Source organism: Pelagicoccus albus (assembly GCF_014230145.1).
GTDB classification, from domain to species: domain Bacteria; phylum Verrucomicrobiota; class Verrucomicrobiia; order Opitutales; family Opitutaceae; genus Pelagicoccus; species Pelagicoccus albus.
On sequence record NZ_JACHVC010000008.1, the window covers coordinates 173,015 to 282,840 of the forward strand.

At 52.6% G+C, this 109,826-nt stretch carries 78 protein-coding genes (1 of these 78 cut by a window edge); 39 read left to right on the top strand and 39 right to left on the bottom strand.

Going from position 1 to position 109,826, the window contains the following annotated elements; genetic code table 11:
* The 3 genes from H5P27_RS09165 to H5P27_RS09175 all read left to right on the top strand — a co-directional run.
* Positions 1-783 carry the end of a beta strand repeat-containing protein gene (locus H5P27_RS09165; protein WP_185660103.1) on the top strand. 3,084 nt of this gene lie to the left of the window's left edge, so only the last 783 of its 3,867 coding nucleotides appear in the window; its start codon lies off the left edge, out of view; its stop codon occupies positions 781-783.
* Positions 784-860: 77 nt separating this feature from the next.
* On the top strand, positions 861-1,322 hold the full coding sequence (gene secG, locus H5P27_RS09170; protein ID WP_185660104.1) for a preprotein translocase subunit SecG: 462 nt from the start codon (positions 861-863) through the stop codon (positions 1,320-1,322).
* 26 nt (positions 1,323-1,348) lie between these two features.
* Positions 1,349-2,314, top strand: coding sequence for an outer membrane lipoprotein-sorting protein (locus H5P27_RS09175; protein WP_221774662.1), 966 nt, complete (start codon positions 1,349-1,351; stop codon positions 2,312-2,314).
* Positions 2,315-2,335: 21 nt separating this feature from the next.
* Here H5P27_RS09175 and H5P27_RS09180 read toward each other — a convergent pair whose 3' ends face one another.
* On the bottom strand, positions 2,336-2,542 hold the full coding sequence (locus tag H5P27_RS09180) for a hypothetical protein (RefSeq protein ID WP_185660106.1): 207 nt from the start codon (positions 2,540-2,542) through the stop codon (positions 2,336-2,338).
* 158 nt (positions 2,543-2,700) lie between these two features.
* Between H5P27_RS09180 and H5P27_RS09185 the strand changes: the two genes are divergently transcribed.
* From H5P27_RS09185 to H5P27_RS09195, 3 genes are all read left to right on the top strand, one after another.
* Positions 2,701-4,227: a sigma-54-dependent transcriptional regulator gene (locus H5P27_RS09185; protein ID WP_185660107.1), complete on the top strand. Its 1,527-nt coding sequence runs from the start codon at positions 2,701-2,703 to the stop codon at positions 4,225-4,227.
* A 161-nt stretch (positions 4,228-4,388) separates the two neighbouring features.
* Positions 4,389-6,515, top strand: a complete 2,127-nt coding sequence (locus H5P27_RS09190) for an MFS transporter (protein ID WP_185660108.1) — start codon at positions 4,389-4,391, stop codon at positions 6,513-6,515.
* A complete protein-coding gene (locus tag H5P27_RS09195) occupies positions 6,434-7,576 on the top strand; it encodes an AMP-binding protein (RefSeq protein ID WP_185660109.1) in 1,143 nt (380 codons plus the stop codon). The genes H5P27_RS09190 and H5P27_RS09195 overlap by 82 nt, the downstream gene beginning before the upstream one ends.
* A gap of 2 nt (positions 7,577-7,578) precedes the next feature.
* Here the strand turns inward: H5P27_RS09195 and H5P27_RS09200 are convergent, their stop codons facing one another.
* Together H5P27_RS09200 and H5P27_RS09205 are read right to left on the bottom strand one after the other, a co-directional pair.
* Entirely contained in the window at positions 7,579-8,703 is a 1,125-nt protein-coding gene (locus H5P27_RS09200) for an ABC transporter ATP-binding protein (RefSeq protein WP_185660110.1), read from the bottom strand.
* 76 nt (positions 8,704-8,779) lie between these two features.
* Positions 8,780-8,959, bottom strand: a complete 180-nt coding sequence (locus H5P27_RS09205; RefSeq protein ID WP_185660111.1) for a hypothetical protein — start codon at positions 8,957-8,959, stop codon at positions 8,780-8,782.
* Positions 8,960-9,196: 237 nt separating this feature from the next.
* Between H5P27_RS09205 and H5P27_RS09210 the strand changes: the two genes are divergently transcribed.
* A complete protein-coding gene (locus tag H5P27_RS09210; RefSeq protein ID WP_185660112.1) occupies positions 9,197-9,796 on the top strand; it encodes a ribbon-helix-helix domain-containing protein in 600 nt (199 codons plus the stop codon).
* 87 nt (positions 9,797-9,883) lie between these two features.
* On the opposite strand, the gene H5P27_RS09215 is transcribed toward H5P27_RS09210, so the two are convergent.
* A complete protein-coding gene (locus tag H5P27_RS09215; RefSeq protein ID WP_185660113.1) occupies positions 9,884-11,377 on the bottom strand; it encodes a phosphate--AMP phosphotransferase in 1,494 nt (497 codons plus the stop codon).
* 47 nt (positions 11,378-11,424) lie between these two features.
* Positions 11,425-12,930 (bottom strand): TonB-dependent receptor, encoded by a 1,506-nt coding sequence (locus H5P27_RS09220; protein ID WP_185660114.1) that lies wholly within the window; start codon positions 12,928-12,930, stop codon positions 11,425-11,427.
* A gap of 193 nt (positions 12,931-13,123) precedes the next feature.
* On the opposite strand from H5P27_RS09220, the gene sppA reads away from it, so the two are divergent.
* Positions 13,124-14,920, top strand: a complete 1,797-nt coding sequence (sppA, locus tag H5P27_RS09225) for a signal peptide peptidase SppA (protein ID WP_185660115.1) — start codon at positions 13,124-13,126, stop codon at positions 14,918-14,920.
* Between the two features lie 16 nt (positions 14,921-14,936).
* Entirely contained in the window at positions 14,937-15,470 is a 534-nt protein-coding gene (locus H5P27_RS09230; protein ID WP_185660116.1) for an iron-sulfur cluster assembly protein, read from the top strand.
* Positions 15,471-15,541: 71 nt separating this feature from the next.
* On the opposite strand, the gene H5P27_RS09235 is transcribed toward H5P27_RS09230, so the two are convergent.
* Positions 15,542-16,603 carry a tRNA dihydrouridine synthase gene (locus H5P27_RS09235; RefSeq protein WP_221774663.1) on the bottom strand — a complete coding sequence of 354 codons (1,062 nt, stop codon included), beginning with the start codon at positions 16,601-16,603 and terminating at the stop codon, positions 15,542-15,544.
* A gap of 128 nt (positions 16,604-16,731) precedes the next feature.
* Here H5P27_RS09235 and H5P27_RS09240 point away from each other — a divergent pair, with 128 nt between their 5' ends.
* From H5P27_RS09240 to H5P27_RS09260, 5 genes are all read left to right on the top strand, one after another.
* Positions 16,732-17,331, top strand: a complete 600-nt coding sequence (locus tag H5P27_RS09240; RefSeq protein WP_221774664.1) for an LURP-one-related family protein — start codon at positions 16,732-16,734, stop codon at positions 17,329-17,331.
* A gap of 219 nt (positions 17,332-17,550) precedes the next feature.
* Positions 17,551-19,227, top strand: a complete 1,677-nt coding sequence (locus H5P27_RS09245) for a hybrid sensor histidine kinase/response regulator (RefSeq protein ID WP_185660117.1) — start codon at positions 17,551-17,553, stop codon at positions 19,225-19,227.
* A 46-nt stretch (positions 19,228-19,273) separates the two neighbouring features.
* Positions 19,274-19,810: an AlkZ-related protein gene (locus H5P27_RS09250; RefSeq protein ID WP_185660118.1), complete on the top strand. Its 537-nt coding sequence runs from the start codon at positions 19,274-19,276 to the stop codon at positions 19,808-19,810.
* A 10-nt stretch (positions 19,811-19,820) separates the two neighbouring features.
* Entirely contained in the window at positions 19,821-21,233 is a 1,413-nt protein-coding gene (gene nhaC, locus H5P27_RS09255; protein ID WP_185660119.1) for a Na+/H+ antiporter NhaC, read from the top strand.
* A gap of 53 nt (positions 21,234-21,286) precedes the next feature.
* Positions 21,287-21,475: a hypothetical protein gene (locus tag H5P27_RS09260; RefSeq protein WP_185660120.1), complete on the top strand. Its 189-nt coding sequence runs from the start codon at positions 21,287-21,289 to the stop codon at positions 21,473-21,475.
* Between the two features lie 11 nt (positions 21,476-21,486).
* Here the strand turns inward: H5P27_RS09260 and H5P27_RS09265 are convergent, their stop codons facing one another.
* From H5P27_RS09265 to H5P27_RS09280, 4 genes are all read right to left on the bottom strand, one after another.
* Complete coding sequence (locus tag H5P27_RS09265; protein WP_185660121.1) at positions 21,487-21,948, bottom strand: bifunctional nuclease family protein; 462 nt, start codon at positions 21,946-21,948, stop codon at positions 21,487-21,489.
* Positions 21,949-22,236: 288 nt separating this feature from the next.
* A complete protein-coding gene (locus tag H5P27_RS09270) occupies positions 22,237-23,595 on the bottom strand; it encodes a TolC family protein (RefSeq protein ID WP_185660122.1) in 1,359 nt (452 codons plus the stop codon).
* 14 nt (positions 23,596-23,609) lie between these two features.
* On the bottom strand, positions 23,610-26,750 hold the full coding sequence (locus H5P27_RS09275; protein WP_185660123.1) for an efflux RND transporter permease subunit: 3,141 nt from the start codon (positions 26,748-26,750) through the stop codon (positions 23,610-23,612).
* Between the two features lie 15 nt (positions 26,751-26,765).
* Positions 26,766-27,872 carry an efflux RND transporter periplasmic adaptor subunit gene (locus tag H5P27_RS09280; protein ID WP_185660124.1) on the bottom strand — a complete coding sequence of 369 codons (1,107 nt, stop codon included), beginning with the start codon at positions 27,870-27,872 and terminating at the stop codon, positions 26,766-26,768.
* A gap of 217 nt (positions 27,873-28,089) precedes the next feature.
* On the opposite strand from H5P27_RS09280, the gene H5P27_RS09285 reads away from it, so the two are divergent.
* Entirely contained in the window at positions 28,090-29,103 is a 1,014-nt protein-coding gene (locus tag H5P27_RS09285; RefSeq protein WP_185660125.1) for an AraC family transcriptional regulator, read from the top strand.
* A 15-nt stretch (positions 29,104-29,118) separates the two neighbouring features.
* Here the strand turns inward: H5P27_RS09285 and H5P27_RS09290 are convergent, their stop codons facing one another.
* The 15 genes from H5P27_RS09290 to H5P27_RS09360 all read right to left on the bottom strand — a co-directional run bounded on the left by H5P27_RS09290 (position 29,119) and on the right by H5P27_RS09360 (position 51,155).
* Complete coding sequence (locus H5P27_RS09290; RefSeq protein WP_185660126.1) at positions 29,119-29,400, bottom strand: alpha-glucosidase C-terminal domain-containing protein; 282 nt, start codon at positions 29,398-29,400, stop codon at positions 29,119-29,121.
* A gap of 81 nt (positions 29,401-29,481) precedes the next feature.
* On the bottom strand, positions 29,482-30,780 hold the full coding sequence (locus H5P27_RS09295) for an MFS transporter (protein ID WP_185660127.1): 1,299 nt from the start codon (positions 30,778-30,780) through the stop codon (positions 29,482-29,484).
* Positions 30,781-30,803: 23 nt separating this feature from the next.
* The gene (gene malQ, locus H5P27_RS09300; RefSeq protein ID WP_185660128.1) at positions 30,804-32,396 is read right to left on the bottom strand and encodes a 4-alpha-glucanotransferase; all 1,593 of its coding nucleotides are present in this window, start codon (positions 32,394-32,396) and stop codon (positions 30,804-30,806) included.
* A 209-nt stretch (positions 32,397-32,605) separates the two neighbouring features.
* Positions 32,606-35,356: a TonB-dependent receptor gene (locus tag H5P27_RS09305; protein WP_185660129.1), complete on the bottom strand. Its 2,751-nt coding sequence runs from the start codon at positions 35,354-35,356 to the stop codon at positions 32,606-32,608.
* 399 nt (positions 35,357-35,755) lie between these two features.
* On the bottom strand, positions 35,756-37,609 hold the full coding sequence (locus H5P27_RS09310) for a glycoside hydrolase family 13 protein (RefSeq protein WP_185660130.1): 1,854 nt from the start codon (positions 37,607-37,609) through the stop codon (positions 35,756-35,758).
* Positions 37,610-37,636: 27 nt separating this feature from the next.
* Positions 37,637-39,016 carry an alpha-amylase family glycosyl hydrolase gene (locus H5P27_RS09315; protein WP_185660131.1) on the bottom strand — a complete coding sequence of 460 codons (1,380 nt, stop codon included), beginning with the start codon at positions 39,014-39,016 and terminating at the stop codon, positions 37,637-37,639.
* A gap of 109 nt (positions 39,017-39,125) precedes the next feature.
* The gene (locus H5P27_RS09320; RefSeq protein WP_185660132.1) at positions 39,126-40,664 is read right to left on the bottom strand and encodes a hypothetical protein; all 1,539 of its coding nucleotides are present in this window, start codon (positions 40,662-40,664) and stop codon (positions 39,126-39,128) included.
* A 68-nt stretch (positions 40,665-40,732) separates the two neighbouring features.
* Complete coding sequence (locus H5P27_RS09325) at positions 40,733-41,980, bottom strand: NAD(P)/FAD-dependent oxidoreductase (protein WP_185660133.1); 1,248 nt, start codon at positions 41,978-41,980, stop codon at positions 40,733-40,735.
* Between the two features lie 79 nt (positions 41,981-42,059).
* A complete protein-coding gene (locus H5P27_RS20070) occupies positions 42,060-42,203 on the bottom strand; it encodes a DUF2256 domain-containing protein (RefSeq protein ID WP_185660134.1) in 144 nt (47 codons plus the stop codon).
* Between the two features lie 26 nt (positions 42,204-42,229).
* Positions 42,230-43,471, bottom strand: a complete 1,242-nt coding sequence (locus tag H5P27_RS09335; RefSeq protein WP_185660135.1) for an FAD-binding domain-containing protein — start codon at positions 43,469-43,471, stop codon at positions 42,230-42,232.
* Between the two features lie 56 nt (positions 43,472-43,527).
* A complete protein-coding gene (locus H5P27_RS09340; protein WP_185660136.1) occupies positions 43,528-44,778 on the bottom strand; it encodes a PP2C family protein-serine/threonine phosphatase in 1,251 nt (416 codons plus the stop codon).
* 217 nt (positions 44,779-44,995) lie between these two features.
* Positions 44,996-45,601, bottom strand: coding sequence for a pyroglutamyl-peptidase I family protein (locus H5P27_RS09345; RefSeq protein ID WP_185660137.1), 606 nt, complete (start codon positions 45,599-45,601; stop codon positions 44,996-44,998).
* A gap of 34 nt (positions 45,602-45,635) precedes the next feature.
* A complete protein-coding gene (locus tag H5P27_RS09350) occupies positions 45,636-46,550 on the bottom strand; it encodes an AEC family transporter (RefSeq protein WP_185660138.1) in 915 nt (304 codons plus the stop codon).
* 100 nt (positions 46,551-46,650) lie between these two features.
* Positions 46,651-49,866 carry a VCBS repeat-containing protein gene (locus tag H5P27_RS09355; RefSeq protein ID WP_185660139.1) on the bottom strand — a complete coding sequence of 1,072 codons (3,216 nt, stop codon included), beginning with the start codon at positions 49,864-49,866 and terminating at the stop codon, positions 46,651-46,653.
* Positions 49,867-49,889: 23 nt separating this feature from the next.
* Positions 49,890-51,155 (bottom strand): vanadium-dependent haloperoxidase, encoded by a 1,266-nt coding sequence (locus tag H5P27_RS09360; RefSeq protein WP_185660140.1) that lies wholly within the window; start codon positions 51,153-51,155, stop codon positions 49,890-49,892.
* Between the two features lie 318 nt (positions 51,156-51,473).
* Here H5P27_RS09360 and H5P27_RS09365 point away from each other — a divergent pair, with 318 nt between their 5' ends.
* The 3 genes from H5P27_RS09365 to H5P27_RS09375 all read left to right on the top strand — a co-directional run bounded on the left by H5P27_RS09365 (position 51,474) and on the right by H5P27_RS09375 (position 55,880).
* Positions 51,474-53,042, top strand: a complete 1,569-nt coding sequence (locus H5P27_RS09365; RefSeq protein WP_185660141.1) for a methyl-accepting chemotaxis protein — start codon at positions 51,474-51,476, stop codon at positions 53,040-53,042.
* Positions 53,043-53,157: 115 nt separating this feature from the next.
* Complete coding sequence (locus H5P27_RS09370) at positions 53,158-55,026, top strand: response regulator (protein ID WP_185660142.1); 1,869 nt, start codon at positions 53,158-53,160, stop codon at positions 55,024-55,026.
* Between the two features lie 224 nt (positions 55,027-55,250).
* Complete coding sequence (locus tag H5P27_RS09375) at positions 55,251-55,880, top strand: PEP-CTERM sorting domain-containing protein (protein ID WP_185660143.1); 630 nt, start codon at positions 55,251-55,253, stop codon at positions 55,878-55,880.
* 76 nt (positions 55,881-55,956) lie between these two features.
* Here H5P27_RS09375 and H5P27_RS09380 read toward each other — a convergent pair whose 3' ends face one another.
* Complete coding sequence (locus tag H5P27_RS09380) at positions 55,957-56,433, bottom strand: GNAT family N-acetyltransferase (RefSeq protein ID WP_185660144.1); 477 nt, start codon at positions 56,431-56,433, stop codon at positions 55,957-55,959.
* A gap of 174 nt (positions 56,434-56,607) precedes the next feature.
* Between H5P27_RS09380 and H5P27_RS09385 the strand changes: the two genes are divergently transcribed.
* From H5P27_RS09385 to H5P27_RS09395, 3 genes are read left to right on the top strand one after another with little or no spacing between them, the layout of a single operon-like run.
* The gene (locus tag H5P27_RS09385) at positions 56,608-57,267 is read left to right on the top strand and encodes a NifB/NifX family molybdenum-iron cluster-binding protein (protein WP_339382575.1); all 660 of its coding nucleotides are present in this window, start codon (positions 56,608-56,610) and stop codon (positions 57,265-57,267) included.
* 7 nt (positions 57,268-57,274) lie between these two features.
* Complete coding sequence (locus H5P27_RS09390) at positions 57,275-57,700, top strand: NifB/NifX family molybdenum-iron cluster-binding protein (protein ID WP_185660146.1); 426 nt, start codon at positions 57,275-57,277, stop codon at positions 57,698-57,700.
* Positions 57,691-58,137, top strand: coding sequence for a PaaI family thioesterase (locus H5P27_RS09395; RefSeq protein ID WP_185660147.1), 447 nt, complete (start codon positions 57,691-57,693; stop codon positions 58,135-58,137). Before H5P27_RS09390 ends, H5P27_RS09395 begins: the two co-directional genes overlap by 10 nt.
* Positions 58,138-58,197: 60 nt before the next feature.
* Here the strand turns inward: H5P27_RS09395 and H5P27_RS09400 are convergent, their stop codons facing one another.
* Together H5P27_RS09400 and H5P27_RS09405 are read right to left on the bottom strand one after the other, a co-directional pair.
* A complete protein-coding gene (locus H5P27_RS09400) occupies positions 58,198-60,405 on the bottom strand; it encodes a GumC family protein (protein WP_185660148.1) in 2,208 nt (735 codons plus the stop codon).
* A gap of 25 nt (positions 60,406-60,430) precedes the next feature.
* Positions 60,431-61,048 carry a polysaccharide biosynthesis/export family protein gene (locus H5P27_RS09405; RefSeq protein ID WP_185660149.1) on the bottom strand — a complete coding sequence of 206 codons (618 nt, stop codon included), beginning with the start codon at positions 61,046-61,048 and terminating at the stop codon, positions 60,431-60,433.
* A gap of 730 nt (positions 61,049-61,778) precedes the next feature.
* Between H5P27_RS09405 and H5P27_RS09410 the strand changes: the two genes are divergently transcribed.
* The 8 genes from H5P27_RS09410 to H5P27_RS09445 all read left to right on the top strand — a co-directional run bounded on the left by H5P27_RS09410 (position 61,779) and on the right by H5P27_RS09445 (position 72,955).
* On the top strand, positions 61,779-63,200 hold the full coding sequence (locus H5P27_RS09410; protein WP_185660150.1) for a sugar transferase: 1,422 nt from the start codon (positions 61,779-61,781) through the stop codon (positions 63,198-63,200).
* A 15-nt stretch (positions 63,201-63,215) separates the two neighbouring features.
* Positions 63,216-64,526, top strand: a complete 1,311-nt coding sequence (locus tag H5P27_RS09415; protein WP_185660151.1) for a hypothetical protein — start codon at positions 63,216-63,218, stop codon at positions 64,524-64,526.
* Positions 64,526-65,518 carry a glycosyltransferase family 2 protein gene (locus H5P27_RS09420; protein ID WP_185660152.1) on the top strand — a complete coding sequence of 331 codons (993 nt, stop codon included), beginning with the start codon at positions 64,526-64,528 and terminating at the stop codon, positions 65,516-65,518. The genes H5P27_RS09415 and H5P27_RS09420 overlap by 1 nt, the downstream gene beginning before the upstream one ends.
* Positions 65,519-65,714: 196 nt before the next feature.
* Positions 65,715-66,629 carry a glycosyltransferase family 2 protein gene (locus H5P27_RS09425; protein ID WP_185660153.1) on the top strand — a complete coding sequence of 305 codons (915 nt, stop codon included), beginning with the start codon at positions 65,715-65,717 and terminating at the stop codon, positions 66,627-66,629.
* Positions 66,626-67,666 (top strand): glycosyltransferase family 4 protein, encoded by a 1,041-nt coding sequence (locus H5P27_RS09430; RefSeq protein ID WP_185660154.1) that lies wholly within the window; start codon positions 66,626-66,628, stop codon positions 67,664-67,666. Before H5P27_RS09425 ends, H5P27_RS09430 begins: the two co-directional genes overlap by 4 nt.
* Positions 67,659-68,825 carry a glycosyltransferase gene (locus tag H5P27_RS09435; protein ID WP_185660155.1) on the top strand — a complete coding sequence of 389 codons (1,167 nt, stop codon included), beginning with the start codon at positions 67,659-67,661 and terminating at the stop codon, positions 68,823-68,825. Before H5P27_RS09430 ends, H5P27_RS09435 begins: the two co-directional genes overlap by 8 nt.
* Positions 68,822-70,087, top strand: a complete 1,266-nt coding sequence (locus tag H5P27_RS09440; RefSeq protein WP_185660156.1) for an oligosaccharide flippase family protein — start codon at positions 68,822-68,824, stop codon at positions 70,085-70,087. Before H5P27_RS09435 ends, H5P27_RS09440 begins: the two co-directional genes overlap by 4 nt.
* A gap of 84 nt (positions 70,088-70,171) precedes the next feature.
* Positions 70,172-72,955, top strand: coding sequence for a hypothetical protein (locus H5P27_RS09445; RefSeq protein WP_185660157.1), 2,784 nt, complete (start codon positions 70,172-70,174; stop codon positions 72,953-72,955).
* Positions 72,956-73,035: 80 nt separating this feature from the next.
* On the opposite strand, the gene H5P27_RS09450 is transcribed toward H5P27_RS09445, so the two are convergent.
* The 11 genes from H5P27_RS09450 to H5P27_RS09500 form a co-directional block, all read right to left on the bottom strand.
* On the bottom strand, positions 73,036-74,193 hold the full coding sequence (locus H5P27_RS09450) for a DegT/DnrJ/EryC1/StrS family aminotransferase (protein ID WP_185660158.1): 1,158 nt from the start codon (positions 74,191-74,193) through the stop codon (positions 73,036-73,038).
* Between the two features lie 45 nt (positions 74,194-74,238).
* A complete protein-coding gene (locus tag H5P27_RS09455; RefSeq protein WP_185660159.1) occupies positions 74,239-76,452 on the bottom strand; it encodes a GumC family protein in 2,214 nt (737 codons plus the stop codon).
* Positions 76,453-76,473: 21 nt separating this feature from the next.
* On the bottom strand, positions 76,474-79,566 hold the full coding sequence (locus tag H5P27_RS09460; RefSeq protein WP_185660160.1) for a polysaccharide biosynthesis/export family protein: 3,093 nt from the start codon (positions 79,564-79,566) through the stop codon (positions 76,474-76,476).
* Positions 79,567-79,919: 353 nt separating this feature from the next.
* The gene (locus tag H5P27_RS09465) at positions 79,920-81,575 is read right to left on the bottom strand and encodes a tetratricopeptide repeat protein (RefSeq protein WP_185660161.1); all 1,656 of its coding nucleotides are present in this window, start codon (positions 81,573-81,575) and stop codon (positions 79,920-79,922) included.
* Positions 81,572-83,839 (bottom strand): tetratricopeptide repeat protein, encoded by a 2,268-nt coding sequence (locus tag H5P27_RS09470; RefSeq protein WP_185660162.1) that lies wholly within the window; start codon positions 83,837-83,839, stop codon positions 81,572-81,574. Before H5P27_RS09470 ends, H5P27_RS09465 begins: the two co-directional genes overlap by 4 nt.
* Before the next feature lie 10 nt (positions 83,840-83,849).
* Entirely contained in the window at positions 83,850-85,499 is a 1,650-nt protein-coding gene (locus H5P27_RS09475; RefSeq protein ID WP_185660163.1) for a tetratricopeptide repeat protein, read from the bottom strand.
* 459 nt (positions 85,500-85,958) lie between these two features.
* On the bottom strand, positions 85,959-87,566 hold the full coding sequence (locus tag H5P27_RS09480) for an exosortase/archaeosortase family protein (protein WP_185660164.1): 1,608 nt from the start codon (positions 87,564-87,566) through the stop codon (positions 85,959-85,961).
* Positions 87,541-89,832 carry a tetratricopeptide repeat protein gene (locus H5P27_RS09485; protein ID WP_185660165.1) on the bottom strand — a complete coding sequence of 764 codons (2,292 nt, stop codon included), beginning with the start codon at positions 89,830-89,832 and terminating at the stop codon, positions 87,541-87,543. Before H5P27_RS09485 ends, H5P27_RS09480 begins: the two co-directional genes overlap by 26 nt.
* 1,370 nt (positions 89,833-91,202) lie before the next feature.
* Positions 91,203-93,362 carry a GumC family protein gene (locus H5P27_RS09490; protein WP_185660166.1) on the bottom strand — a complete coding sequence of 720 codons (2,160 nt, stop codon included), beginning with the start codon at positions 93,360-93,362 and terminating at the stop codon, positions 91,203-91,205.
* Between the two features lie 726 nt (positions 93,363-94,088).
* Positions 94,089-94,676 carry a polysaccharide biosynthesis/export family protein gene (locus H5P27_RS09495; protein ID WP_185660167.1) on the bottom strand — a complete coding sequence of 196 codons (588 nt, stop codon included), beginning with the start codon at positions 94,674-94,676 and terminating at the stop codon, positions 94,089-94,091.
* A 665-nt stretch (positions 94,677-95,341) separates the two neighbouring features.
* Complete coding sequence (locus H5P27_RS09500) at positions 95,342-96,514, bottom strand: outer membrane beta-barrel protein (protein WP_185660168.1); 1,173 nt, start codon at positions 96,512-96,514, stop codon at positions 95,342-95,344.
* A 1,688-nt stretch (positions 96,515-98,202) separates the two neighbouring features.
* Between H5P27_RS09500 and H5P27_RS09505 the strand changes: the two genes are divergently transcribed.
* The 10 genes from H5P27_RS09505 to rfbA all read left to right on the top strand — a co-directional run.
* Positions 98,203-99,102 carry a glycosyltransferase gene (locus tag H5P27_RS09505; protein WP_185660169.1) on the top strand — a complete coding sequence of 300 codons (900 nt, stop codon included), beginning with the start codon at positions 98,203-98,205 and terminating at the stop codon, positions 99,100-99,102.
* An 86-nt stretch (positions 99,103-99,188) separates the two neighbouring features.
* A complete protein-coding gene (locus tag H5P27_RS09510) occupies positions 99,189-100,427 on the top strand; it encodes an oligosaccharide flippase family protein (protein ID WP_185660170.1) in 1,239 nt (412 codons plus the stop codon).
* Positions 100,408-101,415, top strand: coding sequence for a glycosyltransferase (locus H5P27_RS09515; RefSeq protein WP_185660171.1), 1,008 nt, complete (start codon positions 100,408-100,410; stop codon positions 101,413-101,415). The genes H5P27_RS09510 and H5P27_RS09515 overlap by 20 nt, the downstream gene beginning before the upstream one ends.
* Positions 101,416-101,527: 112 nt before the next feature.
* Positions 101,528-102,667 (top strand): hypothetical protein, encoded by a 1,140-nt coding sequence (locus tag H5P27_RS09520; protein WP_185660172.1) that lies wholly within the window; start codon positions 101,528-101,530, stop codon positions 102,665-102,667.
* A gap of 94 nt (positions 102,668-102,761) precedes the next feature.
* Positions 102,762-104,744 carry a hypothetical protein gene (locus H5P27_RS09525; RefSeq protein ID WP_185660173.1) on the top strand — a complete coding sequence of 661 codons (1,983 nt, stop codon included), beginning with the start codon at positions 102,762-102,764 and terminating at the stop codon, positions 104,742-104,744.
* Between the two features lie 38 nt (positions 104,745-104,782).
* A complete protein-coding gene (locus H5P27_RS09530) occupies positions 104,783-105,868 on the top strand; it encodes a glycosyltransferase (protein ID WP_185660174.1) in 1,086 nt (361 codons plus the stop codon).
* Positions 105,869-105,892: 24 nt separating this feature from the next.
* On the top strand, positions 105,893-106,963 hold the full coding sequence (locus H5P27_RS09535; RefSeq protein ID WP_185660175.1) for a glycosyltransferase family 4 protein: 1,071 nt from the start codon (positions 105,893-105,895) through the stop codon (positions 106,961-106,963).
* 66 nt (positions 106,964-107,029) lie between these two features.
* On the top strand, positions 107,030-107,950 hold the full coding sequence (locus tag H5P27_RS09540) for a sugar nucleotide-binding protein (protein ID WP_185658331.1): 921 nt from the start codon (positions 107,030-107,032) through the stop codon (positions 107,948-107,950).
* A 15-nt stretch (positions 107,951-107,965) separates the two neighbouring features.
* Positions 107,966-109,072, top strand: coding sequence for a dTDP-glucose 4,6-dehydratase (gene rfbB, locus H5P27_RS09545; protein WP_185658332.1), 1,107 nt, complete (start codon positions 107,966-107,968; stop codon positions 109,070-109,072).
* Between the two features lie 29 nt (positions 109,073-109,101).
* Positions 109,102-109,826 (top strand): glucose-1-phosphate thymidylyltransferase RfbA (gene rfbA / locus H5P27_RS09550; RefSeq protein WP_185658971.1); only part of this gene is annotated, 725 nt, incomplete at its 3' end.

The window sequence follows — 109,826 nt, forward strand, 5'->3', positions numbered from 1 at the left end:
GTTTCAGATTTGCCGAGCGGATTCCACGCTTGGAGCATTGCCTATGCGGATGGTAATTGGGCAACTGTATTTCCTGGCCAAAATGACGTGGAAGCTTATCGGTCCTCAGACGGCAGCACGTGGACTTTGGCATCGGTCAGCGGTACCAATGTTCCGGAGATAGACATGCTCACCACCGGCTCTCTCTATGGAAGCTCGCTTTGGTTGGGGCTGGGGTCGAGCTACGATGGTAGCTCCGCGCAAGCGATGGTTTCCGCCGATGGGGCGAATTGGAATGCCAGCTCCGTTACCGGCATCGATGGCGATGTGAAGGGGCTAGCCTATGGGGCGGGCTTGTTCGTTGCCGTGGGAGATGGCTCCTCGGTTTGGGCTTCCATGAACGGAATCGATTGGGAGGCCTCTCCTGTAGGTTACCTTTCTCAGGAAATCGCCAATCTCGGTGGGTTTCGGGACGTGGTTTTCTATCTCGACCGGTTCTATGCTGTAGGAGTGGGAGGGACGGTTGTTGAGTTGTTTATGCGCTCTAGCGATTCGCCCGCCGGTCCTGTTTTGGATCCCGCGGAGGTTCTGGTCACGAGCCGAGGCAATGGACTGTATACCCTGACTTGGTCCAGTGATGTGGGAGTTGCCTACCAGCTGGAAACGGTAGTCGGTCTCGGAACGGAAAGTTGGGTTTCGGTGGGGTCTCCTCTGAATGGGACAGGCTCAAGCCTCAGCGTCGATGTGGATCTGCAAGCAGGGGCCTCGGTTCGCTTTTGGCGGATTCGTACTCTCGAGCCCTAGAGGGGGGCTTTAGATCGCAAGAGTGTTTCCGTCCTTGACAAGGCAAAATCCTTTTTCGACTGTCTCCGGCTCTAATTATGGATTTTCTCAACGGCTTTCTCACAGTAGTACTGGTCCTCGTGTCCCTTTTCATGATCTTTTTGGTGCTCATGCAACGTGGTAACGCCAACGGTGGCCTTGGCGCTGCTATGGGCGGGGGCATGGCCGAGTCGGCTCTCGGAGCGGAAACCAGCAGCGTCCTTTCCAAGTGGACTCGTAACACTGCGATCGTATTTTTCTTGCTCACTTTTGGCCTCTATCTCTCCAAGCTGCACCAGCATGAGGTGGCGAAGGCCGGCGTCGAAGGAGCTCTTCCGCAGATCGACGCGCCTGAGCAAAGCGCAGCATCTAGCGCGTTGCAGGAGTTGATGTCTGAAGCCGAAGAAGCGACTGACGCTGCGGCGGACGAAGTCGATGCGGCTGCCGAGCAAGTTGAGTCGCAAGCAGCGGAAGCTCAGGATGCAGCGGAAGAAGCTGCTGAAGAACTGCCAGCTCAATAAAGAATTCCGTACGGATACCTTTTCAAATGGCCGGGTCTACCCAACGCATGGGAATACGCCCGGCCTTTTTTGTACCTAGAATCAAGCGAGTCCTGCTGCTAGCGGGTTTCGGTCTATTCTGCCTATTGGAGCTTTCGGCTCAGCGGAGGCTATCGGATAGCCCGCTTGACACCTTGGGAGAGGACGTGAGCCAGGCGGACGGGCTAGAGATCCTCAATACTTTCCGGAGCCTCGGGATCGCGGGAGATTATCGGCTTGGCTTCGAGTTGCGAATCATGCCGCGACGGGGCGATACAGTTGAGGTTCCTGGCGTGTTGATTGGCACTCAGACCGAATATGGTCCGCTCACTCGAATCGATATCGCTCTCAAGCAGTCGGATGTGACGGATCAGGGAAAACTCATTCCCGCCGAGGTGAAGCGGCTTTTGCTGCAAAATGGGATCTTTGCCAATGCGGTCAGCTCCAACAGCTGGGACGAGTCGGCGGAGCTTCCTAAACCGGTTGCGGCGGAATCCTATTTCGAGGGGATAGCGGGCAGCGATTTCACCATCTTCGACCTGTTGATGCCTTTTTCCTTTTGGCAGGATTTCGAGTACGAGGGGCGAACCACCAAGCGGAGTCGCCCGACTCATGTTTTCACGCTGTTGCCACCGCAAGAGGCAGAGGGAATCAGGGCTCACATCTCCAAGGTTCGTATCTATCTCGATGAGGAGTTCAACGCTCTGAATCGCGTGGAAATCTATGATGCGGAAGGCGAGCTGAGCAAAACGCTCTCCGTGGTGGCCTTCAAAATCGTAGACGGACAAGGTGTTCTCAGTCAGGTCGACGTGCGCAACGAGCAGACGCGAGACAAAACCCGTTTTCGCGTGACGGACCCCGCTCTGGGGGTCGAAGTGCCTGAATGGGTGTTCGATATGGAGGGCTTGACCCGGAACGTATACGGTACGCCGCTTTCCCGCGTACAGGGCAAGCCAGCCGAAGAAGACGAGTAACTTGCCGACCCGCATGTTCCGTTAGCGTGAGGCTTGGCGGATGATCTCTTGGATGGTGGTATTGACCGGACCCATCGCTTGGTAGGCTTGATCCAATTGGTGCGGGCGTTCGACACCTAGTCGAAGGTAGGCGGAGGCCAATAGGAAGGCACATACGATGCCGAGGCTGCTGGCGAGGATTTTTCCGATGGTATGGCGAGAGAGAGAAGGGGAAGTGATTCGTTTCATGCCACTCTCCATCGCACTGCAGATGCCATTTAGGGTAGGAAAATTTGTAAGTAACAGATGGACAGTGAAATACGTTGTTCGGTTTTTGATGGAACGATTTGAAGAATCGATATCCTTACAACTGTTGACTGGTGCTTATGTGCAATTAATGTACACCCATGCCGCAAAAGATATTTGTCCGTGATCATTGGCCACTTGCTCAGAAACTGGCTGAAGTGGTTTATTGTAATCCCTTTGAAGAGTCTCGATGGCAACTGGAGCGGGAGTGCTTGGGGGAGGACTATCAGGAACGGTATCGTTACGTCGCTCCTGGCGGGGCGGAAGAGTTGTTGGCCCCGAATTTAAAGAAGCTCTTGGCTATGGCGCTCGAGTTCATGGAAGCTGCCCGGTCCAAGCTCGCCAAAGCTAGGCAGGTGGATGAAGGGGAGCGAGTGGTCTACGAAAACCTTGTACACTTCGTGGTTTATCACGAGTTCATGCAGAAGTACGACCGTCTTATCGAAGGCGCTCTTGCGGGAAAGCCAGTGCCTGGCGGCGTCTCCTTTTTCTACGAGTATCGGGACCGCCAGCGGTATTTTCTGAGCGTGCACGCGGCCACCCGCTTTTCGCCTGAGCAGGAGGGATTGTATTTTGCGCTCTACTTTCAGTTGAGACGGGCGTGGCTGAATATCTACCGGTATCTGGTGGGTGGCTCCGAGGCGATCTGCGCCCTGCGAAGCCGAATCTGGGGCAGTTGTTTTACCCACGACATGCGCCGCTACCAACGCTCGCTCTACAATCGGATGAGCGATATCGTGACCTTGATAACGGGTCCATCGGGCACGGGCAAGGAGTTGGTGGCTCGGGCGGTAGGCATGTCCCGATTCGTTCCCTTCGATATCAAGACGGGGCGTTTTGCGGTCGATTTCTCGGAAGCGTTTTATCCGCTCAACCTTTCGGCACTCTCTCCCACATTGATCGAGTCCGAGCTTTTCGGGCATCGCAAAGGAGCCTTCACGGGAGCCTTGCAGGATCGGGAAGGCTACTTCGAGAAATGCGGAGCGTTTGGTACCGTCTTCTTGGATGAGATAGGAGAGACGGATGCGTCCATTCAGGTTAAGCTGCTGAGGGTGCTGCAGACTCGGCAATTCCAGAGGCTCGGCGACACCGCGCTGAGGCCTTTCGTCGGAAAGATTATGGCCGCTACGAACCGGGATTTGCCGGATGAGATCGCCGCCGGGTCCTTCCGTGAAGACTTCTATTTCCGCCTTTGCGCGGATCGGATTCGGACTCCATCTCTTAGCGAAGTGCTTTCAGGGAGTGGGGCGGAGATAGGAACTCTGGTCCGCCATATCGCCCTCAAAGTGGCTGGTCCCGTGGACGCGGAATCGCTGGCAGAGGAGTCGATTGGCTGGATAAAGCAAAACCTTGGTTCGGCCTACCAGTGGCCCGGCAACTTCCGAGAGCTCGAGCAATGCGTGCGTAACATTATGATTCACGGTCGCTACGAGGCGGAGGATCTCGGTTTGAGCCGAGTGGACGCGGATCGCGTCAAAGAGGCGGCAGGAGAAAAATTGACCGCGAATCAATTGCTGAGCCGCTACGCCCAGGAAATCTACAGACGAGGCGGGAGTTATGAAGAGACCGCTCGCGTTCTCCAAGTCGACAGAAGGACTGCGAAACGCTATGTTTTGGGAGTCGATTGATAGAAAACGCTAAGCCTAGTTGGACAAAATTTGTACATTGGATTCTGGGGTTGGATTTAGTTGGACGGGTTGAGGATTTGTAAGTAATTGATAAGCATTGGTTAGAGGGTTCGTAATTCTCACTTCTCGCGGGCTGGCATGACGCTAGCAAATAGAGAGGCATGCAAAAATCTGCTCCTCTCTCTTACTCTTACCGGCTGATCGGTTCCCAGGGCTTGAATGCCTTGGGCGACCACATCGCTAAAATCACCGCCTCCGCTTTGGTGGCGGCCTTGTTTCCGGAGCGTCAGGCTGCGGTTTGGGTAGGCGTTATTTCCGCCCTATATGTGCTGCCTTATATTTTTCTCGCTCCAGTGGCAGGAAAGCTGACGGGCCGCTTTTCCAAGTCGGCCGTGGTGCGGGGCAGTTTATTGCTGCAAGCGGCGGCGACAGCTGGCTTGGGCTTCAGCGCAATTCAGGGCTCATTCGGCGGGGTGATCGCCTCGCTCGCTTTGGTTGCCTGCCAATCCAGTCTTCTCGCTCCTTCTCGCAACGCGCTTTTGAAGGACCTTTGCGGAACTGAAAGGCTTGGGCAAATGATGGGGCTGCTGGGCCTTGCGGGCGTAGGTGCGACATTGGTGGGGCTTGCAGTGGGTGGATGGTCCTTTGACCAACTCTGGAAGCTGCTGGGAGACCCTTGGCAAGCGACCGCCATCGCCGGAGCGGCTTCGAGTCTCTTTGCGCTTTTTGCTTACGGGGCAGTGTCGCGCATCGACTCCAATTCTGAAACGGAAGTCGAAAAGGACAGCTCGTTTATCGCTGCGGCTCGCGAGCTTTTCGCTCGGCCTGTCCTGAGATGGACCTCCCTCGGCTTGGCTTGGTTTTACGGAGTGGGGGCCATGTTGATCATGATCTTGCTGCAAGATAGCCGCCTTGATCATGGTCAATCAGTTGGATCTGCCAGCCAAGGTGGAGGAATGGCGGCTTTACTCGGATTTGGAGTCGCTGCTGGAAGCGGCCTTGCCGCCTACCTTTGTAGACGCCGCATCGAAGTCGGGCTATCGTTTTTGGGGGTTGTCCTTTTGAGCGTGTTCATTCCTTTGACTGCTTTGTTCTGGGACAACGATGGGATGGTTTCGGCCGGTGTTTTAATCCTCGGTTTGGCGGGAGGACTTTTTTCCGCTCCCTTGAACGCCTTGTTCGTTGCTTCCGCTCGCGACGACGCTCGCGTGACATCGATCGCGGCCAACAACCTGCTGATCAATGTCGTTTCAGGAGCCTTCGTTTTGATCGCGTCGGCAATGGGATATATGGGCTGGAGTCCGCAGGCTCAGCTTTGGATCGTGGCGGGAACCAGTGTCGTAGTAACCGCGGCGATGACTGTTTTGGTGCCGGAGAGCCTGGTTCGCTTAGTCCTCATGGCTGCGTGCAAAGTCTTCTATTCCCTGAAGCCGAGATACACCGAAAAACTTCCGAGAGAAGGCGGTACGCTTTTAGTATCCAATCATGTTAGCTACGCGGATGCATTGCTGATTTGGGCAAGCTCACCTCGCCCAGTACAGTTCGTCGGCACGGATGAGCTTTTGAAATATCCTCTGATGAAGTGGGTGTATCGGAAGTTCAACGTCATCCCGGTTTCGCCGCGTAGAGCCAAGGATGCGGTTAGCAAAACGGTCGACGCCTTGAAGGCGGGTGGTGTGGTTTGCCTTTTCCCGGAGGGAGCTTTGACGCGCACTGGCATGGTGATGCCCTTCAAGAAAGGGGCCGAACTCATTGCTCGATTGGCACAGGTACCGGTTGTTCCCTTGGCGATCGACGGGATGTGGGGATCTGTATTCAGCTTCTCTGACAAGCCGTTTCGCTATCGTTGGGGGCAGCCTTTGCGTCGTCAGGTATCGCTTGCCTTCGGGGATGCTGTGAAGTTTGATCAAGCGTCGGTAGAGAGTTTGCGCGAAGCGGTGTTGGACCTGTCGCAGGATGGTTTTTCAAATCGCAGGAAGCTGGAAAAGTCTTTGGCCTATCTCAGTTTGAAAGTACTGGCCCGGAAACCATTTTCGACAAAGATGGTCGACCGATCCTTGGGATCGAAACGTTTTCGTAATTACCAACTATCGGTGGCAGCTTTGGGCGTCTCGAGGTACCTAATCAAAGATTGTCCGGCGGCGAGAGTGGGAGTGCTTTTGCCGCCATTCTTTTGCCGGGAGCTCTGTTGGCTAAATTGTATTCGGTGGCTGAATTCGGAGGGGGCAGGGAAGCGACCCTGTTATACTCAAGCGGGAGTTCTGCGGAGCCGAAAGGGATTCCTCTGAGCCATCGAAATCTAGTGGCCAACGTGTCGCAACTTTCTGGATGCTACTTGATGCGTTCTTCGGATCGGCTCCTGGCCAATCTGCCTTTGTTTCACAGCTTCGGACTGACGGGAGGATTTTGGCTGCCAATTTTGAATGGAATGCAGGTCGTTACTACGTGGTCGCCTTTGCAAGCGAAAGATAATCTCATGGCGATACGTGAGGAGTCGGTAAGCGTGATGATCGGCACGCCGACTTTTCTCAGGCCTTATCTTAAAAAGGCATCGAGTGAAGACTTGAAGAGCTTGCGGCTGGTGGTGGCGGGAGCGGAGAAGCTGCCATCGGATTTAGCGGAGCAATGGAAACGCCGTTTTGGAATCAGCATTCTGGAGGGTTATGGAATGACCGAGTGCGCTCCGGTAATCTCTGCCAATTGTTTGCGAAGCGATGCGCTCAAGGGACGTTATGCCTTGGCGCAGAATGGCAGTAAACAGGGGTCGGCAGGTCTTCCCTTGCCGGGAATCCGTATACGTATTGTGAATCCGGAGAATAAATCGGAAATCGCCAAACCAGGTAGTGGCGGACTGATACTTGTGAAGGGACCGAATATTTTCTGCGGCTATTTAGAGCCGAGCTCGGAAGTTCGTTTTACGCAAGATGGGTGGCTGGATACGGGTGATTTGGGACGTATCGACGATGAGGGCTTTCTTTGGATCGAGGGACGTCTCTCACGGTTTTCAAAGATCGGTGGCGAGATGGTCTCCCACACAGCGGTAGAGGAAGCCATAGTAGAAGCGTATCCAGAAATTGGAGAAAGCGAGGTCCCTTCCTTGTTCGTCGGGTCTCGAGCTTGCGGCAAAAAGGGAGAGTCCTTGGTCCTCTTGACCACTCGGTCTTGTGACGGTGTTGAACTCTCAAAACGCTTGCGAAACCAAGGTTTGCCCAACTTGTGGATTCCTCAGCACCTTGTCGAAGTGGGCAGCTTACCCCTGCTAGGTTCGGGTAAGCTCGATTTGAAAGCCTGCTCAGCCTTGTGCGGTGATGACTCGCCGGCCCAGCAGCTACAAGTGGGAGCAGCTTGAGCTCAGAGGGATATGTTCGCTTGCGTATCCGGATTGAACAGGTGCGCTTTGCTCAGGTCTAGCCGGACAGACAGACTTTGGTTGGATCGAATTAAGACGTCACTCCTGATACGTCCGATGAGGGATTGCTGACCTGACGAAAGGTAGAGTATGGTTTCGTTGCCCATGGGTTCTGCCACGTCGACGACTACTTGAGCTGTGTGTTCAGGTTCGTAGTCAGCCAAGTCTCGCGTGTCCTGTATATCTTCTGGACGTATGCCCAAAACGATAGGCTTGTTCAGATAGTTGGCAGCGGGTTCTGCCAGTACGTTGCTCAGTCGCACCTTGAGCGGAGAGTTGTCTGCGGAAAAGTAGAGGGCATCCGCCTCCTGCGTTATAGTCCCTGCAACAAGATTCATGGGCGGACTACCGATGAAACTGGCGACGAACATGTTGGCTGGCTGGTTGTAGATTTCCAGAGGCTCGGCCACCTGCATGATATTGCCATCGTTCATCACGCAGATCCGATCTCCCATCGTCATCGCTTCCACTTGGTCATGCGTAACGTAAATCATGGTAGCGGCCAAACGGGCGTGCAGCTTTGAGATTTCCGCTCGAGTGGATACTCGCATCTTCGCGTCGAGATTTGAAAGTGGCTCGTCGAAAAGGAACACTTTGGGTTTTCGAACGATGGCCCGTCCGACAGCTACGCGTTGGCGTTGTCCGCCAGAAAGGGCGAAGGGCTTTCGCTGTAAGAGATCTTCGATACCGAGAATCTGGGCCGCCTCTTTTACGCGTCGCTCGATCTCCGTCTTTTTTAACTTACGACGTTTCAAGCCGAAGGCCATGTTTTCGTAGACGCTCATGTGTGGATACAAGGCGTAGTTTTGAAAGACCATAGCGATGTCGCGATCTTTGGGAGCGACTTCATTGATGACATTTCCGTCGATCTTGATCTCGCCGCCGGAGATTTCCTCCAATCCCGCGATCATGCGAAGGCTGGTGGACTTGCCGCATCCGGATGGTCCGACCAGCACCATGAATTCACGATCTTTGATGAAAAGCTCTATCTGGTTAACAGCCCTGACATCTTCACCTTTTCGGTTTGGGTAAACCTTGAGCAGTTTGCTTAATTCAACGGTAGCCATTTTGGTTTTGTTCGAATGATCGTTTCAAGGTTTGGGACTTCGAGATTCGTGATAGTGGGCAAGTTCTGTCAACTTCTTAGTCTGAGCTCGTGAGGCTCTGGGTTTGCTGGAAATGAATCCGTCCTTGGTTGCCATTTCCGTTTTCAATACGAATCGAAGAGGTGGCGTTCATCGTAATTTCATCCTGAGACGTATCGAAGTGTATCGATGAATCGCTTACTATCGAGGTCCATTTTCCGACATCGCAGCACTTCATTGAAGGTTCCCGTATCCGGTTTTATGAACTGGATACACTTGTAGGAATTGAGAGTGAGTTGGTTCAGATTATCTGGATACGGGCCCAAAATGGCGTAATTTATTGTAAAAACTGCTTGTACCCAAAAAATACTAACGCGTTTATGTTTGAAAATCTAATGTTTTTAAGTATCTGATCGGTAATAAGAGGTTTAAAATTCCCACCGAATAAACCGTTAATCCTAACCATACTAAAGTTATGGCCGCTAAAAAAGGCGTTGAGAGTTCTCCTCTCACATTCGATCTGAAGGCAGACCTCATCTCTGTCCTCGATAAATATCAAAAGCAGCTCGGCGTATCCAAAAGCGAAATTATTCGCCATGCGATCGCTGGCTTCGATTACGCTGGGTTTGCTCCAGCAGTAGAAGACCACCGCCAGATCTCGGTACGTCTTCCACTCGCACAGAAGAAAGATCTCGTGAAGCTCGCCAAGGCCAAGAAGGTAAGCATCGGTGAACTGCTCCGCGCAGCTCTCGAAAAATTGCCAACTGTTCCTAGCAAGTCTGGAATCGAAAAAGCTCCAAAGCCTGCCAAGAAGGTTGCTAAGAAAGCTGCGAAAAAGGCGACTAAGAAGGTAGCCAAGAAAGCAGCTAAAAAGGCCGTCAAGAAGGCACCTGCTAAGAAGGCTGCTAAGAAGGTAGTCAAGAAAGCTGTGAAAAAGGCAGTGAAGAAGGCACCTGCCAAGAAGGTTGTTAAGAAAGCAGCCAAGAAGGCACCTGCCAAGAAGGTGGCTAAGGTAGCCAAGAAAGCAGTTAAGAAGGTAGCCAAGAAGAAGGCGGCTAAGAAAAAGAAGAAGTAATTTCTTCTCCTCTAGTTTTTCTGCACAAAAGCCGAGGCGTAACTGCCTCGGCTTTTTTGTGGTTCGAAATTGGGTGAAAAGCGCTTATTACAAAGCTGCTTTACGTGCTCGCTTGATTGCTTTCTTAAGTGAACTGATAACGGTATCGAGTACTTCAAGACGGGCTCTCATCTTGCAGTTGGCGGGAATGATTTTCCAAGGAGCGTAATCGGTATTCGTCTTCTCGATCATCTCGTTGACCGACTCTTCGTAGCGTTCCCATTTCTCCCGATTTCGCCAATCTTCATCGGTGATCTTCCAATTCTTCAGCGGATCCGTTTGGCGGGCTTCGAAACGCTCCAGCTGAGTATCTTTGTCGATATGGAGCCAGAACTTGAGGATGGTAGTACCGAATTTTGCGAGATGTTCTTCCATCTGGTTCATCTCGCGGTAGGCGCGCTGCCAATCGTCATTCGAGCAGAGGGCCTCAACTCGCTCCACCAATACGCGGCCGTACCAGGAGCGGTCGAATATTGCGATCTTTCCACGGGGTGGCATTTCTTTCCAGAAACGCCAGAGGTAGTGATGGCTTAGCTCGACTTGATTGGGCGCGGCGACTGGATTTACGTCGTAGCCACGCGGGTCGATACTCTGGACGAGACGTTTAATGCATCCCCCTTTCCCGGCGGCGTCCCATCCGCAAAAAGCGATGACGACAGGGAGCTCGTGGCTGTGGATCTCATGCACGAGCTCATGGATTTTTTCCTGCCGCTGCTTCAAGGTCTTTTTGTAGAGCTGACGGTCCATCGGCTCTTCGAATTGGGTATCGGCAAGGTAGTTATGCCCCTGATACGTCACCCAATTTCTCTCCTCTTTTGGCAGGGCGAGGAGGGCTCTTTGCTCTTCGATCGCGTTCTCAAGCGTATCGATGATGTGGTTGTAAACGTCGACTAGGGCCGTTTTGAAATTTTCGGTATCGATGGTGTGCCAGCTGGCGTAGTCGCGGTTGGTGGCTTCCATCCCTTGCTTTGCTGTCTCCAGATAGGAGCGGTATTGGCGATGGCGGCGCCAGTCCTTGGGGGTGACACGCCAGGCTGTTTTGGGGTTGTCTTCCAGCTTCCGGAAACGCTTGGCCTGCGTCTTTTTGGATACGTTGAGGAAGAGCTTCACGATCTTTACTCCACTGTCGTGGAGCTGCCGTTCGAAGTTAACGATGTCTTCCCAGTAGCTTGGCAATTCGTCTTCGTGGAGTTTTCCCTCTGCCCAGGAATCCAGTACGAGGTAGTAGGGGCCGCGGTCGTAGAATTGGATTTTCCCTTTTGCGGGGGTGTTGTTCCAGAATCGGTGCAAGAGCGGATAACGCCGAGGATCCTGTTGTCCTGCGTGAGTCGAGTAGACGCGGAACGAGCGGCTATCGATCTCCAGAAGCACTTCGTTTAGCAGCCGTCCTTTCATCGACGCATCCAAGCCCTCCACGATCACTAGGGAGGGAATGCCTAGGCTGCCCGCCTCTCGCTGCACAACTCCCAGCTTTTGAGAAAGTTCTTTCAGTTGAGCTTTGGTGGAAGTGTGGGCGTCGGAGTCGGTTGTATTTTCAGACATATACAGATTGTTGGTCGGATGGCGAATGAGGCTTAGCAGCTTTTATGTCAGCCGCAGTATCCGAAAAGCTTTTTCGTTTTGATAAAGTCGGCGGCGGCCTTGGGGACCATGGTTTCCCAAATCGGGTCGTTTTCGGCGATAGCGGTTAGGATGTCGCGCGAGAAAATTTCCAGCAGATCCTCGTCGATTCCTCGGATATGCTCGATGTATCCGTTTTCCAAGAGGTGCAGGTAGAGGTTCGTTAGCTGAGGCGTTACCCGCAGGTTGTTGCAGGTAATGATGAGCTCGTCGGCTAGGCCTCCGCTTATGTTGGCCCCATCGATCGGTTCGGCAACCTTGTTGTCCTGAGACTCGGCGAGCAGGGTAAGATAGCGCCGGTAGGCGCGTTGCTTCATGGGATAAATGTAGAGGCGAACCGAGTTTTTAAGAAGTCGGCCGAAGGATTCCAGAATGCCGCCCGCGAGGTGGGAGTAGTACTTCTCGTTGAAGATTTCCAAGAGGTTGTTGATGCCCATACAGACGCCAATCATCTCCTTGGTGTAGCGGCGGAAGTAGGAAGTCAGCCGATAGAATTCGAAATAGTTGGATATCAGAACGTAGTTTCCGGTGGCTCCCAACAGGTCGATACGGGCGAGATAGTCTTCGTAGTCTAGCTTCCCGGAAGCCAGCAGGTTGTTCATGGTTATTTCCGCCAAGACGATGACGTCCTTGCCCTGAATAAGTGGCTCTTGAATGAATTGGGCCCCAGAGCACTTGAGCATGTCGATATTTACTCGAGTAACCGGGCGGAAACTTCCTCGCTCCACGAGAATGGCTTTCTTGTAAAGGGCCTCGGAGGGCTGGGTGATTTCACCGTTGGGGGAAAAGAGCACCGCATTGGTCAAGCCACGTCGCACCAAGTGAAGATTGGCGATTCGTTCGTCGACGCCTTCGAAGACAGGTCCGGAGAAGTGTATCAGGTCAACCTCGATGCGTTCGTTTCCGACATTGTCGACAAGGGATTCGATCAGCTTTTCGACGTCGTGGTTGTGGTAGAACGCTCCGTAAATCAGATTGGTACCCAGAATGCCGACCGCGTGTTGCTGCTGCACGTTTTCCGGATCCCACATGCGGCAGTGAAGATAAATCTCGTTGGGAGGTCCGCCTGGGGAAGCCTGAAAACGGATCCCCATCCAGCCATGAGTGTCGTCGCCGCCGCGGTAGCTCTTCGCCTTCATGGTATTGGCGTAGGCGAAAAAGGTACGTTCCGAGCCGATCTCGTCCTTGAGGCGTTCTTCGAGCAGGGCGTATTCGTGCTCGATCATCTTGACCACGCGTTCCTTCGACACGTAGCGGCCAACCTTGCCGTAGATCGAGTCGCTGAAAGTCATGTCGTAAGCCGACATGGTTTTGGCGATGGTTCCGGCTGCTCCTCCAGCCTGGAAAAAGTTTCTGCACGTCTCTTGTCCGGCGCCGATTTCGGCGAAAGTCCCGTATTTTGCTGCGTCGAGATTGACGGTGAGAGCTTTGCGGTTGGTGGTGAGGAATTCGCTCGTTTCGGAATTGGTTTCCATGTCGTGAGGAGAGTTTCGGGCGTGGAGCCTTATGCTGTATTCAAGGTTCTAGGCTCAGGGAAGGCTAGGTCAAACAGGGATCTTTGTTGGATCCGACAATTGCGTTAAAAGCGACAGTGCAGCCAAGTCCAGTTTAGGTTTGCGGACAGGGGTCGATGGGAGTGTTTAGGTTAAGTGTTTTTCTATTAATAGTATGAAGGATTTTTTTAAGATGTTCTTTGCCGCCTTGCTGGCCCTCGCGGTAGCCAGTTTTGGCCTATTTCTCTTTTTCTTGCTCATGGTAGGGCTGATCGGCTCGATGAGCCAGCCAGTCCCCCAAGTGGCGAACGGCAGCGTTCTAGTGTTCGATATGTCCGCCTCGGTCCAAGACAGGCCGGTGGGCATGACCCGTGACGCATTTATCGATGAAGTGGTAGGAGGGGCGGGTTCCCGAAGCCTATCCCTGTTGAGCTTGAAGCGAGGCCTGGAGGAGGCTGCGAATGACGACCGTATCGAAGCCTTGCTGCTGACAGGATCGTTTGCAGTGGACGGATATAGCTCGGGATTTGCGGCTCTCAAGGAAGTACGCGAGTCCATAGAAGTCTTTAAGGCTTCTGGAAAGCCGGTCTATGCCTATGTCGTGTATCCAAGCGCTCGGGACATGTATGTCATTTCGGCGGCTGACGAGATTTTCATGAACCCAGAGGGCGTGGTTGGCGATTCTGGCATGTCGATGAGCTATCCGTACCTGGGAGGCTTCATGGATCGCTACGGGATCGGGGTGCAGGTTACTAGAGCCGGAGAATACAAGGCGGCTGCGGAAACCTTTGTTTTGGAAGGGATGAGCGATCCAGCTCGCGAGGCGAATTCGGCGGTGCTGGCTGACTTTTGGCAGGAATATTTGGGGGTAATCGCTTCCGGAGCGGAATTCGATCCCGCTACTTACGAAACCAAGCTGAACGAGCTTGGAATGCTGGCCGCGGATGATGCTGCGGAAATTGGGCTTGTAGACGAACTGCTGTACACCGACGAGTTGATCGCGAAGATGCAGGGAATCTCCGGTTTGGAGAGTGAGTCTAACTCTTTTGTGCAGACAGCGATCGACGATTACCTGTTAGAGGTGGTTCATCCGATGTATTCCAGCGACGGCATGGTGGCTGTGATTTATGCGGAAGGATCGATCGTAGACGGAGAAGGGAAAGATGGGCAGATCGGCGGAAATTCGCTTGCTCGTGTTATCCGCAAAGCCCGTCAGGACAAAAAGGTAAAGGCCATGGTGCTACGTGTGAATTCGCCAGGCGGCAGCGCTTTAGCCAGCGAAGTGATTCAGCGCGAAGTCAGGTTAGCCAAGGAACAAATGCCAGTTGTCGTATCCATGGGAAGCGTGGCGGCCTCTGGTGGTTATTGGATATCCGCCTACTCGGATAAGATTTTCGCCCAGCCCAACACCTTGACCGGTTCGATCGGAGTGATCGGCGTTTTCTTCAACTACGAGGAATTGGCCAATAAGCACGGTGTGAATTTTGATACCGTCAAGACCACCGAGCATGCCGACTTGATGGGACAGTTTAGGGCCAAAACCGAAAAGGAGATGGGGCTGGTTCAGCGTCACGTGGATATCGTGTACGATTCATTCCTGCACAAAGTTTCCGAAGGGCGTGAGCTTCCGCTGGAGGAGGTACGCAAGATCGCTGGGGGAAGAATTTGGTCAGGCGTGGATGCCTTGGAGATTGGTCTGGTCGACGAGCTGGGCGGTTTGGCAGACGCGATCGCTTTTGCCGGAGAGCAGGCCGGACTTGGCAGTTTGCCCGCTATCGTGGAATTGCCGGAAGCTGGAAATTTCCTGGAGGATCTCTTTGCGGTGACTTCCCAAAAGGCTGCGGACGCGTCGACGGATGTTGCCCTTCGTCCGATTGTCCGTCTCTATAGGGAGATCGGCGAGATAAGCTCGCTGTACAACGATCCGAAGGGCGTGTATGCGGTTTTGCCTTACACGATCTCGATCGACTAGCCTATCCCGCAAAACTATGGAAACAGTACTCACTCGCGATTGCAGCGCTACAGCCATCCCGGCTGGCAACGCGGTCACCTTGGAAAAAGGGACCGAAGTATTTATCACCCAAACCCTGGGAGGAAACGTAACCGTACGGACCGGTAGCGGTCTGTTTCGCATCGCCAGCTTCGACGTCGACGCCTTGGAGGAAGTCGACTTGGGCGAATCTGGTTCCGAGGCCGCGTCAACGAGCGGTTCCCTGGAGGATTCCGTCTGGGACGCTTTGCGCCAGTGTTTCGACCCTGAGATCCCAATCAATATCGTGGATCTCGGACTCATTTATGATTTGAGAATCGAACCGAGCGAAGCGGGGCAAAGCAATGTGTTCGTGAAGATGACTTTGACGGCCCAAGGCTGCGGTATGGGACCCGTTATCGCGGAAGATGCCCGCACTCGTATCAGTCTTTTGGACGAGGTATCCGAGGCGACGGTAGATATCGTTTGGGACCCAGTTTGGAATCCGCAAATGATCTCCGAAGAAGGTCGCAAGGTACTAGGGATCGTTTGATCTCACGCTCTATTTAAATCTATCTAGCCCCACTTTCCGGTGGGGCTTTTTTGTGGAGCAAGCTCTCGGAATTAGCTTTCGCAGTTGGGGCGGGCGATGACGCCTTGGTAGGGTTCTGGGGCGAAGGTGCCGTCCCCGTCTTCCGGCATGTGGCGATCGCAGATGTCGAATAGCTGGGTTTTCGATTTGGCCCTTCGCATCTCGTAAAGAAACTTGCCTTCCGGGTCCACGCCCTGTCCCACGAAGTTGAGGTACTTCTTCATCTTGTTGACTTGGGCTTGTTCGGGAGCGTGGGGCTTGCTGACGGCTTCGTAGAGCTCTTTTATGTAGCGATTGACCTGATACAATGGGATCTCGGATATGGGCAAGCCGGCTTGGTCGTCTCGAATTTGCTGGAAGATCCAAGGGTTGCGAATGGCATGTCGACCGACCATGACGCCAGCGGCTCCCGTGTAATCGAGGACTTGGCGAGCTTTAGCGGCCGAGGTAATGTCGCCATTTGCCAGTAGCGGACAACTGATCCGTTCGGCAGCCCGCTTGATGAAGTCGTAGTGGACTTCGGAGCGATACATTTCCTTCACGGTTCTGCCGTGAAGGCTTAGCAGGTCGACCTGATGTTTATTGACGAGGTCGAGGATCGTTTCGAAGTTTTCAGTATCGGAAAATCCGATACGCATCTTTACGGTGAAGAGTCCCGGGACTGCCTCACGCAAAGCGCCTAGGACCTGATCCACTTTTTGCGGATCGCGAAGCAAGCCGCCGCCGCATTGCTTTTTGTAGACGGTTGGGGAGGGGCAACCCATGTTCAGATCTACGCCAGCGATCGGATGTTCCTGCAGGTCCTTGGCGGAGCGAACCAGATGATGAATGTCCTCGCCGATCATTTGTGCGAAGACTGGACGACCGGTTCGGTTTTCGGTCACCGCTTCCAGTATGTGCTTTTCCAGACGAGATTGGGAATGCACCCGAAAATACTCGGTTACGAAGTAGTCTGGCGCTCCGCAATTGGCGATCACTGCCATGAAGGGGAGATCGGTGACGTCTTGCATGGGAGCGAGCGCAGTCAGTGGCTGCCCTTCTTGGATGGGAGGTGGGAGAGGCGTTTGGGTTCTGCCTGGCTGAATGTCGCTCATGTTGGGTGCAAGGGGATGGAGTCAGATATAGCAAAAGTGAAGAGCGAAATGGGGATAATGAAAAGAGTCGGCAGCGTGGCGGTGATTCTACGTTGCGGAAAGATTCGGGAGCTCCTTAATCGCTCTTCATGGATAACGACTCTACCCCTCCGCTTTCCTACAACGCTTTTGTCGTAAAAGAGCATGTTGGAATGTTTAAAGCCGCCAACAATTACGATATGTTCGATCCTGAATCGGGCCGCCTTGTCCTTGAATGCCGGGAGGAAAAATTGGGCGTTTTCACCAAGTTGCTCAGGTTTACCGATTACAAGCGAGCGACGCCTTTCCATATCGAGATCCGAGAGCCCGGTGGCGAGAACTTGATCGAGATAAAGCGCGGCATATCGCTGTTTCTTTCAGAAGTGGAGGTCTTCGATGGGGAAGGCAATCTACTGGGTTGCTTCAAGCAGAAGTTGTTTTCCTTGGGCGGAAAGTTCGATGTCTATGGAGCGGACGGCATGGTGCTTTGCTCCCTAAGAGGCAAGTGGACGGGGTGGGATTTTTCCTTCGGATTGGACGGGGTCGAGTTCGCGCGAGTGAACAAGCAATGGTCTGGATTCGGAAAAGAGTTATTCACAACTGCGGACACCTATATGCTTTCGATCGACGAATCGCTCGATTCGGATCACCCGCTTCGCAAGCTCATTATCGCAGCGGTTATGTGCATCGATATGGTGCTTAAGGAGTAAGGAAGCATCCGCCGCCAAGGAAACTTAACTAGGAAATACCGTTTCCGAAAGGGACGCGGCCTTGTTCGAGCTTGCCCCGCCTCTTGCCCTGAAAATTTGAAAAAACGGCGAGACTTGTTTTACTTTCTGATGTCCTCACGAACGTACCTTGTTTGCGAGGACCTTGATCCCACTCTTTGACATGAATGAACCTTCCCCATGGGCTAAGCCCTTATTGCGATGAGCAGCATATCCAGCTCGGCAGATAAATGGCTGGAAAACAATCTTTCTAAGCTTCCGCGGATATCCGCCGACCTTTTTGAACAGACAGATACGGATTCCGTTTTTCGTGTCGCGGTAGAGCTTGGCCGGACCCTTCTCGGTTTCGAACGAATCGGTATTTGGCTAGTGGAGCAAGACAGTGGCCGACTCCGGGGCACTTATGGCGTCAACGATGAAGGGGAGGTCGTAGACGAAAGGGATAAGCGCTTGTTCGACTATGCTCGTTTTGTGGAAGCCATGTCAGAGGCTTGTGAAGACTCGAAGCATTACTACGACAATGCCTTCGGCGAATTGCGTTCCTCCGATTCCAAGATTCTCGGAAAAGGGAGGCATATTTCCGCTCCACTTTTTTCCGATGGAAAAGTGATCGGTTTCGTCGCTGTCGACGATCTGATACCCTGCGAAAGCGTCAATGATCGGACTGGCATGCTTCTCTGCCAGTTTGCCCAAATGGTTTCCAACGCCTACCTCGCTTGCCAGCGATCGGTCGAGGTGGATCGTCTCAAGGCCGAACTAAACAGGAGGGATCAGGAACAAGCCGAATTTTTAGGTATGATCGGGCATGAGGTCCGAACTCCACTCAATGCCATCATGGGTTTCGCCCAGCTACTTCGCATGCGGGACGAAAGCAGTGAGATCAATGACATCGCCAATACAATTGAAGGTTGTGGTGGGCACTTGGTTGGTCTGGTTGACAGCTTTGTCATGTACTCTCATCTGTCGGGAGGCGAATCCGGATCCTGCTCAAGTCCCGGGGACGTTGTGGATGTCCTGTCTGAAACTGTGCGAGGGTTTAGGGCCCAGTATTCATGCAAAGGTCTGACTTTGGATTTCGATCATCACGGACCCAAATTGACCTCCGAATTCGATGCGGTGGCCTTGCGCCAGATTCTGACCAATTTACTTAACAATGCCTACAAATTCACCAACCAAGGCGGCGTCCGAGTCAAAGTATTGAGCCGCAGCCTGAACGCGGGCCAGACTGAGTTTTTGATCGAGGTAATTGATTCGGGCATCGGTTTGGCGGAAGACCAAAACGAGCTCATTTTCCGTCCATTCCACCAAATCATAAAGCGGTCCGAAAAGAACGCTGGCATTGGGATGGGCTTAGCTATCGTCAAACGTTTGGTGACGCAAATGGGGGGGCAGATTTCTTGCCGCAGCAGTTTAGGACAAGGTTCCACCTTCTCGGTGTCTTTACGCTTCGCGGATTCTGATCAAACCTTCCAAGCTCCTAAGGAAGCGGGAACGGAAAAGGCTCAATACGGCTCGCGTATCCTTATCGTAGAGGACGACGAAACAAATCTTGAAGTCCTCAGTTCCATGACGGCTTGTCTAGGTTTTATGAATACGGATGTGGCGTTGGATGGCGAACAAGCCTGCTCCATGCTAAGAGATCGACCTTACGATCTGGTGCTGATGGATGTGCAAATGCCTAAGCTAGACGGCATAAGCCTGACTCGACTGGTACGAGGGAGCGGATCATGCCTCATCAATCGCGATGTGCCGATTGTAGGCGTGACGGCATACACCATAGAGCACGACCGGGCGGAGTGCCTAGCGGCGGGAATGAACGACTACATTACCAAGCCGATCATGATAGATCGCCTTAAGGAGGCGCTCAATCTAGCCTAGTTTTTTAGCTTTTTAAGCAGGGATCGTTTTCGCCATAGTCCTCTGCATGGCGGGCATTACCACTATTGAGGAAGCGTTTGATTTTATCCAATCGGTAGGAATCTGCACCATTTTTAGCCAGAAGGCGCGAGGCGTGCAGTCGCTTTGGGATGCAGTCGACCTACCGCACCGAACGGGCGGCAATACTAAATGGGGAGCCAAAATGGAAGCAGTCTGGACGTGGAAGTCGGACTTGCCCGCCCTGTATCCAGACGATGTTTACTACGGTAAAATCAAAGGAGGCGTTGCCGTGCTGATGAGTATGTCCTACTTCAAGGATACGCATTATCCTGCGAACCGGCGCGATATTAGCGAATGCAAGCCGCTCGCTCGGCAGGTTTTCGACATTATTCGATTAAGCCCCGGCTCGAGCTCAGAGATTCGCCGGGAAGCAATGGAGAGATTTGGCTGTACAAAAAGCCGATTCGAGACGGCATTGAAGGAACTGCAAATTACTTTGAACGTGGTAAGGGAAAACGAACCAGGAAACACGCGAGACCGTTGGTTGCCATTCGACGAAGTGTACAGCGGGTTTGAAGATTGATTACTCCGAAATGAAGCAACGTCCGATGAGTTTGCCCGTGGCCTTGTGCCCGGTTTTTGTATTGGTGATATCCTTGTATGTCGGTATCCGTATTTTTGATATATCGCCGCACATTCCCCTCGTGATTGCGACTGTTGCCGCCGGTTTGGTCGCTGCGGCGAAGGGCGTCGATTGGGAGCGGCTCGAGATGGGGATGGTGAAAGGGATATCGGTGGCCTTGCCCTCGATCCTGATCCTCATGGCAATCGGAATGCTGATTGGAACCTGGATCGCTAGCGGCGTCGTTCCCTACATGATCACCCTTGGGCTTAAGCTACTGTCGCCAGGCTTTTTCCTGCCGGCCGCCTGTTTGATAAGCTCGATCGTCTCGCTCTCGACCGGAAGTTCCTGGTCAACTGCTGGTACGGTTGGCGTGGCTCTGATGGGAGTAGGGCAGGGGCTCGGATTTCCGCTGCCTATGGTGGCGGGCGCGATCGTCTCCGGAGCTTACTTTGGCGATAAGATGTCTCCGCTTTCGGAAACGACGAACCTCGCTCCTGCAGTCGCGGGCACCAATCTTTTCGAGCATATACGCCACATGTTATGGACTAGTGGTCCAAGCATACTGATTTCTCTGATTCTCTACACCGTGATCGGACTTCGCGTAGATATCGGCGTGGAAGAGGGGACCCGAATCGCGACGCTTTCCGAGTCTTTGAACGAGCTATTTGTTTTTCGGTTTTGGCTGCTTCTCGCTCCGCTTTCCGTACTCGGTTTGATCGTGCTTCGGGTTCCGGCCTTGCCATCCGTCTTAACGGGCGGAGCGATTGGGGTTGTGCTTGGAATCTGGGTACAGGATAAAGCCTTGGTCGATATGTTGGTGGCTGCCCAGAGCGGATTTGTATCCGAATCTGGAATTGCGGAGATCGATGAGTTGCTCTCGCGAGGCGGTTTGGAGAGCATGTTTTGGACGATATCCCTGATTGTTTGCGCTATGGCTTTTGGCGGGGCCATGGAAGCGGGAGGCATGCTTCGGGAGATTGCCGGAGCTTTGCTCAGGTTGGCCAAGACCAGTGGGCAGCTAGTCGCTGCCACGGTAGGAACTTGCCTTGGGATGAACCTGATCGCCTCAGACCAGTACCTTTCCATCATTATTCCCGGCAAGATGTTCAAGGATGCTTACACGAAACAAAATCTAGCGGCCAAAAACCTGTCTCGAGCCCTTGAGGACGGGGGGACGGTGACTTCTGCCCTTATTCCATGGAATACCTGCGGGGTTTTTATGATGTCAGTCCTAGCGGTCAATCCGCTCGCTTACTTGCCCTATGCCTTCTTCAATCTGCTCAACCCGATCCTATCCATTTTGTTGGGATTCAAAGGATGGACGTTAACCCCCATTGACGAAGCGGACGGGAAGGAGCCTGTTTCTAGGGTAGAGAGCTAAAACAAGATTCCGTTCGCCAAAAGGGCCGAAGGGGGCGATCGTCGGGGCAACCCATGGATCTATTTATCAGCATCGCATTTTTTATCCTCGTCGGATTTGGACTGGCTGTCGTTTTTGGCCTGCTGATCCGATCTGCGGTCAAAAAGGATTTGGACAAAGACAAGCCGTCTCCAGAAGCCATGGAAAAGGGCCGCAAAGAAATGGAAGGAGCGGCCGGAAGCCCCAGCGGGGACTCGTTCTAGGGGATCGACGGCTAAGCGTCGTTGTTCTCTTCGTTTTGCTGCTTGAGAACTCTCTCCAGGATGGAGCTCATGTCTTCGGTGGAGTTGAAGACCTTGTTGGCCACGTAGATAGGCACATTGTTTTGCAGCGAGAGCACGATCGAATCGCTGGGCCGCGCGTCCAGTTCGATGATCTTAGTGTCTATTTCGTTGCTCATCTCGAGGAAGATGCGAGCGAAGAAAGTGCTCTCTTCCACATCGTTTATGACGATGCGAGTTATTTTGGCCTCTAGGCCGAGTAGCATGGACGAAATCAGGTCGTGGGTGAGCGGACGCTCCTTTTTCACGCCGTTCAAGGCCATGGAAATGGCGTTTCCTACGCTGTGATCCACATAGATAACGAAGACCTTGTCGTCGTTGCCCAAGAAGACGGCGCAGCCGTTGACTGTTGGCATGACGCCTTTTACGGAGACTTGGATAACGCTAGTATTCATGTGGGTTCGAGCTGGTGGTAGTTTGGCCTGCTTCCAAGGTAATGCTAAACAGGGATCGTCCCATTTGATCAAACATTTAAGAAAAGATTGGGGAAATCGGGAGGATTCCGACCCCGATTTCGGTAGTTGGGCTCGGTAACAATAGGAGCGGCAGCGAGCGATGAGAGCTTTCGAAGCTTAGGATTGGAATAGCGGAAACCTTTTCTTATGGGCGTCATCCGCTCATGAAAAAGGCGAACTCCGATGCGCTCGGGGTTCGCCTTTCAAATGTCTGTATTGGTTTCTTGCCTATTCGGCTTCGGGCCAATCTGCTCTGGAGATCGATTCCGATCCGATGGCTCGGCGGTACTGAGCCTTGGCAACCAAGTGCTGGTAGTTGGCCGCGAGGGCATTGGTGCGCGCCTCGGTTAACGCGTAACGCGCTTCCAGAACATCGAGCTGGCTGATAGAGCCGGAGGAGAAGCGGCTGTCCGCCATGCGAAGGGCTTCCTCTGCTTGCTGCACGACTTTGACTGCCGATTTAGCGAGCTGGTCCGCTTCCTGAAGTGCGGAGATCGCTTGGCGAACTTGGACTTCGATGGAAAGTCGTAGGGATTGTTCTTGAAGGCGCGATTGTTCGAGCTGGGACAGCGCTTGCAGCTTTTGGCCACGAGTTTTTCTACCATCCCATATGTTCCAGCTCGCTTCCACGCCGACGGTCCAGCCTTCAGGTCCATCGTCGAAGTTTGCCGAATAATAGCTCCGTTGCTTGCCGTAGGTTCCCACCAAGTCGACGCTCGGACGGTAGCCGGCATTGGCGATTTTTAGTCCTGCTTTCCTCGCTTGGGTGATAGCGGCGAGTTGCTTGATCTCGGAGCGGTTTTCGAGGGCGGCGTCCAAACCGCTCTCGAGGTCGTAATCGATCGGCTCGTAGGTGAGCTCGTCTTTGAGCTCGGGGATCCGATTTAGATTCTGGTTATCGCGGCGGTAGTTTTGGTAACCCATGCTCTGGCGGAGCTGCTCGATAGCGACGCGGTAGGCGCCTTGGCGGCGGATAAGGGCAGGCTGGGCGTTCGCCAGTGCGACCTCTGCGCGAAGCACTTCGAAGTCGGAAACGTCACCCGCTTCGCGACGAAGTTCTGCGTTCTCAAGGGTTTCTTCCAGCAAAGCGATGTTTTGCTCTTCGACGCCGATCTGGTCGCGGGAAAGCAGGGCCGCGTAGTAGCGGGTCCTCACCTCCAGCAACGCGTCCATGATGGTGGATTCGAGCGAGAGCATGGCGGACTCGCGCAAGGAAGCTTGCACGTCGAGAGCCGCTTGAATTCCTCCGCCTTCGTAGAGGGCCTGACGAGCAGACAAGGTGATTCCCCAGCTTTCGTCGGTGGCTGGGTACAAGCCTCCTGTGTCGCTGAGCCCTTCGTCGATGCGGGTGTAGGAGCCGTTCAGAGCCACGGTGGGCAAGGCGCGGGCTTTGACTTCCACGATGAGGCCTTCCTGTTCGCGAATCGCCTCGAGGGCCTGCTTGATCTCGAAATTGTTTTCGAGAGCGAAGTTCAAGGTCGTTTCTAGATCGAGAGAGGAGGGGACCTCTGGCGTATCCTGAGCTTGCAGCGGCGAGAGGGCGAGGGCCGCAATGAGAACGGCGGCGCTGAATAGTTTTGAGTACATGCTAGAGAGTTGAGCTAGGCGTTTGTGCTAGGTTCTGGGATCGCATCTTCGACTCCGTGGTGCTCTTTGGCTAGGAGCATGTAGAGAGATGGAACGAAGAAGAGGGTGAAGAGAGTACCGATGGCCATGCCGCATACAAGGACGAGGCCAATCGAGTTTCTGGCAGCCGCTCCAGCTCCAGTCACAAAGATGAGCATCATGTGACCGAAAACGGTAGCAGCTGTCGTCATGAGGATCGGACGCAGGCGAACGGATGCCGCTTCTGCGACTGCTTCGAACTTGCTGCGTCCTTGGCGTTGCAGGGAGTTGGCGAATTCGACGATTAGAATCGAGTTTTTGGATACAAGCCCGATCAAGGTAATGATGCCAACCTGGGAATAGATATTCCAGGAGGTGGTCCAACCCCAGCTCCAGTGCGGAGTCCAAGGATCGCCCGGAGCTCTAAGAGCTGTGAAAAGCAGGGCTCCGAACATTCCCAACGGTACGGAACCGAGCAGGATGATCAATGGATCGCGGAAGGAGTTGAATTGGGCGGCAAGGACCAGGAAGATCAAAATCAGGGCTAGGCCAAGCGAAGGCAGGAAGCTGCTTCCCTCTACGCGTAGCTGGCGCGACTCGCCTCCATAGTCGATGGAGTAATCGGCCGGCAGCACTTTCGCTGCTTCGTCTTCTAAAGCCTTGAGGGCCGAATCCAAGGGAGCTGCGGGAATGCCGGTGATCTTGACCGCGTTGAGCTGATTGAACCGCTTTAGGTTACGAGGCTCTACCGAATCCTCGATGGTGGCGAAGGAGGAGAGCGGAACTAAGGTTCCATTCGCTCCGCGAACTTGGATGTCGTTTAGATCGTCCGTGGTGAGTCGGCTAGACCGTTGCACTTGGGAAATGACCTTGTAGGAACGACCATCGATCGGGAAGCGGTTGATGTAGTTGCCTCCGATATTGGCGGCTAGGTCGAAGCCGACCGTTGCCATATCCAAGCCGAGGGCGGCTACCTTGTCGCGGTCGAATACGATCTTGGACTGCGGTTCGTCGATCTTAACGTCGAGTTCAGGAGGGAAGGCGAACAAGCCGCTGGCTGCTGCATTATCAGCGATCTCCTTGGCCAATTCAGCAACCTGCTTGGTATCGGCGGTGGAGGCTACGACGAACTCGACTGGGAAGTTGCCAGCTCCTGGTAGTGCTGCAGGCAATACAGGGAATATATCGATTCCCGGTATGCTTGACAGCTTCGGGATCAGTTCCTGGCGGATTTCAAAGATGTTACGGTCACGCTCGCCCCACGGCTTGGCGATCATTCCTCCGAAGCCACCGGTTGGCTGTGTGATTTGGAAGGAGTAGTCGTATTCAGGTGTGGATACGAAGGCGTCCTGTACCATTTCCGTGAAGTGGCTCGCTTGTTCGATCGAGGAATTCGAGGAGGTGCTGACAACTCCGAAGACGACGCCTTGGTCTTCGGACGGGGCCAGCTGGCTGGTCATGGAAGAAAGGACGAAGAGCGGCAGGACTGCCAGAGTTATCAAGGTCCAGCCCACGTAGATAGCGGGGCGGGTGCGAAGGGAGGCTTCCACCATGCGGCGGTAGATGTCCTTGAGCTTGTCGAAGTTCCGGTTGATGTGGCCGGCGAGGCCTTTCTCTTCGTCGTCGGCTCGAAGCACTTTGGAGGCGAGCATCGGCGATAGCGTCAGAGCGACGAAAGCGGAGATGACGATGGCTCCAGCCAAGGTCACGGTAAACTCGCGGAAGAGCGATCCGGTCAAACCGCCTTGGAAAGCGATCGGAGCGTAGACGGCTGCCAAGGTAAGCGTGGTGGCTACGATCGGGCCGACCAATTCGCGGGCGGCGATCAATGCCGCATCGGTGGCGGTGCGACCTTCGCGAAGGTGTCGCTCTACGTTCTCCACGATGACGATGGCGTCATCCACCACCAGTCCTACCGAGAGCACGATGGCCAGCAGGGTGAGCAGGTTGATGGAGAAGCCGAATATCTGCATCAGGAAGACTGCCCCGATCAAAGAAACCGGAATGGCGACCAAGGGGATCAGAACCGAGCGAATCGATCCGAGGAAAAGGAAGATCACGATTACCACGATTAGGAGCGTTTCTCCCAATGTGGTTACGACTTCATTCAAAGCGTCGTCGATGTACTTGGTGGCGTCGTAGGCGATGTTGCCTTCGAAGCCGGCTGGGAAACGCTCGCGGAGCTGCCCCATCTGCTCGCGAACTCGGCTGATCACGTCGAGCGAGTTGGCCGAGGGAAGGGACCAGATGCCCATGAAGACCGCTTTTTCTCCGGCAAAACGCACGTCCGCATCGTAGCTTTCCGCTCCCAGCTCTACGCTGGCCACGTCTTCGAGTCTTACGATGGTGGCTCCGTCGTCGCGAAGGGCGAGTTGTCGGAAGCCCTCTACCGAGTCTAGCGCGGTATTGGTGGAGAGTTTAACCTGCACCAAGTTGCCCTTGGTTTGCCCCACGGCGGACAAGGTATTGTTGGCCGCGAGTGCGGAGCGAACCTCCGAAGCGCTGATGTTGAAGGCAGCAAGACGGTCCGGATCTAGCCAAACGCGCATGGCCAAGGTTCTGGCTCCCAGAATTTCGGCACGTTGTACACCTTCTACCGCAGTCAAGGCCGGTTGCACGACGCGGACCAGGTAGTCGGTCACTTCGTTGCGAGCCAAGTTTTCGGAGCGGAAGCTCAGGTACATGGAGGCGAACTGATTGTCCGCTGTCTCGATGTTGATGATGGGGACTTCCGCTTCGGGCGGCAAATCCGCTCGAGCTTGGTCCACCTTGGAGGAGATTTCCGCGAGGGCCTTGGTGGCATCCGCGTTGAGCTTCAAACGGGCGGAGATGATGGAGACTCCCTGTTGGCTGGTGGACTCCAGGTAGTCGATGCTGTCCGCTGCGGAGATCGCTCGCTCAAGCGGGGCAGTAATGAATCCGCGCACCAACTCAGCGTCTGCTCCGATGTAGGGAGTGCTGATAGTGATGACCGCGTTTTCACTGCGAGGATATTGTCGGACAGTGAAGCCGTCGCTTCCACCCATAGCGGTAAAAATCGCTTGGGCGCCGGCAATGATCACGACCAGATTGACCACGATGGCCAAGACCGGTCTGCGGACAAAAATGTCCGTAAAGGATTTCTTGTGGTAGCTCATTGGGTCCGGACGCGATTAGGCGTTGTCAGGCTGTGGATTGAGGGATGCTTCGATAGCCTTGGAGTTGTCGACTACCACGTTGCGGCCATTGGAGAGTTTGAAGACGCCTGCGGTGGCGACTTCTTCTCCCGGCTCCACTCCTTTGAGCACGGCGACGAAATCGCCTTTGGTTTTGCCCAATTCAACGAAGCGCTGTTCGACCACTGATCCGGATCCGTCCTCGGCTGGCTTGATGACGAACACTGAATTTCCGTAGGCTTGGTAGTAGATCGCAGTGCTAGGGACGGCAACGATCTCCATTGGCTCCGGCTGGACAACCTTGACGCTGGCGAACATGCCAGGACGCAGCTTTCCGTCCTCGTTGGGCAGAATGCCACGCACGCGGAAAGTGCGGGTCGCCGCGTCCAGGTCCGGATTGAGGGCTTCCACTTCTCCGCGGAAACTCGCTCCCGGGTAGGAGTCGATTGTGACCTCCAGCGGATAGCCAGTGTCGGCGGAAAGGAGCTGCTTTTGCGGCAAGGAAAAGTCTACGTAGATCGGGCTGAGCTGTTGCAGGGATGCAATCGCTGTCCCCGGGCTAATGTACTCTCCGATGTCGACGAGGCGAATGCCTAAGGTGCCGGAGAAGGGGGCGACGATGCGCTTCTTCTCAATGCTGGACTTGATCTGTTCGAGTTGGGCGGATGCTTGGGAAGCGGTGGCTTCGGCGGAATCAAACTCGGATTGGGAGATGGTGCGCGAGCCTAGGAGGTCTTTGGAACGCTTCAAATTGACCGCAGCCAATTGGAAGCTTGCCTCGGCGGCCCGGAGTTGGGCCTGCTCGGTGGAGTCGTCCAGGCTGATCAGCAAGTCGCCCTTTTCCACTTTCTGGCCGGACTCGAAAAAGATCTCAGAAACGGTGCCCGGAACTTCTGAGGAAACCATAACGCCGCGAGAGGCGCTTAGGGTACCGGTTGCTTTGACGGTTTGCTCCCAGGTTTGAGAGTCCGCTTTGGCGGAAGTCACCGCGGCTGGCGGGAAAGCCATAGGGGGAGCCGGGGCGAACTGTTTGGCTTTAACCATAAAAATGGCGGCGAATACGAGGCCGATGAGGCCGAGAACGATTAGGAATGCACGTATCACGGAACAGTAGGTAGTAGGTTGAAAACTAGGATTTTCGGGCTTGGACGAACGTTAGGAAAGGCTGGCTGCAACAATTAGTGGAATTTACGAAGTGATAGATTCTTCCGTGCCTGTATGTACTCGGGAGGAGCTCTTGCGATACACTTTTTTTGATATTGAATATGATTAGTCGCTCGATTTCATTCTGAACTCACCCCCGTCGTCTAGCCCCAAGTATATGACAGACTCGCACAGCCCCTTGCTGGATCAGCCGCATGGCAAGATTGGAAGTCCTTTAAGCAAGGCGGATCGGCTTGAGATGATCGAGACCTTGGATCGCTACATAAGGGAGGCTGAGTATAATCAGGCATCGTTGAAGACGCCGAAAGAAGAGGGGCGTCTGCAAAAGCGTCCTGGAATGCATTATCATTTCAAGCCGGAGATATTTATCCAAATGTCTGGTTGGACTGAGTTCAAGGTGCCTAGCGAGACGGTGGTGGTTAAGCCGGGGGAAGCTTGTATCATGCCGGCTGGAGTTCCCCACCATGAGACCATCTCGTCGGATGGGAAGCCGTTTCGAAATTTAGTGGTGGGATTTTACAGTAATGCCATAAGCCTGCATCTCGCTTTTGAAATAACTCCCGGAAAACCGGAAATAGAAGTCATAGAATTTTACGATGCTCCCGACCTGCCTGTCTTTTTAAGCCTAACAAACTGCCTGGTCGAAAATAACCATAAGCCTGGTCCGACTCAGGCCAAGATTATCAAAGGCTTGAGTATCTCGCTATTCGCTATGCTGCGCGGTTTGGTCGAACGCGGCAGCGATACGATCAACCAAGATATAGGAAAGGTCTTTCAGGCGAAATGGCTAATCCGCGAGCAGCTTTCCAACACAGAGTTGAACGTGAAGATGTTAGCGGAGCGTCTCCAATGTTCGCCTGATTACTTGTCACACTTTTTCAATACGCAGACGGGCGAGAAGCTGACTCATTATATCCAGCGAATCCGCATCGAAGGCGCGGCCTTAGCTTTGCAAACAACTCCGCTCTACGTATCCGAAATTGCCTTTTCCAGCGGTTTCGCTGATCCAGCCTATTTCGCTAGGGTGTTCAAGAAATTCATGGGAGTTTCGCCCCAAGAATACCGATCCGCGATCGAGGAACGTCGTCGCTCAGACGAGGCAGGCCCGAAGACCATCTACTTCGACCACGAAGATTATTCGGCGGGCGAGGCTCACCGCAAAGGCGGTTGAGCTCTCTTTGCTCGCTCAAGGCCGGACGAAGACCTTGAATCCCCAAGGGGAGAGTTGGAGCTGTGTTGCTTCGTCGAATACGTATTTCTCTTCGGCGAGGTAGTCATTGTATTCGCCAAGGTGGAGGCTTTCCGTGAATTCGACCTTCTGGGTCTGGTCTGAGAAATTGAATACAGCAAAAACCTTATCCTGATCGTTCTGGCGCACGAAGCTGAGCACTTCGCTTGGGGCGGAGTTTGGCACGTGCTGCATGGTCGCTCCCCACTTGTTATGCCCTGGCTCGGTGTCCGATTTCATCGGATCTAGAAATTGGGTAAACAGCGTCCCCATTTCGTGTTTTTGCCATTCGATTGACTTCTTCTCAAGACGGCTTGGAGCCTAGTTGTCTTCCTGCACGAAACGAAGCGAGAAAGCAGCCAAGAAGAAGGCAATTCCGCCGATGGCGACCGCAATTGCTGCATTGCTGCTGAAGAGATGTTTCACGATCGGTCCTAGTCCAACGGAGGCGACTATTTGAGGGAGCACGATGAAGAAATTGAATACGCCCATGTAGAACCCCATCTTCTCGGATGGGATAACGTTTGAGAGCATCGCGTAGGGCATCGATAGGATTGAGGCCCAAGCAATGCCGACCCCGATCATAGAAACGATTAGGAGATTTGGCGAAGTGATGAAGGCTGTGGAAGCTAAGCCTACCGCACCGAAAACGAGGCAAATCGTGTGGATCTTTTTCGCTGAGTATTTCTTGGTAAGAGCTATCAGGGCGAAGGAGAAGAGGAAGGCTACGAAGTTGTAGGTGCTAAGGCAGACGCCAGCCCATTCGACACCCTTTTGGTAGAGAGGCTCTCCAACCGATCCGCCGAAGACACGGCTCGCGACTGCGGGCGAGAAGTAGAGCCAAAAGCAGAAGAGGCCAAGCCAAGTGAAGAACTGAGCTACTGCGAGTTGCCGCATGGCGGTGGGCATGCCTTTGATACCTGAGAAGATCTCGGCGAACATATGTCCGACTCCGGCGGATTCCGCTTTTTGGCGTTCGAAGGCTTCAATGTCCGCGGGCGGATTCTCCTTGGTGGTGAGAATAGTATACATCACAGCGGTGAAGAAGATGACCGCGCCGATATAGAATGAGATCTTCACGGAGTAAGGAATGGCTCCTCCATCTTCGGAGCCAGTCTGCATGCCAAAGACGTTTGTAAAAAACCAAGGCAGGGATGACGCGGCTACGGCGCCCAAACCGATCAGCAAGCTTTGCATGGCAAAGCCAGTCTTACGCTGATCTTCGGGGAGCTTGTCTCCGACAAAGGCGCGGAAGGGTTCCATGGATACGTTCACAGAGGCGTCCAATACCCAAAGAAGTCCTGCCGCCATCCAGAGCGTGGAGGAGTTTGGCATAGCTACTAGGGCCAGACTTGCGAGAATCGCGCCCACCAGGAAGTACGGCCTACGACGTCCCAGTCTTGTCCAGGTTCGGTCGCTATAGTATCCAATAACTGGTTGCACCAAAAGTCCGGTGATCGGAGCGGCCAACCATAGCAGTGGAATGTCGCCCTCGTCTGCTCCCAGGTATTGGTAGATGGCGGACATGTTTGCCATCTGGAGTCCCCAGCCGAACTGGATACCCAGAAAGCCGAAGCTCATGTTCCAAATTTGCCAAAAAGAGAGGCGAGGTGTATTCATTTTACCGAAAGGGATGGTCGGGGTTATTGATGGGAGCCAGCTGTGTTGGCAGATTCAGCGGGTGGGGCGGAGTAGTCACGCTGCAGATTGTCATCTATTCTGTGGTATCTTTGGTGCAGGGACAAGAGTTGCGATGCAGTTTCAGTGCTGAGTTTTTCGAACGATGCTGGGCTCAGTCGCCATTGCCAGTTGCCGATGGAGGTCCCGGGGCAATTCATGCGAGCATGGGATTCGAGCTCTAAAAAATCCTGTACCGGCGTGATTACCAAACGAGCTACTGAAGCAAGGGCGGCCTTCATTATGCGAGAGGCGCTCGGATCTTCATGGAGATCAAAATAGTCGAAAACCTTTTCACGATTTTCGCCTTTCAGGCCTTCGATCCATCCCTGGGTGGTATCGTTGTCGTGGGTACCCGTGTAGACCACTTGGTTGTGGGCGAAAAAGTGTGGCAGGTTGACGTTGTTGTCATCGTGCCCGTAACCGAACTGCATTATTTTCATGCCCGGGTATCCGGTCTCTTCGCGCAGATTGAATACGTTCTCGTTAATGTAGCCGAGGTCTTCCGCTATGAATTTCGTCTCAGGAATGGCTTCCTCTATCGCTTCGAAAAGTGATACGCCGGGGCCCATTTCCCACGCCCCCTCAGATGCGTCTGGGGCGTGGGAGGGGACTACCCAGAAATCTGCAAATCCGCGAAAGTGATCGAAACGAAGCACGTCGAATAGCTCTAGGCTGGATTGGATTCTTTCAATCCACCAGCGGTAGCCATTCTTTTGAAGGTGTCCCCAGTCGTAGAGCGGGTTGCCCCAGAGTTGACCGGTTTCCGAAAAGTAGTCGGGAGGTACCCCCGCTACGGAATCGAGATCCCCGTCTGCGTTGACGCGAAAATTGGCTCTGCGGCTCCACACGTCAGCGGAATCCAATGCGACATAGATGGGGATGTCTCCTACAAGCTGGATACCTTTGGAGTTGGCATAAGCGCGAAGAGCTTTCCACTGGCTATAGAAAATGAATTGGTAAAAGGCCTGGCGGGAACGCTCGGCTTGTTCGACTGGCTCGAGTTGAAGCTTGGTCAGTGTGTCAGGGTCCTTGAATTCGAGGGGCCATTCGGTCCATGAACGGTGACCAAATCTACCCTTCAGGGCCATAAACGTTGTGTAGGGATCGAGCCAATACGCCTGTTTCTCGTAGAATTCAGTAAACGAATCGCCACCGGGTAGTTTAAATGTTTCAGCGTCAAATCGTCTATGGGCTTTGGCTAGGATGCTCCAGAAGCTATAGTAGAGCTTCCCGTAGTCTACATAGTCGGTTGGCAACTCTTGCAGGGGAGCGATTTCCTCCGGTTTCAAGAGACCGTGCTCCACAAGTTCTTGGAGATCTATGAAATATGGGTTGCCAGCAAAGGCCGAAAAGGACTGGTAGGGCGAGTCCCCGTATCCAGTAGGGCCTACCGGACAGACTTGCCAGTAGGAGAAACCGGATTCAGCTAGAAAGTCTATGAACTGCTTGGCTCCGTGCCCGAGATTGCCGATCCCAGTTTCGCTAGGAAGGGAGCTTACGTGTAACAGGGCTCCGGATTGTCTTCGACTAAGCCAAGATGGGGTCTTTTGAGGCATGGCGAAAGAGTGTTATAGAGACTATAAAGTTTAAGAAATGAGCAAAGCGTTCTCTCCTTCGAGGCGAGACGGATGCTCTCCGCCAATTCAGCAGTTTTGGCGAAGAGCGGGACCGGTCTCAGTCCTGTGAAAGGATTTCGAATCGCTGAGATAAAGACCGGCTAAGTCCACGAAGAAGTAGCTAAGCCGGTCCATTTGTAAGTATTATCCTAATACTTGTAGGATACGCCGAAGGAGTACTGAGCTCCGTAGCTCTGATAGTCTTGCACCAGTCGATCGTCGGTGTCGCCGGAGGTTGCGAAGAGTGGCTCGTCGGTCAGGTTGTAGCCTTGAAGCGTCAAGCTCATGCCTTCCAATGATCCAGTCTTGAAGGTGTAGCTAATCTGGGCATCGACCACTGTTTCTGCCTGCAAGTTGCGGAACACTTCACCACGGGGTCCAAAGGTCGCGATGTCTCCGCGATAGTCGGAACGGTAGCGTGCGCTGAGGCGGGCTTGGAAGCCTTTTTCGTTTTCGTAGTACACGGTACCATTGACTACTTCCTCAGACAGGCCGGGGATTGGCTGGGCTGGATTGTTCAAGTCAGGCTGGATGGAGCTGTCGACCAAGGAGCCGCTGACTGTCATTCCGAAGCCCTTGAGGGATTCCGAGAAACGTTCGCCTGGGAGGGATAGCGCGAGCTCGAGTCCCTTGAGTTTGCCGCCGCTTCCATTCTGAGGAACGGTGAGGTAGCCCTGGTAAATCGCAGGTACGAGATCGGACCCGGTGTTGTATCCAGTGAAGTCGGTCAAGAATGGTTGGTCGTAGGTGTAGCTAACGAGGTCCTTGTGGAAGACGTTTACTGCCCAGTAGCCCATTCCCTTCGCGAAGTACTTTTCGTAGGTGAGGTCAATGGAGTTGGAGCGCCATGGTTCGAGGTATGGGTTACCGCCAGAGCCACTCCATGGGCTGTTTTGCGGATCGGTCGAATCGGCGAGAGCCTCGTTGAATCCGTAGTTGGAACCAGCTCGCATGTCGCGCATTTCCTGGCGAGCAAGCTGACGGGCTACGCTGAAGCGGACATTGCTGCTTTCTCCTACCGCGAAGTTGAGGTTCATGGATGGAACGAAGTCGGTGTAGTCATGCTCTCCAGTGACTTCCATGGTGGTGGTGCCATTGGTGGCTAGACCGGTCGAGGCTTGCTTCGTTTGAACGAATTGGGCTCCGACGCTGCCGGTCATTGGCACGTCGCCAAGGTTGCCGCGTAGATCGAATTGAGCGTAGGCAGTGTAGACGTCTTCGCTGATGTCCCAGTTTTCGGATACATAGGCTGGGTTATCGTTTGGAGTCTCTTCGTAGTACCCGCTCTCATAGAGAGCGCGAGCATCGTAGCTGATCATGCCGGGGATACCGATGAAGCTAAGGTCTGTTGTGCCTATCGATGGGGGAAGCGGGGCAGACGTTGCTCCGTCAGGCAAGGCGAGGAAAAATCCTTCGGTGCCACCCGGTCCAGCTTCGAACTCGCTCTTGTCGCGGCCGGTGAAAGCGATTCCAGTTTCCATGCGGTTGAAAAGTCCCGGAAGCTCCTTTTCGACCAACAGCTTGATTTGATCCAATTTGTCTTCCGCCTTCGGGCCTTTGAAGAATCCGACCTGGCCGCCGGGCACGACGTCCGAGCCCCAGCCTTGAGGACCGGCTAGGCTAATGGCATCGTGGTCTGCGTAGTCGAGGGTTGGAGTGAAGAGGGCTCCTGTTCCACTGGAGAGCGAGTAGTACACGGAGTCTGCAGTTCCAACTTGGTTGGAGGCGTATCCAGCGTATGTTTCGAGAACATTGTCCTTACGGTCCACTTGCGAGGTGCTGAGGTCGGCTTCGAAGATCCAGCCATCTCCACCATTATCACCAACGCGAAGATTCCATCCGGCCGAGAAGACGCTAGCGTCTCGCCAGACGATGTCGTTTCTCATTACGCCGTAGAAGTTGTCGAACGTACCTTCTGTCACGAGTCCATCTTCAACTGTGTATCCGGGTTGCAGAGACGCTGAGCTCCACCACAGAGGCATTTCGATTCCGCGGAGGTACTGGACCTCTTTGAAGTCGGAATAGAAAATATCGATCATGGAGTGCACGTTCTCATTCGGCTGGTTTTCGAGAACGGCGAGGAAGGATTCGCGGTCAATGTTAGAGGAACGGACAAATGGCTTGGCTCCACCGAGTACCAAGTTTCCGTCAGGACCCTCTGGGTAGCCCCAGGCGTTCCATTGTTCACCTTGTCCGGGTTTGTCGGTTTTGACGTATCCAAAAGCGAAGCCCATCTTTCCGTCGTCCGATTGGTCGATGTAGTTGAGGGAGTAGCGAACGCCAGCGTCGTCGGAATCTGGATTCAGTTTCCCAAGATCGGACCATTCGTAGAAGACGTTTGCTGCCACGGTCTTCTTGCCGTGCTTCAAGGGGCTAACGGTACGCATGTCGACGGTACCCGCTAGGCCTTGTCCCAAGAGGGATGGATTTGTGGTCTTGTAGACGACTACCCCATTGAGAAGTTCTGCGGGGTATTGGTCGAATTCCACCGAGCGGTCGCTACCGGTACTCACCTGTTGGCGGCCGTTTAAGAGAGCGGTGCTGAAGTCCCCCGTAAGTCCTCGAATGACAATCCCCTGAGCTCGGCTGTTAACTCGCTGAGTTGTAATACCTGGGAGACGAGCAATCGTTTCCGCAATACTGGTATCGGGAAGCTTGCCGATGTCCTCCGCTGAAACAGCTTCTACGATTACAGGAGCGAGGCGTTTCGCTTCTGTCGCTGCAGCCAGGCTGCCAGCGTATCCGCCGGTTACCTGAAACGCGTCAAGGGTGAAGACGTCTTCCTCGTCCATATCTTGAGCATGTGTGAAGGGCGAGGCAGCTAGGCCGAGTAGAAACAAGGCTGCCATAGTCGGACGCTTAGCCTTGGATAGGGTATTAGGGGTATGGTTGTTCTTCATTTCCGATTGGGTTATTTGTTAATTGGGTAGCCCACGGCGCTGCCAAGTATGGCATGAAGGAGTCGCCTCGCGATTCGGGGCGCAGCCGGGGTACAGTTCTAGTTTGACGTTAGTGTGGGGACGTCGGGGGTAGTGTGGGGGTGATGTCTTGGACTATGTATTAAGTTAGCCCCAATAATCTATTTCTCCAACCGCATCTTTATCATAAAACTGATATGACTAGGACAAAACTTAGATTGTTGCAGGTCTCTGGACGGATGATGCCTTCTTTGTTGTTGTAAGTGGCTGAATATCAGTGTGAAAGATGCTCTCTTTATCGTGGGGGATATCCGCTTACCCCTTAAAAAAAGCCCGTATACTATATATGTATACGGGCTTATGATTGTATTAGTTTGGGCTCTATTTATGTAAGTCCAGTATAAGAGCGGATTTCGGATTGATAGTCAGCTTAGACTCAATCGAGTAGTTGCTACCTTCAGGTACCAGCATTACTCTGCTGAAGCTGTCCAAAACCTCGGCAAAACGTGCGCTTTCCAGAGTCGCGGATTCCTCATTGGTATTGATTGCTATCATGACAGCTTGGTCTTCGAGGATGCGGAAGTAGACGAAGGTTCCTTCGTCCGTGACGAATTGCAGCAGCTTTCCTTGGTGAATGGCTTCGGACTCCATACGCCAGTGGTTCATTGCCTTCATATATGCGAGGACCTCGTTTTCTTTTTCGGTCCGTCCTTCTGTGGTGAATACGCTTCTCTCGTCTCCCGGCCAACCGCCCGGCATGGTTTGGCGCCAAGCCTCGTCGTCTCCACCGCGGTTTTCGTGTCCCATCATCAGCTCGGTGCCGTAGTAGACTTGAGGAATTCCACGAGCGGTGAGGAGGATGGAATAGGCGATTTTGAATAGGTCTTCGTCTTTGCCTACCTGTTCGAAAATTCGTCCCATGTCGTGATTGTCCAGAAAGATGACGTTGTGGTTTGGATCGTGATACAATCTGTCTTGAGAGAACGCGTAATAGACCCGGCTGATCCCGGTTTCCCAGCCAAAGTCTTCCGTTAAGCCGTTTCTGATTGCGAAGCAAAGAGGGAAATCGGTCACAGATGGGAGTTGCGAATCGTAGCCATCGCTATTCGCGGAGTCGTCCTGCCAGTAGGATTCGTGGGCTACTGTTTCGGTCCATGCCTCTCCAACTATATTAAAATCTGGATAGGCTTCAATAACCTCCTTCGCCCAACGTGCCATATACTCCGGGTAGGGATAGAGATAGGTATCCATGCGAATCCCGTCGATGCCGCTGTATTCGATCCACCAAATGGAATTTTGGATAAGATAGTCGGCGAGGAGCTCGTTGCGTTGATTCAAGTCTGGCATGTAGGGGACGAACCAACCTTTCACCAGTTTGTCGCGATCGTATTGGGAAGCGTTAGGATCTCCTTGGACGGTTCCCTTGAAGTTCGTGTACCCATATTTGTTGACATCGTGAACCCAGTCTTGGGTTGGCAGATCGCTCATCCACCAATGATCGAGGCCAATGTGGTTGTGAATCATATCCATGATCACCTTCATCCCCCGTTTATGAGTGTCTCGAACCAGGTCCCGGTAGTCCTCGTTTGAACCGAGTCTACGATCGACTCTATAGAGGTCGGTAGCTGCGTAGCCGTGGTATCCGCCGTAGTCTGGAGGGGAGTTGTTTTCGAAGATGGGAGTTACCCAAATTGCAGTCATCCCCAAGTCTTTCAAGTAATCCAAGTGCTGTTGAATCCCTTGCACGTCGCCGCCTTGACGTTTGGTAGGATCCGAGCGGTCGACTGTTTCGGTGAGACCGTCGATGTTGTCGTTTTCTAAGGATCCGTTCGCGAAGCGGTCTGGCATCATCAGGTAGATTAGATCGCTGGCGTCAAAGCCCTGATTTCGACCCTCTACTGGGTCCCGTTTACGCAGTTCGTATTCGTAGATGAAGGAATCCTCACTGTTCTTAAATTCGATCGGGATGATTCCTGGCTTCACAGTCGGATCAATCTCCAAGTACAGAAACAGGTAGTTGGTTGAATCGACCGCAACTTGTTTGCTGATCTTGATTCCAGGGGTATCGAGGCTAGCCCGATAGGTGCCGACATTTTCGCCATAGATTTGTATCTGCAGTTCAGATACAGGCATGTTCGCCCACCAAAAAGGCGGCTCAACTCGCTCAAAGTTTTGAGAATTTGCTTTCGAGGCGAGAATGAGACAAACGCAGGTTAAGAGTGAACGCAGGGTCATGTCGGAATCGTGTTTAGGTTCTGGGGATTAGCGAATCAGTACGCGAAATTCCCAAGCTTCGAGTTCCATGCCAGCCGGATAGCCGAGGGTTTCTTTTGATCCTGTGAAATGGTCTTGGTGTTCCCCAGTGACTTCCTGGCTGGCTAGATAAAACATCAAGGGTTCCGCCGATAGGTTGGCGATAACCGTGAGCTGCGAACCTCCGCTTTTTCTCGTAAAGGCAAAAACCTGTTCGTCGTGGTCGCTTGGGATTCGCTTAAACGAGCTTTCAGGGTCTGAGAGGGCAGGGTGGCTCGAGCGAAGATCCGTCAGCTTTTTGTAGAAAGCTGTTTCGGATAAGTCGCTCCAATCAATCGGATCCCGTTCGAAGAACTCTAGAGCTTTGGCGAGGCTGGCCTCTTGTCCATTGTAGATCAGCGGGACTCCTGGAAGGGTGAAGGCCAAGGTGTCGAAAGCCCGTTTTGCGTCTCCCATGCGCTCCTCGGTGGTTCCATTCCAACTATTCTCGTCGTGGTTGGTTGTGAACAACAGCAGCGAAGTGCCGGTCGGGAATTCGATCGTCTGGCGATTGTATTGATCTATGACCTTACTCGCGTTCGCCTTACCTTGTGCGACTTGGTTGAATACATGGTGCATGGGCCAACCGTAGGAGGAATGGAAGGCATCCACGTTCAGGTAGGGAGCTTCCGCTTCTGCCAACATGTATAGGTTCGGTTTTAGGCTAGTGAGGTTTGCGGTCGCGAAATTCCAGAATTCGGTAGGGACTCCTACGGCATAGTCGCAGCGGAACCCATCGATGTCGTATTCGGCAACCCAGTACTCCATGGCTTGGCTCATGGCGTCCCAGAGCTCCTTGTTTTCGAAGTTTAGCTGGATAACATCTGTCCAGTCGGTGCCATGCGGCGGAGTGAAGTGTCCTTTTTCGTCTTTTTCGTAGAATTCAGGGTGATCTTCTGCCCAAGGGTTATCCCAGGCGGTGTGATTGCCGACCCAGTCTATGATCACTTTTATGTCACGGGCATGGGCGGCTTTGATGAGGGAGCGGAGACTGGCTGCGTCTCCAAATTCCGGATTGATGCCGTAGTAGTCCGCGACCGCGTAGTAGCTGCCAAGCGGCCCTTTTCGGTTTGTTTCGCCAATGGGATGAATCGGCATGAGCCAGATTACACCGATGCCCAAATCCTGGATACGGTCGAGATCAGCTTCTACGGCTGCGAAAGTGCCTTCTTCTGAAAACTGGCGGACATTAAGCTCGTAGATGGTTCGATTGTTTATCCATGCAGGGGCTTTGAGAGCCTGCAGGTTACACAAGGGCTCTGAGGCTTCACCAGCAGGATTAGCGGCTAGCGAGGAAGATAGGTAAGGGGACAGGAATGCTATGCAGGCGGCAGCGCAGTATCTCAACATGGTGACCTTGGGGTTGGGGTTGAAAAAAGGTACCCTTGAAACTTGCCAGAAACGAGTTGGAAGCTCGCCTGCAAAAGCTTGGATAAAGCCAAGCTCGATAGGACAAATCTTAGGAAAGCGAAGCGCTCTTAGTAGATTTTCTCCACCTCGCCAGTTTGGCCAAGGCTTCGCTGAGTGCTACTTTGCTCTCCTGAGTCAGGGCCGGCATAACCTTTTTCGCTAGATCGCGAGCTGATTGCAGATCTCCTTTGCGGGCCAGGTAGAGAGACAGGTCTTGGAGTATTCCTATATTGGCGGGAAACGCCTCGTGGCCCTCGTAGATCACGCTCATGTGCTTATCCTGGGGATAGACCTCGGAGCTCAGCCAAACGAGCCCTATCAAGCGGTAGAGATCGGGGTTGCGTCCTGCACCCAGCTCGCGGGCTTTGAAAAGTCGCTGTAGGCAGAGTAGGGTATCGTCGCGGTTTAAGGCTCCCGGCGAGTAGAGTTTATCGCTAAGCTTTATCTCGATGGTTGCTGCTACCGATCCCATAAGCGCCCTTGGTTGCTCGCTATCCATCGCTAGAGACTTTTCGAACAGATTGCTCGCTTCCTCATAGTTTTCTCGGTCGAGGAGCCATTCGGCTTGCAGTGAAATGGCTTCTGGAGAATTCGGGTCAGAAGCGATGGCAGCTTCGATCCAGGGGCGCGATTCTTCTTCAGGCATTACCTGAAGCGTTACGCGAGCGATTAGCCGTCGCACATAGGCTTGGCCCACTTTTTCCAGTTCGAGTTGTGGGACAGCTTTGGCTTCGTCCAACTCGATTTCCAATCTTCGGTAGGTGCCTGTGTTGAGGTGCTTTTTCAGCGTTTCCTGCAGTTCGGCGTAAGTCAGGCCGAGGTGGTCAGTTATGTCCTTTTCCGTGAAGTTCAGATGGTGGGTGGCGAAATCCACAAAGCGGGTTACTTGGGAAAATTCGATGTCGTTCTCGCCAAAGATCAAGTAGTGGAGAAACAGCCACGACTGGCAGTAGAAGGTGCCAGCGTGTTCGCCGCTGGTGTACTCAGGAGAGCTACGCGTCGCCTGGAACAGTCGGTCGAAATCCATCAGGCCCTTGTACTTTAGGTAGCCGATGCTGTTGGGCAGAGGTTGGCCGATCACCAGTTTTCCGGATTTATCCTTTTGGGTGGAGGAAAAGAGTTCCGCCATCCCTTCCTTAAGCCATAGGGCTGCGATGGAGTCGTCCGACATGAGGTGGTGCACGTATTCATGGATCAAGGTGTGCCGGGTCATTTCGCTGCCCCCCGTATCGTTCACGACTGCGAAGGCCCCTTCGGCATCGATTGTGAAATAGCCTCCGAGATTTTTGGCGCGTCGACCTTTTCGGAAAGATAATGTCTCCCGAGTCTTTGCGTCTCCCGGAATAATGATGAGCAACTTCTCGTTGCTGGTGCGGTTCAGTTTCGGAAACAAGGACTGCAGGGCAGTTTTCGCTTCCCAGATCGCTTCGAAGTTTTGCTGTATTTCGTGCTTACGGGCGTTTCCGACTATGATGAAGTCCTGCGTTTCCGCTCTCCACCAAGTGGGAGCGGCAGAGGCTGTTAGGGTGAAGCCGACAGCGATAAGGCTGACGACAATTTTGGATACGGTGCGGTAGAGGGGATTCACTGGAAGGTGTTGAGAGTATTTCCTTCTCAGCAAAGCCCATGCCGAAGCTCGTTTCGGCTCGCTACGATTTAGACGCTCTTTCCGATCGCCTCAGCGACGCGGGCCCCGGAACGAAGGGCTCCTTGGATGGAGCTGGAGTAGCGATGGTCTCCGCATAGCCATAGACCGTTTTCTGTCTTTAGTTCCGCCGACTCGAAGAGTAGGTCACCCGGGAGCTGGCGAGGCAAAGAGTGGGGAACCCAGATGCTTCGCAGAAACTCCAGCTCGGCGCCGTTTGTTCCAAACCAGGGTATCAGTTCCTCCGCTACCTGTCCCGGATTTTCAGCTTCGATACCGGAAGTTGATACGCAAATCAGGCTTTTGCCTTCGGGAGCGTAGCCACTGGATACGTCGCTGGGCACCGAGACGTTTTGGATGATCCCTTTCCCGGAGCCATTGAGGGCAATCATCGGTCGACTAAGGGGCGAGGAGTTGGAGCTGAAGTAGTAGCTACGCGTGCCGTTCCAGCCGCGATCGGAGATGCTTGATTCCAGTCGAGCCGCTTCGCTCATGTCAGTAGCAAGGACGATATCTTGGGCTTGCAGGCTTTCCCCTAATTGCAAAGTGACGCCTCCGGCCTCGATGGAAGCGACCTTTGAGTTTAAGCGAATCCTATCATCTGGTATCTGGGCGGCAAGTTGCTTGGGGATCTCTGCCATACCTCGATCGGGCAAGGCTGCGTATCCTTGTCCGAAACATTTGAATACGAAATCGAAAATGCGGCTACTGGTGGCCAGCTCGTTCTCTAGAAAGATACCTCCGAAGAAAGGGGCGAAAAAGCCATCTATCATTTTCTCGCTGAAGCCCCGCTCTTTCAGCGCTTGGCGAGTATTGGTCTCCGGTTGAGCGTAAAGGTCTTCTATCGTCAGCTTCGCTAGTTCGCTCTTGAGTCCTGCGACTTTTAGTTTGTCCCCGAAGGAGCCGGTTGAGCTGGCAAGCGAGGATAGAATTAAGCCCGGTTGTCGAATCGGGTCGGCCACGGTGTCGAGTTTTGAACCAGTCCAAACGTAAGCGCCCGGTTCAAATTTCCCCAGCTGCAGCTTATCGTAGTCAAGCAAGCGTTGGCATTCGCTGTATTCGGTTAGCAATACCTGAAAGCCGTGGTCGAAAAGGAATCCATCTGCGTCGCTGGTTCGCAGGCGTCCACCCACGCGATCACTCGCTTCGAGGATCAATATTTCTTTGCCCGCTTTTAGTAGGCCGATGGCGCAGCTAAGGCCTGCCAGTCCGGCGCCAATTATGATCGCATCGTATCGAGTATTTGGATCTGTCGTCATCGAGAGCTTAGAGTTGGGCAATTCCTGTTTTTCCTTCCTGGGTATTGGCTTTGATACACTAGGTTTAAGGCGAGAGAATTCAACTCGGCTTTTCGTTTCTCCGTCGGCGACAACGCTCTGAGCAGTATTTCACCTCATCCCATTTGTTCGCCCACTTCTTCCGCCATGCGAAAGGACGACCGCAAATAGGGCAAATCTTGCTAGGGAGATTTTGCTTTTTCATTGTTTCCTGGAGGCGAGTGGAGCGCTTCAGTCTGCTTCGTCTTGCAATTCCGAGAGTAGGGCGGGCAGGCGTTTCCGAAATTTGAAGAAACCGGCTGTGGCATGGGGAAAGAGACGGTTTTCGAAGCTGAGCCGAAAGGGGTGAGCTTCTGCTCCTGCGTCACTAATCGCGTTGTGAATATTTGGCCATTGATCGCTCCAGAAGCCGACCTTGGGCTGGGAGTAGTAAACGTGCTTCAAACCATTTTGGCTTATCCAGCTCGCAACTTGATTTGTAAGATCTGTATCCGCGGAATGGATCGGTACGCCCTTGGTTTTCTCTAGCTTTTGCAGGCGAAGCTTAAGGGCTTCTTTTCGAAAGTTTTGGACTTTGGGGGAAATCGAAAACTCGTCGTAGCTCTCGCTTGGAAAAACTCCCATGAACGAGGCGAAGTCGCAGTTGGGCAGACAATGGTCGCATAGGTCTTCTTCCAACAGAAGCAGAGCGCTTGCGGGCGGAATTTCTTGGGGTGGGCCCGCTAGGGAATGATGCTCTGCATCGAGCTCGGGCCAAGCATCTCGGATGGTTTCCGCCTCGGCTGCCAGTCCCGCGGTGACTGGAAAACGCCCATTCGTATAGCGGTCGATGTTGGATGAAGTCGCCAGATAACTTTTGCCTGCGGTATGGAGGCCAGCCACCCAACGCCAACTCAATGTGTTTGAGGCGGGATCGCCATCAAGCAGATGACGCAGGAAGAAATCGGCCCCTAGCTGCCAAGGAAGTTTTAAGGTGAAAATCCAGATGCTAGCGAACCACATGCGGGCGTGGTTGTGAAGGTAGCCCGTTTCGATTAGCTCCTTGGTCCAGTAGTCGAAGCAGCGAATCCCGGTTGTTCCATTTATCGCTGAATCGAGTGTATCCGAATCAAGGTTACGATGGCGGAGGGTCGCGAGGTCTTCCCGATAGCGGTCCCAGATCTGTGGGCGATTTTCTAGATAACCTTTCCAGTAGGTTCGCCAGAAAACTTCGTCGATGAACTTACGAGCTGATCCGTCTTTGAACTGATTCAGGGCCGCGAGTGCGACTTCTGTCTCGCTCAGCAAACGGCTGCGAATGAAGGGAGACAACGTCGAGACGTTGGAACGGTTCTCGGTACCCAGATCGAAGTTTCGCGTTTCCTGATAGCATTTCCCGCAGTGAGGAAGAAACGCGGCTAGAAGCTCAAGGGCAGCTTCGCGAGTTGGCTGAGTATCGGCCAATGTCAGGGTGGTTTCGGACGCTTCGGACACGTATGGGCAAACGCTTCACGTCTTGCTCTGATTGAAGCGGCTCCCGTACTTAGGATTTATTCCAAGTCTAGGTCACCCCAAGGGTCGGGATCAGGTGGAAGGAATTGGTCCTGAGTTTCGTCGGGCTCTTTGGCTTCGATGGCGAGCAAAGTCATGTCGTCTTGAGCCTCGTCGCTTTCGCTGTAGTCCAAGAGGGCTTGGTAGGTTTTGGCGATGCTTTCCTTCAAGGGAAGGTCTCGGAAGGACGCCAAGGTTTGGCAGAGGGCGTCTAGACCAAATTCATTGCCTGCCTTGTCGAGCGTTTCGATGAAACCATCTGTGTAGGCGTAAAGCCGATCGCCAAACTTGAGGTCTACAGTGTGAACCTCTCGTTCTACTAGGTCCATAAGGCCGATGGCGAAGTACCCAGATTTGAGCAGTTCGTAGCTTCCATCAGTCCGAACTACGATGCAGACAGGATGGGAGGCGTTCGAGTAATCCACTCGGACGAGTTCTTCCTCTTCGACATAGCGAGCGGTGGCAGACAATGCTGTGAAAAAGCCATTAGGAATCTGTTCGTAGAATTCCATGTCCAAATAGTTGAGGAAATACCCCGGTAGACTGCGGACTTCCTCAGGCGTTTCTTGCGAGACGTATTTTAAGAGGGCCATAAACAGGGCGGCAGTGACGCCGTGCCCGGTCAAGTCAGCCAAGAACATGGAGTAGTCGCCATTATTCAGAGAGCGGAAATTGAGATAGTCCCCGCCCACTTTTTCCATGTAGCGGTAGTCCGAGGCGACCTCGAGAAAGGGGCAAGCATCCGGCTTTTTGCCCATCAGGAACTTTTGGATCTGCTGGGCAGAATCCAAATCGAACTCGATGGTTCGGTTTCGCTCCTCCAAGGCAGCTTGTTGTTCTGCAAACTTCTGATTCGCCAAATTCCGTTCGGAAACGTCGGTGTAGGTGACCAGCAGCCCAATTACTTCCTGATCCTCCGAAAACAGGGGGATGCGGCTAGTCTCCAAATGGAGCTCTCGGCCATCGGCCAATTTCGCGGTAAAGTCAGAGAGAGTTTGCGGGGCCTTGCGACTTACCGCTTCGTTATCGAGTTCGCTAAGGAGCTCGCTGTTTTCAAGGGCGAAAAGATCGTGCTCGCTGAGGCTTTCCCCCGTTTCGGTCAGGTTCACCAACTCGGCTAGTTTCTCGTTGTATCCCCGGATGGTGTGCTCGAGATCGGTCCAAAAGGAAGCGACGGGTAGATGCCGATGGAAACGATCGTAGGAGATTGCCATTTCGGTTATCTGGCTGGAGTCGCGGGGAGTGGGCATCCTTCGAATATCGGCACAATTCGCAGCATGCCTCGCATTTGTGAGGATTTTTACGGGAGTTTTTCCCAAAATCGGGCGAGCTTAGGTCGGACCCAATCCGTTTCGGGTTCGCCTGAGAGCAGTACTAAGGTTGCCAGGTCCAACTTTCGCCTGCCTTGAGCTCGATGGGAACTGTTTCAGCGGCGTAGCGAATCTGGGTTTTGCAGGCTGATAGCTCTTAGTCCGAAGATTTTTCGCGGTCTTGTGGGGAGTGGAGTTCCGCCATGGCTAGCTCCAGTTGGGCTACTATTTTTGGTAGCCACCTGTCTATGTATTCGGAATCCGGAGTTTCTCCTTGGGGCGGAAAATGGAAAAAACTGGCGAAGGTCGCTTCGCTTTGGCAGAAGCGGTAAAGGGCGTTGTTGCACAGGTAAGCTCCCGCGTCTTCGCTCTTTTTGGGGCAAGCCTCGACGGATTCGCTTTTAGTCGATGGAAGCGGCCAACGATGGCTAAGCTCGAGTGCTCCACCCGCTTCGATTATAGGCTCGGGAGGCTCGTTTTGGTCAACGTCGGCGCCGAGGCGTTTGTTTTTTGCCAAGGTTTCTATCTGAAAGTTTTCTGGCGGACCCTCTCCGAGGCCAAGAACGATATCGGGCCGCAAGTCTTTGAGAAGGGGTAACGCGTTCTGTTCTACTGATCCCCAGGTCACCGGCATGCTAAGCACTCGAAAATTCGGAACCTTGAAGTGATGCTTGAGAGACTCCCCGAGCGTTTGGGATCCGTTTTTGCTGCGACCTTTGAAGGGTAGGTAGCAGGTAATGAGAATTGTCGGGTGGACGTTCATTGGCTTAATCCTTTCACGGTCGCTATTTTAACTTCTATAGCAGGGCGACCGCTAGGACTAGGGAGACGATGGAAAACACGGTACTGAGGATCACGATGTTGCGAGCCATCACGACATCGTTTCCGAGTATATCCGCCAGGACGTAGGAGAAGATCGCGGTTGGGCAGGCGAGGAAGATGACAGCGACCTTAAGGCTCACCGCATCCAATCCCAGCCAGCGACCCACGAAATAGCCGAGGACCGGACTGATTGCCACATTGATTCCGGTGGCGACCATCGAGAGTCCGATCTGGCCCTTGAGCTCGCTCAGCCTCAATCCGGAACCAAGGCCGATCAGAGCCAGAGGCAGGGCTAGTTGTCCTACCGACTCTAGCGAGCGACGAGCCATGACGGGAATTGCGATACCCAGAAGGTTCAAAGTGAATCCGACTGCGCAGGCGAGGATGAGCGGATTCCTGAGGCCGTGGTGCCAAATCGCTTTGATCGGGCTTTGGCTTTGCCCCTTCGCATGAAGAATCAGGATTAGAACGCCGGTAATGTTATAGAAAAGAATGCAGAACCCGCTGGCGAACATGCCTAGGTCCAAGCCTTCTGTGCCCAAAGCGAAGAACACCACTGGGAAGCCCACGAAGGCTAGATTGCCGCGGTAGCTGCCTTGGATAAAGGAGCCGATCGAATCGCGGGGCACCTTGAATATGAAGACGCAGGCGTAGCCGATCACCATGGAAGCGACGATGACGATCAGCAGCGTGTAGAGGATGCCGATACCCGAGTCGTTGGTCAGATCTATCTCCGCAACCTTGTAGATTAGCAGGGCAGGAAGGCCCCAAAAATAGGTCAGCCGGTTGAGCTCCTTGAAGAAGCCTTCCGGAAAGAACTTCCTTACGGATAGGAACTTGCCGAAGGCGATAAGTATGAGAACAGGAACTATGCTTTCCAGGACGACCATGGAGTCGACGGGTTAGCAGGATTCGGACTAGCTGGCGAGTCGTTTGCTTTTCTCGCTTTGGAAAGGCCGGTGAAGCGAAGGCTGTTACGCTGCCTGGCTTTTAATTTTGGAGGCCAAAGATTCGTACTGGTCCGCCGTTTTCCGTAGCGATCAGCTCTTCCAACCCGTCGCCATCGAGGTCACCTGTCACCATTTCCCGTTGGTTTCCCGGGAGCAGGATGCCTGCTTGGCTGGGATGTACCGCTTCGAAGCTTCCGTCTCCGTGACCGAGGAGAAGGCATCCGATTGATCCGCTCAAACGTCCAGTGCTTGCCTCTTGTCCAAATAAATTCTGAGCCAAGACGAGGTCCAATTGTCCATCAGCGTTCCAATCCTTGACCGCGATATCCATGGTCGGGGCGAGTTGAGCTTCGCGAGGGAAGGGGACAAATCGGTAGCCGTCCTCCGTGGAGATCCAAGCTCCACTTTGCAGTTCCTCCGCTTCGAAACGCGTCGCTCGCGACAAGCGATCCTCGCCGAAGATTTCGTAAAGATCAGATTTGGCGAACTGGTCGAATTTCGGAAATACTTCGGTGATCCAAGGGAAGGTATAGTTAAGCTTGCTTCGACCTCGGACGGGGAGAAGTCGGCCATTTTCATAGTAGGCTTCCACGATGTAGTTTTGTCCATCGCCTTCCATTTCTCCGGCGAAAAGCGTGGCAGGCTCGGCGGAACTGGCCGTGTACTTTGTGTTAAGGCCTAAGTTGCCTAGAATCAAGTCCGGCTGTCCATCTTGGTTCAGATCGGTGGAATCAAGGGAACGCCAAAGGCCGGTTTTGCTAGGAAGTCCTCGCTCCTTGGATACATCCTTGATCCTGCCGTCGACGAATTCGAAAAGCCGCAAAGATCCCCATTCGGTGATAATTGCGAGTTCCGTCCTGCCCTTGCGGGTGACCCATTGGCTGTCGGTGACCAGCCCTATCTTTTCTAGGGCAGATGCAACATCGCTTCCGACCTCGTTGAATTTTCCGGATTCGTTGCGGAGCAGGCGGCTCGGTGCCGGGAAGGGATAGTTCTCTGGAGCTGAGGCTCCGCCAATGAAAACATCGGGATCTCCATCCTGGTCGAAATCACCGATGGCGACTGAAGACGCGTTGGATGTGTCTTGGGGCCAATGGGTTTCAGGGGCACGTTCGAATTTTCCGTCGCCACTATTCAGATACAGGCGGTCGCTCAAGACTTCTGTGCCGGAGCGAGGCGTTCCGCCGCTTATCACAAGCAGGTCGTTATGTCCGTCGCCATTTGCGTCGAATATGGCGGCAGCGGTATCCTCGCAGATCTGATCGAGACCGAGGGGCGAACTTTGGTAATCTCCGTTGGGACCTGTTGAGAGAATTAGCATGCCCGACTGTCCGCTTCCTCCGCCTATGTAGTAGTCGGTCTTCTGGTCTCCGTTCAGATCGCCTGTCGCCAGGGCAGGGCCATCTTCGCCCAAGCGTCTCGGGAGTAAAGGGGCTCTGTTGAACTCTGCGGAATCGGATTGCTGGTGCGTGGGCCAGATGCGCTCGAGCTCTGGTTTGCGGACGAAAAGCGGCTTCGGAACTTGTAGAGCTTCTTGGGTTGGTTCTAGGTCTGGCTCTTCAATTACGAGATACGGATTGGCCGCGAGATCTTTCAGCTCCTGCACGATGCCGCTCGGCCAAGTGACTACGAGCTTGTCCACTTTATCTGCCTCGCCCAGTCCGAAGTGAATGAGCGGTTCATCTGAGGATACAATTCCTCGGGCGAGAGAGAGCTGGCGGAGCTGCTTGCCTTCCTCGGTTTCGATTCGAATGCTGGCTCCGATTCCCCATGAATTGGATACGCGACCCTTCAGTCGTAGGTTTAAGGATTGATTTTCGGAACCCAAATCGTTTCGGCAAATGACGATATTTTGATCCATGCCCAAATAGGCGATGTCCAAGTCTCCGTCTCGATCGAAGTCGCATATGGTGCTGCCGAAGGCGACGTTTTCTTGGTCGAGGTTCCATTGGCTGCCCACGTCCTCGAACTGGAGCTTACCGTTGTTGCGGAAGGCGAAGTTCTTCTCTTTCAAGGGTTCGCTATTGCGGACCACTGCGGCACGGTGCGCTAGGGTGCGGGCCGTGTTTTGGCGATCTACTAGGTCGGCGTCGATAAGGTTGCGAACCATCCCGTTGGTGATATACAAGTCGAGCCAGCCATCATTATCCAAGTCCCGGAGTTTCACGGACCAGGTCCAATTCGTTCCCGGAACTCCGAACAGGTAGGCGGCCTCTCGGAAGCGATCGAGTCCGGTGTTCAGGTAGATGGCATTTCGGGCATATTGCGGGGTTAGGTCGAATACCGATTCCGTATCCCAAATTCCACGACTACGCTCCTCCATGCCAGTCATGTCCTTGTAGTGGTCAGCTGCCTCCATGTCGGCGACCATGAAGTCCATCCAGCCATCGTTATCCAAATCTCCCAGATCGGAACCCATGGAGAAGAAAGTGGAGAGAGGGATCAGTTCCTCTATCGAATCAGTGAAGGTTCCGTCTCCATTGTTCTTGTAGAAACGGTCAGGCGTCTCGAAGTCGTTGGCTACGTAAAGGTCCATCCAGCCATCGTTGTTATAGTCCCACCAAGTGGCGCTGTGACCTTGTGAGCGGCCCCAGATGCCCGAGTCGGAGCTTACGTCCGTAAATGTATTGTCGCCATTATTACGATACAGGTAGTCGGGGCTGCCTTTTGTGTGTCTAGCGAACTCTAGGATGTTGGTTTGAATATAAACGTCTAGATCGCCATCGCGGTCGTAGTCGCAGAAGCTGGCCATTACGCTGGCGTCGCTCAAATCGAGTCCGAACTCGGCGGCCGCTTCGCGGAAATGTCCGCTGCCGTCGTTCAGGTAGAGTTGGTTGGGAGCGTCGTAGACGCAGAGGTAGATATCGAGATCGGAGTCGTTATCGATGTCTACCAAGCTGACGCCGGTTTCCCAGCTATCCGTTCCCGAAGTTCCTGATTCCTCCGTATTGTTTTCAAAAACAAAGGGCTCATCGGTCTGGATGAACAGACCGTTTGGCCCGGTCTTGTTGACCGCATAAAGGTCCGGTCGCCCGTCTCCATTCAGGTCGCCCGAGGCGATTCCCACGCTGACCGCACCCAAGGTGAATTCCCGAAAGCGGGAGCTCCACATCATGGGATCCTTATATTCGTTGAATAGCTCCAGCCCCGTGAAGCCATGCTCCAAGGTTTCGAAGCGTTGGGCCTTGCTTGGAGCTGGCAACAACGCTCCGACACATGCCGAAGAAAGCGCGAGTAGGACTAGGTTTTTCTGCATGTACGGAGCTGGGTCTGAGCTTTCTAGTTCGCTCGTTCCTGTAAGTATTCCTCAAATACGAAGTCTGCTACGCGAGCTCCAAGCTCTTGCCCGATGAGATTTGCGGACATGAAGTGAATGCCGCCATGTAGCCGGCTCATGCCAACTTCGTCGGCGCACTGGTCAAATCCATCGTAGGAACGAATCGCTCCGGGAACTTGGTCGGAGGTGGTTGAGAAATGTACTTCGTCTCTGCCCACGTAGAGCGTTAGCAATTGAGCGGCGGAGCGGCTGAAGGAGCTGTGTCCTGATGGGTATTCGGGAAAGGGTGGGCTGCCCATGAGGGGAATCCATTCGGTATCCGGTTCGGTAGCGGGGTTGTTGTCGATATCCGCTTGGCGAATGGCTGTTTCTGGTCGCCAATAGTTGTAGTGGTATTTGGCGTCCCAGCAGGCGATCCCCGCGTCGGCCATAGTCAGATTAAGCAGGGCGAAGAGTCGTACTTTTTGGTAGAAGTCGTAGCCTTCGGAGCGGCAGACGTCTTGCGCAATCAGGTTCCAGGAACCGGCTGGAGTGGAACTTCCGAGGTCATCGGACCAGAATACAGAGCTCAGGGTATCGTAGCTTGAGCGATCGTGCTTGTCGCGTCCCCCCAAGGCTTTGACCTCGTAGAGTTCCTTGGCGTAGGCTTCGCTGTCGATGGGCAAGGGAGGCTCGCAGCGGAAGGCGTCGGAGGTGGGCATCGCCAAAGGCTCGACTTTTGGCCAATGAGGAAGGAGGGCTGGACGGAAGAAAGGCGGGGTTTCTCTCCAGATGCCGGCGTCGGAAGCCGTTTGCCAGTCGACGACGTCATACTTGCGGCTTTCGTCGCATATCTTCTTGTATGCGTCTGCTACTTTCTTACCCCAGGCGACCCCTTTTTCGAAGGCTTCGTCTTTGGGTAGGTCCATGATTTCCTGCTGGTATGCTTTTTTGAATACGGCTGGGTTTACGGACTCGTTGAAGAGGTCGGTCAAGGTTTCGTAGGCAGCGGTGTGGTAGGCTGCCGCCAAAGAAGCGTCGCTTAGGTCCTCGGGTTCGACTGCATAGGCTTCGAAGTCTCCATGGAAGCCATTGACAGTGTCGTAGAGAGACAGGTGCAACAAGGCGAGGGCGTAGGCTGCCATCGGTGGTGGAGTACGCGAGGAGCGAATGGCGTCGAGAGCTCGATTGTTCCAGTTCTCGAAAGTTGGCATATCCTGCTCTGCCTGCGTGAAGGTGGCGAGTAGGCTAGATGCGAGCATGAAAGAAAGTACTTTCTTCAGGTGCATGGGGAATGAGTTTGGGATTGAGTTTGGGTATTGGGGGAAGCCCTTTCTTTTGGCGCGAGCAGAGTGGCTCTCAAGCGTAAAAGCGCCGAGTTCGGTCTACTTGTGGAATGACTTGCAAAAGGCCGCTTCGGTTTGCTGCCAAGCGGAGATTTTTGCCCTGAACTGTAGGGTTTTGGTAAAGGGATCGTGAAATTGAGTTCAGCGTTAGAGGGAGGCGAAGCTTTTCTAAGTTTGTCACCCATTGAGTCCGATTACTCATACGGATTGGTCCGCCGATCTGTAAATTTACTCATTCACCCCTCCTAACATCCAAATCTTATGGCTTTCAATCGCCTCAAACTCAGGACCCAGATCTTGCTGGGTATTTTGCTCCCCATCGTGATTGCCTCTTTTCTCGCGGTTTTCTTTGGTTTCGAAGCGCACGAGATGGAGCTCTCAGCATCGGAGACAAAGAATCGAGACTTAGACAGTTTTCAGGCTGCCTGGCAGATGAAGCTAGATGTGATCCAGGTTCAGCAGTGGTTGACGGATATTTCCGCTACCCGAGCCAGGGATGGTTTAGACGATGGTTTCACGGAAGCGGCGGCTGCTAGGGATTCCTTCAAGGATTGTGTTGCGTATTTTCAGACGCGATGGAGCGAGGACGGAAATCGGGATCGCTTGGGTGAGCTCGATGCTCTGGATCGGTTTTTCGACGATTACTACGAGAGTGGCAAGAAGATGGCCAATGCTTACATCTCTGGAGGACCAGCGGAAGGAAATATCTCCATGGCTGCCTTTGACGCATCTGCGGCTCGATTGAATGAAACGCTGAATGGTTTTTTCGAGGAGCAAAAAGCGTCGATGCGTAACTCGCTGTCTGGAGTCGTCAAATTCACTGAGAAACTGCAGACTGGAACGATTGTGGCGTTCATTGGCATGACAATTGTGGGCCTGGGAATTGGACTCTTTATTTCTAATCGGATAACCAAGCCTTTGATCGGCATCATGGAGCGGCTGGGGCAGAACGCGGCTTCGATGGCTGATGTGTCCGATCAAGTCACCTCGGCGAGCATGAATCTGGCGGAGGGAAGTACCGACCAGGCTTCATCCTTGGATATCACGGCCAATGAGCTTCGTACTCTGAGCGATACAACAAACGGCAATGCCGAATCCGCTGTGCAGGCCGACAAGCTAATCAAGGATTCAAACGCGCTAATCGTTCGCTCGAGCGAAATCATCGCAAACATGTCTCGATCTATGGAGCAGATCTCCAATACGGGGCGCGAGACGCAGAAGATTGTCAACACCATCGACGAGATCGCTTTTCAGACAAATTTGCTGGCCTTGAACGCAGCAGTGGAAGCTGCTCGAGCAGGCGAGGCTGGAGCTGGGTTTGCGGTGGTAGCCGATGAAGTGCGCAATCTAGCGACGCGGGCGGCGGATGCGGCCAAGAATACTTCGCAGATGATTGAGGATTCCGTTTCGGAAATTGAGGCGGGAGCCAAGTTCGCGTCCGAAACGAATGCAGCTTACGTCGATATTGCTCGCCAGTCTGACGAGTCGACTCGACTCATCGCCCAGATTGCGGGCGTTTGCGCTGAGCAGTCCGCGATGCTCGAGCGAATCAATCAGTCAATGAAGGGGCTCGATACGGTCGTTCAGAAGAACGCTGCCAGCGCGGAGGAATCGGCGTCAACATCGGAAGAGATGCATGCCCAATCCGAAGATTTGAGAGGACTGGCCCATCAGCTTTTAGTTTTGGTATCCGGGGACAAGGGCCAGAAGGTCGGCGACTCCTATGGAGCACTTGTCAGTGTCTCGAAACCGAGTTCTAAGCCCGCTTCGAGCCCGAGAATGGGCGACGGTGCCAACATGGTGCTGCCCGAGGATGTATGGGGTAATTAGAGGAGCTTTAACAAAGAATTGGCTCTAGCTGCACTGGGGGTAAAAATATTCTCAAATTGAGTAAATTACTCTACTTTCTTCCTACGATTGTCGAATATACGCCCGACACGTGCGCATGCTAGGGAGGTTAAAAACTATTTTGGGTCACGACAGTCGTGGCCCCTTGCCGGACTTGGACGCCCTCCGGGATCGAGTGGTTCGCTTGTGCCTTGGCTACATCATTTCTTTTTCCGCTCCCGTCTTGATACTGGGAATCGTCCTTTCGATGGGTGAGAGCTGGAACTGGTACGCTACGACTCAGTTGGTTGCCTATTCATGCTGCCTGATCGGCTATTTCGCTTTTCCGAGGAACAAGAGCAAATGTTTGTCCTACTATGTAGTTGCGATTGTGATACTATTGGGATGCTCTGGGATCGCTGCGTGGGGCCCGTCTCCGAGTCGTTTTATCGTTCTGAGTTTCGGTTGCCTGTTTGCAGCCTTGTTTAGTGGGGCTCGCTTCGCGTTTGCGGCCATCGTCTCCAGTACGGGCCTTGTTTGCTTTGCGGCCTGGGCTAATCAGTTTATCGCGATCGATGGCGGAGGCGATTCGGTGTCGCATCACAGCGTCAGACAGTGGATCGTGACCATCTTGTCATTCGCCTTTTACTCAGCTTGTGGATGCTTGATGGTGGCATGGGTCGCCCGCAGCCTGCAGAATTCGATAAAGGTACTTTTTAAGCGAGAAGGCGAATTAAGAGAAACCAATGCCTTGCTGCGTAAGCAGGCGGTCGAGCTCGAGGTGCAGGCATTGGAGCTGGAGAAGCAAGCCGAAGTGCTCACCGAACAACGCGATCTGGCGGATCAAGCTTCCAAGGCCAAGGACCGTTTTCTCTCCGTCATCAGCCACGAATTGCGTACCCCGATGAATCCGATTCTCGGCTTCCTTGACTTGCTGGAGTCGGAAGGACGATTGGGTGGAGAATCGCAAGAGAGGCTTACTCTGATGCGCCAGTCGGGCGAACACCTGTTATACATGATCGACAAGCTAGTCGACTTTTCGGAGATGGACTCCGGTAAGCTGCAGCTAAATCCAAGCTCTGTGTCCTGGCTGGAACTGAAGACGAAAGCTCGAGCGCGCCTGAAGCCGTTTGCCAATCAAGGCCGTGTCGAACTTTCCATTCAGTGTTCAGAAAGTGATGAGGACCGTGTTTCTCTCGATAGGAAGAGAACGCTGCAGGTCGTGCAGGAACTTGGCATGAATGCTTTGAAGTTTACCAGCGTTGGCCAAGTCTTGATCGATTTCTCCCTTGCCCGAAAGGCGGATTCGGCCGACTGGATTTGTATTCGTGTCGTAGATACTGGGATGGGAATGGATGAAGCGATGCAGAAGTCCTTGTTCGCTTCCTTCTCTCAGGTTGACGATAGTCGCACTCGTGAGTTTGGCGGTCTGGGCTTGGGATTATCCATTTGCGAATCCTTGGTAAGATCCATGGAAGGTACGATAGCGGTGGAAAGTTCCTTAGGACACGGCTCCATGTTCACGATTCGATTCCCTGTGAAAGTTATGCCGAGACAGGATTCTGCCCCTCGGGCTGTTGAAAAACTAAAGGTGTTTTCAAAGCCAATTTCCGTACTGGTGGCAGAGGATGATATGCTGAATCAGCGAGTGGTAACGGCTCTACTCAAGCGGATCGGGGCGAACGCCACCTGCGTGGAAGATGGCAAGCAAGCGATCGAAGCTCTACGAACTTCCCAATACGATGTGGTGCTCATGGATCTTAGCATGCCCGTATTGGATGGCTTGAGCGCCGCGAGGGAAATTCGTCGCATCGAAAGTATTAAGGACACGCCTATCATCGCTCTCACCGCTCATTCTTATTCAAAATGTGAGGAGAGTTGTGCTGAGGCGGGAATGAACGGTTTCCTTACCAAACCCGCTCGGGCGGACAAGCTATTCGAAGCAATCGCCCGTTCTATGGGGGCGAAGCAGGCCAGCCGAAACTGAATCGGGAGCAGGTGTTTCTAGAGTTCGGTGGACCGTAATAAGCCACGTTATTGGTTAGATTGAACTGCTTCAATCCCCCTCGTTCGCTCCCATTCTACGTTTTAGCTTATAAGTCCCTAGGGAATATACTGATTTTTAGGCTATTGCTAAGTATTTACTCGCAAGAAGCGACCGATTGTTGAGTAGTTGTCCTTATTCCCGTTCTCGGGGTTGCCCAATCCAACATGAATAAAACACTCAAATCAGCCCTTTGGGCTTTGGGAGCTCTTTTTGCCAGTTCTCCCTTCTACGCACAGGAATCTACCAGCCTGTTCTCTTTCGACTTTTCGTCGGGGCTTGCTGTCACCGATTCCGTTTCTGGAGTTGACGTTTCCGACTGGAGCGTGGGAAGCACAGCCACTGTTTCAGAGAGTCTAACATTGACAGGTGGAAGTTCTACACTCTTCACATTCACTCCGACTTCGGGATTTCAGATCGATTTAAGCGAGTTAACCTTCAATACTAGTAAGATTCAGGCTCCTGATAGTACCAAGGGAAATGGAGCAGGGAGCGTCAAATTCACTTTGACACTTTCTGGCGAAAATTTTGATGAAGCTCTAGAGATTTTCGGTAATGCTGAAGCTAGCTCCAGCGGAGGATCGCAAAGCTACACTTTTGAGGATGCAAGCAGTCTAACAGGAGCAAACATTTTCACGCTGACTACAGCATCCTCAGAAGGAGCCTTGGTATTGGACAATTTTGAGGTTTTGGGAACCGTATCGGCTGTACCAGAGCCAGCCACCGTTTTCGCTCTTTTAGCGGGTGGATTCGTTAGCTTCTACGTGGCTCGCAATCGCCGCCGTAGCGTCGCCTAACGTACGATTTTAATCTTCTTGTTTTGGGACCCTTGGCTTTCGAGTCAGGGGTCTTTTTTGTTTTTGAGCAACGACCTCAGCTTTGTCTTGGGTCTACTTCCTTTTCGAAGAGACGGTAGTGCGTCTCTTCCAAACCCAGAGAGCGGTAGACTGCTTGAGCGGCCAAGTTCTCTTTTTCGACGTAGAGCCGGTAGCCGCACACGTTCGATTCCTCTTTAGACAGTTTTTCCACCTCTTGATACAAGGCCCGGAAGGCTCCTTTGCGGCGCGAGTTCGGTTCCACGTATACGCTTTGTATCCACCAGAAAATACCATTTCTCCAATCGCTCCACTCCGTGGTGATCATGAGTGAGCCCACGAGCTTCCCTTCGCTTTCGGCTACTAAATAGAAGCCCAATTCCTTGTGCTGCAATAGGGTAAGCACGCCCGCTTTTACGACATCGGGCAAGAGCTCCTTGTCCTCGGTTTCCTTCGCCATGGATATGTTGAAATGGGCGATGGTAGGGGCGTCGTCACAGGTCGCTCGGCGTACTCGAATTGGTGTTATTGGCATTTGGTGAATCGGCGGTCCGGGGGGCGGTTCTACTTTCAGATTTGCTGCTATGCATAGAGAGGCGAGCTTATACTCGACTCTCAAACTGACTTTCACTTGCTAAGTAATGGGATATATCCCAAAACGAGGGAGGTATGCAGGACAATGTAACAAAGAGAAGTAATCGTTAGGAAGGTGGCGCGACCGAGTAAACCAAGATTGATCGACGGAGTGCCTCAACCGATTCTCTACTTGCCCAGTGGCTGGACTGAAAAGCACCCCGAGGCAGCGGAAGTTGCCATCGAGGACTTTGAAGTGCAGCGTTTGGTGGATGGACATGGCCACACTTTGCAGGATGCGGCTGCTAAGGTGGGTGTATCCAAAAGCACAGCGGGGAGGATGCTGCAGCGGAGCAGACGACTAATCGCGATTTCCATCGAACGGCGTCTCCCTTTCTTTCTGGATGCTAGCGAAGACCTCGAGTTGCAAGTGCAGCCGACAGCAACTGTTGATCATTCTGATACTGGGGGATTTCCTGTTTTGGCAGTGGCCGTTACTAAGGCGGAAAGGGATGTGGAAGTGGCTCGTATTTTTGGGCGGGCTGCCTTTTTTGCCATTTTCCGTAATTGGGATTCTGAACCTGAGTTTATGGAAAACAGAGCCTCGCTAGCTCCCCGAAACGCCGCCCGCGACACGATCCGTATGTTGTCGGAACAAGGAGTAGGTTGTGTGGTTGCCGGACGCTTTGGTTCGGAAGCGATCGAGCTTTTGGGTGAGGTGAAAATCGAGGCTGTAGTGGCTTCAGGAATACGGCTGGATCAAGCCCTAGACTTGGCGAAATTTGCTACTCGTTGAATTTACTATGAATAACTGTGAAACTACACTTGGCACACGACTCGTGATGCCAGTCATCGAAAACAACGGCCTAGAGTCACTCATCTCCGAGCACTTTGGACAGGCTCCCGGTTTTTTGGCTATCGATTGTGATGGGCAGAATCCCGTATATCTCGACGCGCAAGAAGCGCGAGGTCCGAGCGAATGCGCCCCTATTGACGCTTTAGCTAGGAGCGGCGCTAAATACGTGCTCTGCAAGGGTATGGGAAAAGGGGCCCTCAAGCGGTGTTTGCATGCGTCGCTGCAGGTGATGCAAGCGAAAGGAAATACGGTTGCAGAAGTTCTGGAGGCTGTTCGAGAAGAGGGTTGGGCTGATTTTCCTGATTCTGCGATTTGTGATCATGGCGGAGATCATCACCATCATCATGCGGGGCAGGGAGGCAGATGCGGTTGAGGGAGGGTTGCAAGCTTGCCAGCCTGCTCGATCTCAATCGATTGAGGAAGGAAGGGCACGGAGACTGTATTGCCTGTATCCATCCAGACTTACGCCTTGAATTTTCGCTCGAAGGTCCGGATCGCTTGAGGGCTTCCGTCGATTTCAAGGAATCGATGACAAGCTACGGTCAAATGGTGCACAGCGGTGTCCAGTCGTTTGTAATGCAAGAGGCTATGATTTGCGCGTTGCTTGCCTGTGGCATCTATGCGACCCCGATTTACTCAAAGACCAGTTATCTGAAACCGGTGAGGTCCGAGCCGAGCGCTTATATTTACGTATCGATCAAATCCGAACCGGACACTCTGCTAAAGGCGGAGGCTGAGCTTTGGCAGGGAGGCAAGGTCTGTTCGATTGCTAAGTCGGGCTTTTTGGAGCTTAGCCCGGAAGACCTTTAACTATCGGTAAACGACAAGTGCCTCCCTTGCGGGAGGCACTTTTTTGAATTTTCTGTCGTATTAGATTTGTGGAGACCGGTCTTTGCCAAGGCTGTTCTTGATCCGGCTGAATATTGATCCGAGCCCGACACCTCTATTTTTAGAGTCGTTTGCGTAGGATTTCTGGTCGTCGTAAAACTCTGGGTAGTAGATCTTCGCTTTCTTTTTGCTGATGCCGTTCACGACCGCTCCAAAAATCGGTTTACCTAGTTTGCTAAGCTTGCTGATGGATTTTTGGGCGTTGTCCATTTTGGGGATGCCAAAGCCGATAACGATTAGCTGTCCATCCGCGTGTTGGGAGACATTGCGGGCATCGCCGTAGAGATGGGTGGGAGGCGTATCTATCACGATTCGATCGTAGCGATTTCGCAGCTCTGCCATTAGCGACTCGAATCGCTCTGATTCGAATAGTCGGTATGGATGGGCGTTGGGGGCTCCGGCTGGCATGACGTCACAGTCAAGAGTGGGGCTTTTGTAGATGCTGTCCTCAATGTTTGCGCTTCGGTCCTGCAGGTAATGAACCAGACCGCTGCGAGCGTGCTCAAGTACGGCGGCCTGATTGCTGCGGAGGTCGCAATTTAGCAGAAGGGTTTTGTCTCCGTAGCGCTCGAAGGCGGCGGCGATGGAGGAGGCCACGTATGATTTGCCTTCTCCGTGGGAGGTGGAGGTTACGAGGATCGACTTGGCGTCGCTTGTCGATTGGTCCAAGCGGATGGAGTCGATGATGTTGTTTAGGTTTTCGCTCACGCGTGGGTCGCGTGAGTTTTCCCTCACCATCTTGTGCAAGTTGGAGTCTGCGTTTTCGGCGACACTTAGCATGCCGATGATGGGTTGACCGAGTCGACGCTCGATGTCGGAACGGCACTTTACTCGGTTGTCAAGAAAGACTAGGACTATGAGAACGAAGGTGCCGCTTACGCCGCCGGCCATAAAGGCGAGGAGAGCTCCGGTCCGGAGGTTGGGTTGGGCGAGTTCGCGCGGCACGCGAGCTTCGTCGACGATACGTATGCGAGAGGTTTGTCCGCGGTTTTGGGCTTCGATTTCCTGGATACGGCTAAAGAACTGGAGGTAGAGCCGCTTGTTGACCTCCAGGTCCCGCATTTTGGAATCGTAGGTTGCCTGCATGCCTTGCAGATCGAGGATCTGCTGTTTCTTTTGGTTCACCTTGGCGAGGGAGGCGTGGTAGTTGCGCTCACCTTGGCGGAGCTCGGCCTTTAGCATCTCCACTTGTGTATCCATGGCGTTGGCGAGTTCCGTTTCGGCGGCCTGCAGACTCTCCGAAGCTTGGATCATCTTAGGGTGGAATTCGCGGTAGCGCTGTTCCAATTCCGCCATTTGTATCCGCAAATTCGATATGGTGGCCACCAGTTCACGAATATTTGGGTTGTCGGTAAGGAAGGATAATTCCAGCAAGGATTCGCCGCGTTCCGTTTTCCGCTCCACCATTGACCACTTGGCGTAGAGGCGGTCGAGCGCTTCTTTGGCATTGGTGGCGTTAGCGTTCAGGATGCTGATTTCCTGACGGTCGATGTCTAGTCCCTGATCGAAGGAAATCGTTTTTTGGCTATTCTTGAAGGCGTGAATATCGCGTTCAAGGTTCTCCACTTTCAGGCGTTGGATTTCTGCTTGATCTCGCAGTTCAACAATAGCGCGATCCATAATCTCGGAGCGGCGCTCTGAGTGGGCGGCCGATATCTCCTCGTGGAAGAAATTCGCCACGCGGGCGGCAACTTCAGGATCCTGGTGTAAGTACTCAATAACTACGACCAAGCTAAGGCGTGAAGGAATGACGTTTCGATGCTCCTCCACGATAGACATTATTCCCTCCAGGGTTTTCTCGCCTTCGGGTATTTCGTAGGGGGCTATGAAGTCATCGTAGATTTCGGCTTCGATGCGGGATGCGATACGAGCAAGAATCTGATCGCTCTCGTAGAAACCGACCTCCGTGTTGAGGTCTTCGCTTGTCTCCAAGGTCTCTTCCGTTACTTCCGCGAACTGGAGTTGCTTTTCCTCCTGTCGGAGGAGCTGGATAGTAGTCTCGGCTTTATATAGAGGGTCGAGCGAGGCGATTACGGCGAGGACTATGCTTGCGACTGAGATTGCCACCACGAGAAATATCCACATTCGCTCGCGGGCGGCTGCGTAATATTTGCTCAGGTCTATTCCGCGGCTTGACGGCGTCGGGTTGAAATCCGTCTTGGGAAATTCTGAATTGCTAGAGGGTTTCATGAGGAAAGTTGGATTTCTTTGTGTATTAAAAGAGTTTCTCTGGGACGATTACTTCGTCTCCATCTTTCAGATAGCTTTGGCTCAGTTCTGGATAGCGATCGAGTTGAGAGAGATCTATCGTCTGTGTGCTTGAGCTTCCATCACGGTCGAAGCGGCGGAGCTCGACCTTTCGCTCGTTGCCGCTTGGCGTTATGTCTCCTGCCGCGGTAATCACATCGATGAGGGTGAAATTCTCCTCTGGCGGTATGAGGACGAAACCAGGCTTGTTCACTTCGCCGCGGACGCGAACTCTCCGCTGGGCATACTCCTTGATGTTGAGTGCGATCTGCGGGCGTACAAGATACTTGCTGTCATAGGCGGTGTAGAGCTCCTTGCGAAGTTCCGGCAGGCTCTTCCCGGCAACCTGCACTTCGCCAACGAGGGGAAGCTGGATGGTGCCGTCGATTGACACGCGGACTTCCGTTTTCATATCCGGCTCCTGCAGTATGGACATCTGCAGTGTATCGCCGGGAGACAACTGATAGTTGGCTTTCGTGTCTTCTCGTCCTTTCAGGGGAGCGATGCAAGCTACTGCGAAAGCCAAGGTGGCGATCGTTTTGCAGGTGTTGGAAAAGTGTTTACTGAGAGCTTTAAGCGTCATCATAGGAAATAGTTGAACCGATCTATGGCCGAATGAGTATTTATATCAGTTGTCGGTGTATCTTTCTGGATGCTAATATAGTCTGTTTCCCCGCTTCATTGCGGTTAATATAAATCAAATACAAGCGCGAAAGCTTATAAGGACTGCTTGAATGTGGAATTCAGGGTAAAACCCTACAAACTCCCTTGAGTAATTTTTCTCAGCCAGAACCTTTTCTTCTCAGTAATTTCGAAAAAGGGTTCCGATCAGAGGGGTTGAGCGTATCTTTTCAGCGTGCATAGCATTTTCGATGCTAGTGTGAATTACTTATTACGTACGTAGTTCTTTTAGGGGCAGAATTGCCTGGCAATGTCCGATTAAGATCCGGCGGGGAAATCGATGGATTCATGGTTTGTACGTTGTAAGTCATTAAAAAGGAGTGGATTATAGGGGGATAGCTTAGGTGGCACTACCCCCTTAGGCTGGAGGTTGTTGAGAGAATTCGGGGAATCCACTAAATAGGGTGCCTGCCTCATTTTAATTTTCGAAGCGGCTTGCTTTGGCCAGTGTTTCTTTGCTTTAAGGGTGGTGTGTCAAAAATTCGTCAAACGCGAATTTCTATTTCTAATCCTATCATTCCGTGCTTCGAGGCGCTCGGTTCCCGCTTTTCCTAGTTTCGCTAATGCGTTTCAGCCCGAGTGGGGGCGAGTTACTGAACAAGTACTATACAACCTATTGTTTCCTGACTCGACTGATGACCCGTTCTAAAAGCACTTTATATAATCGGACTTGCACCAGCTATTCCGTGCTTCTGTTTCTGGGCGATCTAGCAACTGTGGCGCTTAGTCTCTATCTCGGTTACTTTTTGCGTTTTACTGTATTTGCTACCTTTAGGCCGGTTGCGGAGTTCCCTAGCTTTGGGGAATACAAATTGCATGTTTTGCTGGCAGTTTTCGTCTACGCCCTGATCGCTCACAACCAGCGGCTTTATCGCTGGTCCGTGGTCGTCTCTCGTTCTCGTTCCTTGGCGCAAGTCTTTCGCGTAGCAGCCCTCTGGGCTTTTGCCGTAGTGGGAACTTCTTTGATGATGGGACTTAGCCCTGATCTATCACGATTCTACATGGTTTGCTCGATGGCTTGCCTCGTCGTGATGCTTTCCTTTTGGCGCTTGTTCATGCACGCGGTGTTGCACCACTCCCGTCTCTTCGCTGGGGTAGAAAAGAGCATCGCATTGGTTGGTACGGGGGAGATGGCCTCGAACTTTGCGGAAAGCATCAAAAGTGGCCGAGCGGGGCTGCACCAGTTTGCCGGATTTGTGACCACGGGTCCAAGACCGGAAGGGCGAATGAAATCAAGCGATGTTCTTGGGGAGCTAGATGACTTGGAAGCTTTGATGGGCTCGGGGCGATTCGAGAGCGTGGTTGTCTGCGACGAGACTATTTCCAACTCCAAACTTCTGGAGATTGCCAAGCTTTGCGAACGAAACTTTGTGGATTTCAAGACGGTACCACGAACGTTCGAAGTATTCAGCAGTTGCTTACAGGTCGTTTCCATGGGGAACCTAAGAGTCATGAGCCTCTCCGATGTCCCGCAGAACCGTTTCGTGAATCGGGCCATCAAGCGCAGCTTCGATTTTGTGGGGGCTTGTTTCGGGCTCATGCTCTCCTTGCCGCTCTATGCTGTTCTCATCCCCTTAGTCAAACGAGAGAGCCCCGGTCCTGTATTCTACAAGCAGGTACGCTCTGGCCTGGGAGGAAAGCCTTTTGAAATCTACAAGATTCGTTCCATGCGCCAGGATGCCGAGTCGGGCGGCCAAGTAGGCTGGAGCACTGAAGTCGACCCGCGGCGCACTAAAATCGGCACCTTCATGCGAAAGTGGAACTTGGATGAAATTCCGCAGTTCTGGAACGTCTTGAAGGGGGATATGAGCCTCGTGGGGCCAAGGCCGGAGCGCCCCGAGCTGATCCAAGGATTTTTGGAGGAAATACCTTACTATCAAAGCCGCCACAGCGTGAAGCCAGGCATGACGGGTTGGGCGCAGGTCAATGGCTTGCGTGGTGACACCAGCATTTCCGAGCGGATTCGCTATGACTTGCAGTACATTGAGAGCTGGTCAGTCTGGATGGACCTATCAATCCAGTTCCGCACTATCTTCAATTACAAAGGGGCTTGTTAGGTCTTGAGCTTCAGCATGAGCAACAGTGGAGATCCAGGTCTCCTGACCGAGAATGGAAGGGCCGTATCCGCGGAATCGGATTCGGGGTTCCTGCGACTCGTAATCGGGTTGTGGTGCTCGGTGCTTGGCGTACTCTCGTTTTTGCTCATTCCTAGCGTTCAAGGAACGGTGCCAGCCTACATGCTGGCCTTTGCCTCGGTGCCTGTATGTCTGCTTGTCTTTTACGAAAACAACTCGGGCCAGCTGGGGGCCTACTTGCGAGACTGGGGCTTGCTAGCCGTCTTTTGGTTTTTCTTTTTCGCGGCCAGCCAATTATCCTACTTCATCAATGGCTCCGGAATCATCACCGGCTTCGAATATATAAGCGGTGGATCGAGCATGTTGTTTCGCACCTCGTCTATCACCCAATCGGCTTACCTTTTGGCCTGTTTCGCGACTTTCACTTTTTTTCGGCACTGGGACATGAAAGATCTCAGCTCGCTGTTTTTCTTGGCCGCTTGGGTAGTCGCAATTTACGGAATCTACGAGTGGCTCTTTTATCTGATAACCGGAACGACCGGAGATTTCTTGGTGAATCGTGTTTTTGAGGGGGTCGAAGGAGACCACACCGCTAGCTGGTCGCAGAGCGTCAGCGTAGCGGGGCTTGATCTGCTTCGGGTAAAATCGACTTTGGGCGAACCTTCGTTTTTCTCCGCGGTAGCGGTGCCATTTCTCTTCGCCGCCTATTTGTCGCGGCGTTGGTACCTGGCCATGGCTTTGCTTTTCTGCGTAATCTTCACTTGGTCGACTTCTGCCTTCGCCGGAGTTGGAGTTGGGCTTCTGCTTTTGGTTGTGGTGGGCGGTCAGCAACGAGCCATTTCTATTACGCTTCTCGCGCTGGCAGCTTTCGCCATGCTTTGCATTATTGTCTTTTTGCCGGACCTATTCAGAAGCATGGTTACGGACAAGCTCACCGGGTTGAACGAGAGTGGCGCTATCCGTATGGATATTGACGAGCTACGAACCAAGGGGCTCGCTGAGCTTCCGCTTTGGAACCACATCTTCGGGATCGGTTATGGCTACGTATACGGCTCGGTCTGGAGCGCTACGGTGCAGAACATTGGCTGGCTTGGCAGCGCCTGTTTCCTGGCCTTTTTTGGAGTCCCGTTTGTTTACTGCTATATTCGCGGACTCTTCTCAGTCTGGGGCTTTGGATGTTTAATCATCTTGGTGCTTTATATCGTCAATGTCGCGGAGCTCTACCTGCCGACGACATGGGCATTTTTGGGGCTTGCTTGGCGCCATTACGACGCGGCCCGTTTTGAAGCCGCGGAGGAAACCGAATAATGATCACTATTGTAGTTGGGAACTATAACAACGAGCGGTACATCGCCGAGACTATCGACAGCGTGCTACCTCTCGCCAAACGGGGAGTGGAAATCGTGGTCGTCGACGACGGTTCTACAGATCGTTCGCGTGAAATCCTGAAAGGATACGAAGACGAGATTAAGGTTGTCTTGAAGGAAAATGGCGGGCAACTCAGCGCCTATAGAGCGGGCTTCTGCGCCTCTACCAAGGATTGGATACTTTTTCTCGATGGGGACGACGCCCTGGATCTGGAAAAGTTGGTAGAACAATTTTCTCTCCTCAAAGAAGGTGTATCCAAACTCCAGTACTGTTTGCGTGTCATCGATGGAAATGGTGAAGTGAAAGAGGGGCGTGTCCCCTCGATGCGAATGGGTTGCATGGACGAGAAGCGATCTCTGGAGTTGTATGGCGAATACGCGTCTCCCCCCGGCAGTGGAGCCATCTATTCCCGCGCGTTTATCGCTGAGGTCATTGAGCCACTGAGCCGCTACAATAAGATCGTGGCCGCAGCGGACGCCCTCCTGTATTCCCTCGCTCCCTACTACGGCAAGGTCGTTTCTGTGGATGAGGAAGTTGGCTTTTACCGGAAGCATAGCGCCGGAGCCTGCGGTTGGGTCGAATCGACCAACCCGAAAGAAATCCTCAAGGATGCCCGGCGCCAGTACTTTAACGAAAAGCGTTTTGTGTGGAACCGTAACCAGGCGTGCCGCAAAGCGGCCAAGGAATTAGGGATCGATTTCCGGGTGGCTCGCTCCCGGATGGTTAGCGAGTTGAAAGTATTGGCCGCATTGAGCGGAGTTCGTGGCTATCGCCACTATCGAAGAATTCTTGGAAGAATGGTTTTTGTGGCTCTCAAGTGTCCCGGCTACTCCTTAAAGATCCGAATGCAGAGTGTGGTCTGGAGCTCGTTATTCGCCTTTCCGTTCGGGAATCGCTACAAGCTTTTCCTCGGATCCAAAGTGTTTCGGTAGGCTAGGAGGATTGCGTTCGGAGGAGATGGATCTCTGTCTAAAGTCTGTTGAGTAATACCCGCTAAGGTCCGCTTCGTTTGCGGCTAAGGCATTCCTTGTTCTGCGACGCAGAGGCCCGAAAAGAGTTGGTATATTCACCCTAGTTCTAATGATGGCTAGTAGACGACAGTGTAGCTCTGTTGCCCCTTTGATTTAAATGAAAGTATTCGTGGTAATTTGTTCGGTTAACCGTCCGCCTGTTTTGCACAGGACGGTAGAGGCTCTTGGAAATCAGGAGCTGCGGGCCGATCGTGTCGTGGTAAGCGTTGGTAAGGAATCCGACGCCCTTGATGCTACCCGCGAACTCGAAGGAGTCGAAGTCTACTGTAGTCCAAGGCTCGGCTCATCGAGCCAGAGAAACTATGGCTTGGAGATCTTATCGGACCTAGACGACGCGGTCGTCGTCTTTTTGGATGACGACGTTGTCCTAGAGTCCCGCTATCTGCTGAAGGTGAAGCAGTTGTTTCAAGCCTCGCCTGAGCTCATGGGGATGTCGGCGGAGGTTTTAGTGAACGGAAACGTAAGCTGGGAAGAAGGTATCAGCGCTCTCCAGGAGTCGGGTGTCGTGGACCAACGTCCTGCTGCGGTTCGCTCCAGTGGCAAGGACTGGATCTGTCACGGATGCAATATGGCCTTTCGTGGCAGTATCCTAAAAGTGGAACAATTTGACGAAAATCTGCCGCTTTATTCCTATGCTGAGGATTATGACATTTCTATCCGAGTGGCCAAGCACGGTGTAGTTGGGAAGGTAGACAGCGGTTTGGGAGCAGTGCATCTCGAGTATCGCGAGGGTCGCGTCTCTGAGTTCCGTCGAGGATACAGCATCGTAGCCAATAACCTTTATTTTCTACGCAAGGGCGTATGTCACATTCCACTCTGGAAAGGCTACCTCCGCTTTGCCGCTGTGATTGTATTCAAGGAATCGCTTCTGGATCTTTTGGCCCACTTAAGAAAGGGTGCTCAGCAAGCAGACTATTGGGGACGCTTCAAAGGTAGACTTGCCGCAATGGGGGATATCCTGTTGTGCCGATCTCATCCCAAGCGCGTATTGGAATTGGGGGTACATCGATGATCGCCGTTAACATGCGTTCCGCGATGGGAGCTCTCACCGGTGTACAACGCTATGCTATCGAGGTCTTCAAGCGTCTTGATAAGGAGAGCTGCCGTTCAGTTGCTCCAGCGGAGATCTTAGGCTCGATGAAAGGACATCTCTGGGAGCAATGCACCTTGCCCAAGGAAGTGTCGAATAGCTCTTTGCTCTGGTCTCCAGGCAATGTAGGCCCGCTACGGGTACGTAATCAGGTGGTCACCATTCATGACGCTACCACTTTCGACCATCCCGAGTGGTTCGATCGCAAGTTTTCGCTTTGGTATCGTTTCCTTCTGCCGCGCTTGGCCAAGCGTGTAAAAGGGATCATTACTGTTTCGGAAGACAGCAAGCGTCGTTTGGCAGGACACCTCGGAGTGTCCGCGGAAAAGATTCGGGTAATTTACAACGGTGTCTCTCCAGAGCTCAGCCCGGCTGAGCCGGATTCGATTGCTCGCTTGCGTGAAAAGCTTGGAATCAAGGGCGAGTACTTCGCATACGTCGGCTCGCTCGAGCCAAGAAAGAACCTCAAGACCCTGATTGAAGCGTGGCGCAGCGTACAGCCGCAGCTCAAAGATACCGAGCTCCTGATTGCGGGATCAGCAGGACATGTCTTTTCTGGGGAAGGGGAGTCTGAGTGTCCAGAAGGCTGCCGCTTTATCGGGCGTCTATCGGATGACGACCTTCCTGTTTTGCTTTCTGGAGCCCGGGCTTTGGCTTATCCTTCCTTGTACGAAGGATTCGGTTTGCCGCCCCTGGAAGCAATGGCTTGCGGGACTCGGGCCCTTGTATCCGATATTCCCGTACTGCGGGAGGTATGTGGAGACGAAGCGATTTATTTTAACCCTCTGGATTCGGCCTCGGTTGCCAATGCGATCTTGTCGGTAGCGGAGGAAAGTGAAGAACAACGCCGAAAGGCGATCACCTCCGGGAGGGGGCGTGCGGCGGAGTTTTCCTGGGAGAGATCCGCTCATCAACATAAGGAATTTTTTGAAGAGATGAGGGAGGTCCAAAATGGCTGATCAATCTGATATCGCACTGGCGCACCACTGGTTGACTGGAATCAGAGGAGGAGAAAAAGTGCTCGAACAGTTTTGCCGAATCTATCCGGATTCGGAGATTTCAACCCTGGTTAATGATATCGACGACTCTCCAGATTGGTTGGAGAAACGCCGTATCCGGACTTCCATGCTGCAGGTTATTCCTAGGGCTAGGAAGCTGTTCAAGGCTATGCTGCCTTTGTTCCCATTTGCGATCGGGCTTACCTTGAAGACACGAAAGGATGTGTCGCTGGTATTGTCTACTGATGCGTCCCTGATCAAGGGACTGCGCACGCCTAAGGATGCCATACACGTCTGCTACTGCCATTCGCCTCCGCGCTACCTCTGGGATATGCAGGATACTTATCTGCAGCAGAGCAGCGAGCTCGGCTTTTTTAGCCGCTGTATTTTCAAACTCATCACACCCTATCTGAAGGCTTTCGACCGACGGGCTTCCCTGCGGGTAACCCACTTTGTGGCGAACTCCAAATTTGTAGCGGAACGCATTCGCCGCTGCTATGGACGCGAGTCCAAGGTGATTTATCCGCCGGTCTCCTTCGACGAATTCCGCTACGAGGATGACAAGGATGACTTCTATCTGGTCGTGTCGGAGCTCGTTCCCTACAAGCGAATTGATATCGCCGTAGAGGCCTTCAACCGCAGCGGTAAAAAACTGGTCGTAATCGGCGACGGTTCCGAGCGAGCTCGCCTGCAGGCCATGGCTAAAGAGAATGTAACCTTTATGGGGCGGCAGCCTTTCTCGTCATTGGTTGACCACTACGCCCGAGCCAAGGCTTTCATTTTTCCAGGGATCGAAGACTTCGGGATTACTCCGCTTGAAGCGCAGGCCTCCGGAACTCCGGTTGTCGCTTTTGGAAAGGGCGGCGCCTTGGAAACTGTTATCGACGGAAAGACTGGCACCTTCTTCCACGAACAGACTTCCGAGTCGCTCAGGCAAGCTGTCCAAGACTTTGAGGCTTCCGACTCCATCCAGGCAGAAGACTGTCGGGCCAACGCCGCTCTTTTCGGTGAAGAGCGTTTTCGGGAGGAAATAGCGAGCTTCGTTCGCTTGTGTTACGCGGAAGAGTGCAAGCCGTACTTGTGCTCCAACGTGTTTCAGGAGTATTCCTTGGCACTGTGAACCGCATCCTATCATTTCTACGTCAAGCAAGCTGGATCGTGATCCAGCATTTTGCTTCTCGTGGAATTGGTGTGCTCGTTTTCTACGGGATCAGTCTCTATGTCGTGCCGGAAGATCTCGGCCTGATGGGCTTGGCGTGGATCTTTGTAGCGGTTTGTGATGCCTTGTTGGGGCTTGGAATGCCCACGGCCTTTTTGCGGAAAACCTCTGTCGACGACCTCGATAAGAACACGCTTTTTTGGGGGATGGCAGGTGCCGGCCTGGTCTGGACGGTGGTTTGTATGGGCCTTGCTCCCATAGCGGCAGCGGTGTTTGACCATAAGGTGCTGCTGCCGGTCATCTTGGTGCTCTCCTTGCGGTTTCCGTTGCGAGCCTTGGACAGCGTCCCCCTGAGCATCAACATTCGCAACCTGCAGTTCAAGCGGCTCGCTTTGCTGGAGATCGCGTGCACCAGCCTTTCGGGAGGCATCGGGATCTTTCTCGCCTACAAAGGCTTCGGCGTTTGGAGCCTCGTTATGCGCCATGTTATTCACTCTGCTATTTCGACGACCATTCTCTACGCTATGACCGATTGGCGACCCGCCCGTCAGTTTTCCAAAGTCATTCTCAAGGAATACCTTGCCTTTGGGATTCCGCTCACGCTTTCGGGCAATGTCGGCTGGCTTCTCGCCCTGCAGGTAGAGCAGGCAGTGGTCGGAGGAGTGCTAGGACCTGCGGCTCTGGGGATCTTGAACTTCGCCAAAAAGCCCCTGGACGTAGGTGGGCAGGTCATCGCTTCCGTGCGCGAGACGGTGCTGCTTCCCCTGCTGGTCAAACGCAAGCGTGAGACCGGTTCGGCCAACCGGCTCGCCTTGAGCATGTATCTGGGAGCGTCTGGTGCGGCGGTGGCTCTGGTCCTCTTCGCCGCTTACATTTTTCCCTACCAGTGGTTTACCGAGTCCCGCTGGCAGGACGCTTTTGTTCTGATGCCCATTTTTTCCGTAATCTTTGGATTTCGCATGGTGCAGCAAGTCTTCCTCGCCCATCTCACATTTCTCGGCGAGGTGAAGTTCCTCCTGCTGTCTGCCCTTTTCGAGACGGGGCTGTATTGCGGCCTGCTATTTGTCTTTACCAAGCAAGGACTGGAGCGGGTGGCGGACTGCATGTTGATCGCCGTGCTCTCAGTGGTCGCTATTTTCTTCTTCAGACTCGCTTGGCAAATTCGTTTACAGATACGTGAAAAGTTAGCGACTCTGTGGCGTGGCTTTGCCGCGAAAGCCTAGCAAGGGCAGGGTCAAGCTTGGGAAAACGCTTTGCCAAATAGATCGATAATCAGGCTCGTCCCGCTCTTATTCGGGATTCTTTTGTTGAACGCAGTCTTCGCGCAGACGGCTCGAGCGGATCTGGATGCCCTTGATTTGCCGTCTGAGGGTCAGGAGTGGAACTTGAGCTTGGGTAGCGAATATCCCGGAGCGTCGGGCAATTTGGATCTGCAGGAAGAAGACTCGGGCATGTCGCTTCTCTTGAGCGGAGACTTTACGCAGGGTGGCGCCTATGTGGCCGCGGAACTCGAATTGTCAGACCTAGCTGAAGAGTCGCTTCTGTTTTTGAAACTACAGTACCGCTCAGAGCGGGCCGCTGCCATGGCTTTGCGTCTGATTGATGAAACGGGACAAGTTTTCCAGACCTCGCTCAGCCTGGAGGCGGACTCCGGGCTCCACGAGCTCAGCTTTTCGGCCGCTTCCGAAAGTTGGGACGAATATTGGGGAGGTGCGGGAGACGGAATTTGGAGAGGCGGGATAGCCTACCTGTCATTGATCCTGCCTCATCATGCCTGGCCGGACAAAACGCCAGAGATTCGCTTCACGCAGATTCGCCTTTCCGCCACGGAAGGCACGGGCGCTGATACGTCCGTAGTGGCTTCCTATTCTTTTGACGATGAGGAAAGTGTTGTCGATTGGCAGCTCAGTTTTGCGACTTTGGCTTCCAATGCTGAAGGCTCCGGAGTCCTTCGTTTGCAACGCTCCGCATTGACCGATCAACCGGTTGCCAAGAGTCCCGCTTTTGCCATTGAAGGAAACCGACTTCAGGTGACCGCAAGCGGCTCAACCAGCCTAGGATCTCCCGACAATAGTTATCGCTTGGTCGGGGAAATCATATTTCTGAATGAAGGGCAGGGGGAGATCCAGAAACGGCTCGCCTTCGAACAATCGGGCGAAAGCGGAGTAGGTCAGCTCAGCGCTCTCCTTTCGGTACCACAAGATGCGGCCTATGCCCAGTTTCAAGCACGCATCGAGAAGGCGTCTGGCTATGTCGATATTGAACAGGTATTGATTGAGCAAATACATGAGGATGACTCCAATACGTATCGGGTCGAAGCTTGGTCTGAACGATTGGCCAATCTGTTTTATCCTGAGGAGGAACTCGCTTTCCAAGTTCAGGCAAGTAGCGGCGATGCCGACTTCGATGACCAGACTTACTTACTTTGCACGGTCGAGACCTACTGGGGCGGAAGAATCGGGCCGCTCTTCAAGCCGACGCTTTCCCGGGAAGAAAGGGTGCTTTCAGGCGAACTCGGTTTAGCGTCACTTCCACTGGAAACGGGGCGTTTCTATTCGCTGCGGGTTTCGCTAGTGAAAGCGGGGGAACTGCTTGCTAGCGAGCTCTATGGGTTTTCTATCCTGCGCGAAGCTCCCGCCAACTCGCACCCTCACGAAGCGGTACCTTTTACGGCTCGCAATTGGGATGCTCGTTTGGAGGAATACATCCGGCTGGCTTCGCGGATGGGGATTCGTGTCGTTAACCTGTGGGGAGGCTGGAACAAGGAAGCTCCCTACGAGCCCTGGCTTTCGCAAGTCGAACTGGCTCGGGAACTCGATTTGAAGTGGATTATGGGAACTCCCGCCATGGAGCTCGAGCGGGGAGATTGGGAATGGAATCGCGAAAATTTGCGAGAAGGCATGATCGCTTTTTTGCAAACCTTCGGCGAGCAGGGCGTGTTCGCGATCTCCACAGGTAACGAGCCTCATGGTAGCGAAGAGCAAATCCCTCTCTTTGTCGAAGGCTACCGTGGTATCTACGAGGGGGCGAAGTCCTTCGATCCAAATTTGGAAGTGATTGCCACTTCAGTGGGGCCGGAAGAAGCGTATTGGGAAAATGGATTTGGCGAATGGAGCGATTCCTACGATATGCACGTGTATCAAGGATATCGCGACGTGCAGGATAGCTACCGTCAGCATCTTGATTTGGCCGGACGATACGGGGTAGAGATGCCGATTCGTTCCACGGAAATCGGACTTAATAGCCAAGGAATGCCTCGCCACGTGGTGGCGGCAGAGGTGTGGAAGAGCTTAGGCACCTTCTTTGCGGAAGGCGGCCAATCTGCTGCTTGGTTTGGATTTTTGTATCCGGACTCCGACGCGACTGAGCAAGAGAGTTCCGGACTATCTCACTGCCTATTTGCCTCCCACTACAACCGCTATCATGCCAAGGTCGACGCGGTCGCCTATTATCACTTCGTAAACGGCATGGCGGGCAAGCTCTACCAGGACCGGTTCGACGACGAAGAGACCGGCGTTCACCTGATTCAGTTCTTGGACGATGCGGGCAAATCAATGATCGTGGCCTGGGGCGAATTCGGTAACAGTTCCGTGTTTCTGCCCTCGAACGAAGGGATGGCTTTGACCCTGTTGCAAGTAGACGGAGAAAAGCAGACTATCGAAGTTGGATCAGCGGGCCTAGGTCTTCGACTGCAGGAGAGCCCCATCTTGATCTTTTGCGACCAACCTTTGGAAATGCAAAATCTCGTTGGAAAGGCGCGAATACAACTAGATGAGCTTCCGGAATCGGCGTCACGAGGGGCAACGTTTTCGTGTTTCCTAACTACAGTATCGGAAGTGGTTTCGTCTATAGAGCTTGAATTCGGCGGGAGTACGCAAACGCTGCGAGCGGAAGGAGGCATCTGGCCCGACGAACTTGAGTTGCAAGTTCCTGCCGAAGAAACTGCGTCTACGCTGTGGCTCAAAGTTAAGGGCATGAGCTCGACGGGAGAGACTGTATCGGTTGATAGAATACAAATCGTTGTAGCCGATTCGGCTCAAGGGGCTGCTTTGTTTCGTCCCGGAGATCCGAGCTCCTTAAAATTCCAGTAGCCTTTCGAGCTATTTTTCTAAACGAAAACGGCGACCTGTGGGGGTCGCCGTTTCGTATGATGCCTGTGATTAGCAGAGTGTTACGCTTTCGCCTCGCTCTTTGGGGAGATCGAGACCGCTCGGCTCGGGTCGGTGGCCTGAATCGCCTCGCATAGCCCGGAGATGACGCGTTTGACATGCTCCTCAGTCATGCCGATCCAGTTGGGAAGGCCGAGGGCGGAGTTCACCAGCACTTCGGTGGTGATAAGCGGAAGTCTTGGAAATTCAGAGTAAGCTTGGAAATGATGGCATCCGCGTCTCCACCAGCGGCGGGTTTCGATGCCTTTGCTTTTGAGGATATTGACTACATCCTCCACGCGGTCGAAAGGAAGACGAACGATAGAGGTGGAGGATATCCAGTCGCCACTTCTCCAGTTCTGGAGGCCGATGTTGCCGAGGTATTTCGAGTAAAGGTCGGAAAGCTCTTGGTAGTGGGCTCGCTTGTTCTCCCAATTGTCCAATTCGGCTAGGCCTACTGCGGCGGTATATTCGCTCATCTTGGCATTCTCGCCGCGGGCGTACATTTCCTCATCGGTAAATCCGAAATTGGATAGGTCCTTGATACGCTTAATGAAGTCTTTGTTCTTACAGATGATAAGTCCGCCTTCGCCACAACCGAAAGTCTTGGTGGCGTGTAGACTTAGGATGACTGGAATTTCGGAAATTCTGAATGAATCAACTCGAGCGAAAGAGTCGAAACACGAGGCGGCGTCGACCACGATGGGCAGACCAGTGCGAGCTTGGAAAGACTCCCAATGGTCCATGTCCAGAGGTGTTCCAAACGGAGCGACTGGCACCACCGCGGAGATCTTTTCGCGAATCTGCAGCAGGCTCTCAGGATCAACGGCCCACGTATCCTCGTCTACGTCTACGAAAAAGGGGACCATATCTGCGTTGTAGACCGCTGCAGGGGTCGCTGCGAAGGTCCATGCGGGCAGGGCGCAGTAGGAACCGCGAGGTACGGACAAGGTACGCATCGCCATCACGATGCCAGAGGTCGCACTCGAAACGAGGGCTACCGTGCCTTCTTCAACGCCGAAGTGCTTCTCCAGCCTGCTTTCAAGCTGTGTAACGAGAGGTCCAAAATTTGAATACCAGCGATTCTCATCAATTTGTTCGAGGTATGGAGTAATGAGATCTGCTGTGGGGAGCAGAGGTTTCATTACCGGAATAGGACTTTCGTGCAGAGAGTAGGACATAGTTGGATTTCTACGATTAAGAGGAGGATTGTTTTACAGCGAATTTTATGCCGCGTCGGAGCCGGCGGGCGGTTTATTGCCGTCTTCGCGTTCGTAGTAGGTTCCGATCATTTGGATCTGACGGCGAGAGAGACCGTTGAGTGCGACGCCTGCAATGTGGGCGTGGCCACTGCGAATCGTGTGTAAGGTTTTCTTGATACCGATCTTGTCGCCCGCTCCTTCACGGATTAGAAAGAGAACCTCGTCGGCTACGGTGGTCAACAGCAATGCGTCCGAATATGCTCCCGCAGGAGGACTGTCCAAGAGGATGATGTCGTAGGGAAGCTTAAGCTTGGCGATCAAACGCTGGAATAGCTGGGAGAGGAAGAGGCGCGAGGTGATTTCGCTGCCGTCGCCGCCTGGAATGAAGTCCATGCCTTCGTGAGTGTTGGACTTGCAGATTGCGAGCTGGGCGCGGTCGCGTCGGGTCGAGCTGGTCTTAAACCAGTCCGCCAGGCTAAGCCCCTTTGCGGTATCGATGGCTCCGCTCTTTTCGATAGACTTGCTCAGCACGTCGCGGCGCAGGTCGCAGTCGATGACGAGGGTACGTTTGCCTGCCTTCGCAAACTCCTGGGCGAGGTTGAAAACGGTAGTACTTTTGCCTTCGTTTTCGCCATGGCTTGTAACTAGCAGAACGCGGCTGCCGCGAGAGAAGGGTCCGAGCAGAAGCTGGGTGGCGAGTCCGGATAGGGATTCGCGAGCCTGCGGATTCTTTACGGAGTGGAAGTTAAGAGCTGGGAGACGACGCTTGCGGTTGCGCAGGAAGCGATTGTAGCGGGCTGCTCCGGGCTCTTTGCTTTGGATCTGTGGAAGCGTACCCAAAATGCGGGTACCGAGTTCTTCTTCAATGTCATCCCAAATCTTAAAGCGAGTATTGCCTCCCATCAGGAAAATGGGGGTGAGGAAGAATCCCAGAGCGGCGGCGGTGAGTGGATAGCCAAAGAGCTGCTTGGACGTTGGGTAGTCGGGCTTCTCTGGTAGTATGGCAGTATCCAATACGCGGGCCGGCGCGGGTGGATTTTGTGTCGAAGCGTGGCTATTTGAGAGCCTTCCTAGAACTTCGTCGTAGGCTAACTGCTGGGCTTGGAGCTTACGCTTTAGCACGTCATACTGGGCGAGCGCTCCGGCGTTGGAAAGGGTGCGGCGTTCCAAGGTTTCGATTTCCTTGAGGAGCCCAGCTTCGACTTCCTTCGCTACGTTGTAGTCGTAGTGCAGAGCGTCGATGATTTGTTTGGCCTCATACTCCTGCAGGCGGCGGTTCTCTGCAATGGCGTCAACCAACTCGACACGTTTCGGGTGGCGGCGTTGATAGGTTTCTGACATCTCTTCCAACTCCATGCGAAGCTGTTCGCCTTCGAACTTCAGCTTGCGGACGATGGGGTTTGATTTGATGGGCTCAAAGGCGAGCAGGGCGTCGGGGCCGGCTTCTTGTGCGGCGATGCTATTTTCGATAGTACGTTCCAGCTGGAGGATATCGATCTTAGCCTTTAGCAAGGCGCTATTGGTTTGGCTCAGACGGTCGCTTACGAAATCGTCGCCACCCTCGGTTAAAGCGAGACCGGAGCTTTTGCGAAATTCGCGGAGATCCTTTTCCGCTTCCAAGAGGTTTTGACGCCGTTCGAAGGCTAGCTTTTCCAGATCCGATTTCGCACTAGTGGTCCGCTTCTCTAGCTGCTCGCGTGTATAGCTCGCATACTGTTTGGCCAACTCGTCAGCCAAGTATTTGGATACATAGGAGTAGGGATGCGAGACTTCGACTTCCAGGAGCTGGGAGTCGTTGATCTGCGTAGCAGTGATGGCCCTACGCAAAATGTTAACCCCATTTTCCGGGTTTATTTCGAGATCGGAAAAAGGCTTCATTGCCTTTTGCTTGGCCAGATCGCTCAATCCGTCCCAGAAGACTTCCAAGAAGGCACTGCTTGTGATGTGAGCGGCATGGGTGTTGATGCTAGGATAGCTGGAGTCAAACCCGCCATCGATCCAAAGGGATTGTCCAGCGGAAGAAGCGGGCTCGATGATGAGGCGTGAGCGGGCTGCAAAGAGCTCCGGTTGCAGACGAATAGCAAGCAAGGTCGTCAGACCAGCGATGGCAGCGATTCCAAGCCCTTTCCAAACGTAGGTGCGGTAAGCGTACTGAAGGTTCGAGCGTCTAGGCGTTTTTCTGGGTCGCTTTTCGCCCCGAGTCGCCTCGCTGCCTTTTCTGTAGGAGTTGCTGTTCATCGATAGAGAGAGTTACTTGAATTAGTTAACGAGGATGGTATCCCCGGGGAGCATGCGTCGGCGTTCGTCTTCAGGAGAGATACGGCCCTGCTGCAGGTCAGCTATGTTTACTTCGAAGCTCTTTTCGGCTCCGTCTACTTGGCGGCTGATCTCGACGTTCTTCTGCTTGGAAACCTTGCGGAACCCGCCGGCGCGGCTGATGACTTCGAGCAAGTCCATGGAGTCGCTTTCGGAAGTCAGTTCGATTACGCCAGGGGCGTGTACCTCGCCCACGATGGATATTTCGCGAGGAGCGTATTCAAGGATGAATACATTGATTTTCGGATCGGTGAAGAATTCCTGCTGCACGTAGAGGTTGCGCAGGTGCAGCTCGGCTTGTGGCAAGGTCAGTCCTGCCACGTTTACCGATCCGAGGAAAGGGACTTGTACGCGCCCGTACTGGTCGATGCGCTGCTTTGTATCGAGGTCTGGTTCGTTGACTACGGAAACTTCGATATAGTCGTTGTTTCTGAATTTGTAGCTATCCTTGTCGGCTGGAGTCATTTCGATTTTTGGGATCGAAGGGACTTCCAAGGATTCTGCGTAATCCGAAGGCTGATACATTTCAGTTTCAGGCACATCGACTACCGGGACTACGATCTCATCATTTGGAAAGATGTAGTTGGGATTGCTTTTCGCCTCGGGCTCAACTTCCGGAGCGGGCTCGGTTTCGCTTAGCTGATCATCATTCGAAGAGCTGTTGATGTCGGCCTTCACCCGTTCGTAGGCGACCACATAAAGACCCTCTGCTTGCTTGAAGCGGTTGAGCGACTTCGAGTAAAGCGCCTTGGCGTTGCGAAGGGATTCTTCGCGATACTCCTGTTGGCTCTTGGCTTCTGCCACGGCGAGCTTCGCCTTGGCGGAAACTTCGCGAACGCGGTCCAAGGTTTCTTCGGCCCGGGCCAGAGTCTGCTTAGCAGAGTTAACGGTTTCGCTTTGGGCGATGTAACGTTGCTCGGCGACCAAGCGCTGTCTTTCCGCATCGCGAAGAGCGACCTCGGCGGCGTTGACATCCTGGCTTGCCTTTTGGACCGATACCTTGGCGGTGCTAAGGTCGGAGGAGATGGCGTTAACCTTCTGGTTGTTGGCAGCGATCTGGCGAACGGCGCTTTCCACCGCATCGACCGCTTGGTCGAGAGAGCTTTCCTGCTGCTTCAGCTTTTGCTGGGCCTGTACCAATTGGCTGCTGGTTTCGTTGAACTTGTCGCGAGCTGCGGATACCGCGGCTACGGAAGCTCTGAACTGCGATTCCGCTTGGCTGAGGGCTGCCTGGGCATTCGGCACTGTGATCTCGGAGGCCTTCTTTTCGGCGGCGAAAGCGCTTTGCAGGGCGGAGTCCGCCTTTTGCACGTTAGCGAATGCCAACTCGCGGTCGCGGTTGCTCGAGCGAGCGAGGCTTTCGATCTCGGAAGTGCGACGCTTAGCGAAACGTAGCTCGTCGCCGGCTTTCGAATAATCTTCCTTGGACTGTGCGTAAGCGATTTCTGCGTTACGCTCCGCTTGATCGGCGTCCTTCTTGGAGGCTAGGGCGGTGTCGTACTGTTCCTTCTCGGCTGCGTAGAACTTTTGAGCGCTTGCCAAGGCCTTTGTCGATTCCTTCAGCTTTAGCTCAGCGGCGCGCACTTCGGCGCTCGCTACGGAGCGTTCCTGCTTCTTCTCCTTGATGATGGCCACGCGGCGGGTCACTTCATCCTCGGCAGCTTCCACCGCTTGGGCGGCGGCCACGAAGTTGGATTCCGCCTTGCGGTACTCCTTGATCTTTTGCTTCAAGCTCGCATCGGCGTTCTGCTTGGCAGTTTCGGCGGCGGCGACCGCTTGAGTTGCTGCTTCGAGCTGGGCTTTGGCTTGAGCAAGAGCTGCTTCGTCCGAGTTCTTGTCGCTTTGCACGCTGTCGAGGTTCGACTTTGCCCGGTTCAAATCGTTGTAGGCGTCGCGCAGCTTGCTACTAGCGTCCGATGCTTCGGAACGAGCCTGTAGCTGAGCGTCGCGAGCGTCGTCGCGGGCCTTGTCACCCTTTACGAGACTAAGCTCGGCGCTTTCCACCGCTTTTTCGGCAGCGGCGAGTTCCGCTTTCAGCTCGTTTACCTTGTTGACGTAAATCTCGAGGGTCGCTTTGCGGTTTTGCAGTTCCTTTTGGGCTGCTTCGCGGCTTTTGGTAGCCGATGCCAAAACGCTTTCTGCGTCGCGCAAGCTGGCTTGTTTATCAGCCACTACGCTTTGAGCCCGCATCTGCTTTTCTTCGGCGACTTTAAGAAGAGCAGCTTTCTGCTCTTTGTTTTGCTCCGCTCGAGCGAGATTCTGAATGGCCTGATCGCGAGAGCCTTCCGCTCGGTCGGCCGCTGACAAGAGACGCTTGTGCTCCGCTTCAGCATTTTCCAAGGCCTTCACCGCTGCGGTGTGTCTGGCTTCGGTTTCTTCAAGCTTCTTTTGCAGTTCGTCGCGATCGCTTTCGGCATTGGCGAGAGACGACTGGCGGTCTCTTTGGGCAGAACTCGCTTTGTCCAGCTCCACTTCTGCAGAGATGCGCTCCGCTTCGAGGCGGGAAAGCTCCTGCTTCAGGCTTTGCAGCCTTTCGACGGCGGCGTCTACGTCCTGGGCCCGAGCCAGCTGGTTTTCTTCCGCTGCTGCGAGGGCTGCTTTGGCTTCCTCGATCGCCTGCTTGGCCTGCTCGTAAGAGAAACTTGCCTTGGCGAATTGGGTTTTTGCCTTTTCCACTTCCAGGCCTGCCACCGCGTAGGCGGACATGGCTTCACTGATAGGAAGGGACTCTTGCCCGATGACCTCGTTTACCAGATCGATGATCTCCCGTTCTTCCACGGGATCGATGCGAGGTTTTTGGGTTTCAGGTTTTTCTTCGGCTAGGGTTTCGCTTGGAGCTTGGGATTCCGATTGGGAGCTCGCCACGAGTTGGTCGACCATTTCGGCCGAGCTGACGCCGTTGTTCGCGGAGCTCTCAGACTCTCTTGAACAACCAGTCAGCAATGCGGAGACCAAAAGGGTCGACGCTAGCAACGTCTTATTGGGAGTAATCAGTTCCCGGGCGCTGTGGGTTAATGTACGTAATACAGGCTTCATGCTTCTGCTTGTCTCACATTGGTATTTATAAAAAAAGTTTAAATAGCCATATTTGCCAAAAGTGGCCTTGTATAAGCCCCTTTCATATTTTCCACCAACCCCCTCGGGCTGAAACCCGAGAGTAGTACTACTCAAAAGAGGGCCGCTGAGGGGAAAAAACGTCCAAAAACGGGGCCGAAACCGCCATTTTTGGCATTTCAGGTGGGAAAATCAGGACTCAAACGGAGCTTAAAGGAGCAGTAAGTGGCAAAATGGGTCCAAAATTAGGGGTTACCCTTATGGCTGTCTTTTTCTTTTTACAAAAAACAGGGGTAAAGGTCCTAAGAAATGGACCAGATGTAAAAGAGAACACCTTAGTTTTGGGGATCTCGAAGTTTCAATTCTGCTTCGAGGTAAGGCAATTCCGTTTCGGGCAATTCTTCACCCAATATTAGGGCCCGAATAAGCTTCGCTTCTTTGCCTGGGGATTTCGCGGCCTGTAGACTTAGGGTTTCCTTGGCGAGCTGGGGCCGGTTTTCTTGCCAGTTGGCAAAGGCCAGCAGCTCGCGGCTGAGCGGTTCCAATGGGAATTTAGCGCTCCAGCTCTTGGTCGCTTCGATAAATGGAGCCTTATCGCCTGCCAGTAGTAAACCGTAATAGTTGAGCTGTCCCTGTTTGGCGGGTGGAAGTGTTTTCACAAGATCCTGCGGATAGGCGAGAATGCAGGATAGCAGTTCGCTTTCGTCTTTTTGATCCAATGCCATGTCGAACCAGTTCTGGAAGAGGGGGCCTCTGGTTTTTGTTTCGGTGGCCAAGCGGCGGTACAGTGCGAGCATCTGCTCGGCTTGTCCCAACCTTTGCATCTCCCGCTCGAAGAAGTCCAAGTCGTCTAGCCCAGCTTCGGATAGGGCGCGTTGCAGGTTTTCGTCTCGCTTGGAGCGAGCTCCCTGTTTTTGGAAAACTATCGCTCGGATGAGGCTTTCCTGGGCGAGGCTTGTTTTGCTTTCCGGGTTCTGGTCCGAGCAAAAGTCGAGAGCCTCATCCGCTCGCCCTAGTTCGATCAAGGCCAGCATTAAAGTCGCCTGGGTCGATCCACTTAGCGGCACCGCACTGGCTTCCAGTAGGTCCACCACTGCCTGTGCCTTGCCAGTTTCCCAGAGGCTCTGGGCATATAGGTCGAGTTGTTCTGCGTTTTCTAGATCGATCTGAGGCTTTAGGCTTTCGAGTTGAGCGGAAAACGTCTTGTCGCCCAGACGAGCGGCCCTGAGGCCGAGCTGAAGCTGTTCGCGCAGACCAAGCCCCGGGACCTGCAGGAGTCGCCGCAATGCTTGGATTCTTGTCTCGTCGCTTAGCTCCTTTTGCATGCTGATCCAGAGAAGCGTAGTTTGATCCAGTTTCGGGGATTCCAGGGCTCGCGACATTGCCGCTTCCAATTCGCTCGTTTCGGCGAGCGCTCCGCTCAGGTTCAGGTAAAGGAATTGTAGGTCCCGATTCACCGTACCGGACTGCAAGGCCTGCGAGACGATGGAAAGGGCGGTCCGGTAGTCCTGCACCAGCAGGAAGGCCCGTGCTTCACGGAGAGCCAGAGCAGCTGGCTCTGCTTGGTCGCGGATTTTCCATTCCTCGAGATATTTGAAGGCCACGCTAGCATTTTGGCTCAGCAGGGCAGCATCGACGGCTTGCTCCCAATCCCTCTCCGTCGCTTCGGCGGTATTAACAAGCTTACGCCAAAATTCGTGGGCCTGCGGGTGACGGAAGTTCAGGGCCAGCTCGGCCAAGTGACGTGAAGCTTCCTTATTCGAGCCGTCGAGCATGACAGCGGTTTGGGCTTTCTGGAAGCTGCGTAGGTAGGCCTCCTCCTCGAGGAGGGTTTGGGATTCCGTTAATACGCGTTCCGCCCGCCAGGCTTTGAAACCGCGGTAAGCGGGCTGCAGCCCGATTCCAATCGCTAGGATTGATACCGCGAGGAGGACTATCCAGATGCGGTGGCGATTGAAAAAGTAGGTCGTGCCGGAGTTCAGAAGGATCATGCTTCGGGTCCTCTCTCTTTAGGGGCTGTGAGCTGCAGTTCCTCTTCGCTGGGAAGTTCGATCTTTTCGCGAACTGATGGAGCGTAGCTCTCTAGGAGCGACTTCTCTTCGGGGAGTAGCGCTTGCACGTCGATTTCGGCTCGAATCGCTTGGGCCTTTTCCGATGCCTGGTTTGCTTCCAGGGTGGCGTACCAGATCGCCAGTCGGCTGCTGGCTTGCCCGTCCGTTTCCAATTCTTCGGGCAGTAGTGCAAGGGCTCGTTTCGGCTGGCCGGTTTTAAGGAAGGCAAGAGTGAGTCCATCCTGCGCGAGTGGAAGGCTGGAATTGCTTTGCAGGATCCGGCTCAAGGTATCCTTTGCGTTCAGTATCTCCTGATCCAGCAAGACTTGAAAATAAGCGGTCCAAGCTCGGATCGCCAGGTTGTCCGGATTTTGATTCTCGCAGAGCTTCGCTAGCTGCAGGCATCGCTCGGTATTGCCCTGTTGACGCTCGAGTTCCAGGTAACTCAAAAGCAGCTGGGAAGGCAGGCCTTCTAGGGGACCGGCTTGGGAGGATTTGCGGAAAGCTTCCAAAGCGAGTTTGGGCTGCTGATAGTCGAAGGCCAGTTTCGCCAGGTGCCCGAGACTTAAGCTGACGTTTGTTTCCTCGGCTGCGAGGGCGATCCCCTTTTTCCAGAGGTTTTGGACCTCTTCGGCAGACCCGGTCGCAAAGGCTAGTAAGAGCCGTCCCGAAGCAAGAGTGAGCGAAGAGATATAGACTTCGGAGGTGGAGAGCAGGGCCTTTGCCTCTTGGTAGCGTTCCAATTTGACCAGACAAGAGAGTTCAGTCCCGAAGCCCAGAGGCGACTTTCTGAGTTCTCCTGACTGCTCTAGGATTTCCAGAGCTTTGGCCGCTTCCTCATGAGCTGCTAGGAATCGTGCGACTTCCAAGGGATATTTGCTCGCCTGCTCTAGGCCGGAGGCGATGGCCGAATTTCTCATCTGCTCGCCTTGCTCCCAAGCCAGGCCCGCCGCAGCAAGCCAAAGGGGGAAGGGAAGCTCTTCCTGCTCGATCAGAGCGGCAGTGGCATCTTGTCGGTGTTCATTGGATACCGTTTTGTTTTGGGCGATCTGTAGCAGCAACCGAGCGAATTGCCCTGAGCCTTCCGATTCCAATCCCGGTAAGGCCTCTGCGATGGCTTCACCGGTATCGCCTTCGATCAATGCTTGCCGAGCGACAAGGTAACGCAGCTGGTAGGATGGCTCCCCTTCGGATTGAAGGTTCGTTAACTTGGTTTTAGCCAGTTCAAGCTCGCCTTGCTCCTGCGCGTAGTAAGCTAGCATTAGCAGCTCGTTTTCATCGGCATCCCCCGAACGCTCCAAACGCTGGGCTAGGTCCAGTCCCAGTTCCGAGTCGAGTTCGCCATTGGCATTAAGCAGCGTTTTCAAAACGGCTGGCTTCTTAAGCAAGTAGTGGCTGGAGAAATACGGATTGCGTTTCAGCTCTCCAAGCAGACTCCGCAAGCGATCCGTTTCTCGGGGTCGGAGGGGAGAGGTGATGAGGGCTATTTGAGCTTTCAGGGCTTCGGGCGAATGGGATTCGCTCAGCTCCTTCAAGGTTTGTCGGGCCTGGTTTCGCTCCATGGGGTCTGCGCTGGACCCTTGTAATTGAGAGCGGAGCAACTGGGCGTCCGAGTGGCTTGGGTTTGCACGTAAGGCAGCTAGGATCTTTTGCTGAGTTGGCTGGATTTCACCTTGTCGCAGGCTTAGCCATGCTTGGCCGATGAGCAAATCTGGATCGTCATCGGGAAAGCTCGGGTCACTTTCAAGGGTAGAGATGAAGGCCTCCAGCCTTAGCCAATCTTGGGCAGCGATAGCTGCTTGCAGCATCAGCTTTTGGCGCTTGAGGGAAAGGTGAGCTGTCTTGGTTTTTTCGATACCTTGCTCGGATAGCAAACGTTCGGGATTTCGTTCCCCTAAGATGAGGGCACTTTGAAAGTCGTAGGACTCTACGTTGCCGGAGTTGCGATTCACCTTTTGCAGAAGGCTCCAGGCTTGCTCGGGATTTTCCTCGTTCCAAGCGATGCTTGCCGCGGTGAGCTGCTTCTGGTTTTCACGAGCAAAGTACTTCCAGCCCAGCCATGAACCGCTGAAAAGGATCGCACCAGCCAATAGCCCGACGTTGACCCAACCACTGCGATGCAGTTTAATCGAGAGCTCGTAGGTGGAGAGCTGACTCGATTTCTCCTCGGAGCTCGAAGGGGGCTGGCTTCCGATTTCGCTCATCAGGCTTCCCTTAGAGCAGGGCTCGTTCGCGCGGCAGCAGAGTTTCGCTCGCTCCTTGGAAGGCCTGATCGTTTATGACCGCGGCGATGTATTGGCTACGCCGATCCAGTTGAGGCAGGAACTCCAGCAGCCCGCTGATGAACTGTTGGGCCTCCGTCTTTAGGCCGGCTTGATAATAGGCAAAAGCGGCAAGGAACTGATAGCTGGGATCCTGTCGGAAACTGGAAGCCAGCTTTTCCGCCTGGTAGCGAGCAACCCCTTTGTCATCTCCGTAGAGCAGCGTGTAGTAAACCGCATTGGATAGCTGCCTTGGGTCCAAGAGATCGTTGAGCCAGTCCGGCTCGCCATTCACTGCTTTGGAAATTTCAGCTTCGTATCCACTTTGGCTGGCCAGGTTTAGCCAAAAGGCCCGTGCCCGCATGCCGTAGCGCGGATGTTCGCTGACCCGGGCGTAAAGCTCGAGCAGGGCCCGGATTTCGCCCAGTTGGCGGAATTGGTATTCCAAAAACGCAAGGTCCTCGAACTCGGCGGAGTCGATCGCTTGGTTGATGTTATTCTCGTATAAGCCTTCGTCGCCGCTTTCCTGAAAGGCGAGGGCCCGCAAGAAAGTTTCCTCCGCAAAGGTGGTCAGACGCTCGGCCCGAAAATTGGAAGTCATCTCCAAGGTTTCTTCGATTCCTCCCGCTTTCACTTGGGCCAGCAGGCGGTTTCGCATCAAGATGCGATCCGATTCCGCCGTTTTGTCATCGATCAAAGCCAGCGTTTCTTCGTACCGTCCCAACATACAGAGCGTACTCGTGAAAGCGGAAAGCTGCTCGGTATCCTCCAGATCGATACGTTCTCGGGTGTTTGCGATACGAGCATCGGTCTCGGTCCATTCGAGCTTGGCGGCAATATCCAAAAGGTGAAGCTCTTCGGTTAGCTTGATGTCTCCTACCTCCATGCCTGCTATTGCTGCATCGAGTCGCTGTCGCTTTGGCATCAGACTGTTGGATGCGATCCAGATCAGATCACGTAGAGAAGTATCCGGATTTAGGATTAAGCTTTGGGCGATCTGTTCCCGCTCCTGCGGACTCGCCAGCATGTTCGACATCTGCAGGTAGAAATTGTGAATCGGCAGGTCTTGCGGAAACTCCTCTACTGCGGCGACCGCCAGTTCGCGAGCCTTGGCCAATTGCCCTGCCAAGGCATAGGCTTGAGCTTGTCGCAAGGCGTATCCCGATGGATCATCTACGCCTGCTTCATCCCAACGCAGCAAGTAGTCAAAAGCAGTTGCGTAGTCGCCGCTGCGGAACGAGGCGTCCACCGCGTAGGCCCAATCGGAGACTTCAACCTTTTCGTTTTGGATAACGCTTTCCCAGAACTTGGCCGCCTGTGGGTGATTGAATCGCAAGGCGAGTTTTGCCAGCTCGCGAGCCGCTTCGATGTTCCCGCCGTTTAGCATCACCGCAGCTCGAGCCTTGTGGAATGCTTGCACATAGGATTCTTCTTCCACCAGCTCTTTTGATCGCTCCAGCACCGCCTCGGAACGAAGCTTCTTAAAGTAACGGTAACCCGGCTGGGCAAAGACCATCAGCGAGCAGATGAAAATCGCGATTCCCGCCACGAAGAAGGGACGCGAGTTGAGGAAGTTTATCAGTCTGTCTCGAAGTTGATTCATGAGGAAAGGGAAGTGCAGTTTTTTAACCGCTAATGTCCACTAATGGACGCGAATGCTTTGGAAAGGATGATCGGGTTGTGTGTTTTTGTTAACCACATAAGGCACACAATTCACAGAGGATGTCTGTTCTGTATTCTCTACTTTGTGTCACTTGTGCTTTTTGTGGTCATCAATTTCGGTGCAGGAGTTTTTTTGTAGGAGCGAGCTTGCTCGCGATCCGTATGGCCGGATCAAACCTGCCTCTGCTTTGCTGAGATCCTGCCGCCGCAGGCGATCCAGCGACGCAGGAGCGATGTTAAGTTTTTTGATTTGGTTGTGTGTTTTTGTTAACCACATAAGGCACACAATTCACAGAGGATGTTTATTATGTATTCTCTACTTTGTGTCTTTTGTGCTTCTTGTGGTTTTCATCGTTGGTTTGTTGATTCGCGACCAAGGTCGCTCCTACCGTTTCTTGTCTCATCGGTAGCGGAAGGTTTCACCGTCTTTTTGCAGGAGGAAAAGGGATCGCACGAGGCGGGTGGCTTCTTGACGGGCAAGCTGAGGGTCGTCGCTCGGTATGCCTAGCAAGGCGATCTTTCGTTTCAGGCTACGTTTGCGTTCGAAGAAGGCACTAAATTGAGCGAGGCGTGGATGCCCTTCTATAGACTCTGTGGCTCCTTGATGAAGGTCATCCCAGAGGCACCAGAAGACTTGGCTCATCTCGCCGTTGGGGAGGCGGAAAGAAAAGTGTTGAAATGGAATAACCAAGGCTCCGAGGTCTACGCTCAAGGTCTCCATCCGATCCTCCATCACTGCACCCAAGCCGCTCATGCAGATAGAAGGTGTATGGCTGTAAGCTTGTAGGCTCTTGCTCTTTGATTCCCCTGTAAATCCGTAGTACCAGAGCTCCGCTGGTCGTTTCAAATTGGCATCCTGCAAGGTCAAATGGTGACCGTAGTCGAAGCCCAAGATCTCCTCCACCCTTGGTGGGATAGTTTGCTGGTCGGTGGTTATTTCTGGCGATGCATAGGCGTCTAAATCCACGATCCAGTCCACTTGCTCGTTGGATTGATTTTCTTCGTCCTGATACCAGAATTCGCTAATAAAAAAAGGGAGCAAAGCGATTGCTAGGCTGATCCCTGCTAGGCTAGGACTGAGTCTTAGAGGCATCGGTTTTGACACTTCATTCGAAGCTCCGTCGGGTTTTTGGATCGAGCTGGGTAATTTAGAGCCAATCAAAAACAATGTCCCCAAGCCGAGTCCAAGGGCGATGTAGCCCACTGTGTCATGCCATTTATCGAAAAGGTTTTGCCCCCCGTTCAGTACCAGTAGAGAAAGGGTTAAGGAACGAGCTAGGTTGAACAGGATGGTCAGTAATACCGCCGCCGCGACAAGAAGGATACGTCCCGAAACTTTAAGTCCCCAAAAAGCTCCTACAAAGAGGGCCATCATGCTGAGAGCCTGCAAAGACTTGATACCCGAACAGGCTTCTTCTACGCCCACGACGGTCGATCCGATCTGTATTAGGTTTCCCATTTGCTCTGCCGGATTGCCGAGGATTTGTAGTGATTCGACGGAGACGTGGGTGACTAGGGTCGTAAGAGAATTGACGACTCGCTTTTCAACGAGGCTGGGCCACGGCACCATTGTTAGGCTGAATAGAAGCGGAAACAAAGAACTCGCCGCCGTCTTAGCTCCGAATAATCGATAGATTGTTGCCCAACTGCTTGCGATAAGGGTGGTCGCTCCTAACCAGAGGGGAAGTCGCCAGAATGGGTTCACTTCGATCAGCAAGCGAGCCATCACAAATACAAGCAGTCCTGCGAAAATGATAGCGGAGATCAAGCTGCCAGGAGCATTCGAGCTAGCATTCCTTCTCGTGCCTTCCTGCAAACGAGGCCAAAGCAGCAAGGCGGTTAGGGGAGGCACTAGCCAACCATAGTTGTAGGAGGAAGCGGATGACCAACTGTAGTGCAGAAACCAGAGAAACTGCCCCCAGGCCAAAGCTAATGAAAGCAGCAACAGTTTTGTCGCCAGTGTCGAGCCGTGGGCTTTTGCGCTACTCTGTTCCGTCGGGGTCGACATTTTCAGGTTGGTAGAGTCTTGCTTCGTCATCCACTTCGGGCAGGACGATTTCTTCTACGACCACGGGTTCGAATTCGTTGATGAGCGCTACCTCTTCGGGTAGCAGCTTACTTTCGTCGATCTGAGTTCTTAGCTCCGCGGCCTCTTCTGCTTTGCCGTTGGCGATGAGGGCCGCGTAGCGAATCGCTTTGGCCGAGTCCGATGTGGCTTCGTTTTGCGGCACCAAATTCAACAAGGAAAGGGCACGGCCTTGTTGGCCGGTTCTCAAGTAGGAGAAGGCCATGGCGGTGGAAATCGCCCGGTCCTCGCGACGTCGCTCGTAGAGCTCTCGCAAGATGTCACGGGCCTCTAGCACCTTGTTGTTAAGCAGGATGCTGTAGTAGCTCCACTGCCGTTGCAGCTCCACGTTTTTAGGGTCCTTCTTCAGGGCCAACTCAATCATGTGCAGGGCCGTGCTGGTTTGTTTGGCATCAAGCTCCAAGGTGGCGATCCGCTGCAAGGAGGCGGAGGAAATAGGGAGATTCGGAGAAATCTCCTGAGCTAAACGATAGGCTCGCTGAGCCTTCTGCGTGGCTTTGTATTCGAAACAAAGGTCGCCCAACTGTGCCAGAAACACTGGATTACGCTCCGCTTGGCAATAGTTCCAGGCTGCTTGCCAGGCCGCTTCGATTTGGGCGGAATCCTTGGCCAGCAAAGCCAGCATCAGTTTACCGCTCAGCTGAGTCATTTCGGTGATCGCCTCCGATCCATTCAGCAATTCCTCCGCCTGCTGCAAAGAACCGACTTCCACCAGTGCCCGGAATTTAAGTTCAATGGCCGCGTTTGGCAGGTCTGGCTCCAGGCTCTGCAGAGCCTGCAGTGCGGATTCGCCAAGCCGATGATCGACCAGAAAGCGACCTGCGATTAAAGGATTCTTTGAGGACAAAGCCAAGGCTTGCCGCTCCAGCTTTTTGTGCTGGCTTTCGTCCAGTGGCCAAAGCTTGCGGGCCGCAAAGTCCCACTGAAATTGGTTCAAGCGAGGAAAGTCGACCAGCAGGGAGAGGGCTTGCTTCTGCAGTGTTTCCGGTATGTCAAAATCCTGATCTTGGGCAAAGGCAGCCAGCAAGGATAAGAAGCGACCTGCTTCCGCGGTTTTAAGACCCTGTTCGCAACCTTGCAGGGCGGCTTCAAAGTCTTGCCCGTACCAGCTCTGTCGCGTTTCCAGCCAATTGCTCAAACTCCCATTCCCGGATACTTCGCGGTAGCTTTCTATCGCAGTGGCCGACTCTTCCAAATGCCCTTCTTCTTGGGCATAGAAAGCATACTCCGCTATTTCCATTTCGCTTGGCTCCGGCAGGCTAACCAGCTTTTTCGCTAGGCGATAGCTCAACTCCGTATTGCGGTCCCGAACACGTCCCAGAACAATCTGCAAAACCTTTTTGTTGGAAAACAGGTAGTGGGATTCCAGATACGGGTTTTCTGAGAGCCGTTCCGTTTCGCTTTTCCAGTCCTCGGGAAGGTTGGGCATGAGCCCGCTGGCTAAGAGCAGCAAACTTGCTCTCACCGAATCGGAATTGTTGCGAGTGATGATCTCTCGCAGGCTGACCACCGCTTGGTTGCGATCGCCCTGCGAAGGGCTGCCCGCCTGAAGCTCGGAGCGAAGCAGACGGGCTTCCGTGTCGAAAGGATTACGAAGTAAAGCCTGCTGCAAGTGGGGCCACGCCTCTTCGAAGCGCTTATTGCCCAGCGCCACCCAAGCTTTCGCCGTAGAGGCTTCGGGAGAGTCCTCCTGTAGCATTCCGCTTTTGAGGGCTCGTTGCAGAGCGGTTTCCAAGCCCGTCCAATCCTGAATGCGGGTATGGGCCAGCAGCAGGGCTTTCCAAGGGAAGCTCGGGTCTTTGCGCTCCAGCTCGTAAGCGAGGATTTCTTCCGCGTAGGCTTTGGCCGCTGCCGGATCCCTTTCCAGAAGCAGAGTAAGGCGAATTTTCTCGTAGCGTTCCAGCCCGACCGCTCCGGGATTGACCGCTTCAATGTAGTCCCAGGCCGCTTCAGTTTCTCCTTCAGCCCAGGATAGATCCGCCGCTGCGAGTTGTCGGTTTTCCTGCCAAAGGTAGAAACGGTAGCCTAGCCAGAGTGCTCCGAGGGCGATAATGCCGAGGGCGATGAATAAATTGCGTTTGCCTTGGGGTAGGAGGGGGACGTCCTCGCCGTATCCATACCCGTATCCATAACCATACCCGTAGCCTCCGCTATATCGATTTTTTTTGATGAGTGGGTTTTTAGCCATGGGTGAGTCGTGAAAGCAGGAGGGGTATTATTTATCCCGCAGAGGTAGGAGCGAGCTTGCTCGCGATTTTTTGAGAGTGATTGGGTTGTGTTTTGTTTAACCGCTAATGGCCGCGGATGCACACGAATGATTTTTTGATCAGGTAGTGATTTTGTTTAACCACATAAGGCACAAAAATCACAAAGGATGTGGGTTTGTTATCAAGAGTTCTGTGTCTTTTGTGCGTTTTGTGGTTTCATTTCTCAGTGCAGGACTGTCTATCTGATTTTCTGTAGGAGCGAGCTTGCTCGCGATCCGGATGGCCGGATCAAACCTGCCTCAGCTCTGCTGAGATCATGCCGCCGCAGGCGATCCAGCGACGTAGTCGCGATGTTAAAATGTTAGATCTGGTTGTGTTTTGTTTGTTAGCCACGAAGAGGCACAAAAAGGATTTGGTTGGATCTGCCTCCCAAAAGTCGGCTTTTAAAATTCTATGTCGGAGTTATAGCTCCGATCCTTCATCGGTTAGATTTTTGTGCCTTCTTGTGGCTAATAATTTCAATGCAGGATATTGTTCTGGTTGATTTTGTTTAACCACATAAAGCACACAATTCACAGAGGATGTTTGTTCTGTATCCTCTACTTTGTGTCTCTTGTGCTTCTTGTGGTCATCAATTTCAGTGCAGGATTTTAGTCGGGCTGTGTGGTTTTTTTACATCGTTCGCTATCGCTCTCTGGATCCGAGCGTTGCTCGGGCATTATCCGCTTCGCGGGCAGGTTTGATTAGGTTGAGCTTTGTTTTTAACCGCTAATGGCCGCCAATGGACGCGAATGATTTGGAAGTGATAATCAGGTTGTGCAGGGTATTAACCACATAAGGCACAATATTCACAAAGATGTAATTTTGTTAAATAGTCTTTTGTGTTCTCTGTGCTTCTTGCGGTTGATGATTTTAGTGCAGGATCTTTTATCTAATTTTCTGTAGGAGCGAGCTTGCTCGCGATCCGGATGGTCGGATTCGATCCTGCCTCAGCTCTGCTGAGATCATGCCGCCGCAGGCGATCCAGCGACGTAGTCGCGATGTTAAAATGTTAGATCTGGTTGTGTTTTGTTTGTTGGCCACGAAGAGGCACAAAAAGGATTTGGTTGGATCTGCCTCCCAAAAGTCGGCTTTTAAAATTCTATGTCGGAGTTATAGCTCCGATCCTTCATCGGTTAGATTTTTGTGCCTTCTTGTGGCTAATAATTTCAATGCAGGATATTGTTCTGGTTGATTTTGTTTAACCACATAAAGCACACAATTCACAGAGGATGTTTGTTCTGTATCCTCTACTTTGTGTCTCTTGTGCTTCTTGTGGTCATCTTACTTCGCGACCAAGGTCGCTCCTACCTTAGGCTTTGGCGGGGGTGCCGTACTTACCGTATTTATCGTAGTCGGCGTAGGCGTGGTAGTACTCTGGGTAGTACATCTTCGCTTGGAAGAGGCGTACTCCATTTACCAATACACCGAAGATCGGCACATCCGTGTCTTGCAGTTTGCGTACGGTCTTGGTGGCCAAGCCTACACGAGCTCGTGAGAATCCGGATACGAAGATCTGTCCGTCACAATGGGCCAGCAAGCTGATCGCATCGCCGAAGAGGTGAGCGGGCGGGGTGTCTATGATGATGCGATCGTAGCGTGTTTTCAGCTCCTCCATCATCTGCTTAAACTTAGCAGAGTTGAAGAGAATGAAAGGTTGGTTGTGGTGCGAACCGGCGGGTAGCACGTCACACTCTAGGTCCTTGTTGCGGTAGATAGAACCGTCCAGCGAGACATCGTCGTTTTTCAGATAGTTTGCCAGGCCTTGTCGCTTCTCTCCGGCGAAACGGTCCTCTTGGGCTCGCAAGTCACAATTGATGAGCAACACCTTTTCGCCGTAGCGTTGGAAGGCGGAAGATAGGGCTCCGGAAAGGAATGACTTTCCTTCGTTACTGATGGTACTGGTCACAAGAATCGCTTTGGCGTCTGCCGAATCCGGATCCAGGCGCAAAGTCGCCACCGCGGTATTTAAGGTTTCCGTATTTTGCGGGTCGGCTTCGGTCGCTTGTGTCAAGTCGCCAATGGTCTTGGGCTTGCCCTTCATCATGGCCATGACACCGAGGATGGGCAGACCAAACTTTTGCTCCACTTCCAGCGGGCTGCGCACGCGGTCGTCGATGAAAATGAGAGCGCCCACCAAACCAAAGGAGCAAACGCTGCCTCCCATAAAGGCCGCTGCGATTGCCAGCATGCGTTTAGGGGTGAAAGGCTCTAGCGGGATCACCGCTTCATCGACGATGCGCAGCTTATTGATATCGTCGCGATTCTGAGCCTCCGTTTCTTGGATACGGTTGTAGAGGTACTGGTATAGGTTCTGATTCACTTCCAGCTCGCGAGCCTTGGAGTCGTAGACCGTCTTGTGACGTTGCATGGCGATGATCTCATTCTTCTTGGCGATCACCTTTTCCTCCGCCTTAACCAAATCCTGTTCCGCCTGAGCCAGTTCGCTAGCGATAACACGAGCCGCTTCATCGGCTGCCATTTCCAATTCGGTCTCTGCGGCCACGAGTGCTTCTTGAGCCTCGATCATGCGAGGATGCTTGTGGCGGTAGCGCTCCTCCAAGCGGGCGATCTCGATGCGGTGGCTGGCGATGGAGCTGCGCAGGTTCTCGATACGTGGAGAACTGGAAATGAAAGATAGGTTGTAGAGAGGACGCTCTTCTGCCCGTGCTTCCTCGATCATGCTCCACTGAGTGGCGAGGCGATCGCGGACTTCGTTGCTCTGCGTGGCGTAAGCATTGAGGGAGATCATTTCCTGTTGATCTATATCGAGGCGCTGGTCGAAGGAGATGGTCTGCAAGTCCTCCTTGTAGTCGACTAGCTGTTTTTCAATATTCTCTACCTTGCGACGCTGGATCTCTGCTTGCTCCCGAAGGTCCTGTACCGCTCGGCTCACTACATTGTTTCGCACCGAGCTGAAGTAGGCCATCATCTCGTCTGCGAAGAGGTTGGCCACGCGAGCTGATATTTCTGGGTTGGGATGCACGTATTCGATGCTGACAATCAAGCTCAAGCGGGCCGGAGAAATCTTACGATTTTCAGCCACGATCTTGATGACGGAGAGGTCGTCTTCTTCTTGGTCGATCTGACGATAAGGGGCGAGAAAGTCCTGCTTGAATTCGTCTTCAATACGCTCTGCCACCCGCTCGATGATCTGCACACTGCTCAGCAGATTGATCTGCGTATTGATATCCTCCGTATTCCGAACCGTGTCGTCCGCGACCTTATCGAATTGGGTACGGGAATCTTCTTGGCGAAGGATTTGTACGCTGGCGGTCGACTTGTAGAGCGGGGTAGCGCTCATCATCAGGTAGTAGATGCCGCCGGCTACTAGGACGAAGGTCAGCAAGAACCACCAGATGCGGTCTAGGAAATCCGCTACGTAGCGTTTAATATCGATAGTAGGAAGCCCGGACGTGGACGGCTTGGAGCCACCATTGTCTGGAGCGTTTTTCGATTTATCGTCGGTCATGGAATAAGAGATGGAAAATGGGGAGGTAGGAGCGAGCTTGCTCGCGATCTTAAAGCTGTAACAGATTGTGTTTTGTTTCTAACCGCTAATGTACGCGAATGTTGATCGGGTTGCGTTGGGTTTTAACCACATAAGGCACAAGATTCACAAAGATGTGGATTTGCTAATTAGTCCTCTGTGTTCTCTGTGTTTCTTGCGGTTGATAATTTCAGTGCAGGATTTTGATTCAGTTGTGTATTTGTTTCTAACCGCTAAGGGCCGCTAATGTACGCGAATGGATTTTTATTAATGTTAATATCGTTCTGATGAACGATCCTGCCTCAGCTTGCTGAGATCATGCCGCCGCAGGCGATCCAGCGACGTAGTCGCGATGTTAATATTTTTGATCAGGTTGTGTTTTTGTTTAACCACATAAGGCACAAAATTCACAAAGGATGTTTATTCTGTATTCTCTTTTCTGTGTCTTCTGTGCTTCTTGTGGTTAATAATTTAAGTGCAGGATTTTGATTCAGTTGTGTATTTGTTTCTAACCGCTAATGGCCGCTGATGTACGCGAATGTTGATCGGGTTGTGGGGGGGATTAACCACATAAGGCACAAAATTCACAAAGGATGTTTATTCTGTATTCTCTTTTCTGTGTCTTCTGTGCTTGGGCTCTTGTGGTCATGTCGCTTCGCTCGGCAGTGCGGTTAACTTACTTCGCGACCAAGGTCGCTCCTACTGGTTTTAGAATAGTTTCTCGGGGATTATGACCACGTCGTTGTTTTGCATGATCAGGTTAGCGGCTTGGTTTTGATCGTCCTTCTGTGAGAGGTCGATGACTGTGACCTTGGTATCACCCTTTGCGCTACGGCGATGCAGCTCGATGCGTTTTTCATTGCCCCCCGCTGCGATATCGCCTGCGGCGGTAATGACGTCGATCAGAGTGAATTCCTCTTCCGGCGGGATGACCACGAAGCCGGGACGATTGACTTTGCCACGCACACGGACGCGTCGTTGGGCGTATTCGGTGATTTGGATGCTCACCTGCGGATTTACGAAATAGTCGGCGTCGTAGAGAGCGTAGAGTTCGCTCTGCAGGTCCGGCAGGGTTTTGCCACCCACCTTGATCAAGCCAATCAAGGGAAACTGTACCGAGCCATCGGCGGAGATGCGCGACTCCAGGGCCATATCCGGCTCTTGGAAGATGCGCATGGCGATGGTGTCGCCTGGCTTGAGCTGGTAATTTTCATCACCGCTCTGGGCGATGGCTTTCCCGCACAGTAACAGGAGCAGGGAGAAGCTAAGAAGTTTGATCAAGGGTTTGGATTTCATGGAAAATTTTTTTAACCGCTGAGGTAGGAGCGAGCTTGCTCGCGATTTGTGGAGAGGGCCAAGGCTGTGTTTTGTTTTAACCACATAAGGCACAAAATTCACAAAGGATGTTGGTTTGTTTTCAAGAGTTCTGTGTCTTCTGTGCTTCTTGTGGTCATCAATTTCAGTGCAGGACTGTCTATCTGATTCTCTGTAGGAGCGAGCTTGCTCGCGATTCGGATGGTCGGATTTGGACATGCCTCAGCTCTGCTGAGATATTGCCGCCGGAGGCGATCCAGCGACGTAGTCGCGATGTTAAACTTTTTAGGTTCTGGTTGTGTTGTTAGCCACGAAAAGGCACGAAAGGATCTGGTTGTATCTGCCTCCCAAAAGTCGGCTTTTTGATTCACGTCGGAGTTATAGCTCCGATCCTTCATCGGGTAGATTTTTCGTGCATTTTTGTGGCCAATAATTTCAGTGCAGGATTTTGATACGGTTGTGTGTTTGTTGAACCACATAAGGCACAGAAATCACAAAAATTGAGTGCGGAGTATTTCTTCCTTATGTGTCCCTTGTGCTTCTGGGCTCTTGTGGTCATGTCGCTTAGCTCGGCAGTGTGGTTTTCTTCATTTCGCGAGCAAGGTCGCTCCTACCGTTTCAGCATGATCTGAGCCAGCGGTTATCGCTTAGAAGCGCCAGCCGGTAGTCCAGTTGAAGACGAGGTTTTTGTAGTCGTAGCCAACGATGTTGGAGTTGTTTTGCTCGTGGCTAAGCGACATGGAAGAGAAGAGCTGCGAGTCAGTTGGCATGTAGTCCAAAGCGGCGGTAAGGCGGTTCACCTTGTCCTTTCGCTCCGAGATATCGAAGTCCTCCTTCATGTGAGAAACAGAGGTCCGAGCACTCAGCTTGGTGGAGATTCTCCAAGCCGCGGTCAGGGCGATATCCTCGCGCAGGACCGAATCGTTGATGCCGGTCGCATAGGTGTCCCGCTCCGTGGAAAGGCTGATCCGGGCGTCTGGGGTGGCTTGCCAGTTGATTCGGCCGGATACGAAAAGCTCTCCATCGGCGGAGCTTGTCAGTTCCGATCCTTGTACGTCCAGAATACCCACTTTCAAGTCAGCCGTCAGCTTACTGCTGAGTTCCCCTTCTAGGGCTAGGTGCCAGGCGAGGTCGTTGGGTTGATCGTAGTTTTCCTGGGAGCGCTCGCGGTAGCGAACCCCGCCACCGAGCTCCATTTTTTCGGTCAACTGATAGTAGAAGCGAACTGGCAGGGAGAAACTCTCCCAGTCGCTGTAGTTGAACTCCTCTGTATCGTCGAAGGATCGCTTGTAGTAGCTGAAGCCACCGTTCAGGCGCGTACGCGGACTGTAGCGATAACTGCCATCCCAGTTCGCGGAGCTGCGGCTGCTATCGGGGGTTCCGGAGCTAAAACGGGTGTGGTGTTCAGGAAGGGAGATTTCCTGGGTCTCCGCATTGAAGTTCCAGCGGCTTTTGCTGCCCTTGAAGCTCGCTTTGAACTCCATGTGGAAATCCTCCGCATTCAGTTCCGAAATCGATTCAAAGCGACGCATGATAACGCCGGCCTCGCCGGACAAGCGGTAGACGCTTTGGTCATCACCCATCTCCAATACCGCGGTGGGATCGAGGATGAAGGCGAGGGAGTCCTCAACGGGGAATAGCGCTTCTAGTGCCTCATCCCGCAGGTAGGGGTTGGAGTAGTAGGCTAGGGCACCGATCGCTTCGAAGCGAAGGGTGGCTTCGCCGATATCGAGGCTTTGGGCCGAGGCGGCAGAGTTGAAATGAAGAGCAGCGGCCAATGAAGCCGTGGTGACTGACTTTACGATAGAGGAATCCCGCATGGGCGACTGTCTAGGTTAGTTCTAGCTTTGATAGCAAGTTCCAAGCTAGGTAAACGCTTAAGTGCAGGTAACAATCAGGCAAAGCACTAGCGACTACCCGTAAGGGCTAGCGCTCAAGGCGGTAGGAGCGCGCTTGCTCGCGATTGGGTAGAGCTAGTTTAACCGCTAATGGCCGCCAATGAACACGAATGCTTGGATTGATCGGATTGCGTTGTGTTCTAACCACACAATGCACAGAACTCACAAAAGACGTGGTTTTGTTATCAGTCCCTATGTGTATCTTGTGCTTCTTGCGGTTAATATTTCCAGTGCAGGATTTTTGATCGGGTTGCGTGGTCTTTTAACATCGTTCGCTATCGCTCCTTGGATCCGTTCGCTTTTGCTCCCGGGCAATATCCGCTTCGCGGGCAGGATTGATATGGTTGTGGCTTAGTTTCAACCGCAAGAGGCTCAATGATCACAAAATGTGGGTTCTACCTTCTGTGACTTGTGTGCGTTGTGTGGTTCTTTTTTCCAGTGCAGGAGTTTAAAATGCAGGAGCTCGAACTTGCCGCTCTGCAAGAGCGATCATGCCGCCATAGGCGATCCAGCGACGTAGGAGCGATGTTAACTTACTGGTTTGGTTTTAACATCATTCGCTAACGCTCACTGGATCCGAGCGTTGCTCGGGCATGATCCGCTTCGCGGGTAGGATTGATCAGGTTGTGTTTTGGTTTTAACCACAAGAGGCACAAGGATCACAAGATGTGGGTTCTATTTTATGTGGCTTGTGTGCGTTCTGTGGTTCTCTCTTCCAGTGCAGGATTATTATCAGGTTATACTCGAACTTGCCGCTCTAAAAGAGCGATCATGCCGCCGGAGGCGATCCAGCGACATCGTCGCGATGTTAATTCATTTTCCAGTGCTCTGTATCTGGCGGGCTTATGTATGCTATCAGGGTGGCTGTGGGTAGTGCTTAGGAGGATGTCCGTATTTGAGCGGTTTTAAATACGTACGGGTTTATTTTACACACCTGCTGTTTTAAATTGATCATATTTTTAGTCTCGGTGGGTTGTATAAATAAATCTAATAAACCCATTGCTGTTTTGTTATCTAATGAGGTGAATATTAATATTGATGTAGGGAATAGACCCCTATGTTTATTATCCCCTAGGCACCGTTTGTTGCATTCCTGCTCAGGGAAAACACCATGTGTGCGCCGATCGGGTGAAGTGTTGTTTTCCAGCTTGCTTTCACTGAGTAGCCTTCGCTTAGTCGCTGCCAGTTGTGCATAGGCCCTATTGGTGTAAATGCTTAACTGTTCTTTTGTTGTTCCCTAGTCCTTTGTTGCGAATCGCTGTGGTGATCAAAATGCTTATCTCTTCGTTGGTTGGCAGATCGCATGCTCTAATTTCGCTGAGAACTTTCGCCTTCGAAAGATCAACTTTGGTAGTTCAACTCAAATCCATCTCTTCCCGTGAAATCTAAACTCAGCTTTAAGCTAACTCTATTGTTTGGGGTGGCCTTAGTGCTATCCGCTAATGCTTCGGTCGATGCTTTTGGCTCGGCGGGCTCTGATCCAGTCTTGGGGTCTGTCATGAGTCCGCAAGTTCTAGCCTCTGTTTTGGGTCTGTTCTTGTACGGAATTGTAACTATCGGGAGAGAAAGATCCTAGCGGCGGTTGTCTGTTTCTCCATTATTGTATTGCAATGAAAAACTCCACAGCTCACTCCGACACCTATTTTGATGGGTCAGATACTCCCTTTTGTGATACCACGAAGATATCGGTCGTAATAGTCAATTATTTCAAGGGTAATCAAGTGGTCGAATGCGTGGGATCATTACGAAAGCAGTCTATATCTCATTGCTTTGAGTATGTAGTTTTAGACAATTCGGTTTCACAGTCTGAAAAAGAAGTTCTGCTTCAAGGTTTAGGGAGTGATGTTAAGACTATATTTCCGTGCAGAAATTTAGGATACAGCAAAGGGGTCAACGCAGCTGTAAAATGCTGTAGAACTCCGAGTCATGTACTCTTAGTAAACCCAGATATAGTCGTGCCGAGTGAGCAGGCGATCGAAACCATGCTTACTGAGATGTTAGGGGATGACCGGATTGGTGTCTTAGGAACACTCCAGCGTAATCCGAATGGGGAGGTCGTGGAGGTTGCGAGGCGATTCCCTAGTTTTCACAAGCTTTTTGCTAGAAGGTTGTTTCCTGGTTCCTACATGGATTCCCATTTGTTAGAGCCCCTTTTGGGGGAGAATCCTATTGATCGAGTCGAGGTTGATTGGGTTCAATCATCGTTTACTTTAGTAAGGGACTCCCTATGGCACGGAGTCGGCGGTCTAAATGAAAGGTATTACATCTTCATGGCGGACGTCGATTTAGGGAAGAGAGCAGTGGATAGCGGTTATAAAGTCGTGGTTACCTCGTCTGTAATTGTTTTTGCAGATGGGCTTAGGGCGAGTCGGGGCGGAATTAAGTCAATTTTTAAGAGTCGTGCACTGCGTGTTCATGTTCTCGATGCTGTTAAGTACTTTGTTAGCGCATGGATTCCCGAGAGGATTTGTGAAAGAAGGACGTCATTAGTGGTGTCCCAAAATTCCTGAGGCTTTGTATATTTCATTAACAATCTAGATTGTTCGCTTCGCCTCGTCTCTTTTGCTGTTATTGATGCAGGGTTTCTATGCATTTAATGAACAAAAAAATCATTTTGATGAATGCGGGGTCTTTGTGGATCTTGCAAGGGGTCAATTATTTAGCTCCTTTTCTGGTGATTCCACATTTGGTTCGGGTGTTGGGGTTGGACTTATATGGAGACTACCTGTTCCTGGTCAATGTAGCGGCGTATGTTTTGGTGCTGGTTGATTTTGGCCTAGTAAATGTATTGACTCGAGAGATCTCCGTTTCGCGGGCTGACAAAGAGCGAATTAAATTCGTCTTTACGTCTGTATTGATTTGGAAAATTCTTTTGGCCTGCGTTGGGAGTATATTGTTCATCGCGTGTGTTCAATTGCTTGGGATACGTTCTTCTGTCGGTTTTTCCTTGGGGGTTTATTTTTCGGTGGTTGGTATTACTTTCTTACCGGTTTGGTTTTTTCAGGGACTTGAAAAGATGATATATGTAACTGTCTTTTCGGTGCTTTCTAGAGTCATATTTACCGGAGCTGTGTTTTTATTTGTTCGTGATCCTAGCGACTACAGTGTTTTACCTTTTCTTGGTGTAGTAGGGGTTATAGTCTCTGTCACATGCTCGTTCCTTTTGGCCTCTAGGTATTTTGGGGGAGCGAGTTGCAAGGTAAATTTGCGAAATAGCATTACTTTTTGCGGCAGACTTGGGTGGAAGATGTTTTTATCATCAGCATTTTGCGGTGTTTACTTGGTTTCAATGTCCGTAGCACTCCAGTTGTATCGATCTTCTGAGGAAGTCGCAGTCTTCACTGTTATGGACCGTGTTATCCGGGCTGTTGGTTTTTTCTTGATGCCTATCAATAGTGCTCTCTTTCCTGTTTTTTCACGTTCGCTTGGTCGGGGAGTTGTTGGCAAGACAGATCGTGTTGCTCTGTTTACTGCGGTTTCTGGGTTCGTGATGATGCTTGTGTGTGGTTTGATTTATTTTCTGTCGGATTGGTTGTGTTTTGTTCTATTCGATAAATCGAGCGACGAAGTCGTTGTGTTGTTTCGCTGGATGTTGCTGGTCCCTGTTTTTGTAACTGTAGCACGATCTCTTTCTTTGAATTATTTTTTAGTCCGATCAAAAGAGACCTTCTTGATGGTTCTTTATTTGTTTAGTGCTTTGTTAGCTGTGTTGTTGGGCTGTTTTATTGTGCCAGATTACGGACTCGTTGGAGCAGTTACCAGTGTGATTGTGGTGGAATTGTTTGGGGTATTTGTATTAGCTTTTGTATTTATATATGTTAGAAGAAAACCATAATTATGTGACGGTTGTCACTGTGACTTACGGTAATAGGGTCCATTTGTTAGAGCAGGTGGTGGATTCTTGTTACGTTGAGGGCGTGGATCGCATAATTATTGTAGCTAATGGCGTTACTGATGACGTAGTGACTGTACTGGACAAGTTGGTAGGTAAGTCTCGCGTTCCTGTACGTTTGGAGTTGCTAGAGGAAAACATAGGGTCAGCTGGTGGTTTTAGTAAGGGATTGCGGATCTTTTCAGATGAAGTTGGCGAAGGGTGTGTCTGGTTGTTGGATGACGATAATGTTCCTGCTTGCGGAAGTCTTTCTGAGTTAAAGGCTTTCGGTCGAAAATTGGCTGGATTGGATGGTGGATCTGAGTGCTCAGCCCTGCTCAGTTACAGGCCGGATAGGCAGATGTACGCTCAGGCTGTTTTGGAAGGGGATGAGTCGATAGTTATAGGGCCTGTTGATGGCTTTTTGGGGTTCTCGATATTTGATAGGCTCAAGTATTCGAAAAGGCATCTCGATTTATCGAAGTTCGATGGAAATGGTAGCGTCGCAGTCGCGCCATATGGTGGGCTTTTCTTGACTTGCTCCTCGCTTAATCGAGTTGGCTTACCGGACGAAAGGTTTTATCTTTACGTTGATGATCATGAGTGGACATACAGGCTACGAAAGCTTGGTAAGATACTGCTTGTTGGTTCTAGTCGGGTAGAAGACGTTGAGCAGTCGTGGAACGTTCATGAGGAGAATTGGAATTTTGTTAAAAGGCTCTCTAAGGCACCTGCTTTTCGTCTCTATTACAGTACTCGCAATAGGGTTTATTTTGAGTTGAACTTCCTTGTGAATAGCCGGGTTCGGTATTACTTGAATGTTATTTGTGTTAGCATGCTGTTTGTTGCGTACTCCGTTTTGCGTCCTCGGTTATTGACTGTTTGGTTTTCAGCGTTAAAGGATGGCTTTGAGGGAAACCTTGGCGTTAGTAGGATGAAATTGGGAGATTGATATCGTGCTTAATCTTTCGATTTTTTTTAATCTCTGTTTTCTTGCCCTGTTGCTTCCTTCTGGGTGGCTTCATCTCGCTTACTCGAATTTCACGTGGTTTCGAGATTTATGCATGGTTTTTGCAGTGTGTGCGAATTTCTATGTAGTTCAGTTCAGAGTTTGTGATCGTTCAGTATATTTGGGTGTTTTGGTGTTGCTTGTTTTTACGACTCCGGTTTTCGCTTCGTTTTTAGCGAGAGATTATGACCCTGGACTGCTAGTTGTGTTGAGGTGGTTCTTCGTTTGTTATTGGGCGTTAAGTTTTGGTTGTGTCATTCGGGTAGGATTAGGAGCTCGTTTCGAGTTCGTATTGTTCTTGATAGTCGTTAGTTACTTGTGCGTTGAAGCTTCAATCGGATTTTATGAAAGATTTAGAGGCGAATTTTTCTTATCGGACGAGCTGAATTCAGTTTCGCTGACTGGTGATCGACTGTTTAAGGAATCAACGATGAACGAACCCGGCTTGATAAGGGTGAAGGGGTTGCAGCGGGACGTTTTTGCATTCTCGAATCTTATGCTGTGTGGTTTTGTGCTGGTGTCTCCGACTTTGTTTTTTAGCTCTTCCACAATTCAGAGAGTTGCTGGAGCCTGTCTCTCTTTGTTTTTTTTATCATGTTTGTATATCTCGGGCGGTAGGTCAGCCTTAGTTGGGCTTTTGGGGGCAGGGATTGTGTTGTTAGTGTGGTCGATCGGAAGGGGAAGGCCGTCAAATCGCCTGACTATCTACGCCCTTATTTGTCTTGTTCCGATTCTTGGTTTGCTTTTCAGTTATTTTGGTATCGTTGATATAGTTGGGGTCGGTGCTCGTATATTGTACGGAACAAGTGAACTTGGTAATCTGGACAGTACTTTGGATCGTGATACTGTTTGGGCTGGTCAGTGGAATGATCTATTTGCTCAGCCTTCTCTGTTTTTCCTAGGCGGATATTTTGTTTCTGTTTTCGATCAAGATATTGTACTTGGAGTTTCTGATAACCAATCGCTCTGGGTTTTGAGGCATTTTGGATTTATAGGTATGATTGTATATTCATTTGGTTGGTTGTTGCCTCTTATTCGTTTCGAAGGTTTTGGCCGTTATTCTGCATTCTATCTCGCAGCGGTTGTGGGGGTTTTCAGTGAAGGGGTTGCTAGGGAGTCCTTGTTCTATAGTCTAACTTTAGTGGGATGCTTTTTTTGTGGTAGAGCGGGCGCGGGAGGCGAGAGCTGTGGTTGAGCGTTTTCGTAAGGCTGCCTGTTTATGTATGCCCTACTGGTTCTTGCATCTCTTGGTAACAAGTTTGGTGGCGAGCGACTCTCTTCGAATTCCAATGGAGGATTTCGAAGATATATGCACGTGGAGAGCGGAATCGTTATCGGGAGGAAGGGAGGCTGATTGGTTTCCAGCCGTGATATCGTTGGGTAGTTATCCTATCGGGGATGATGGGGGGTATGTAGGCAAGGGGCTTTACTCTGTAAGAAACTCAGGCGGACGTGTTTTGTATAAGAGAGCAAAGCTTGAGAGGCTTCAGTTCGATTTTTATGGGGTTAGTCTGCGAGTTAACGCTTTGGGTAAACCTATCCGGATTGCGGTCCGAACGCGAAAGGATAGTACGAATCTCGTTAATTTGTCTGCGTTCCGGGAAGTTGATGGTATGGGTTGGAGAGATGTTTTTATTGAATTGGAAGGAGGGCGTTTCGCAGGACTCGTGATCGAATGTAAGGGATCTGGAGAGTTCCTGATTGATGATTTAATCGGTATCGGTGTGGGGGGAGACCGAATTGGAGTTTCGATTCGCAAAAGTTCTTTTATGTTTTGGGAAAAATCTGATATTCGTAAAACTTTTAGGGTTTCGAATTACAGTGATTTAGGTATTAACTTGGACGTTCGCATCGCGATTACACCGGTGGGGCGAGATGCCGAGGTTACAGAGAATCGAACTCTGATTCTAGGGCCCCACTCGTCTGAAGATCTTGTTTTTATCTATGCGGATTTATCGGCGGGCCCATATTTTCTAGAATTAGAAGTGTCGAGCTTGAAATCTAGCGTGAGCGTTTTGGATTATCTATTGGTTTCTCGATCCGATGCTGTTGCTGTCCGTTCTGCCGGGCCGATTCTTTTCGGGGTACAGTGCTTAGCTACCTGGGAGGTTGGGTCTGAAACCGATGAGCACCTGGCTTGGTTGCGGTATTTGGGAGTGGATTTAGTCCGTTTAATTTGCTCTGGGCATTGGTTTGAGCCGACAAGACGGGAAAGGCCGCAAGCGTTCTTGGGAAGGCTTTTTAATAAATTGGAATCGGCTGGATTGGATGTCTCTGTCTTATATACAACAAGGGTCCCGTCTTGGACTAGATATACGAGGGGACATGGAATGCCGCCGGAGCGATGGGGTGGTTTTAAGGCGCATTTAAAACGGCTAAGTTCTTATCTTTCGCTGTACTCAAACGTAAAGTATTTAGAAGTTTGGAATGAACCCAACTTGGCCTATTTCTACCGCGGCACATATGAAGCATATATTGAAATGCTTAGTTTGTTCCACAGAGTGTTCGACTCTGAGAATTCAGAAGTGAAAATTGTAAGTGGAGGCATTGTCGGGGCACATGAAAATGCTATTCCCGCTTTTGGGGAGCGAATCTTTGTTGATGGGAATTTCGACTTATTCGGCTATCACTCGCACGGATCGTTGAGTGCTCTCAAGAGGGATATCGATTCTTTTCATCATGAGAGGAAAGCGAAGACTAGATTGGCCAATACTGAATCTGGCTTAAGGTCTTTAGGTACTAAGGATGGGGCGATCAGGCAGGCTAGAGATTTAGTGAGGAAATTAGTCTATACTATGTCAGAAGAAAATGTTGAGTTTTTCATATGGTTCACATTGCAAGATTTTTGGGATTTCGACCTGAACTCTGATGATTCTTTTGGTCTTGTGTCTGTATTTAATTCGCCCAAGCCGTCGTTCGCTTCCTATAGAAATTTGATATGTTTAATGTCTGGAAAATCGTTCTATGAGTATTCGATCACTGATTCCGGGTTGTCGGTGTACCGCTTTTCTGGAGGTGGGCCAGACGAATTGTGGGTTGTTTGGTTAGATGAGGACCGCGATACTCGGAATTCCGCACTGTTGGAAATCAAGGGAGGAGAGGGTGTACGCTTAGAGGATATGTTTGGGCGTGATGCCCCTGTTTTGAGTCGTGAAGGAAGTCGGTTTATTCGCATTGGGCGAGCTCCGTTTTATATGATCGGAGATCGGATTGAGCTCGAAAGCTCCGTTGGTCTGTTGAGCGAATTGGAGAATTCTGATTTGAGGAATTGAGTTGGTTTTATACTGAACTGTATTGAATGCTTGTTCTGATGAATTTAAAGTTTGTTGTAGTTATTAACCCGTTAGCATCTAGAAGTCCCACTGGAATGGGGGTTGCTGGAAATGCAGTTCAAGATATTTTGGATAATGGAATAGGCGTCGCGTGGAATCGTGTTTTCTTTCTAATTAATGATTCTGCGATTCCGGCTGTTCTGAAAACCCTTTTAAGGATTTTTATTTGTCAGATTGTGCCGTTTACGTGCCGGTCAGGGGAATTTGTTGTGTATACCACCCATCATGGCCCGTTTTGGCGGACAGGTCGTCATTTGCTTATTGTTCATGATCTCATATGTCTAAGCTATCCTGATCAACATAAGTTTCAGACTTTATATTTCCGAAAGCTATTGCCTGTTTTGGCTAGCTGTTCAAACATGGTTGTAGCGATATCGCAATGTGTTAAGTCGGAAATAACAAATCGCTATCCTTCTGTTGATGTTCCTGTTTGTGTTGTGCCTTCTATGTATAGGTTGAAGGTCGGTCTGCGTTGTGATAGCTTTGAGTCAAGACTGGAGGATAAGAGATTATTGGTCGTCGGGGGGCGATACTCACACAAAAATATAGACACGGTACTCGAATCATTTTTGAGGTTGGTCAGTAAGGACAGTGGGTGGAATCTTGTGCTCGTTGGTTTCGATCGCAGGATTTGGTGGCAAGATTATGGCGGGTTTGATTTGTATCCTTGTAAGGATAATGTGATTATTTTCGATTATTTGTCGGATGAAGAATTAGAGGAGTTATATGCCAGTTCGTTTTTGCTGCTTTATCCCAGTTTAGCAGAAGGGATGGGGTTGCCTCCTTTAGAGGCCTATTCTGCAGGATGTCTGCCTGTAGTCCATGACATGCCCATCATGCATGAAACATGTGGCGAAGGTGCCTTGCGATGCGACTGTACTCAATCAATCAATCTTGATGAGGTTATATCCATCGTTGCTAGTACAGGATTTTGCACTGAATATTCAGATAGGGTCCGACTTGGGCGTGAGCACGCCAAGCGATTTTCCTACAAAAGTGTCACTGACAATTGGCAGGCCTTAGCACGTAGAATTTACTGTGCTACATTTCGTTCTTCTGTTTGATTGAGTCTAAATTTTAGGTTACAAATGAAGACTTTAATTATAAATACTTTATATTACCCGAATTTGGTTGGAGGGGCAGAGAGGTCGGTTCAACTCGATGCTGAAGAGTTAGTGAAAGAAGGTGGAAAAGTTTATGTCGTAAGTTTGGGGGCTGCGTCGGAAGTTCGGCGAATAAATGGGGTTGTATGTATCTATAATGGGTTGTTTTATCGCTTGTCTCCGTATTGTAATTGGGGGGCTGCTTGGAAGAAAATTGTTTGGCACGTCTTGGATGTCTTCAATCCGGTTCAGTTTTTTGTTTTATTTTTTCTTATTCGTAGAATTCGCCCAGATGTGTTGCATACGAATAATGTCGGTGGGTTTTCTGTTAGCGTTTGGCTAGCATCTCGGTTGTGTGGCGTTCGTGTTGTGCACACATTGAGGGATTATCATCTGACTTGTTTGAGATGTACGCGTTACCGGAATGGAAGTGTATGTGAGAAGTCCTGTATGCCTTGTAGTGTCGTGGGGGCCGCTAGGCGTTTTTCAAGCCGTTGGGTGGATGAAGTTGTTGGAATCAGTGAATATATACTTAACAAGCACACAGCACTTGGATATTTCAAGAATACTGATTTCAAGAGAGTTCGGCATAACCTAGTCAAGATACCCTCAAATCTGGTTTCAAAGCCGAGGGTTGGATCTGGTGTTGTTTTTGGGTTTGTTGGACAGTTGATGGAGGAAAAGGGACTCGTAGACTTGATTCGAAGTTTTCGGTTATTAGACGGGGATGTGCAGCTGGATATTTTCGGACGTGCGAGTGATGAGAGCCTTTTGGATATCCTTAAAAGAGAAGCTGTAGGTTGTAGGGTTACTTTTAAGGGAGTTTATCCGATCGAAAAAATTTTTCAGTCCATTGATGTTTTATGTGTACCCTCAAGGTGGGAGGAGCCCTTTGGTCGGGTTATTATCGAGGCTAATGCGTTTAATGTTCCGGTTATATGTAGCGGTTTAGGCGGTATGCCTGAAATCGCTTCTGCAAAGGACTACAACATTGTAGTACGCGATGGGAATTGGCGAGGAGCAATGGAGTACTTTGTTAGATGTCGGAGTCGTTAATTAGGTGTTTGATCCCTGCCGCCTCGGAATGATCGATGGATTTATTTTAATATAGTAAGGTATTTTATGATAGCACTCGTAGGATCTACTGGCTACGTCGGAACCGCGTTTCGGCAATTGCTCGAAACCAAAGGCGTCGATTTCACTTCCCTGAGCGGGCGTGATATCGCAAATGGCTCCAAAGCCGAATTCGCGGACGCCCTCAAGGCGACCGGGGCGAAGTTCCTGGTCAACTGCGCGGGCTACACCGGCAAGCCCAACGTGGACGCCTGCGAGCTGGACAAGGGCAATTGCCTTGACGGCAACGCCGTATTGCCAGGCTTGATACGCGAAGTCTGCGGCGACCTTTCCATTGGCTGGGGCCACGTCTCCAGCGGCTGCATCTTCGGCGGCGAGCGTCCCGGCGGCGGAGGCTGGCGCGAGGACGACGCTCCCAACTTCTCCTTCCGCAAGCCTCCCTGCTCCTTCTACAGCGGCACCAAGGCCTTGGGCGAAGAGGTGCTCGGCTACCGTGAAACCGACCGCGGGGAAGGGGAATGGCCGGCTTGGGAACATGAGTCTTCTCCCGAGGGCTACGTCTGGCGCCTGCGCATCCCGTTCAACGAGATCGACAATCCCCGCAACTACCTTACCAAGATGCAGAGCTACGCCTGCCTGCTTCAGGCCACCAACTCGCTCAGCCAGCTGGAGGATTTCGTGACCGCCTGTTTCGCGTGCTACGAGCAGGACGTGCCCAAGGGCATCTATAACGTGACCAACCCCGGAGCGGTAACCACTTCGCAGGTGGTCGACCTGATCAAGAGTTCCGGCGTGAACGGCAAGGAGTTCAAGTTCTTCGAATCGGAGGACGACTTCATGTCCAAGGCCGCCAAGACGCCGCGTTCGAACTGCATACTCGACGATTCCAAGCTCAAGGCCGCGGGAGTGGTCATGCGCCCTGTGGAGGAAGCCTTGGAGTGGTCGCTCAAGAACTGGAAGAAGGCCTAAACGGAGCATTTCCCTATGAAATCTATACTTGTAACAGGAGGCTGCGGCTTCATTGGTTCAAATTTCGTGCGCGTGCTGCTTCGGGACGGCGCGGCCCTGCTCAAGGCGTCCGGCTACGACCGGATCGTCAATGTCGACTCGCTCACCTACGCCGGCAATCCCGCCAACCTGAGCGACCTGGCAGACTCTCCGGAGTACGTCTTTTCCGAGACCAGCATTCTGGACCAGGCCAAGATATCCTCCCTGCTGGAGGAGTATTCGGTTGGCTCGATCGTCCACTTCGCGGCGGAAAGCCACGTGGACCGCTCCATCGACACTCCTGAACCTTTCGTGGAAACCAACGTTACCGGCACGCTTCGCATGCTGGAGGCGGCCCGCCACTTCTGGTCCGGCCTTGAAGGCGAAGCCAAGTCAGGCTTCCGCTTCCTCCACGTCTCTACCGACGAGGTGTTCGGCACTCTCGGTCCCAACGACCCCGCCTTCTGCGAGACCACGCCTTATGCCCCGAACAGCCCTTACTCGGCGTCCAAGGCGTCCAGCGACTTCCTGGTGCGCGCCTACTTCCATACCTACGGCATGCCGGTGGTCACCACCAACTGCTCCAACAACTACGGCCCGTTCCAGTTCCCGGAGAAGCTGATCCCGCTCGTCACCTTGAACGCTTTGGAGGCCAAGCCCCTTCCCATCTATGGCGACGGCAAGCAGATCCGCGACTGGCTCTTCGTGGAGGACCACTGCACCGGCATTCTCGCCGCTCTCGAAAAGGGGGCTCTCGGCGAGACCTACTGCATCGGCGGCCGCAGCGAGATGGAGAACATCCAGATCGTGAAGCGCATCTGCTCCTTGCTCGACGAGCTGGCTCCCGTTTCGGCCAACGAGTCCGCCCAAAAGGCGGGCATCGCCAAGTACGAGGACCTGATCACCTACGTGAAGGACCGTCCCGGCCACGACCGCCGCTACGCCATCAACTGCGAACGCAGCGAGAAGGAGTGCGGCTGGGTGCCTGCCGAGACCTTCGACAGCGGCATCCGCAAGACCGTGCAGTGGTACCTGGACAACCAGGACTGGTGCAAGGACATCGCCGAGAAGAAGTACGCCCGCGAGCGCCTCGGCCAGGCCTAGCCGGACCCAATTCTCCAAAACCCTAGCTTATGAGCGCAAAGCCAAGAAAAGGGATCGTCCTTGCGGGCGGATCCGGAACCAGACTCTATCCTTGCACGATCGCGGTATCCAAGCAGCTGATGCCGATCTACGACAAGCCGATGATCTACTATCCGATCTCGCTGCTGATGCTGGCCGGGATCCGCGAGATCCTCATCATTTCCACCCCACAGGACACGCCGCTTTTCGAGCGCCTGCTCGGCGACGGCTCCGCCTTTGGGGTGAGTTTCAGCTACGAGGTCCAGCCTAGCCCGGACGGTCTGGCCCAGGCATTCCTAATCGGCGAGGAATTCCTCGACGGCGCTCCGGCGGCCCTTGTCCTTGGAGACAACCTCTTCTACGGCCACGATCTCGTGCGCACCCTCAAGGCCGCGGACCAGCGGTCGGAGGGATCTACCATTTTCGGCTACAACGTGGCCGACCCGAAAGCCTACGGCGTGGTCGAGTTCGACCCGGACGGCAAAGTCGTCTCGATCGAGGAGAAGCCCGAGAATCCAAAATCCAACTACGCGGTTCCCGGGCTCTACTTCTACGACGAGCGGGTTGTGGAGTTCGCCAAGAAGATAAAGCCTTCCCCCCGCGGGGAGCTCGAGATCACCGACCTGAACCAGGCCTACCTGGAAATCGGCGACTTGAACGTGGAGCTTTTGGGGCGAGGAACCGCCTGGCTTGATACCGGTACCCACAAGAACCTGATGGAGGCCGGACAGTTCGT

Coding starts and splice junctions, on each gene's coding strand:
- secG (WP_185660104.1), top strand. CDS start 861: ATGGATTTTCTCAACGGCTTTCTCACAGTAGTACTGGTCCTCGTGTCC.
- H5P27_RS09175 (WP_221774662.1), top strand. CDS start 1,349: ATGGCCGGGTCTACCCAACGCATGGGAATACGCCCGGCCTTTTTTGTA.
- H5P27_RS09180 (WP_185660106.1), bottom strand. CDS start 2,542: ATGAAACGAATCACTTCCCCTTCTCTCTCTCGCCATACCATCGGAAAA.
- H5P27_RS09185 (WP_185660107.1), top strand. CDS start 2,701: ATGCCGCAAAAGATATTTGTCCGTGATCATTGGCCACTTGCTCAGAAA.
- H5P27_RS09190 (WP_185660108.1), top strand. CDS start 4,389: ATGCAAAAATCTGCTCCTCTCTCTTACTCTTACCGGCTGATCGGTTCC.
- H5P27_RS09200 (WP_185660110.1), bottom strand. CDS start 8,703: ATGGCTACCGTTGAATTAAGCAAACTGCTCAAGGTTTACCCAAACCGA.
- H5P27_RS09205 (WP_185660111.1), bottom strand. CDS start 8,959: ATGAAGTGCTGCGATGTCGGAAAATGGACCTCGATAGTAAGCGATTCA.
- H5P27_RS09210 (WP_185660112.1), top strand. CDS start 9,197: ATGGCCGCTAAAAAAGGCGTTGAGAGTTCTCCTCTCACATTCGATCTG.
- H5P27_RS09215 (WP_185660113.1), bottom strand. CDS start 11,377: ATGTCTGAAAATACAACCGACTCCGACGCCCACACTTCCACCAAAGCT.
- H5P27_RS09220 (WP_185660114.1), bottom strand. CDS start 12,930: ATGGAAACCAATTCCGAAACGAGCGAATTCCTCACCACCAACCGCAAA.
- sppA (WP_185660115.1), top strand. CDS start 13,124: ATGAAGGATTTTTTTAAGATGTTCTTTGCCGCCTTGCTGGCCCTCGCG.
- H5P27_RS09230 (WP_185660116.1), top strand. CDS start 14,937: ATGGAAACAGTACTCACTCGCGATTGCAGCGCTACAGCCATCCCGGCT.
- H5P27_RS09235 (WP_221774663.1), bottom strand. CDS start 16,603: ATGAGCGACATTCAGCCAGGCAGAACCCAAACGCCTCTCCCACCTCCC.
- H5P27_RS09240 (WP_221774664.1), top strand. CDS start 16,732: ATGGATAACGACTCTACCCCTCCGCTTTCCTACAACGCTTTTGTCGTA.
- H5P27_RS09245 (WP_185660117.1), top strand. CDS start 17,551: ATGAGCAGCATATCCAGCTCGGCAGATAAATGGCTGGAAAACAATCTT.
- H5P27_RS09250 (WP_185660118.1), top strand. CDS start 19,274: ATGGCGGGCATTACCACTATTGAGGAAGCGTTTGATTTTATCCAATCG.
- nhaC (WP_185660119.1), top strand. CDS start 19,821: ATGAAGCAACGTCCGATGAGTTTGCCCGTGGCCTTGTGCCCGGTTTTT.
- H5P27_RS09260 (WP_185660120.1), top strand. CDS start 21,287: ATGGATCTATTTATCAGCATCGCATTTTTTATCCTCGTCGGATTTGGA.
- H5P27_RS09265 (WP_185660121.1), bottom strand. CDS start 21,948: ATGAATACTAGCGTTATCCAAGTCTCCGTAAAAGGCGTCATGCCAACA.
- H5P27_RS09270 (WP_185660122.1), bottom strand. CDS start 23,595: ATGTACTCAAAACTATTCAGCGCCGCCGTTCTCATTGCGGCCCTCGCC.
- H5P27_RS09275 (WP_185660123.1), bottom strand. CDS start 26,750: ATGAGCTACCACAAGAAATCCTTTACGGACATTTTTGTCCGCAGACCG.
- H5P27_RS09285 (WP_185660125.1), top strand. CDS start 28,090: ATGACAGACTCGCACAGCCCCTTGCTGGATCAGCCGCATGGCAAGATT.
- H5P27_RS09290 (WP_185660126.1), bottom strand. CDS start 29,400: ATGAAATCGGACACCGAGCCAGGGCATAACAAGTGGGGAGCGACCATG.
- H5P27_RS09295 (WP_185660127.1), bottom strand. CDS start 30,780: ATGAATACACCTCGCCTCTCTTTTTGGCAAATTTGGAACATGAGCTTC.
- malQ (WP_185660128.1), bottom strand. CDS start 32,396: ATGCCTCAAAAGACCCCATCTTGGCTTAGTCGAAGACAATCCGGAGCC.
- H5P27_RS09305 (WP_185660129.1), bottom strand. CDS start 35,356: ATGAAGAACAACCATACCCCTAATACCCTATCCAAGGCTAAGCGTCCG.
- H5P27_RS09310 (WP_185660130.1), bottom strand. CDS start 37,609: ATGACCCTGCGTTCACTCTTAACCTGCGTTTGTCTCATTCTCGCCTCG.
- H5P27_RS09315 (WP_185660131.1), bottom strand. CDS start 39,016: ATGTTGAGATACTGCGCTGCCGCCTGCATAGCATTCCTGTCCCCTTAC.
- H5P27_RS09325 (WP_185660133.1), bottom strand. CDS start 41,980: ATGACGACAGATCCAAATACTCGATACGATGCGATCATAATTGGCGCC.
- H5P27_RS20070 (WP_185660134.1), bottom strand. CDS start 42,203: ATGAAAAAGCAAAATCTCCCTAGCAAGATTTGCCCTATTTGCGGTCGT.
- H5P27_RS09340 (WP_185660136.1), bottom strand. CDS start 44,778: ATGCCCACTCCCCGCGACTCCAGCCAGATAACCGAAATGGCAATCTCC.
- H5P27_RS09345 (WP_185660137.1), bottom strand. CDS start 45,601: ATGAACGTCCACCCGACAATTCTCATTACCTGCTACCTACCCTTCAAA.
- H5P27_RS09350 (WP_185660138.1), bottom strand. CDS start 46,550: ATGGTCGTCCTGGAAAGCATAGTTCCTGTTCTCATACTTATCGCCTTC.
- H5P27_RS09355 (WP_185660139.1), bottom strand. CDS start 49,866: ATGCAGAAAAACCTAGTCCTACTCGCGCTTTCTTCGGCATGTGTCGGA.
- H5P27_RS09360 (WP_185660140.1), bottom strand. CDS start 51,155: ATGCACCTGAAGAAAGTACTTTCTTTCATGCTCGCATCTAGCCTACTC.
- H5P27_RS09365 (WP_185660141.1), top strand. CDS start 51,474: ATGGCTTTCAATCGCCTCAAACTCAGGACCCAGATCTTGCTGGGTATT.
- H5P27_RS09370 (WP_185660142.1), top strand. CDS start 53,158: ATGCTAGGGAGGTTAAAAACTATTTTGGGTCACGACAGTCGTGGCCCC.
- H5P27_RS09375 (WP_185660143.1), top strand. CDS start 55,251: ATGAATAAAACACTCAAATCAGCCCTTTGGGCTTTGGGAGCTCTTTTT.
- H5P27_RS09380 (WP_185660144.1), bottom strand. CDS start 56,433: ATGCCAATAACACCAATTCGAGTACGCCGAGCGACCTGTGACGACGCC.
- H5P27_RS09390 (WP_185660146.1), top strand. CDS start 57,275: ATGAATAACTGTGAAACTACACTTGGCACACGACTCGTGATGCCAGTC.
- H5P27_RS09395 (WP_185660147.1), top strand. CDS start 57,691: ATGCGGTTGAGGGAGGGTTGCAAGCTTGCCAGCCTGCTCGATCTCAAT.
- H5P27_RS09400 (WP_185660148.1), bottom strand. CDS start 60,405: ATGAAACCCTCTAGCAATTCAGAATTTCCCAAGACGGATTTCAACCCG.
- H5P27_RS09405 (WP_185660149.1), bottom strand. CDS start 61,048: ATGATGACGCTTAAAGCTCTCAGTAAACACTTTTCCAACACCTGCAAA.
- H5P27_RS09410 (WP_185660150.1), top strand. CDS start 61,779: ATGACCCGTTCTAAAAGCACTTTATATAATCGGACTTGCACCAGCTAT.
- H5P27_RS09415 (WP_185660151.1), top strand. CDS start 63,216: ATGAGCAACAGTGGAGATCCAGGTCTCCTGACCGAGAATGGAAGGGCC.
- H5P27_RS09420 (WP_185660152.1), top strand. CDS start 64,526: ATGATCACTATTGTAGTTGGGAACTATAACAACGAGCGGTACATCGCC.
- H5P27_RS09425 (WP_185660153.1), top strand. CDS start 65,715: ATGAAAGTATTCGTGGTAATTTGTTCGGTTAACCGTCCGCCTGTTTTG.
- H5P27_RS09430 (WP_185660154.1), top strand. CDS start 66,626: ATGATCGCCGTTAACATGCGTTCCGCGATGGGAGCTCTCACCGGTGTA.
- H5P27_RS09435 (WP_185660155.1), top strand. CDS start 67,659: ATGGCTGATCAATCTGATATCGCACTGGCGCACCACTGGTTGACTGGA.
- H5P27_RS09450 (WP_185660158.1), bottom strand. CDS start 74,193: ATGTCCTACTCTCTGCACGAAAGTCCTATTCCGGTAATGAAACCTCTG.
- H5P27_RS09455 (WP_185660159.1), bottom strand. CDS start 76,452: ATGAACAGCAACTCCTACAGAAAAGGCAGCGAGGCGACTCGGGGCGAA.
- H5P27_RS09460 (WP_185660160.1), bottom strand. CDS start 79,566: ATGAAGCCTGTATTACGTACATTAACCCACAGCGCCCGGGAACTGATT.
- H5P27_RS09465 (WP_185660161.1), bottom strand. CDS start 81,575: ATGATCCTTCTGAACTCCGGCACGACCTACTTTTTCAATCGCCACCGC.
- H5P27_RS09470 (WP_185660162.1), bottom strand. CDS start 83,839: ATGAGCGAAATCGGAAGCCAGCCCCCTTCGAGCTCCGAGGAGAAATCG.
- H5P27_RS09475 (WP_185660163.1), bottom strand. CDS start 85,499: ATGAATCAACTTCGAGACAGACTGATAAACTTCCTCAACTCGCGTCCC.
- H5P27_RS09480 (WP_185660164.1), bottom strand. CDS start 87,566: ATGTCGACCCCGACGGAACAGAGTAGCGCAAAAGCCCACGGCTCGACA.
- H5P27_RS09485 (WP_185660165.1), bottom strand. CDS start 89,832: ATGGCTAAAAACCCACTCATCAAAAAAAATCGATATAGCGGAGGCTAC.
- H5P27_RS09490 (WP_185660166.1), bottom strand. CDS start 93,362: ATGACCGACGATAAATCGAAAAACGCTCCAGACAATGGTGGCTCCAAG.
- H5P27_RS09495 (WP_185660167.1), bottom strand. CDS start 94,676: ATGAAATCCAAACCCTTGATCAAACTTCTTAGCTTCTCCCTGCTCCTG.
- H5P27_RS09500 (WP_185660168.1), bottom strand. CDS start 96,514: ATGCGGGATTCCTCTATCGTAAAGTCAGTCACCACGGCTTCATTGGCC.
- H5P27_RS09505 (WP_185660169.1), top strand. CDS start 98,203: ATGAAAAACTCCACAGCTCACTCCGACACCTATTTTGATGGGTCAGAT.
- H5P27_RS09510 (WP_185660170.1), top strand. CDS start 99,189: ATGAACAAAAAAATCATTTTGATGAATGCGGGGTCTTTGTGGATCTTG.
- H5P27_RS09515 (WP_185660171.1), top strand. CDS start 100,408: ATGTTAGAAGAAAACCATAATTATGTGACGGTTGTCACTGTGACTTAC.
- H5P27_RS09520 (WP_185660172.1), top strand. CDS start 101,528: ATGGTTTTTGCAGTGTGTGCGAATTTCTATGTAGTTCAGTTCAGAGTT.
- H5P27_RS09525 (WP_185660173.1), top strand. CDS start 102,762: ATGGAGGATTTCGAAGATATATGCACGTGGAGAGCGGAATCGTTATCG.
- H5P27_RS09530 (WP_185660174.1), top strand. CDS start 104,783: ATGAATTTAAAGTTTGTTGTAGTTATTAACCCGTTAGCATCTAGAAGT.
- H5P27_RS09535 (WP_185660175.1), top strand. CDS start 105,893: ATGAAGACTTTAATTATAAATACTTTATATTACCCGAATTTGGTTGGA.
- H5P27_RS09540 (WP_185658331.1), top strand. CDS start 107,030: ATGATAGCACTCGTAGGATCTACTGGCTACGTCGGAACCGCGTTTCGG.
- rfbB (WP_185658332.1), top strand. CDS start 107,966: ATGAAATCTATACTTGTAACAGGAGGCTGCGGCTTCATTGGTTCAAAT.